The organism is Nocardia amikacinitolerans (assembly GCF_900215415.1).
In the GTDB taxonomy this organism is placed as follows: Bacteria; Actinomycetota; Actinomycetes; order Mycobacteriales; family Mycobacteriaceae; genus Nocardia; species Nocardia amikacinitolerans.
Genome location: NZ_OBEG01000005.1, coordinates 514,255 through 629,597, shown reverse-complemented (window position 1 = coordinate 629,597; position 115,343 = coordinate 514,255). Strand labels below are relative to the sequence as shown.

Sequence of the window (115,343 nt, the reverse complement as noted above, 5' to 3'; positions counted from 1 at the left end):
CCGCCCGATCGGGCTCCGGAGGCGGTGCGGCCCAGATCTTCTCGGCTTCGGTCAACCAGTTCGGCACGGGGACGCCGAGCGCTTCGGCGAAAAGCCGGGCGAGCGAAGGGAACGCGTCGTCCAAGTTTTCGATTCTCGTGACCCACACCGGGATACCCGCCTCGCGCATCCGCTCGACGTCCCTGCGGCGATTCTCCTCCTGGTTGCACAGCACCAGATCCGGTGCCAGCTCGATGATCCGGCGGACATTCGGGTTCTTGGTGCCGCGTACCCGTTCGACTGCGAGGTCGGCCGGGTGGGTGCACCACTGTGTCGCCGCGATCAGCAGCTCGGGGCAGGTGACCGCGATCGACTCGGTGATCGACGGCACCAGGGACACGACGCGCCGGACCGGGCGGACGATCGTCACCTCGCCACCCAGATCATCTGTCAGCGAGATCTTTTGGGGCGGAACGACATTCATGACAAGATCCGGTCGCACAGGACGCGCAGCCGCTCGGGCGGCACCTCGGGCAGCGTGTTGCCCGCGCCGAGCACCAGCAGGTAGAGGATCTGCGCGGTCTGCTCGGCGGCGGGTTCGGGGTAGCCGATCTCGCCGAGGAGTTCGCGCAAGAACGCCAGCCTCGCCGCGTCGACGCGCTGCTTGGCCGCGGCCGCGATGGGATCGTCCAGCGCCCAGGCACGGACCGCGACCTCCAGTCGAGCTGGTGCGCCGTCGGCGAGCACCAGGTCGATCAGCAGATCGAGCTTGGCGCGCGGGTCCAGGTCCTCGGCGGCCTGCACCTCGCGGATGTAGCGCAGCGTCTGCACCTCCTCGAAGTGCGCGAGCAGCGCCTTCTTGTAGCCGGGCATGCCCTGGAAGTGGTGATAGAAGGACCCGGTGCTGAGCCCGGTCGACGCGACCAGCTTGTCGATGGTCAGCGCCGTCGGTCCCGCCGCGCCGAGGATCGTCAGCCCGGATGCCAGCCATGAGGTCTTGCCCGCCACATCGACCAGCCTATAACATAAATTTTGTTCTGTTCTGAGAGAACTCGCTTTCGGAGGTCGCGATGACCGCGATGACCGCCCAGCCCAGTGCCACCACCGCCCGCTGGCCTTTGCTGACCCACTACGCGGGCGGCACGTTCCTCGGCCTGATCGGCTTCGGCCACCTGCTCGCGCTGCACGTCTTCAACGGGGCCGACGTCGCGGGCGAGGAAGTGATCAACGAACTGTCCAGAAACACCACGACCGCGCTGTTCGAGGGCGGAATGGAAGTGACGGCCTTCGGGCTCAACACCGGCTACAGCGTGGCCCTGGGAATGTTCGGGCTGCTCTTTCCGCTGCTCGCGGTCGTCGCGGTGCGGGCGGCGCCTTGGTTGATCGCGCGCTGGTCGCCGTTCAACTGGCTCTGCGCGGTCACGGCAGGCGGCACCTTCTGGATCTCCTGCCTGTACTTCCCCGAGACCGTCGTCGCGTTCGCCGGGTTGTCCGCGCTCTGCTATGCGGCCGTGCTGGTGGGCGGGCCGCGCAGGTCGGCGAGGTAAAGCAGGTCGGCACGGCGCGCGAATCGGCACGGCCCACCGGATAAGCCGGGCGGCTCGGGTGAGCATCGCCCGCGTCAGGGGCGCTGTCCATGCTCTGCTGCTCGGCCATGCTGGTGGGTCGGCCGCACAGGACGTGCGACCTAGCGCAGGTCTGCACGACGACGTCGGTCAGCATGTCCCACAAGGGGCACAGTCCGCGTAGGTCGGCGTGGCCCACGAATCGGCTCCTGGAGCATCCGCGCGGTTTACGCAGGTCGGGGGCCACCGCAGCGTCAGCGGCCCATGCGGGCGCGCGGAGTCCAAGGCAGCGCAGGTTCGGCACACGGGCAGTGGATGGACAGCGCTCCGGCGTTACTTCGCCTGCCCCGCGAGGGCAGACTTGGAAGTGGCACCCGGTACCGAGAAATCGGCCCCCAGCGCCCGGATGGGATCCGCCCGACGAAGTCCGGAGACGCGGGGCGCGACCTCGATGCCGGGTGCTGGCCGTTGTCGGCGCGAACGCCGCCGCCGTCCCAGCGCCCGCGGCCGCCTCCGAACCCGCAGCGGTACCAGCACCCCAGCGGCCCCGACCCCCGCAGCAGTCCCAGCGCTCGTATCCGCCTCGGCCCCACAGCCGCCCCAAGTGCTCGCGGCGGTCCCGGCCCCGCAGCAGCCCCAGCGCCGTAGCCGTCCTAACGCCCGCAACAGCCCCAGCGCCGCGGCCGTCCCAGCCGTCCTAACGCCCGCAACAGCGCCAGCGCCGCGGCCGTCCCAGCCCCCGGGCCGTCTCAGCCCCGCAGCAGCGCGTACAGCGCGCCGAGTTCGCGCAGACCTGCGGCCGCGGTCGTCTCGTCTTCCGCGCTCATGCGCAGGGCCTTGCGTAGCAGTACCGGGTCGAGATCGTCCATCGCGGAACGGAATTCGACCTTCGGCAGGTCTGGAAGCCGGGCCTCGTCGCCGTACAGGTCCTCCGTCGCGACCGGGCGCGGATCGCGCTCGATGCCGCGGATCAGGGTGTCGAGGTCAAGTCCGCGCAGGGTGAGGATCTCGCGGGGACGCTCGTCGAGGCGCTCGGCGAGCAGGTAGCAGACGGCCGCGACGTGTTTGCACGGCCAGCCGGGGTCCGGACAGGTGCAGTCGAAGTCCAGCTCGGCCGCCGTCGTCGGAAGCAGCAGCGGGCCGAGCGCGGTGGGCAGCGCGCCGGAGGCGATCTCGGCCAGCATGCCCGGTGAGCTGCGGATCGTCTCGATCAGCAGGTCGAGTTCGTCCTCGCGCAGCGCGCGGACCCGGAACGCCGCGGTGAACGGACGCGGCTGACTGCCCTGCACCTCCGCGACAACCGCGCCCGGTTCGATCCGATAGCTCACCACCTGGCCGGAGCGCGCGTAGCTGCGCCCGCGCGCCAGCCTGCCTGGCTGGGCCATCGCCTCGACCGCGTCGATCAGCGCCCGGCCCCACCAGGTGCGCCCGAATCCGCCGCGCCTGCTGCGCGCGGTCACGCCGCCCTCGACCGGCAGCCGCTTGCCGTACTTGCTGTAGTCCTCGAAACTCATTCGCCCACCGCCTCGGCGCCGAGGGTGAACAGGTCGCGCAGCTCGTCGGTGCTCAGCTCGGTGATCCAGTTCTCCCCCGCGCCGACGGCCAGGTCGGCCAGCCTGCGCTTGCCGTTGATCATCTCGTCGATCCGCTCCTCGATGGTGTCGACGCAGACGAGCTTGCGTACCTGCACCGCGCGCCGCTGACCGATGCGGAAGGCGCGGTCTGTCGCCTGGTTCTCCACCGCGGGATTCCACCAACGGTCCAGGTGCACCACGTGATTGGCGGCCGTCAGGTTCAGCCCGGTGCCACCGGCCTTGAGCGACAGCAACATCAGCGGCGGACCGTCCTCGGCCTGGAACCCGGTCACCATGGCGTCGCGGCGGCGTTTGGGCACGCCGCCGTGCAGGAACGGGATCGGGGCGCCGAAGCGCTCGGCGAGGAACGGCGCGACGAGCTCGCCGAACTCGCGAAACTGGGTGAACAGCAACGCCTTCTCGCCGTCGGCGAGCACCGCGTCCACCACGTCCTCCACCAGGGCCAGCTTGCCGGAACGGTGCTTGCCACGGGCCAGTACGCCGGAGCCGTCGCCGAGGAAGTGCGCGGGATGGTTGCACACCTGCTTGAGGCGGGTCAGCGCGCCGAGCACGGCGCCCTTGCGCGCCATGCCTTTCGCACTCTTGATCTTTTCCATCATGTCGTCGACCACCGCCTGGTACAGCGCGGCCTGTTCGACGGTCAGATTCGCCCGCACCGTCATCTCCAGCTTCTCCGGCAGGTCGCTGATGACGGACGGATCGGTCTTCACCCGGCGCAGCACGAACGGCTGGGTGACGAAGCGCAGCCGCGAGATCGCGTTCTGGTCGTTCTCCCGCTCGATCGGCACCGCGAACCGCGCGCGGAAGGTCTGCGGGCTGCCGAGCAGTTTCGGCATCGCGAAATCCAGCAGCGAACGCAGCTCCTCGAGCCGGTTCTCGACAGGAGTTCCGGTGAGGGCCAAGCGATGTCGCGCCTTCAGCGAGCGGGCCGCACGGGCCTGGCGGGTCGCGGCGTTCTTGATGTGCTGGGCCTCGTCGAGCACGACGCGTTCCCAGTCCTGCCTGCCGAGCGCCTCGACATCCCTGGCCAGCAGCGAGTAGGTCGTGAGCACGAGGTCCGCTTCGGCGATCGCCGCGTCCAGGTCCTCGCCGCCTCGTCTCCCGGCGCCGTGATGGACCAGCACGCGCAGGTCGGGCGCGAACCGCTCGGCCTCGCGCTGCCAGTTGCCGACCACCGACATCGGGCACACCAGCAGCGTCGGGCCGGGGTTGCCGGACTGTTCCCGTTCGTGCACGAGCAGCGCGAGCACCTGGATCGTCTTGCCGAGGCCCATGTCGTCGGCAAGGATTGCGCCGCAACCCATTCGGCTCATCGTGACCAGCCAGGACAGGCCACGCAGCTGGTAGGGACGCAGCTCCGCCTTGAGACCGTTCGGCGCGGGCACCGGCTCCGCGTCGTGCTGCCGGTCGAACAGGTCGGCCGCCCATCCGGTGGCGGTGACCTCGGTGATCGGCACCTGATCGACGCGGCCGCTCGCGAGTTCCCCGATCATGTCGGCGAAGGTGATCGGCGAATCGTCGCTGTGCGCGGCGACGTAGCGGGCCGCGGCGGCGAGCACCTTGTGATCGGCCTGCACCCATTCGCCACGCAACTGGACGAGATCGGATTTGGCGCGGACGAGGCGCTCCATCTCGGCCGTGGTCAGCACGGTGTCGCCGAGCGCCAATTCCCAACGGTAACGGACCAATCCGCGCATGCCGACGGTGCTCTCCGCCGCGGGGACCCCGCTCTCCACGCGCAACCGCATGGACGGGGCGGAGATGCTCCAGGCGCGCGGCAGCAGCAACCGGACGCCCGCCGCCTGCAACGCGTGCGCGCCGTGCGCGACGAGATCGGCGACCACCTCGGTGGGCAGCAACAGGTCCATGGTGCGCGGATCGGTCGGCAGGTCGCGAAGGCGCGGATAGGCGCGCTGCGCCTCGCCCAGCTTGTCGATCGCGGTGCGGATCAGGCTCGGGTCGCCGTGCAGTGGAATCGGCGACGGCGCCTCGCCCTCGGTGCGCAGGCAGACCTCGAGCCGCCACAGCGCAACCGACTCGTCGGCGACGCCCAGTTCGCCGTCCGGCTCGAGCAGGCGAAGCACCAGTTCCGGCTCGTCAACGGTGAGACTGGCCCGCCAGCGTTCCAGCACCTCGGCGAGCTGATGGCTGCCGCTGTCGAGCGGGCTGTCGCCGACCAGCGCGGCGAGCAGCGGGTGCGACGGCGGCGGGCCGCCCATCAGCCGCCTGGCGATCGGGTCGGTCAGTTCGCCGACCAGGTCTTCCAGTACCGCGGCGGGGCGTCCGGCCGCGTGCAGTGCGGCCGGTGCGGCCACCGTGAGCTCGGCGAGCCAGGCGCGCTGGGCCGCGCCGCCGACCAGTCGCCAGCGCACCCACCATTGGCCGTCGTCCCTGCGCAGTTCCGGGACGACCCGGCCGGCCCGCACCCAGCGTTCGACGCCGTGCGCGACATGGGCGAGAAAGCGCAGGTCGCCCGCGACGGCCGAAGCGGGCAGCGGCTGACGCAACGCCGCGGCGGCGGCCTCTGGCGCCAGCGCGTGCGCGCGGACCGTGGCGGGCTCGGCCGCGCCGGACGCGGGCACGAGAACCTCGGCCCGGTGCCGGAACCGCGATGCGCGCAGCAGGGCGCCCAGCGGGTCGGGCAGCGCGTCCGGCACCCCGTCGTCGGTCCACAGCAGCAGACCGGCCCCTGGCGACCACAGTCCGTGCAGCATCCGCCCATCAAATCAGGTGGGTCCGACACTTCGCCGCGGGGTTCGGTAGCCGCAGGTCGTCCATGCGAAGTTCGCGGTTCAGGGGCACTATGGACGGTACCGAGAGCATGCCGCGACCAACGGAGACGGCCCGGGTCGAGTGGTACCGGGTGACCGTCGACGCGTCCAAGAACCACGCCGGGATGTGCTGCTACCGCTGGGGCCGTTTTCGGCACATACTGGGATATTCGCTGGTCACGACTGAGAACCACAGCTGGGCGTCAACGAGCGGAGGGCAGCAGCATGACGATTCTGCTCCAGGTACTCGAGCAGAGCTTCACGCCTACTACGCATTGGGAACGGCGCAAGTACACCTTCGTCAACGCCGCCAAGATCGTCGGGATGCGTCTCGACGGCGAGTGCGGTGTGTGGCTGGACCTGTCACGGCCCGGGGAATCGCAGCACCTCGCGCACACCCCGGACCCGCATCAGGCGATCACGTTCCTCCTCACCACCTTCGCCAAGATCGCCGAGTGCGAGGAGCGCGGCGGCTCGTGGTTGATCGGGCACGACGGAGCGCACCACGAGTCCATCGCGGCCACCCGATACCCGCCGCGGGCCGCCGAGGTCGCCGACGACGATCTGCTCGCGCGCGCCTGGTTGTGAGCAAGCCTCGCCGCTGATCGGCGCCGCCCCGGCGAAACCCTCGAATGTCGGTGCCCCCGAGTACAACTGGCACCGTGCGCATCCGTGGTCGTTCGCTCGTGCCGCTTCTCGCGGTGCTGCTGCTCGTCGGCTGCGGCGGGTGGTCCGCCGGACCGGTCGCGCCCGCACCGGGTAGTCCGAGCCGAGCCCAACTCGAACAGTTGCTCGCCGAGGTGCGGGTGGTCGCCGAGCGGCCGCGACCCGGCGGTTACGAGCGCGGCTGCGGGAACGGACAGGGCTGCGTCTTCGGGCCCTCCTGGACCGACGACTACGACGGTCCGGGCGGGCACGACGGCTGCGACACCCGCAACAATGTGCTCGCCGCCCAGCTCACCGGCGTGCGTTTCCGCGCGGGCACGCGCGACTGCGTCGTGGTGTCGGGCACCCTCGACGACCCGTACACCGGGGAACGGAGCACGTTCCGCAAGGCCGACGCCCGCGCCGTGCAGATCGACCACGTCTATCCGCTCGCGGCCGCCTGGGACATGGGCGCGTTCGCCTGGCCGCCGCAGCACCGCGTGCGGTTCGCCAACGATGTCGAGACGAATCTGCTGGTCACCGCGGCGGGCGTCAACCAGGCCAAAAGCGACAGCACGCCCGCGGAATGGCTGCCGCCGTCGCGCGCGAACCACTGCTTCTACGCGGGCCGCTACCTCACCGTCGCGGTGCGCTACGACTTGCCGCTGACCGCGGCCGACAACGCCACGCTGCACGACATCGCCCGCACGTGCCCGTGAGCCCGCCCGGCGTCAGCCACAGTCGACACCGCCGTCAGTGCGCGGCGAACCCGCACGACCCCGAGCCCCAGCCACAGTCGATACCGCCGTCAATGCCGGCGAACCCGCACGACCCCGAACCCCGGCCACAGTCGACACCGCTTGCTTGTGCCCGTGAGCATGCGCGGCACCGAACCCCGCCGCTACAGCCGACACCGGACACACGCCCACGAACCCGCACGCCCCCGCCCCCGGCACTAGCGCCCCGCCCACAAAGGTTGGACAACCAACGCCGACCAGAGGCCACCATTGATCGCCCCACCGCACCGAAGGTCACCCCCGGTCGGCCCACCAGTGCACGCAGGTCGGGTGAATGAAGGTGACGTCCAGTCGGTCTGGCGGGATGGAGGTGGCCTTCGGTCGGTTGCCGCGCGGACCATTCTGGACGCACTCGGTCGACACCGCCTGCACGTGCTCGCGAACCGCGCGACCCGAGCCCCGGCCACGGTCGACATCGGACGCACGTGCCGGTGAGCATGCGCGGCACCGAACCCCGCCGCTACAGCCGACACCGGACGCACGTGCCCGTGAAGGTGAACCTGCACGCACCCAGACCCGGCGCGACGGACGTCGCACGCGAAGTGTCGCGCCCGTTCGGGGTCGGGTCGCCGTGTCCCGTGACCTTCCCGAGCTGTACTACGCGCCCGTGGCGACTGGTCGCTTGGGATCGTTCGACCACTGCGACCAGGAGCCCGGGTACAGCGCGGCCTCGACGCCCGCGACCGCGAGCGCGGCGACCTGGTGGGCGGCGGTGACACCGGAACCGCAGTACACCGCGACCGGGCCGGAGCCGAAACCGGCGAAGCGCTCGCGCAATTCGGCCGCGGCGCGGAAACGTCCGTCCGCGGCGAGGTTCTCCGCGGTCGGCGCGCTCACCGCGCCGGGGATGTGTCCGGCTTTCGGGTCGACCGGCTCGATCTCGCCGCGATACCGCTCGCCCGCGCGGGCGTCGAGCAGCACGCCCTTCCACTTGGCGACGGCGTCGGCGTCGACCACCGGCAGCTGGCCGGGCCGCAGTTCGACGTCGCCGGGTTCCGGATCGGGTTCGGCGCCCGCGGCGAGCTCGCCGCCCGCGTTCGTCCATGCGGGCAGGCCGCCGTCGAGGATGCGCACGTCGGCGATGCCCGCCCAGCGCAGCAGCCACCAGGCGCGAGCCGCGGCCATGCCGCCGGTCGCGTCGTAGACGACCACCGGGTCGCCGGTGCGGATCCCCCAGCTGCGCGCGCACTTCTCCAGCTGCGCGATATCGGGAAGAGGATGTCGCCCGCGGGCGGGTGAGGGCGGCGCGGCCAGCTCGGTCTCCATATCGACGAAGACCGCGCCGGGAATGTGCCCCTCCAGATAGTGCTGCGGCCCGTCCGGGTCGCCCAGCGCCCACCGCACATCGAGCAAGCGGACCCGCTTGTCCGCCAATGCTTCCCGAAGTTCCCCCACAGAGATCAGTACCGCGCTCAACCCAGCTCCTCGTCCAGTTTCTCTCGCGCGCCGACCCACTCACCTTAGTGGACACCGCAGGACGTAGTCCGTCGAAAACCGCGGATAGCCGCAACGAAGGCGGAGGTAGGAAGTCGGTCCAGTTTTCCGGCACTGGCCGGTGACACGCCGTCCGACCAGCGGCAGTATCCGGACAATGTCCAGAGTTTCCGCGCTTCCCGACCTCGATCCCGCGTCGCGGGACGCGCCCGCCGCCGGGCTCGCGCAGCCGCTCGGGGCGGGCGCGGTGACGGCGCTCGTCGGGTTCACCAGTTCGTTCGCGGTGGTGCTGAGCGGGTTGACCGCGGTCGGTGCCACCGCGGCTCAAGCCGCGTCCGGGCTCCTCGCGCTGTGCGTCACCCAGGGCATCGGGATCATCCTGCTCAGCTACCGCTACCGGATGCCGATCACGCTGGCTTGGTCGACGCCCGGCGCCGCGCTGCTCGCGGGCGCGGGCACGATCGCGGGCGGCTGGCAGGCCGCGCTCGGGGCGTTCGCACTCACCGGAGTGCTGATCGTGATCACGGGGCTGTGGCAGCGGCTGGGGAACCTGGTCGCCGCGATTCCGGTCGAGATCGCGCAGGCCATGCTGGCGGGCGTGCTGTTGCCGATGTGCCTCGCGCCGGTCGAGGCGGTGGCGACCAGCCCGGCGGTGGTGGTGCCGGTGATCGCGGTGTGGTTGGCCCTCCAGCGTTTCGCGCGGCGCTGGGCGGTGATCGCCGCGTTCGTCGTCGCCGCCATCGGCGCCGCGGTGAGCATTGTGGTCGAGCACCGCGAACTCGACCTCGCCGCCATGGCTCCGACGGTGGAACTGGCTCTGCCGCAGTGGAATTGGCAAGCGATGATCGGCATCGCGATCCCGCTCTACATCGTCACCATGGCCTCGCAGAACATTCCGGGCACCGCGGTGATGCGGTCGTTCGACTATCGGGTGCCGTGGCGCGCGGCGATGACCGTCACCGGTGTCGGCACCATCCTCGGCGCACCGGCGGGCGGTCACGCCATCAACCTCGCCGCGATCAGCGCCGCCCTGTCCGCCGCGCCCGCCGCCCACCCGGACCCCAAGCGCCGCTGGATCGCGGCCTGCACCGCGGGGGTCGCCTATTTGCTGCTCGCGCTCGGCTCCGCGGCGCTCGTCACCCTGGTGGCCGCCGCACCGGAGGGAACGTTGGAAACGGTGGCCGGGCTGGCGCTGCTTGCGACGCTCGCGGCGGCACTCGCGGGCGCTCTACGCTCCGACCAGCACCGGGAGGCGGGGGTGATCACCTTCGCGATCGCCGCGTCCGGCGTCGGTTTCCTCGGCATCGGTGCCGCCTTCTGGGCGTTGCTCGCCGGGCTGATCGTGCGCCGGTTGCTGGATACGCGGGCTACATCCGGCTGAGCAAGGTGAGCGGGTCTTCCAGGAAGCCCGCGGTGGTCGCGAGGAAGCGGGCGGCCAGTTCGCCGTCGATCATGCGATGGTCGAAACCAAGGCCGAGGGTGGTCACCCAGCGGACGGCGAGTTCGTCGCGAAAGACCCAGGGGCGCTTGCGGATCGAGCCGAGACACAGGATCGCGGCCTCGCCGGGATTGACCAGCGGAACACCGGTGTCGACGCCGAAGACGCCGACGTTGGTGACGGTGAAGGTGCCGCCGCGCAGGTCGGCCGGGGTCGCCGAGCCGGAGCGCGCGGTCTCGGCGAGCCAGCCGATCTCGCGGCACAGGTCGCGCAGGCTCAGCGATTGCGCCTCTTTGAGATTCGGCACGAGCAGGCCGCGCTCGGTGGCCACCGCGATGCCGAGATTCACGTAGTGCTTGGTGACGATCTGCTGATTCGCCTCGTCCCAGTAGGCGTTGACGCCCGGGAATTCCGCGATGGCGGCCAGTGTCGCCTTGGCGACCAGCGCCAGCGGCGTGAGCGTCAGTCCCGCAAAGGATTTGGTGGTGCGCAGGTGGTCGAGCAGTTCCATCGACGCGGTGCAGTCGATGGTGACGAAGACGCTGGCCTGCGGAATCGTCCGCGCGCTCGCCACCATGGCCGCCGCGGTGCGCTTGCGGATGCCGGTGATCGGCGCCCGCTCCTCGCGCACCGCCGGACGGATCACGCCGGCGTTCGGCTCGGTCACCGTCGGCGCGGGGCGGTTCGCGGGCGCGATGTCTGTTGTGGGAGCGGCGGTTCGGGGTTGCGAGACGGGCACGGCGCCGCGCACGTCGTCGACCGTCACCGCTCCGTCCGGGCCGGAACCCGCGACGAACCACAGATCGATGCCGAGTTCCTTGGCCAGTTTGCGGGCGGCGGGCGTTGCCGCGGCGCGTCCCTCCGGCGCTGGCCTGCGTCGCCTCGACTCGGCTTCGCCTTCCGGTCCGTAACCGACCAGCACCGACGCGCGGCCGTTGCCTTCCGAGGGTGGCGTCTCGTCGGCTGGGGTCGACGACGGGACCGGCCCCGGTCCGGCGGCGGGCGGCGACTCCACCCGCACCCGAATCAGCGGCGCGCCCACCGCGACCGTGTCCCCCGGCTGGGCGAGCAACTCCTCGACCCGTCCCACGAACGGCGAGGGCAACGCCACAACGGCCTTGGCGGTCTCGACCTCAGCGATCGTCTGATTCAGCTCGACGCTGTCGCCGACACCCACCGACCAGGACACCACTTCGGCCTCGGCGAGTCCCTCCCCGAGATCCGGGAGCCGGAATTCCAGAACGTGGCCGTCGTCTTCCACGGGGCGCCTCTCGGATCGGGTCGGCGGTCAGGCGGCGAGCGAACGGTCGACCGCGGCGAGGATGCGATCGGCGTCGGGCAGGTGGTGCTTCTCGAGCTTAGCCGGGGGGTAGGGGATGTCGAACCCGCCGACGCGCAGCACCGGCGATTCCAGGTGATAGAAGCAGCGTTCGGTGATCCGTGCCGCGATCTCGGCGCCGAGCCCCCCGAAGACGGGAGCCTCGTGCACGATGACCAGCCTGCCGGTCTTGTCGACCGATTCCTCGATGGTGTCGAAATCGATCGGCGCGAGGCTGCGCAGGTCGATGACCTCGAGCGAATGTCCCTCCTCCGCGGCGATTTTCGCCGCCGTGAGCGCGGTGGCGACGGTGCCGCCGTAGGCGACGAGGGTGGCGTCCGCGCCGGTGCGGCAGACCCGGGCCCGGCCCATCGGCAGCTCCGGCGGTGCGTCGAAGTCGACCTCGCCCTTGTCCCAGTAGCGCCGCTTCGGCTCGAAGAAGATGACCGGATCGTCCAGGGCGATCGCTTGGCGCACAAGGTGATACGCATCGGACGGATTGCTCGGCGTCACCACACGCAGCCCCGCGGTGTGCGCGAAGTAGGCCTCCGGCGATTCGGAGTGGTGCTCCACCGAACCGATGCCGCCGCCGAACGGGATGCGGATCGTGATGGGCGCGACCACCTTTCCCTTGGTCCGGTAGTGGATCTTGGCCACCTGGGAGACGATCTGGTCGAACGCCGGATAGACGAACCCGTCGAACTGGATCTCGCAGACCGGGCGGTACCCGCGCAGCGCCATGCCGAAAGCCGTTCCGACGATGCCGGATTCGGCCAGCGGGGTGTCGATCACCCGGTTGTTCCCGAAATCCTTCTGCAGCGTGTCCGTCACCCGGAAGACGCCGCCGAGTTTGCCGATGTCCTCGCCCATGAGCACGACCTTGGGATCGTCCTCCAGCGCCCGGCGCAGCCCGGTGTTCAGCGCGTTGGCGAAGGTGGTGATCATGGGCGTGCTCCTTCCGGTCGCGCGGAGAACGCGCCGGGATCGCCGGTCAGGTACTCCGCGTACGCTCGCCGCTGTTCGTCGAGCAGCGAGTGTGGTGTCGCGTAGACGTGGTCGAACAGCTCCATCGGCGCCGGGTCCGGCATCTCGATGGTCGCGGCGCGCAGCTGTCGCGCGACGTCGTCGGCGTGGGCGGCGACTTGCCGCGCCCAGTCCTCGTCGAACTGCCCCTCCCGCTCCAGCAGCCTGCGCACCCGGTCGATCGGATCGCGGCGCTTCCACTCCTCGGTCTCGGCCGCGGCGCGGTACCGGGTGGGATCGTCGGCGGTGGTGTGCGGACCCATCCGATAGGTGAGCGCCTCGATGAAGGACGGCCCGCCGCCCGAACGCGCCCGCGCCACGGCCTGCCTGGTCACCGCGAGCACGGCGAGCACGTCGTTGCCGTCGACCTGCACGCCGGGCATGCCGTAGCCGTAGGCGCGGCGCGCGATCGGCGTCGCGCTCTGAATCCGCACGGGGGCGCTGATCGCCCAGTGGTTGTTCTGGCAGAAGAACACCACCGGCGCGCTCCAACTCGCGGCGAAGCCGAGCGCCTCGGCGATGTCACCCTGACTCGTCGCGCCGTCGCCGAAGTAGGCGATGGTGGCGATCTCGGCGCCGTCCAGGTTCGCGGCATAGGCGTATCCGGTGGCGTGCAGGCCCTGCGAGCCGACCACGATGTTCGGGTTGGTCATGTTCACCGCGCCGGGATCCCAGCAGGAGTGCGCCGCGCCGCGCCACAGCCTGGTGAGCTCGGCGGGGGAAACGCCGCGGCAGTAGGCGACGGCGGCTTCGCGGTAGCTGCAGAACACGTAGTCGTCGGGGTGCAGCGCGCGCGCCGAACCGACCTGGGCGGCCTCCTGGCCGAGCAACGGCGGCCACAGTCCCAACTGGCCCTGGCGCTGCAGCGCGGTCGCCTCGACGTCGATGCGGCGACTCACCACCATGTCCTCGTACAGCGCGCGCAGCTGATCCGGGCCGACATCGGCGACGAGTGCCGCGTGCCGACGATCGAGAACGCGACGGCCATCGGGCTGGATCAACTGCACCGGGTATGTGGGCCGCTCCGCCATGACCGCTCGCCTCCTCATCCTGTGCCGAGCGCGATATGTGTCCTATCTCACAGCATCCACGAGAAAGCGGTCTGCGCAAGTGGCCGGTACACCGATGAGCAGAATGCTCAAATCGGGGGGTCCGGATGGTGTCATACTGCGTTGTATGTCCAGTAAGGAACCCGTCGACGCCACGTTGGACGCCACCGACGCTCGCCTGTTGCTGGAGCTGGTCGCCAATCCGAGGGCGACGGGCGTGGAGCTGGCGAACCGACTCGGACTGTCCCGCAACACCGTGCAGGCGCGGCTGTCTCGCTGGGAGGCCAGCGGGGTGCTCGGCAGTTTCGAGCGGCGGGTGCAGCCGAGAGCGCTTGGCTATCCGCTCGCCGCGTTCGTCGCGGTGGTCGTCGATCAGCACCAATTGGATTCGGTGGTGGACGAACTCGCCGAAGTGCCCGAGGTCACCGAGGTGTGCGGCATGACCGGACTCACCGATCTCACCGTCCGCGTCGTCGCCCAGGACGCCGACGACCTGTATCGAATCGCCGGACAGATATTGAAGATTCCCGGCGTGGAGCGGACCAACATGGCGCTGGTGATGCGCGAGCTGGTGGGGCCGCGGACCGCGCCGTTGCTGGATCGGCTGGCCGGGTCGAGCTGAATCACCGTGCCCGTTACTGTGCGGGTATGGAGATTTCGGGCAAGGTCGCGATCGTCACGGGTGCGGGAGCGGGTATCGGTGCGGCGCTGGCGCGGCGGCTTGCCGAGCGCGGAGCGCGGGTCGTGGTCGCCGACCTGGACGGGGAGTCGGCCGCCGTGGTCGCGGAATCCATTGGTGCGCAGGCGGTATCGGTGGGCGGCGATGTCTCCGACGAGAAGGTCGTGCAGACCATGATCGATCGCGCCGAGGCCGAATTCGGGCCGGTGGACTTGTATTTCGCCAACGCGGGCATCGGCGGCGGTCCCGGACTGGAAAGCACCGACGAGCAGTGGTCGGCCGCGCTGGAGGTGAACGTGCTCGCGCACGTGCGCGCCGCTCGGCTGCTCGTCCCGGGGTGGGCGGCACGCGGCGAGGGATACTTCGTCGTCACCGCGTCGGCGGCGGGGCTGCTGACCCAGATCGGCTCGGCGCCGTACTCGGTCACCAAACACGCCGCGGTCGGCTTCGCCGAATGGCTCTCGGTCACCTACGGGGACAACGGGATTCGGGTCAGCTGCGTGTGCCCGATGGGCGTTGACACCAAGCTGCTGCACGGCGATCTGATCCCCGGCGACGAGGCGGCCGCCGCGATGGCGATCAAGGCGGTCACGTCCGCGGGCGCCGTCCTCTCGCCCGACGAGGTCGCCGACGTGGTCTTGGCCGGAGTCGAGGCCGAACAGTTCCTCATCCTCCCGCACCCGGAGGTGCTGGAGATGTACCGCCGCAAGGGCGCCGACTACGACCGCTGGCTGGCTGGCATGCGCCGGTTCCAAAGCGCGCTGCGCGGGTAGCGAGGCGGAGGAACCGTCAGTCGGTGACGAGTTCGGCGGCGGCGGTGCGAATGACCTCGGGGATCTCGACCGGCTTGCGTGTCTCGGAGTCCACGTAGACGTGCACGAAGACGCCCGTCGCCGCGAGCTCGAGCGAGCCGTCGGCGTCGCGGAAGATCGCCAGGTCGTAGGTGATGCTGGAGCGGCCGAGCCGGGATATCCGCAGGCCCACCTGCAGCTGGTCCGGGAAGCTGATCGAGCCGAGGTACTGGCAGGAGGTCTGCGCGACAACGCCGAGCGCGGGCAGCTCCCTGATGTCGGTGCCAGTCGCGTGCATCAACCAGGCGTTCACCGCGGTGTCGAAATACGAGTAGTACGTCACGTTGTTCACGTGGCCGTAGTGGTCGTTGTCCGCCCACCGGGTCGGCATCGGCCAGAGCACGGGATACTGCTGCGTCACCCGGCCGACGATAGCTCAGCGGGAGCGGCGCCCTGCCGGTGGTCGCGGGGACTGACGCCGAAGTGGCGTTTGAAGGCGGCGCTGAGCGCGAAGGCCGAACCGTAGCCCACCTGACGCGCGATGGCCTCGATGGTGGCGTCCGACTCCTGGAGCAGGTCGGCGGCCAGCGCGAGGCGCCATTCGGTGAGGAAGGCCATCGGCGGCTCGCCGACCAGGTCGGTGAACCGCCGGGCCAGCGCGGCGCGCGAGACGCCGACCGCCTCGGCCAGGCTCGCGACGGTCCAGCCGTGCGCGGGATTGTGCTGGAGCAGGCGCAGGGCCTTGCCGACCAGCGGATCGCTGTAGGCGTGGTACCAGGCGGGTGCGTCGTTTCGGGCGAACCAGGCGCGCAGTGCGGCGATCAGCACCAGGTCGAGGAGGCGGTCGAGCACCGCGCCCTGGGCCGGCTGATCCTTGGTCGCCTCGTCGGCGAGGATGTCGAGCAGGCGGCTGTCGAAATCGCCGTGCGGCAGCACCGCGATCGGCGGCAGGGCGCGCAGCAACCGCTGACTCGCCGCGCCGGCGGACTCGTAGGTGCCGGTGACCATCATGGTCGCGCCCTCGGGATCGGTTCCCCACTGGCGCACGCCGAGACTCAGTGTCTCGCAAAGGATCTCACCGTCGGGAGTCTTCGTGACCTGGCCGGGGTGGATGATGATCTGCGGCGGCGTCGCAGGATCGTCCGCGACGGTGTAGGGATGCGGGCCGCGGAAGATGGCGACGTCGCCCGCGTGCAGTTGGCGCGGCTCGCTCTTGGCCGAAACCTTGTTCCCCTGAACAGAATTCGACTTGCTGTCCGGCACGATCCACGCGGTGCCTCGGATCATCGAGAGCACGGTGAGCGGCGCCTCGTCCTGGATGCGCAACGACCACGGCGGATCCAGCAGCGAACACATCAGGAACGCACCCCTGGCGCGTGGGCCTTCGAGCAGACTGGCGAGCGCATCCACGTCTTCCACACTAGACGCACACGCATGGTTATGAGCGGCTGAACTATGTTTCGTCTCGGCTCCGGGCGGTGTACTCGAAGCATGAACAACAACGACAGCCGACAGCCCCTCGTCCTCGTCACCGGCGGCACCGGAAAGACCGGCTCCCGGGTCGCGGCCCGACTCATGGCGGGCGGCCACGCCGTCCGCATCGGTTCCCGTTCCGCGGAGATTCCGTTCGACTGGACCGACCGCGCCACCTGGGGACCGGCGCTCGCCGATGTGGACGCCGTCTACCTGGCCTACCAGCCGGATCTCGCCGCGCCGGGGGCGCCGGACGTCATCCGGGCGTTCGCGGCGGCCGCGAAGACCGCCGGTGTGGGCAAGCTGGTGCTGCTGTCCGGGCGCGGGGAACCGGAGGCGCTCGAGTGCGAGCGGATCGTGCGCGAATCCGGGTCGGCATGGACCGTGGTGCGCTGCGCCTTCTTCGCGCAGAACTTCAGCGAGGGCGCGTTCGTGGACTACATCCTGTCCGGAACGGTCGCACTGCCCAACGGCGACGTGCCCGAACCGTTCGTGCACGCCGACGACATCGCCGATGTGGCGGTCGCCGCGCTGACCGAGCCGGGGCACGACGGCGAGATCTACGAACTCACCGGGCCGCGGGCGCTGTCCTTCGCCGAGGCGACCGCCGAGATCGCGAAGGCCACCGGGCGCGATATCCAGTTCATCCCGATCAGCCGCACGGAATTCGTTGCCGGGCTTACCGAGTACCAGGTACCGGCCGACGAGGTCAGCCTGCTCGACTACCTGTTCGGCACGATCCTCGACGGGCGGAACTCCCCCACCACGGATGGTGTGCGGCGGGCGCTCGGGAGGGAGGCCAAGGACTTCGGTGCGTACGTCGCGGAGACGGCGGAAACCGGGGCGTGGGCCGTGGAGGAGGTCGCTGTGCGCTGAGGGCACGGTTCGGGTCCGTCACAACGACCCGCCCCTTGAAGCCGATGCGAAGGAGGACATCCCAATAGTGATGACGGGCAATGCAATTCGGACAGGAAGGGCTACGACTCGACCAATGCCGGTCGACGCGATCCGCTCGTTCGACGTGGAATAGCGGATGCGGTCCAACTGTTGAACTTGTCAGAAGTGGAATGTACCCACCCGCGGGCGTGGAGCTCAACGGCGCGCTCCACGCGACCGGACCAGCCCGGGCCGACGATGTCCCGAACCGGCCCCGCGGGTGGTTGCCGAGGGAGTCGGTAGCCCGCCCGATACTCCATCGGCAGGATCAGCGAGCGTCGTCTGTGGCCCTGCTGTCGCGGTGCGTCTCGACCGCGGCCGGGGCGACGACGCCCGCCTTCCAGCAGCAGAGGAGCACCGCGACGAGTGGGACGAGCATGGCGGCGGTGAGCGGGACGAGTTCGGTGAGCCAGCCGATGACGGCGGGCCCCGCGAGCAGGCCGAAGTAGCCGAGGCCGAAGACGCGCGACATGTCGGTTGCGGCGCTGCCGGTGCCGAGATTGCCTGCGGCGGTGAAGATCTGGGGCACGCTGCCGGACAGGCCGAGGCCGCAGAGCGCCCAGCCGACGAGGGTCAGCGGTGCCAAGGGCGACAGCATGATGGTGCCGAGGCCGAGGGCGGCGAGCAGCGTTCCGTAGCGGACCACGGCGACCCGGCCGAACGCGCCGCTGACGCGGTCGGCGGCGAAGCGACCCGCGGTCATGGTCACGGAGAACGCGCCGAACGCCAGCGCGGCGGTGGCTTCGTCGACGCCGAGGTGCTCGCGCATCTGCAGGGTGCTCCAGTCGGCGGCGACGCCTTCCGCGAGCAGGACGGCGAACGCGATGGCGGCCAGCGCGAGCACCTTGCGCCCGTGCCCGGGTTCCGGCACCTCGGCCGCGGCCTCGGTGTGCGCCGGGCCGATGATTTCCGAGCTGGGCGGTTCGGGTCGCCGGCGCGCGGCGGGGTCGACCAGCAGACGCGGCACGCTCGCGACGACCAGCGCGACACAAGCCGCCGAGGCCAAAACGAGCGTCACCCGCACGTCCCAGCCCGCGCGGAGTGCGGCGGCGCCGAGCAGGGAGCCAAGCAGTCCGCCGCCGGAGAACAGGGCGTGGAACGCCGACATGATCGGACGCCCGTAGGCCCGCTCGACCTGCACCGCCTGGGCGTTCATCGAGACGTCCAGCGCGCCGTTGCCGAAGCCGAAACAGGCCAGCGCCGCCGCCAGCCACACCGGACCGGTCGCGAACCCCGGTCCGAGCACGGCTATCGAGGCGATGAGCGCGGCCGCACCCACCAGCCGCCTGCTGCCGAACCGGTCGGCGAGCGGGCCCGCGATGCGCATGCCGACAATGCCCGCGCCCGCCATGAGCAGGATGAACATCCCCAGCGTCGAGTGCGAGACGCCCGTCCGATCGGTGATCACCGGGATGTGCACGACCCACATCGCCAGCAGGACACCGTTCAACCCGAATACCGTGAACACCGCGCCCCGCGCCGCGCGTGTTCGACCATCGACCGTTTTGGCTGGCACCAGTTCGACGGTACCGGCTGCGGGCGAGCGGATACCGCCGACAACCGGCTACAGGTACATCCCCGACTCCGGTTCGGGGGCGGTGGCGTCGAGGCGAGGTGCACCGCCTTGCAGGGCAATGAGTTCGGCGAGCGAGAAGCCGTCGTCGGGGATCGGGGCGGGGTGGTCGCCGAGCCAGCGCCGCGCTTCGGTCGCGGAGAGGCGGCCGATCTCGAGCTGGGCCAGGCAGCGGCCGGGCCGGGTGACGGCGGGGTGCAGGCGGGACAGGTCCTCGTTGGTGGTGATGGCGACGAGCACGTCACGGCCCTGGCCGAGCATCCCGTCGGTCAGGTTCAGCAGACGCGAAAGCCCCTGACCCGCCGAGGCTTTCGCTTCGGCACGGATGAGCTCGTCGCAGTCCTCCAGCACCAGAAGGCGCCAGCGGCGGCGCTCGTCGTCGACCTCGGTGGCGGCCGACATGAGGTAGCCGGGCTGACTGAACAGCATGTCCGGGTCCAGCACGCAGTCGACCTGGCACCACGGCTGCCACGCTCGGGCCAGCGCGCGCAGCGCCGTGGTCTTTCCGGTACCGGGCGGTCCGTGCAGCAACAGCAGCCGACCGCGAATATCTTTGGGCGACAGCGCCATCAGCCGATCCAGCGTGGCCGCGGCCGCGTCCGGGTAGTTGCGGCGGATGTCCGGCCAAACCGGTGTCTCGATGTCGCTTTGGCGTCGCCGCGGTCCCTGCTGGGGGTGCAGGTACCAGAACCCCATCTCGATGCCGTCCACCACCTCGGACGGCTCCTCGGCGTCCCGGATCGCTTCGGCCAGAACGTCGTTGGCCAGCTCGTCGGTGACGGCGGTGACCTCGACGACGGCGGAACGGTCGGCCCAACGGTCCGCGCGCAACGTCCAGCCGTCACCGACCACCAGGATCGAGCGACTGTTGTCCTCCTCGATGGCGCGGGCGATCCGCGAACCCGAGGGACGCAGTGGCGCGTCGGCGCGCACGCGTTCGAGCTGCTTCTTGCGGTAGCGACCCTGTTCGCCTTGCACGAACGGGGTCAGCGCGAGCACGTCGAGCACATCGCGCGGCGAGTAGTACGAATCCAGTGCGACGGACCACCGCAGGCTCTCGGCCGGATCGGCCGGCCCCGGCTCGGGCCCGACCAACCGCAGTGGTTCCTTGCGTTCCAACATTCCGCCCATGATCGGCGCGTCGGACCGGCGCCGTCCACCGAATTAACTCCCCGCGGAAACGAAGCGACCCCCCGCTCCACAGGAACGGGGGGTCGCATACCTGGTGCCTTACAGCGCCTTCAGTTCTTCGGTGACCGCACCGACGGACTTCTTGGCGTCGCCGAACAGCATCGAGGTGGTATCGGCGTAGAACAGCGGGTTGTCGATGCCCGCGAAGCCGGAGTTCATCGAGCGCTTGAGCACGATGACGCTCTTGGCCTGGTCGACGTTGAGCACCGGCATGCCGTAGATCGGCGAGGACGCGTCCTCGCGGGCGGCCGGGTTGGTGACGTCGTTGGCGCCGATGACCAGGGCGACATCGGTGCGGCCGAACTCGCCGTTGATGTCGTCCATTTCCTTCATCGCGTCGTAGGAGACCTCGGCCTCGGCCAGCAGCACGTTCATGTGCCCGGGCATCCGACCGGCGACCGGGTGGATGGCGTATTTGACCTCCACACCCTTCTTCTCCAGCAGCTCGGCCATTTCCTTGACCGCGTGCTGAGCCTGCGCGACGGCCATGCCGTAACCGGGGACCACGATGACCTGGTTGGCGTAGGCCATCTGGATCGCGGCGTCCGCGGCCGAGGTGGCCTTGGCCTGCTTCTGCTCACCGCCACCCGCGCCGGGCGCGGTGCCGCCGCCACCGAAACCACCGGCGACGATGGCCGGGATGGACCGGTTCATGGCCTTGGCCATCAGGTTGGTCAGGATGGTGCCCGACGCGCCGACGATCATGCCCGCCACGATCATCGCGGTGTTGTTCAACGCCAGACCCGCCGCCGCGGCCGACAGACCGGTCAACGCGTTCAGCAGCGAGATGACCACGGGCATGTCCGCGCCACCGATCGGCAGCACCACCATCAAACCGAGCACGCCGGCGAAGACCAGCAGGCCCACCATCCAGAACCACGGCGCGCCACCGTCGGCCGCGCCGATGCCGATCACCACGGCCGCGGCGATCGAACCCAGCAGCAGCAACAGGTTCAGCGGCTGCTGCAGCTTGCCGAGACCGATCGGGCGGCCGGGCAGGATCTCCTGCAGCTTGCCGAAGGCGATCAGCGAGCCCCAGAACGACACCGAACCGATGATCGCGGCGAACAGCGAACCGACGATGATGTGCACGGTCGGCTCTTCACCGTGCTTGAAGTTGGAAAAGCCAGTGGTGTCGAGGAATTCGGCCCACGCGATGAGCGCGACCGTGCCACCGCCGACACCGTTGAACGCGGCCACCAGCTGCGGCATCGCGGTCATCTTGGTGTACTTCGCGGGCGGCACACCCAGCACCACACCGAGCACCAGACCGGCCACGATCAGGATCCAGTTGCTGGTGTCGCGCACCGCGATCAACGTCGCGACCACCGCGATGCCCATACCGACCGCGGCGATCCAGTTGCCGCGCACCGCGGTCTTCGGGCCGGTCAAGCCCATCAGACCGTAGATGAACATCGCGAAGGCGACGATGTAGAGAATATTGACCAGGTTGTCCATAGCTTTACTCGCCCGCCTTCTCAGCGACCGGCTTCTTGGCCTTGAACATGCCCAGCATCCGGTCGGTGACCACGAAACCACCGATCACGTTCAAGGTTCCGAAGACCACGGCAACGAACAGAATGATCTGGATGCCGATCGAAGGGTTCTCCACCCGGCCAAGCGTGACCAGCGCACCGAGCACCACGATGCCGTGAATGGCGTTGGTACCCGACATCAACGGCGTGTGCAGGGTGTTGGGGACCTTGGAGATGACGGCGAAACCGACGAACCCGGACAGCACCAGGATCGCGATGTTCGCCAGGAGTTCGGTATACATCAGTTCACCTCACGAGTGACGCAGGAGTCCGCGAGAACCTGATCCTCGAAGTCGGGGGCGACCTTGCCGTCGACGAGCATCAGTTCCAGCAGGGCCGCGATGTTCTTGGAGTACAGCTCGCTGGCGTGCTCCGGCATGGTCGCGGGCAGGTTCAGCGGCGAAGCGATGGTGACGCCGTGCTTGACCACGGTCTGTCCCGGCTCGGTCAGCTCGCAGTTGCCGCCGGTCTCACCGGCCAGGTCCACGATCACGCTGCCCGGCTTCATGCCCTCGACCGCGGCGGCGGTCACCAGCCGCGGCGCGGGACGACCCGGCACCAGCGCGGTGGTGATCACCACGTCGAAGCCCTTGATCGCGTCCTCGAGCGCCTGCTGCTGCTTGGCCTTCTCTTCCTCGGTGAGCTCACGCGCGTAACCGCCCTCGCCCGCGGCGTCGATGCCGAGGTCCAGCCACTGCGCGCCGACCGAACGCACCTGATCGGCGACCTCGGGACGCACGTCGTAGCCGGTGGTGCGGCCACCGAGGCGCTTGGCCGTCGCCAGCGCCTGAAGACCCGCGACACCCACGCCGAGCACCAGCACGGTCGCGGGCTTCACCGTGCCCGCCGCGGTGGTCAGCATCGGGAAGAAGCGGGTCGACTCCGAAGCCGCCAGCAGCACCGCCTTGTACCCGGCGACGTTCGCCTGCGAGGACAGCGCGTCCATCACCTGCGCGCGCGAGATACGCGGAATCGCCTCGACCGCGAAGGCCTGCACACCGGCCGACTTCAGCGCCGCGATCTGGTTCTCGGCATTGCGTGGGGCAAGGAATCCGATCAGCGTCTGCCCGCCGGACAGCTTGGCCACCTCGGCGTCACTCGGCGGCGCCACCTTCACGACCACCTCGGCCGACCACGGATCGCCGATGGTCGCACCGGCCGCCACGTAGGCCTCGTCGGGAATGAGCGCACCCAGTCCGGCGCCGGCTTCCACGACCACCTCGACGCCCTGCTTCAGCAGCGCCGGAATGATCTTGGGCACCAATGCGACACGCCGCTCGCCCGCGTTGGACTCGCGAACGACTCCGACACGCGCTCCGCGCGGCGACGAGTCGCCAACGTTTTGCGTTGTCTCCACTTGTCAGACTTCCTTCTCGTGCTGGCTGTTGGCCACCGACCGATGTCCGGACGAAGTTACTTACGAGTAAGTTCGCCAAAAATCCTCGCAACTGTACCCGGCTCGCCGTGAGCGTAGCTGAGATGCCCGTCACAGGACGTGGTCGGATTCCGCCCATATGCCGGATTCGCACCGCCGCGACGCGCCGTGTCGTTGCCTCCGTTCTCGCTGCTTCGACGCGAAAAGCTCGACTTCGATGGTCGTCCGCGCAGGTGAGGGCCACAAGATCGAACCTTTCGGTTCCTTACTTACCCCGACGTCAGCGAACTGGTCAGGCGCTCGAGACCGCGGCCGAGAGTGACGGGGGTCATGTTCGACGGGGCATTCGGGGTGTTCCGCGCCACTCGTACGCCGTATGGTCGCGGTGTGAACGACTGCGTCTTCTGCCGCATCGTGGCGGGTGAAGCTCCGGCTACCAAGGTCTACGAGGACGAACTGCTGTGCGCGTTCCTCGATATCCGCCCGATCGCGCGCGGCCACACACTGGTCGTGCCGAAGCGGCACGCGGCGGAACTGGATGATCTGGACGCCGATCTCGGCGCGGAACTCTTCCGCGCCGGGCACCGGATCGCGCTGGCCATGCGCCGCAGCAGTCTCGTCGCCGACGGCGCGAACCTGGTGATGAACGACGGCAAGGCCGCGTTCCAAACCGTCGCGCACGTCCACTTGCACGTCGTCCCGCGTAGGCATGGCGACAAGCTCAGCTTCGCCAAGGGCTTCCTGCTGCGCAGACCGAGCGATCCGGAGGGCACCGCCGCCGCCATCCGGGCGGGACTCGCGACGCTGGCACGCCAGGACGACACCGACGGCGTGGGCACCGAGGAAGGAACGCAGGCATGATCGACCAGACGTTGGACCGCACCGAGCTGACCGCGCTGCTGACCGAGCAGTGGGAGGCCATCGCGGCGCTGGTCGCCGACTTGGACGAAAACCGCTGGCGCACTCCGTCGAAGCTGCCCGGCTGGACCGTGTTCGACATCGTCGCGCACGTGGTCGGCACCGAATCGTGGCTGCTCGGCGAGAAGCCGCCGCCGCACGATCCGATGCGCGAGAAGACCGACGTCCGTTCGCTGCCCTACGTCCGCAACGAGACCGCGGTGCTCAACGAGATCTGGGTCGACCGCCTGCGCCCGATGCCAGGCGCGCGGCTGCTCGAGCTGTTCCGCGAGGTGATGGACCGGCGGCGCAAGGCGCTGACCGAGATGGACGACGCCGAATGGACGACGCCGACGGTCTCCCCGATCGGCCAGGTTCCCTACGGCCGGTTCATGCGGGTGCGGCTGTTCGACTGCTGGATGCACGAACTCGACATCGCCGACGCGCTGGACGTGCGGGTCGACGAGGGCGGCAGGCGCGGCGAGCTGGCGTTCGCCGAGTTCGCCGGATCGCTGCCGCGGGTCGTCGCCAAGCTCGGCAAGGCGCCCGCCGGGTCGCGGATCACCTTCACGCTGACCGGCGCGCTACCGCGGACCCTGCACATCGCGGTGGACGAGCGCGCCGCCTTCGTCGACTCGTTCGACGGTCCGGCAGACGTCGAGATCACCATGGACTCGGGACTTTTCGTGCGGCTGGGCGGTGGTCGGTGCAACGCGGCCGAGCACCTCGACGAGATCACCATCGTGGGCAACGAAGAGCTGGGTGTCCGTGTGGTTCGCCACCTCGCGTTCACCCTCTGAGCCGGTGCGACTCTTCCTGGCCAGCTACCGATTCGGCAAGCATCAGGACCGGCTCGCCGAGCTGGTCGGTGCGCCGGGCCGGGTCGCCGTGATTCCCAACGCGTGCGACGCCTGGCCCGACATGTGGGCGTCGGCGGTGACCAGCGATCTGGTTCCGTTGCGCAAGCTCGGGTATGCGCCGGAGGTGCTGGATCTGCGCGATTACGTCGGGCGCGCAACGGAATTGGAGCATCGGCTCGCCGAGTTCCCGCTGATCTGGGTGCGCGGCGGCAACACCTTCGTACTACGCGCCCAATTCGCCCGCAGCGGAGCGGATCTCGCACTGACGCGGCTGCTCGAAGCCGACGCGCTCGTCTACGCCGGGTACAGCGCGGGCGCTTGCCTGCTGACGCCGGACCTGCACGGACTGGAGTCCGCGGACGATCCCGCCGAGGTGGAACCCGTGTGCGGGGTCGAACCGCGTTGGGACGGGCTGGGTTTGGTCGACCACCGGATCGTCCCGCACGTCGACTCCCCCACCGACCCGGAAGGGTTCGGCAACCGGCTCGCGGCCCAGTATCGCGCCGCCGGGATCCCCCACTGGGCGCTCACCGACGACCAGGTGGTCGTCGTCGACGGCGCCGCACCCGAACTCCTGCGCTGACATTCGCACCTCGACTGGCAGAGAACGACACCGACCGCACCCTGGCACCAACCGCTACCCGGTCGTGCCTCCAAACCCGAAGCACGAGTTCGGTTGCTTCCACACATCTTTCGCACGCCTCACATAGTCGGTGCCTATGTGAGGCGTGCGAACGCTATGTGGGAGCGGTCAGATCGCGTCGGCGGGGCGTGTGCGGAAGACGATCCAGCGCATGGCGGCGTACATATAGATGGCCTCGCAGGCGCCTGCGAGTAGGCGGGACAGGTGGTATTCGAGGCCGAGCGCGGTGAGTCCGCCGCCGACGCCGAGGATGAAGGCCAGGTAGTTGATCAGGACGACCACGACGTACACCGCGGCCTGTCTGCCGACGGGCGCGTGCGAGTGGAAGTTGAAGGTGCGGTTGAGGACGAAGGCGAGTCCGAACGCGCAGATGTAGCCCAGCGTGATCGACACCGGCACCGGCCAGTTCCACCACCCGTGAAAGATGGTGAGCAGCACCAGGTCGACGCCGAAGGTGAAGCTGTTGATCAGTGCGAAGCCGAGGAACGTCGGCGGGACGATCCGGTCCAACCCCAGGGGCAGCCGCGCGACGACGAGCTCACACCAGCGGGTGAACCGGTCGGCGAGGGAGTCGGCGGTGACGGCCAGATCGTGCACGCGGCCAGAATGGCAGCGGCAGGTGTCCGCGAGGTGAGCTGTTGGCAAACGTCCGCCGGGTTGCCCCGCTCAGCCGATCTGTCCGAGGGGTTCCGGGCGGTCCAGGCTGGACCAGGCCATCAGCCAGCGGCGGCGGGTGACGTCGTCGGCGTCGGCGAGGAGGGCGTCCAGCAGGAGCATGGGGTCGCGGCGCCATTGGTCGGCGATCGTCGCCAGCGCTTCCTTGTCGAAGAGGCCCGAGCGGTCGAGGGCGGTGAGCCAGGTACCGAACTCGCCCGCGTGGATGCCGCGCAGCGCCTCCAGATCCACGGCGCCGTCGGCGAACTCGTCGGCGAACAGCGCGCCGATGAGCTCCCGGTAGTCCGGTGATTCGACCCGCATGCCGTCAACCCTCCGAATGTGTGGCAGGTCCCCGGAATGGTCGAACGTCCGTCGGCCGCGCGCGTCCACCGCCACGACGACGGCCGATCCACGCACGGCGAGCCCCTGCACCCGGCATTCTTGCCCGGCGCGCCAGGAATTACCAGCCCGGAAACAACGGCCGCCCGCGTTTTCGACAGCTTCCGCGCCCTCCCCGCACTACTGTGAACAACCGTGGACCTGCATGAACTCGTCGCCGCACTGCCCGAGGGCGCGGTGCTCACCGACCCCGATTTGCTGATCGGCTACCGGCAGGACTGGGCACGCGATCCCGGGGCGGGAACGCCCGCGGCGGTCGTCCGCGCGACCTGCACCGCTGATGTCGCGGCGACGTTGCGCTGGGCGCACGCCCACCGGGTGCCGGTGGTTCCACGCGGCGCGGGATCCGGGCTCTCGGGGGGCGCCACGGCGGTGGACGGCGGAATCGTGCTGAGCACCGAGCGGATGCGGGCGATCACCGTCGACCCGATCACCCGGACCGCGGTCGCGCAGCCCGGCCTGTTGAACGCGGAGGTCAAGCGGGCGGTCGCCGAGCACGGGCTCTGGTATCCGCCGGATCCGTCGTCGTTCGAGATGTGCTCGATCGGCGGCAACGCGGCGACCAACGCGGGCGGGCTGTGCTGCGTGAAATACGGAGTCACCACCGACTACGTGCTCGGCATGGAAGTGGTGCTCGCCGACGGAACCCCGGTGCGGCTCGGCGGGCCCCGCCTGAAGGACTCCGCCGGGCTCTCGCTCACCAAGCTGTTCGTCGGCAGCGAGGGCACGCTCGGCGTGATCACCGAACTGACCCTGCGCCTGCTGCCCGCGCAGCCGGTGCAGAGCACCGTGGTCGCCAGCTTCGCCTCGCTCACCGCCGCCACCGAGGCCATCCTCGGCATCACCGGCACGCTGCGGCCGTCCATGCTCGAGTTCATGGACTCCATCGCCATCAACGCCGTCGAGGACGAGATGCGGATGGGGCTGGACCGCGCCGCCGCCGCGCTGCTGGTCGCCAGGTCCGACGCGCCGGGCGAATTCGCCGCGCGCGAGGCCCAGATCATGGTCGAGGCCTGCGAAAAGGCCGGAGCCACCGAGGTTTTCCACACCGAGGACGCCGAGGAGGGTGAGGCGTTCACCGCGGCGCGGCGTTTCGCGATTCCCGCCGTGGAACGGCTCGGACCGCTGCTGCTCGAGGACGTCGGGGTGCCGCTGCCGCGCCTCGGTGATCTGGTCACCGGCATCGCCGCCATCGCCGAACGCAACGACGTGACCGTCTCGGTGATCGCGCACGCGGGCGACGGCAACACCCACCCGCTGATCGTGCACGACCCCGCCGACGCCGACAACACCGCCCGCGCGCACCGCGCCTTCGGCGAGATCATGGACCTGGCCATCACCCTCGGCGGCACCATCACCGGCGAACACGGCGTCGGCAGGCTCAAGAAGGACTGGCTGCCCGATCAACTCGGTCCGGACGTGATGGCGCTGACGCGGCGCATCAAGGACGCGCTCGACCCGCACGGCATCCTCAACCCCGGCGCGATCCTCTGACGGACGGCCGCGCGGCGGGCGGCTTATACACTCGGCACACCCGACCGGGCCGGAACATTCCCGCGCATGAAGGAGTTGGCACCACCATGACCACCAGGCTCGAGCACAACGCCGCCGACACCCGATTCGAGATCTACGTCGACGACACCCTGGCCGGGTACGCCGACTACGCCGAGCGCGAGGACACCAAGGTCCGCGACTTCCACCACACCATGACCTTCCCGGAGTTCCGCGGGCAGGGCGTCGCGGCCAAGGTGGTCGAATACGCGCTTCAGGACTCCAGGGACGCCGGGTTCTCCGTGGTGCCGACCTGCTGGTACGTCGAGAAGTACATCGCCGACCACCGCGAGTACGCCGACTTGGTCGCCTGAGACATCAGCCGCGCTCCCGTAGGTACTCGGCCAGGATCGGGCCGATGACCGCGAGTGCCTCGGGTGTGGTCAGCCGGTTGTGTTCGTGACCGGTCTGATGGTCGACGATCGCGCCGCTGACGTAGGGCCGCCAGGTGTCCACGTTCGGCGAGTAGCCGGGCCTGCCGCTGGTGCTGCTGAAGAACAGCAGATCACCGTCGAACACGCCGGGCCGGTACTCGGCCGCCTGCCGGACCAACTGCTGGTAGTCCAGGTAAAGGCGTTCCAGAGCAGCGGCGTCCAGCGCGCCGAACGCGCCACCGGCCATCGCGCCCACCGCACCACCGGCCGCGTCGCCCAACAGACCCCCGCCACGCAGGAGTCCGGCGGCGCGTTCGGCCAGCGGCTGGTCGCCCGCCAGTTCGTCCGGGTCGATACCGCCGAATTCGGCGAGCAGAACCTCCGGCGGCGGCATCTCCGTCGCGCTCTCGGGTTCGACGTCGGCCCGACCGTCGATGATGACGAGCGCCGACACCGTCGCCCCTCGCCGTTGGAGTTCCACGGCGACCGCGTGGGCCAGCGGTCCACCAGCCGAATACCCGAGCACGCGGTAGGGGCCGTCCGGCTGAGCGTCCCGCATCTCGTCGACATAGCGCACCGCGCGTTCGGTCAGCGTCATGTCCGGTTGCGCCGCGGCGACGCCCGGCGATTGCAGCCCGTACACCGGATGGCCTGGATACAGATGACGCACCAATCCCGCGTAGCCCCAAGCCAATCCGATCGCCGGATGCACGCAGAACAGCGCGGGGCCGCTGCCGGACGGACGCAACGGCAGTAGCGGTCGCAGCGCGGGATCGGTACCGCCCGGTCCCTCCTCCGGTTGCTCCACGATGCGCTGGGCCAGCGCGCCCGGCGTGGGATCGCCGAACATCCACTGCACCGGTATGGCGTAGTCGAGCCGTTCGCGCAGTTCGTCGACCAAGCGGATCGCGACCATGGAGGTACCGCCGAGTTCGAAGAAGTTGTCGTCCAACCCGACTCGTTCCGCGCCGAGCACCTTCTCGAAAGCGCTCACCACCGCATGCTCGGTCCTGGTGACCGGCGGCCGGTAGGGCAGGTCGGTGCGCCGCTCGGCCAGGCTCGGCGGTGGGTCGTAGACAGCCGTGCCGGGCGGTGCGGTGACATCGATGTCGCCGAGCACCAGCTCCGGGTTGGTGGTGACGGCGTCGAGCAACTCGACGTACCGATCCGCGAGGGTCCGCGCGGTGGACGGTTCGAACAGGTCGAGGGCGAACGTGAGGCTGCAGTCGATGCCCGCGGGCGCTCCCTCCTCGTCGAACTGCTCGTCGAGCATCCACTCCAGATCGAATTTCGCTCCGATCGCGGGCATCTCGATCGCGCGGACCCCGAGTTCGGGCACCGAGCCGGGATTGAACTCGAAGTTCTGGAACGCCAGCAGCACCTGGAACAGCGGATGGTGGGAGGTGGAGCGTGCGGGCGCGACCACCTCGACCAACCGCTCGAATGGCATATCGGCATTGCCGAAGGCATCCAGGTCGCCGTCTTTCGTGGCGGCCAAGAGGTTCTCGAATGTTTCCTCGGGACGCACCCGACTGCGCAACACCAGGGTGTTGACGAACATGCCGACCAGCTCGTCGAGTTCTCCGTCACCGCGACCCGCGATGACCGTGCCGATCGCGACGTCCTGCTGCCCGGAGATGCGGCCGAGCAGCACGGCGAGGGCAGCGTGCGCCACCATGAAGATACTCACGCCGTGCCACCGAGCGATCTGCCGAATGCGTTGCTGCACAGCGACCTCGATGTGGAACTCGATCATGCCCGCGCGATGGGTGGACATGTTCGGCCGCGGATGGTCGCTCGGCAGCGACGTCACGTCGGGCAGTCCGTCCAGCGCGCCGCGCCAGTACTCCAGCTGCCGGTGCGCCAGGCTGTCGGGATCGTCGTCGGCGCCGAGCAGCTCGTGCTGCCACAGCGCGTAGTCGGCGTATTGCAGTGGCAGCGGCTGCCATTGCGGGGCGAATCCCGCGCGGCGAGCCGAGTAGGCCACCAGCACGTCGCGGGCCAACGGCGCCAGCGACGAGCCGTCGCAGGCGATGTGGTGCATGAGGACAACGAGTACGGTGCGCTGCGGTTCGATACGGAACAGCTCCACGCGCAGCGAGAGTTCGGTGGTCAGATCGAAACCACGCGCCGAGGCCGTGGCGACCATCCGCGGAACCGAGTCGGCGTCGACATCCGAGACACGAACCGGCACAAAGGCTTCCGCCACACCACGGACATCCTGGTACGGCTCGCCCTCGGCGTTCACCGGATACACGGTGCGCAGCGTCTCGTGGCGGGCGATGACGTCCATCAGCGCCGCCTGCACGACCCCGACATCCAGCTCACCCTCCACCTCCAGCGCGAGGGGCACGTTCTGCGCGGGCGAGGCGGGGTCGTAGCGGTTGAGGAACCACATCCGCCGCTGCGCCGCCGAAAGCGGGACGTAGGTCGGCCTGCGGCGCGGACCGGGACGCGGTCCGGGCGCCGCCGCCGAGGTGCGCACCGCTTCGGCCAGTCGCGCGACGGTCGGAGCGTCGAACACCATCCGCACCGGGACGCGACTGTTCAGCGCGGCGCCGAGGCGCGCGGCGATCCGGGTCGCGATCAGCGAATTCCCGCCGAGCGCGAAGAAGTCGTCGTCCAGACCCACCCGTGGCACGCCGAGCAGTTCGCCGAAGGTTTCGGCCACGATCCGCTCGGTGGGCGTCGTCGGCTCCCGGAAGCGGCCCGCGCGGATGTCGGGAGCCGGGAGCGCCCGCCGATCGAGCTTGCCGTTCGCGGTGCGCGGCAGAGCGTCGAGCACGACCAGCGCCGACGGCACCATGTACGACGGAAGTCGCTGCGCCAGAGAGGCTTTCAGCGCCTCGAGATCGATCGGCGCGAGGCCGGACGAGACGGTGCCCGAGTACTCGCCGTCCAGCGCACCGCCATCCTCCGCCCTCTCACGCACCTCGTCATCGAGCGCGTTCCCCAGCGGCTCACCGTCGATCACCTGCGCCCCCTGAGGCTCAGCACCGCTTGCCGCCACGTCGCGCACCTCGGTATCGAGGGCGTGTGCCAGCGGCTCGGCGTCGACCGCCGCTACCTGATGTACCGGGGCGTCCGCTGCCGTCGGTTCGAGCGCGTCGGCGTCGGGCGCCGTCTCCTCGGGCGAGCCGATGACGTGCGGCACCACGTAGCCGACGAGCAGTTCGCCGACGGACGGATCGGTGTAGACCGTCACCGCCGCTTGGTGGACGGCGGGGTCGCTGACCAGTGCCGACTCGATCTCGCCGAGTTCGATGCGGAGACCGCGCAGTTTCACCTGGAGGTCGCCGCGGCCCAGGTAGTCCAGTTCGCCGTTGCGTCTGCGCACCAGGTCGCCGGTGCGGTACATGCGTTCGCCGGGCGCGCCGTACGGGTCGGCGACGAAGCGCGCGGCGGTCAGCGGGGATCGGCCGTGGTAGCCGCGGGCGAGGGCGTGGCCGGACAGATACAGTTCGCCGACGACGCCGTCCGGCACCGGGTGCAGCCGCTCGTCGAGCACGCGGACCGCGAGACCAGGGGCAGGGCGACCGATGGTGATCTCGTCACCGGGCCGCAGGGCATCGCTGCCGGTCGCCCATACCGTGCTCTCGGTGGGTCCGTAGTCGTTGAAATGCAAGCGATCCGGCGCGGCCCACTGCTCGACCAGTTCCGGCGGGCACGGCTCGCCGCCGTTGATGATGCCGCGCAGCGCGGGGGCCGGGCCGAGTGCCGCGGCGTCCACCGAGCCGAGTGCCGACGGCGAGAGCGCGATGTGCGAAACGCGCTCGCGGGCAAGCAGTTCACCGAGCTCCGGCCCGCCGAAAGCGGTGGGACCGGCGATCACGAGCGTGGCGCCGGCGCCGACGGCCATCAGCAGCTCGAGCACCGCCGCGTCGAAGCTCGGGGACGCCACGGCGAGCACGCGCGAGTCCGCCGTGATGCGCATCCGATCACGTTGGGCGACAGTAAGGTTCGCCAGCCCCTCGTGCGTGACGACGACACCCTTCGGTCGTCCGGTGGAACCCGAGGTGAAGATGACGTAGGCCGGATTCTGCCAGCGCACCGGTGCCGTGCGTTCGGTGTCGTCGATCGGCACTCCGGTGGCCGAGTCGACCAGATCGGTGGTGGCCGGATCGTCCAGCGCGAGCCAGTGCACCGGCGCCTCACCGAAGTCTTCGCCGGAATCGTCGAAGCCAGCGCCCGGCAGCGTCGGCGCGACGGCGCACACCGTCACCCCGAGCCGCGCCCCGGAATCGTCCAGGATCTGGGTGATCCGCTCGGCCGGATAGGCCGGGTCGATCGGCACGAACGCGGCACCTGTCTTGGCCACCGCCCACACCGCGAGCACCGCGGGCAGCGAGCGCCGGATGGCGATCGCGACCAGCCCTTCCGGGCCCGCGCCGGCACCGATGAGCACCCGCGCCAACCGATTGGCGTGCTCGTCCAGCTCGCGGTAGGTGAGCCGGGAGACCCCGTCGACCACCGCGACACCGTCCGGATTGCCCGCCACCGCCGCCGCGAGCAGCTCCGGCAACACGGTCGGTTCCGCCACCGAACGCTGGGCTTGGAGGTCGAGGGTCGCGGATTCTTCCGCGTCGAGCAGGTCGACATCACCAACGGGCGCTTCTGGAGCCGCGACAACCGCGCGCAACAGCCGCAGCCAGCGATCCGCGAACCGCTCGACGGTGTCCTGGTCGAACAGATCGGTGGCGTAGCCGAAGCGGATCGTCAGGCCCGACGTCTCGTCCGGCGCCACCGTGACGCTCAAATCGAAACGCAGGCTCTGCTGTTCCAGCTCCACCGGAGCCACGTGCAGATGGGACAGTGCGAGCTCGACCGGTGCGAGATTCTGGAACACCAGCATGACCTGGACCAGCGGATGCCGCGCCGCCGAGCGGGCCGGATCGAGCACGTCGACCAGGCTCTCGAACGGGATGTCCGCGTGCGCGAAGGCATCCAGATCGGTGCGCCGCGTCTCGGCGAGCAGATCGGCGAACGTGGCGGCCGAGTCGATCTCGGTGCGCAACACGACGGTGTTGACGAACATGCCGACCACGTCGTCCAATTCGGCCGCGCCGCGACCAGCGACCGGCGTGCCGATCGCGATGTCCGAGGCGCCGCTGAGCCTGGCGAACAGGGCCGCGAGCGCGGCGTGCAGCACCATGAACAGCGAACTGTGGTTGGTCCGGCCGAGTTCGTCCAGCGCGGCGGCCAATTCGGCATCGACCGTGCGCAGTACAGTGCCGGCGCGCAGCGACGGGATGGCGGGACGCGGCCGATCCGCGGGCAGCTCGAGCCGGTCCGGCAGATCCTTCAGTGTGGTGGTCCAGTAGTCGAGCTGCGCGGCGAGCAGGGATTCCGGGTCATCGGCTGAACCGAGCCGCTCCCGCTGCCAAAGCGTGTAATCCGCGTACTGCACCGGCAATTCGGTCCAGCCAGGGACGGCACCGCTGGATCGCGCCGCGTAGGCCGCGAGCACGTCCCGTGCGAGCGGTCCCATGGAGAACCCGTCCGCGCTGATGTGGTGCACCACCACGACGAGGACGTGCTCGCCGTCGGCGACGCGGAACAGGCGCAGCCGCAACGGAACCGCGGCCGCGACGTCGAATCCCGCTGTGACGCACTCCAGTACGGCGGCCGGAAGCTCGTCCGCCGTGATCGCGATCGGCTCCGGGTCGAGTTCCACCGCGTCCGGCGGCAGCACGACCTGGTAGCCGACGCCGTCGCGCGCCGGGTACACGGTGCGCAGGGCCTCGTGCCTGGCCAGCACATCGGTCAGCGCCGCGCGCAGTGCGGCCACGTCGAGGTCGCCGCGCAGGCGGAGCACCGCGGGGATGTTGTACGCGCCGGATTCCGTGTCGTACTGGTTGACGAACCACATCCGCTGCTGCGCGGGCGCGAGCGGAATGTGCTCGGGCCGCGGACCGGAGCGGGGCCCGATGCTGGGACGCGCACCGTCGCCCGCCGCGGGCAACCGGGCGGCCAGCGCGCGCACCGTCGGCGCCTCGAACAACAACCGGACCGGCACCTCGATGTCGAGTGCGGCGCCGAGCCTGGCGGTCACCCTCGTCGCGGACAGCGAATCACCCCCGAGCGCGAAGAAGTCGTCGTACGCGCCGACACCGGGCCGATCGAGTACCGCGCCGAAAACCTCGGCGACGACGCGTTCGACGCCGATCGGAGCCACGTATTCGACTGCGACGCATTCCGGTTCGGGTAGCGCGCGCACGTCGACCTTGCCGTTGCCGGTCACCGGCAGGACGTCGAGCACGGTCACCGCCGCGGGCACCAGGTGGCGTGGCAGGCGGCGCACCAGATGGTCGCGCAGGCGCGCGCCATCGAGTTCGGCGCCCGCCGTCGGAGCGACGTAGGCCGCGAGCGCCAGGTCGCCGGTGGATCCGCGCCGCGGCACGGTGACCGCGAGCCCGACTCCGGGCACGTCGCGCAGCACCGCGTCGACCTCGCCGGGTTCGACTCGGATGCCGTGCAGCTTCACCTGGGAATCGTTGCGGCCCATGTATTCCAGGCCGGTGCGCGAGACGCGGCGCACGAGATCGCCGGTGCGGTACATCCGGTCGCCGGGAGCGCCGAACGGGTTGGGCACGAACCGAGCGGCCGTCAGACCGACGCGGCCGTGGTAGCCGCGCGCCAGACCGGGCCCCATCAGATACAGCTCACCGATCGTCCCGACCGGCGCGGGCCGCAGCCAGCGGTCGAGCACGACCAGACCGAAGCCCGGCATCGGCTCACCGAGCTCGGCGGCTTCGCCGGGGACCAGAGCCGCGCTGAAGGTCGCGGCGACGGTCGCCTCGGCCGGTCCGTAGGAGTTCATCATCGACCGGCCGGCGCCGACCCTGGCGGTGAGCTCGGGCGGACAGACCTCGCCACCGGTGACCACCGTGCGCACGCTGTTCCACGACGCGGTCGAGAGCGTGGCAAGCACGGCGGGCGGCGCGATGACGTGGGTCACCTCGTTCGCCACGATCACGGAGGTCAGCTCGTCGCCCACGGTCGCCGCCGCGGGCGCGACGACCAGCGTGGCGCCGGTGTAGAAGGTGGACAGCCACACCAGCGTCGCGGCGTCGAAATTCGGGTTCACGCTGAGCAGGACGCGATCGCCCGGCCTGGCCCGCATGCGCGCCGCGGTGCCCACCGCGAGCCCGCCGAGTCCGGCGTGGGTCACCACGACGCCCTTGGGCGTTCCGGTGGATCCCGAGGTGTAGATCAGGTAGGCGGGGTGTTCCGCGCGCAGCGGGCGCGGCCGGTCGGCGTCGGTGATCGCCGCGTCGGCATGGTCCGACAGCTCGGCGCGCAGCACCGGATCGTCGAGCAGCAGCCAGGACACCGTGCCGGGCAGGCGATCTCGGTGTTCCGCGGTGGTGATACCGAGCGGCGCGCCACTGTCGGCGGCGAGGGTCGCGAGGCGTTCCTCGGGATGGTCGATATCGACGGGGACGAACGCGGCGCCGGACTTCGCGATCGCCCACACCGCGACGAACCAGTCGACGGACCGCGGCAGCGCGAGCAGCACGCAGGTCTCCGGGCCAGCACCGGCCGCGATGAGCTTGCGCGCCAACCGATTCGAGCGGGCGTCGAGTTCCGTGTACTCGATGGCTTGCGCGTCGTCCTCGACCGCGACCCGGCCGGGACGCACGCCGGAACGCAGCAGATCGGGCAGCAGCCGCATCGGCTGCGGTCGGGAGCGCAACACCTCGGCGCGCTCCACGCCGCACACACCGGCGGCTTTGGCCGCCGGGTCGGCGGCCATGCGGTCGAGCATCCGCACCAAGCGGTCGCCGATCGCCTGTGCCTCGGCGGCATCGAAGAAGCCGGTGGCGCAGCTGAGGATCAGCCGCAGCGTGTCGCGCGCGTGCGCGGCCAGCGACAGCGGGTAGTGGGTGCCGTCGCGGCCGCGGAAGTCCCGTACCCGCAGCGCCGCGTGCTCGGCGGCGCTGCGCAGGGCCGCCGCGTCCACCGGATAGGACTCGTAGACGATCGCGGTGTCGAAGAGCACGCCGAGCCCGGCGGCGGACTGGATCTCGGTGAGCCCCGCGATGTGGTGGTCGAGCAAGGCGCCCTGCTCGCGCTGGATCCGGCGCAACAGGTCACCGACCGGCTCGGCGGGATCGAGGGCGATGCGCACCGGAAGGGTGTTGACCAGCATGCCGACGATGCGCTCCGCGCCGGGCAGATCGGCAGGGCGGCCGGAAACCGTTGCCCCGAAGACGATGTCGGTCTCACCGGTCAGCTCGGCGAGCAGCATGCCCCAGGCGCACTGCACCACCGTGTTGAGGGTGACGCCCTGGTCGGCCGCCATGCGCTGGAGGGCGAGGGCGCTCGCCGGTGCGAGCGGCAGCTCCAGATCCAGTTTCCCGGAGCCGGTGCGCTGCGGGGCGCGGCCCGCGGTGACCAGTGTCGGGCCGGGCAATCCGGAAAGCGCGTCCGTCCATGCCGCCGTCTCAGCGGCGCGGTCCCGGTGCGTCAGCAACGCGAGATAGTCGCGGTAGGAGACCGGCTGCGGGAAACCCGCTCCGTCCCCGCCGCTTTGGTACCGCGCGAGCAGTTCGGCGAGCAGCAGCGGCATGGACCAGCCGTCGAGAACCAGGTGGTGGTTGGTGACGAGCAGGCGGATGTCGTCCTCGCCGCACCGCGCGCACACGAACCTGACCAGCGGCGGACGGGCTGGGTCGAACGGCGCGGCAAGCTCGCGGGCCGCGAACGCGTCGAACTCGTCGGGGTCGACATCCACTGTGCGCCAGGGGACCTCGACGTCGGCGAGCACGATCTGCACCGGCTCGTCGGCGCCCGCGACGAACGCGGTGCGCAACGCTTCGTGTTGGCGCACGGTCGCGGTGGCGGCGGCAGCGAGTCGCTCGATGTCCACCGCTCCGTCGAATTCGAACACCGCCTGCACCGAGTACTCGTCGGTGCGGCCCGCGGCCAGCTGCGCGTGGAAGAGCAGACCGTGCTGGAGCGGGGCAAGTGGCCAGACGTCCGTCATGGCTGGATACCTGGTGGCCCAGGCATCCAGCTGGCGCTGACCGACCGAGACCAGGGGCAGATCGGAGGGCGTCAGCTTGCCCGCGTCGGGCTCCGCCAACTGGCGCGCCAGTTCCTCCAGTGCGGAAATCCATGCACTGGCGAGGGATTCGATTTCGGCGCCGTCGACGACCTTCGAGGCGTACCGCCACACCGCTTGCAGCACCGAACCTTTCGGGCGTTCGACGACCACCGCGTCGATGGCGAGGACCGCCGAAGCCGGTAGCTCGGCGCCGCCGCCCAGGCTCGCCGCGAGCGAGACCGGCAGCCACGGCACCGCGTTCTCCGGCGCTTCGGTGTCGCCCTCGGCCACCTGGCCGAGGTAGTTGAATCCGAGCTGCGGGTCCGGTGCCGCGCCGAGGACGGCGGCGGTTTTCGGATTCGAATGCCGCAGCAGGCCGAAGCCGATGCCGCCGCGCGGGACGGCGCGCAGCTGTTCCTTCACCGCGGCGAGCGCGTCGAGCGGACCGGCGTCGCCGATCTCCAATCGGACGGGGAACTGACTGGTGAACCAGCCGACGGTGCGGGAGAGATCGGCGCCGGGGACGGCGGCCTCCTCGCGGCCGTGCCGCTCCAGCATGACCAGCGCGGGGCCGGATTCCGCACGGTGCTCCGCGAGCACCGAGGCCAGCGCGGTCAGCAGCGCCTCCTCCATACCGCAGCGGTAGGTGGCGGGCAGCCGGTCGAGCAGCGTCGCGGTGGTCGCCGCGGGCAGGCTCAGTTCGAGGCGCTCGATGGTGTCGCCGGTGTCCACGTTCGGGTCGAGCCCGCGGCGGCCGAGCGGCGGATCGGGGGTGGCGAGCACGGCGGCCCAGTGGTCGGCCTCGGCGACCCACGACTCTGTCGTCGCCGTTTCGGTGAGCGCGTGCGCCCACGTGCGCATGGAGGTGCCGACGGAGGGCAGTTCGGGCGTCTCGTCGGCGTGCGCCTGCGCCCATGCGGAGATCAGATCGGCGATCAGAATGCGCCAGGACACCGCGTCGACGGCCAGGTGGTGGATGACGAGGACGAGCCTGCCCGCCGCTTCCGTACCGGCATCGAGCCAGGTCGCCGCGACCATGATCCCGGCCTCCGGCGCGAGCCGCGCGGTGGCCGCCGTGACGACGGATTCGGTGTCCACGCCGTCGATTTCGAGGACCCGTACGCGCTCGAGCAGCGTCTCGGCCGCGATCGTCCCGGGCGCCGCGACCTCCAGTCCGCCGCGAACCACCCTGGCGCGCAACATGTCGTGCCGGTCGAGCACCGCGCCGAGGGTGCGGACCAGTTCGGACTCGCTCAGCCCGGTGGGCAGGGCGAGCACCACGGACTGACCGAATCGCTGCCATCCCGGCTGCTCCAGCAGCCAGTCCACGATGGGCGTCCTCGGCAGGAAACCCACTCCACCGCCGGGCAATTCGGCCAGCGCATGCCGCTCGCCCGGCGCGGTGACCACCGCAGCCAGCGCTGCGGGCGTCGGATGCTCGAACACGTCGCGCGCGGAGAACACCAGATCGGCCGCCCGGCCGCGGGCGACCAGCTGGATGGAGAGGATCGAGTCGCCGCCGAGCGCGAAGAACGACACGTCCGCGCCGACCGACGGCACGCCGAGCACTTCGGCGAACAGTTGGCACAGAACGCCCTCGACCTCCGACGCGGCGGCCCGCGGCGCCTCTTCGGCCATCGGCTCAGGCAGCGCGCGCCGGTCCACCTTGCCGTTGCCGGTGATGGGCAGCGCGTCCAGCACGGTGATGGCGCCGGGCACCATGTGGCCGGGCAGCCTGCGCATGCAGAATTCGCGCAGGCTCGGCACGTCCAGTTCGGCGGTCTGCGAATCGTGGTGTACCGGAACCACATACGATGCGAGCATGGCGCGTCCGGACGCGCCGGTGCGCACGACCGTGACGGCGATCTCCACCTCCGGGTGCGAATCGAGCACCGCGTCGACCTCGCCGGGTTCCACCCGCATACCGCGCAGCTTCACCTGGAAATCGCTGCGGCCCAGGTACTCCAGCACGACACCGTCGGCTACGGCCGTCTCGCCGGACGGTTCGACCGAGCGCCAGTAGACCAGGTCGCCGGTGCGGTACATCCGGCTGCCCGCCGGTCCGAACGGGTCGGCGACCAGACGTTCCGCCGTCAAACCGGGGCGTCCCGCGTATCCGCGTGCCACGCCGGGTCCGGCGATGTAGAGCTCACCGGGTGTGCCGATCGGCACCGGCGCGAGCCGCTGATCGAGAACCAGCAGGCGCGCGCCCGGCACCGGCCGACCGAGGCCCGCGGGGCGTTCGAGGTCCATGGCATCGGTGAAGGTGGCCGCTACGGTCGTCTCGGACGGGCCGTACGAGTTCACCAGCCTGCGGCCGGAACCGAAGCGCGCCACCAATTCCGGCGGGCAGATCTCACCACCGGTGGTCACCGCGAGCACGCCGTCCAGGGCGTCGTCCGGCAGCGTGGCGAGCACGGCGGGCGTCGAGCACAGGTGGGTGATCCCGTATTCCGCTACGGCGGCAGTGATTTCGGCGCCCGCCATGGCGTCGCCACGGCCGATCACCAGTGTCGCGCCGCTGCCGAAGGCGACGAGCAGTTCCAGCAGCGACGCGTCGAAACTCGGGTTCAGGCAATGCAGCACGCGCGAACCGACCTCGGGTCGATAGGCCTCGCGCACGGCGGCGGCCAGCCCCGCGATACCGGAGTGCGAGACGACCACGCCCTTCGGCACGCCGGTGGACCCGGAGGTGAAGACGACATAGGCGGCGTGCTCGAGGCGCAGATCGCGCCGCGAGTCGGCCTCATCGTCTCCTGATGTGGGTGCATCGAGAACCGCCGCGTCCGAGTCGATCTCGATCCACCGCACTCTGTCGGGCAACCGGGATGCTTGCTCGCGGGTGGTGATACCCAGTCGTGCACCGCATTCCGACGCCATCTTGGCGACCCGCTCGGCGGGGTTGCCGGTGCCCAGCGGGACGTAGGCCGCGCCGGAACGCACCACGCCCCAGAACGCGAGCACCGACTCCATCGAGCGCGGCAGCGCGACGAGCACCGACTCGTCCGGCGCCGCACCGAGCCGGGTCAGTTCCCCGGCCAAACCCCTTGCGGCGCTGTCTAGTTCGCCGTAGGTGAGGGTGCGCTCGCCGTCCATCACGGCCACGGTGTCCGCGCCCGCCGCGCGCAGTCCCTCGTCGAGCACATCCGGCAGCAGTCTGGGGGCGGGTGGCGTTGGGCCGTGCGCTCCTTCGCGCAGGACAAGCTCGTCGTCGAGGAAGTACTCGACCTCGCGGACCGGGGTGTCCGGGTCGGCGTCCAGCAGCGCCTCGAACAGCTTCAGGAACCGCAGGTGATGGCGGGCGAGGGATTCCTCGTCGTAGAGATCGGGATTGGCGGTGAAGTCGAGATAGATCGGCGCCTGCGCGCCGTGCTGGTAGATGTTGACGAACAGGTCCTCGATCGGGCCGGACGTGATCACGTGCAGATCGGTCTCGATGCCCGTGAAGTGCACCTCGGCGGGGAACAGCATGATGTTGACCACCGGGCCGACGATCCCGCGCCCGCCCGCGACCGCCGCCACGCCGTCCGCGCCCCGCCGGATCTCCTCGTGCCGAAAACGCTGGTGGCGCAGGGCGCCCGAGACCTCGAGCCGGATCGCGTCCACGATCTCGGCCATGGTGCTGCGCTCACCCACCGTGACCCGCAGCGGAACGATATTGGCCAGCATGCCGCCGGAGCGGCGCAGCATCGCGGTGGTGCGTCCGGAGACCGGCAGGCTGAGCACCACATCGTGCGCCCCGGTGGCCTGCGCGTAGTAGACAGCGAGCGCCGCCATCGCGATACCGGGCGTGCCGACGCCGTAGCGCGACGCGGCGGCGTCGAGTCGTGCCTTCGTCTCGTCGGAGAGCCGCTGCCGGTGCTGACGTCCGAGCGCGTGCGCGGGCGCGGCGCCCGGCACCAGACTGCACCGTTCGGACATGTCCGACATGCGCTGCGACCAGTACTCCGCGTCGGCGGTGAATCGGCTCGACTTCCGGTAGCGCACTTCGTCGTCGTAGATCTCGCGCAGCCCGGACGCCTTGCACGGTGACGGCTCCTCGCCTGCCAACGCCGCGTTGTACAGCTCGGCGACGCGATAGAGCCCCGTCGCGGACGCGAAACCGTCCAGCGCGATGTGGTGCGCGCGCGAGTACCACAGCACGCGATCGGGGGCGACCCGGATCAGCACCGACACACCAGGACGCTCGTTGATCAGGTCCACCGGGGCGGCCACGTCCGCCCGCATCCAGCGCATGGCCTCGGCGTCCGGGTCCTCGGCATCGCTGAGGTCCAGGTAGCTCAGATTCGTGTGCAGGCTCGGATCCACGACCTGATAGGGCTGCCCGTCCCGAACCCCGAACCGCAGCAGCGCGGTCTCGTACTCGTGGGCGACTCGATGCGAGACCTCGATCAGCGTGTCGACATCCAGCGGCCCGCGCATCTCGATGTATTGCGCTTCGTTCAGCGGCACCGAAGGATCCAGCTGCTGTGCGTACCACATGCCGAGCTGCGCGGGCGAGAGCGGGAAGCCCTCGTTCTCGCTCACGTCGATGCCCCGCGCGGCCGAAAGTCCGTGCGTCATAGTCGATCCCCTTGATTCGAGTCAGCCGGCTCTACGCGTCGTTGCGGAAATCGGCGTGGCGTTCTTTCTGGTCGGTGACGCGCCGTTCGTCTCCGGCTCCTCCAGGAGCTCGTAGGCGGGCACGTCGGTATCGGAGCTCGCGGTCAACCGGCTGACCATCACCTGCCGCACATGGGCGGGCAGCGTGGGCGCGAACTTCTTGACATAGGCGGCCATCCACTCCGGCCGCGCGAGCAGGAACGGGAAGTCGGTGGTCATCATGCTGCGCACGACGAGCATCGGGATCGGCGAATCGAGCGGGTGGAAGTCCTTGTTCCACAACCCCGGCTCCTTGCAGCCGGGGTAGAACTGCCCCAGCATGAAGCCGCGCTCGACGAACCTCGACTTGAGCTCGTTGTGCAAATCATCGATCAGCGAGAAATCCCGGAGGTCCGGCAACACGGTGACGAGGGCGCGCAGCGCCGAGCCGCCGCCTTCGGTCGGAGCCAGCCGCCCGAACAGGTCGAGCGCGTCCTCGATGACCAGTCGCACGTACGGCGGCCACGGACGCCCGCCAGGCACCCGGCCGACCCACATCAGATCGCGGCGCAGCGACGGCCGGACGTACGGGCAGACCGGCCCCTCACGCCCGAGGTCCGGAACATGGCCGGTCAAATAGTCCTCGGCCCAGGTCCGCACGAAGTCGACGGTGGACTTCGTGTGCGGACACGAAATATCTGTGTCGGACAGGGGGAACCAATTCATTCCCGACCTCGGTCCGATGACGATCTCGCCCATCACTCACCTCGACACACAGCGAGGTCGAGTGCGGTTTCGCGAACCCCCGGACAAATGAGTAGTCGATCACCCGATTTTCTCGAGAAGTGCATATCCAGAACATGTGCGGTATGGCGTAACACGCGTCAGCTCCTGCCGAAGTACCCACGAAGCGCCCGTTCAGGCGCCTCCTATCAGCGAGGATCGACGTCAGCCTCCAAAAGCCCCGACCGGCTTCCGAAATAATCCAGCTATCAATGTTTATGGGCCGGCAGGTCTCGAAACGAGCTACTTCGCGGACACGATGAGGCAACCGATCGGACTCGGATGCGTGTCACCGAACAGTTGGCAGAACAAAAAAGGAGACGGCCGGGTAACAACCCCGGCCGTCTCCAGTTCGGCGTGGTGCGAGCGTCAGCCGCGCAGCAACGCCCTGGACATCACCACACGCTGGATCTGGTTGGTGCCCTCGTAGATCTGGGTGATCTTGGCGTCGCGCATCATCCGCTCGACAGGGAAGTCGGTGGTGTAGCCCGCGCCGCCGAAGAGCTGGACGGCGTTGGTGGTGACCTCCATGGCCACGTCCGACGCGAAGCACTTGGCGGCAGCGGAGATGAAGCCGAGGTTCTTCTCGCCACGCTCGGCGCGGGCGGCCGAGGTGTAGACCATGAGGCGGGCGGCCTCGATCTTCATCGCCATGTCGGCCAGCATGAACTGGGTGTTCTGGAAGTCGGCGATGGCGGTGCCGAACTGCTTGCGGTCCTTGGTGTAGGCGATCGCCGCGTCCAGCGCGCCCTGGGCCAGACCGACGGCCTGCGCGCCGATGGTCGGGCGGGTGTGGTCGAGGGTCTGCAGCGCGGTCTTGAAACCGGTGCCCGGCGCGCCGATGATGCGGTCGCCGGGGACGCGGCAGTTCTCGAAGTACAGCTCGGCGGTCGGCGAGCCCTTGATGCCGAGCTTGTGCTCGAGCGGGCCGACGACGAAGCCCTCGTCGTCCTTGTGCACCATGAACGCGGAGATGCCGTTGGCGCCCTTGTCGGCGTCGGTCACGGCCATCACGGTGTACCAGGAGGACTTGCCACCGTTGGTGATCCAGCACTTGGAGCCGTTGATGATCCAGTCGTCGCCGTCCTGCTTGGCGCGGGTGCGCATGGAGGCGGCGTCGGAGCCCGCCTCGCGCTCGGACAGCGCGTAGGAGGCCATCTCACCGTTGACGATGTCGGCGAGCACCTTCTGCTTCAGCTCCTCGGAGCCGTTCAGGATCAGGCCCATGGTGCCGAGCTTGTTGACCGCGGGGATGAGCGAGGAGGAGCCACAGACGCGGGCGACCTCTTCGATCACGATGCAGGTGGCGACCGAGTCGGCGCCCTGGCCGCCGTAGGCCTCCGGCACGTGCACGGCGTTGAAGCCCGCGGCGTTCAGCGCGGTTAGCGCCTCCTCCGGGAAGCGGGAGTTACCGTCGACGTCCTTGGCGTACGGCGCGATTTCCTTCTCCGCCAGACCGCGGATGGCCGCCCGCAGTTCGTCGTGGAAGTCCTCGAGCTTGAACAGGTCGAAATCGGGGTTTCCCGCCATGGGACACGCTCCTGGGTGGTGGGCTCGAGCCGCGGTCGGCGGCCGGCGTTCATCTCGGCACTCAGTGCCACTTCATGCGCCAGTATACGCACAGAATTCCGTGCCACGTGGGGTGATCTTCTGGCACTGAGTGTCAACGCTGGGGTGGGTGGCTCAGATCACAGACTACCGAGTTTGCGGGTCAGCAGATCGGCGACCTGGCGCGACGGCATGTCCCTCGGAAACACCGCGACCACCATCTCCTCCGCGTCGTGGGCCCGGCCGCGTCCGCGCGGAATGGCCGCCAGCTCCACCCGCAGATCCGCGGCGCCCGCGTCCGACTCGCCGCGCACCATCCGGCGCAGCAGATAGTTGTGCGTGGCGGTGACCGCCGCGGTGAACTGCACCCTGGCCAGATCGGGCGCGTCCGGCAGACGCTCGCGCAGATAGTCGGTGAACAGGCGCTCGTAGCGGAACACGGTGACGATCTCGCGCTCGCGCAGGGCGGGCACCCGGCGCACCACCTGGTAGCGCCGCGCCGCGATCTCCCGCCACTGCGTGAACCGCTCGAAGACCTGCACGACGGCCGCGCACACGGCATCCCACGGATCCTCGTCCTGCGCAGCCGCCAGGTAAGCCGCCGCCTGCGCCAGCTGCGACTCGTGATCGGCGAAGATCACGTCCTCCTTCGACCGGAACTGCCGGAAGAACGTCCGCCGGGAAATCCCCGCCGCCTCCGCGATCTCGTCGACCGTCGTCGCCTCGTACCCCTTGTCCGCGAACAACCGCAGCGCCTGATCCACCACGGTCAACCGAAACCGCGCGGGATCCTCCCCGGCCCGCACCCGCCCACTCTCCTCAGTTGCCACGGCAGCCACCGTAGCGACCGACGCGAGACGACCGGCACCCACGCGCCGGGTGGTACCGGGGCACCTCAGCCCAGGAGTTTGGTGCGGAGGGCTTCGTCCTTTTCGAGGACCAGTTTTTCGAGGTCGGCCTGGAATTGGGTCATGCGGGTGCGCAGGGTCGGGTCGGCGGCGGCGAGGATGCGGACGGCGAGCAGGCCCGCGTTGCGCGCACCGCCGATGGAGACGGTGGCGACCGGGACGCCCGCGGGCATCTGCACGATCGAGAGCAGGGAGTCCATGCCGTCGAGGTACTTCAGCGGGACCGGCACGCCGATCACCGGAAGCGGGGTCGCGGAGGCGACCATGCCGGGCAGGTGGGCCGCGCCGCCCGCGCCCGCGATGATCACCTGGACGCCGCGATCGGCCGCCTCGCGCGCGTAGTCGAGCATGCGCTGCGGCGTGCGGTGCGCCGAGACCACACCCACCTCGAACGGCACGCCGAACTCGGCGAGCGCCTCGGCGGCCGCCTCCATGGTCGGCCAGTCGGAGTCGCTGCCCATGATCAGGCCAACTCGAGGATTACTCATGGGGGTCCCATCCGTCGGTCCACACCGCGTGCGACATCCAGTGCGCCGCCCGCTCTGCCTTCTCGCGCACCTCGGCCACGTCGTCGCCGAGGATGTTGATGTGCCCGATCTTGCGATCGGGGCGTTCGCCCTTGCCGTACAGGTGCACCTTCGCGTCGGGCATCCTGGCGAACAGGTGGTGCAGCCGCTCGTCCATCGACATCTCGGGCGCCTGCTCGGCGCCGAGGATGTTGGCCATCACGGTGACCGGAGCCAGCGGGCTGGTGTCGCCCAGCGGGTAGTCCAGCACGGCACGCAGGTGCTGCTCGAACTGCCCGGTGCGCGCACCGTCCATGCCCCAGTGGCCGGAGTTGTGCGGGCGCATCGCCAGCTCGTTCACCAGCAACGCGCCGTCGTGCGTCTCGAAGAGCTCGACGGCCATCGCGCCGACCACGCCGAGTTCGGCGGCCAGGTTCAGCGCCAGGGTCTCCGCCACGGCGGCCTGCTCGTCGGCCAGATCCGGCGCCGGCGCGATCACCACCGCGCACTGCCCCTTGCGCTGCACGGTCTCCACGACCGGCCAGGTCGCGGCCTGCCCGAACGGCGAACGGGCCACCATCGCCGAGAGCTCGCGCTTCAGATCGACCTTCGCCTCGGCGAGCAGCCGAACGCCGTGTGCGAGCTGATCGGTGACGATCCGCTCGGCCTCGGCCGCGTCGGCGGGCATCCAGACACCGCGGCCGTCGTAACCGCCGCGCACCGCCTTGAGCACGAACGGCCAGCCGTGCTCGTCGCCGAAGCGCACCGCGTCGGCGGGCTCGGCGACCGGGGTGAACGCGGGCACCGGGACGCCGAGCTCGGTGAGCTTGGTCCGCATGGCCAGTTTGTCCTGGGCGTAGACCAGTGCCTGCGGCGGCGGCGCCACGTTGACGCCCTCGGCGACCAACGCCTCGAGGTGCTCGGTCGGCACGTGCTCGTGGTCGAAGGTCAGCGCGTGCGAACCGACGGCGGCCTTGCGCAACGCGGCGAGATCGGTGTGACTGCCGAGGACCACGTCGGGACTGACCTGCGCGGCCGGGTCCCCCGGGTTCTCGGCGAGCACCCGGAGCCGCTGGCCGAGCGCGATCGCGGCCTGATGGGTCATTCGCGCGAGCTGACCGCCACCGATCATGGTGACGGTGGGCATCGCGGCTTGATCGAAGGAACGGGTACTCACGTCGTGCAATCTTGTCATGTCCGGCCGCAATGACCGCTACCGGTACACTCGGCTCTCGTGTCTTTCGTCGACGACGTGGTCAGCGTCCTCCCCCGACCCCTGCGGGAGATCGCCTACCGCCACCACGAGCTGATCAAGTTCGCCATCGTCGGCGCGACGACCTTCGTGATCGACAGCGGGATCTTCTACTTCCTCAAGCTGACCGTGCTGACCGAGAAGCCGGTCACCGCGAAGATCATCTCCGGCGTCATCGCCGTGATCGCCTCCTACATCCTGAACCGGGAGTGGTCGTTCAAGAACCGCGGCGGCCGGGAACGCCACCACGAAGCGCTGCTGTTCTTCGCGGTCAGCGGCGTCGGCGTTGCGCTGAGCAACATCCCGCTGTGGATCTCGAGCTACGTGTTCGATCTGCGGCAGCCGAACGTCAGCTTCGCCGTCGAGAACATCGCCGATTTCATCAGCGCCTTCGTCATCGGCAACCTGCTCCAGATGGCTTTCCGATTCTGGGCGATGCGGCGCTGGGTCTTCCCCGACGAGATGACCGAGCTGGAAGCCGAGCTCGAGGAACTCATCGAAGAGGAACAGCTCGGCCAGGCCTGATCAGCGCGGCTCCGGCACCGCACCCGTCGTCCGAGTCGGCGTCCACGATCCGAGGAACACCGCGAACAGCGCGGGTCTGCGCCGCTGCAACTCCAGCCGACCGCCGTCCGCCTCGATCAACGCGCGCGCCAACGCCAAGCCGACGCCCGTCGACCCGCCCGCGGAGAAGCCGCGATCGAAGATGTGCGGCGCCAGCTCGTCGCGCACGCCCTCGCCCTCGTCGGCCACCTCCACGCACACCAGCGGCTCGCGGGCATTGCCGGGACGGACCGTGCGCACCGACACCGTGCAGGTCCCGCCGCCGTGCATGAGCGCGTTGTCGATGAGCACCGTCACCGCCTCCCGCAGGCGCGACGGGGTGATCGGCGCGCGCAGCGTTTCGTCGCCGGTCAGCACCAGCTCGCGCCCCGCCTCGTCGAACGGCCGCTTCCACTCGGCGACCATCCCGCACAGCTCGTCCATCACCGGGATCGGATCGCGGTCGGCCGCGTCCTCGTCGCGGGAAGCGCGGACCAGTTCGTCGATGGCCTCGGTGAGCCGGTCGACCTGCGCCATCGCCTCCTCGGCCTCGTGCACCACCTCGGGATCGGCGTGCGCGGAGAGTTCGTCCAGGCGCAGCCGCACCGCGGTCAGGCGGCTGCGCAGCTGATGGGAGACGTCGGCGACCAGCGCGTGCTCGCGTTGCAGACGGCCCGCGATCTCGACGGTGGCCGAGTCGAGCACGTCGGAGACGCGGTCCAGTTCGGAGATGCCGTGCCTGCGCGGGTCGGCGCGGAAGTCGCCCATCGCCAGCCGGGCCGCGCGCGCCGCGACGTCACGCAGCGGATCGGCGACCCGGCGCGCGGTCACCACCGCGACCGTCACCGCCGCGCCGAGCGAGGCGAGCACGGCCAGCGCCACCACCGCGACCGCCTGCCGCTGCCGCGCGTGCATCGGCGCGGCGGGTACCTCGAGGCGCAGCGATCCCGAGGTACCCATGGACAACGATTCCACCAGCGGGTCGGGCACCGAGTCCGCGCCGATGTCGAGGCGCGAGGCGTTGTCCTGCGGGCTGGGGTAGACGATCGTGAGCTTGCCGTTCTCCGGCACCAGCGGACGCACCACGCGCACGTCGAGACCGCCGCGCACCAGACCGTCGTCCTGTTCCTGGGCGATGACCTCGGCGGCGATCCGGTCCAGCCTGCTCTGCAAGTCGTTGCGGGTGATGTCCTCGACCCACAGCCAGGCCGTGTAGGTCAACGGGACGCCGAGCACGACCGTGGTCAAGGTGAGCACGGTCAGCATCGACCGCAGGATTCGGCGCCGCACGTCAGTCGGTGTTCAGCCGGAAGCCGACACCGCGGACCGTGACGATGCGCCGCTCGGCCATCGGACCTTCGTCGCCGATCTTGCGGCGCAGCCAGGACATGTGCATGTCCAGCGTCTTGGAGCCGCGCAGTTCGGCGTCGCCCCAGACCTCGCGCAGGATCGTCTCGCGCGGCACCACCTGACCCGCGCGATCGATGAGCACCTTGAGCAGCTCGTACTCCTTGTTCGCCAGACCGACCTCGACGCCGTTGACGAGCACCCGGCGCGCGGCGGGCTCCAGCCGGATGCCGCCGACCTCGACCGCCTCGTCGCCGATTCCGCTGCGGCGCAACAGCGCTCGCACCCGGGCCAGCAGTTCCGCGAGCCGGAACGGCTTGCCGACGTAGTCGTCGGCGCCCGCGTCCAGCCCCACCACGAAATCGACCTCGTCGGTGCGCGCGGTGAGCATCAGCACGGCCAAGTCGGCGCCGCGTGCGCGCACCTGCCTGCACACCTCGAGCCCGTCCATGCCGGGCAGGCCGAGGTCGAGAATCAGCAGGTCGTGGTTGCCCTCGAGCGCGCGGCGCAGCACGGCGGGGCCGAAGCTCTCCACGGTGACGTGATAACCCTCGCGCCCCAACGCGCGCGACAGCGGGGCGGCGATGGCCTCGTCGTCTTCGGCCAGGAGTACGGCGGTCATGGAAACAGATTACGGACAACGGGCGCGATCGCCTGGCTCACCGATAGCCGCCCGCCGGGCCGAACCCGTGCTGGTGGCTCGACCTGTCCACTTCGAACACCTGGTGGTAGAGCAGCGCGTGCACGTCCTGCACGTTGGGGATGTCGTCGTACTCCAGCGGCTCCTCCGAGGACGAGCCGATGATCAGGGTCCCGGTGCCGAGCATCCTGTCGAACAGCCCGTGCCGGAACTGCACGCTCGAGATGCGGCTCATCGGAATATCGATACCGGTGTGGGTGAGCACGCCCTGGCGCACGAGCACGCGCCGCTCGGTGACGATGAAGTGGGTCGTACGCCAGCTCAGAATCGGTGCGACACAACGCCATACGATGATGCCGAACCAGATGGCGAAGATGAGGACGAGCACGACGGTCGTGGCGGTGCCCGTGGTGTTGCGGTACGCCAGTCCCCCGGCGAAACCGGCGAGCGCCGTGGCCCCGATGAGCGTCACGATGGGCCAGAAGAGCATCTTCCAATGCGGATGGCGATGGAGTATCAACTGCTCGTCGGGAGCGAGCACATCCTCCGGATAACCCATGCTCGGAACACTACCCCGGCAAGATGCCAGAATGCCTGACACCGGCTCCCGGCGTGCTGCACAATCGTCAGCTTGCAGGGGATCGCTTCACCGGCTGTTTCGCATTGCGTACGACTTGGTTCCGCTTGTTCGAAAGCTCGGCCCCGATTCAGACGACAACCGCTCGGCATGACGTGCACTGACGACTGTGGAGGCGTGTGTGACCAAGGATCTGACCCAACTCGAAATCCTGACCGAACTCGAACCGGTGGCCGAACAGAACCTGAACCGGCATCTGTCGATGGCCAAGGACTGGCATCCGCACGACTACGTGCCGTGGGACGAGGGGCGCAACTTCGCGGCAATGGGCGGCGTCGACTGGGAGCCCGAACAATCCAGGCTGAGCGAGGTGGCCAAGGCCGCGATGATCACCAACCTGCTCACCGAGGACAACCTCCCCTCCTACCACCGCTTGATCGCGCAGAACTTCTCCCAGGACGGCGCGTGGGGCAGCTGGGTCGGCCGCTGGACCGCGGAGGAGAACCGGCACGGCATCGTCATGCGCGACTACCTGGTCGTCACCCGCGGCGTGGATCCGGTCGCGCTGGAACAGGCCAGGATGATCCACATGACCCAGGGCGTCGACGCCCCACCGGACTGGGACGGTTTCCTGGTCAACGTCGCCTACGTGACCTTCCAGGAGCTCGCGACCCGGGTCAGTCACCGCAACACCGGCAAGGTCTGCGAGGACCCGATCGCCGACCGCATGCTGCAACGGGTGGCGGCCGACGAGAACCTGCACATGATCTTCTACCGCAATATGTGCGGCGCGGCCCTCGACCTGGTTCCCGACCAGGCGATGATGGCGCTGACCAGGGTGCTCACCAGTTTCGTCATGCCGGGCGCCGGGATGCCGAACTGGCGCCGCAACAGCGTGCTCATGGCCAAGCACGGCATCTACGACCTGCGCCAGCATCTCGACGAGGTGGTCGCGCCGGTGCTGAAGAAGTGGGATGTCTTCGAGCGCAACGATTTCGGGCCGCGCGGGGAGCAGGCGCGCGATCGGCTCGCCGAGTTCATGGAAAAGCTGGGCCGGGACGTGCTCAAGTTCGAGGAGCAGCGGGACCGGATGCTGGCCAGGGAGGCGGCGAAAGGTGACCTGCAGCCCGCCTGATCGCCGCACGGGTCGGCGGTGGTGTGGCAGTGGTGATCCACCGCCACACCACCGTCGATCAGTAATCGGCGCGCAAATGGGTGACGTCGCCCGCGGAGACGGCGTCGCTTCCGATCAGCAAACGCCCGGTCGCGTCGATGCCCGTCGCGACACCGGTCAGTGTCCGTCCGCCGGGCAGTTCGGCGCGCACGTCCATGCCGAGCGTGGCGCAGCGCTCGCGGTAGGCGGCGGCCAGATCGTCGGTCGCCCATGACGCGTCGCGCCACGCGGTGAAGCGGCGCGCGAACTCGGTCAGCAGCGACTGCGCCACCAGGGTGCGGTCGGTCCGCTCCGCGCCAGCCAGCGCGAGCGAAGTGGCATGCGGCACCGGCAATTCCGCCTCGGTGAGACCGACGTTCACGCCGACGCCGATCACCACCGCTGGCACGTCGCCGCTCGCCGCCACCTCGGCCAGAATGCCGGCGACCTTGCGACCGCCGATCAGAATGTCGTTGGGCCACTTCAACATCGCGTCCACACCCGCCGTGCCGCGCAGCGCGTCCGCCACGGCGACGCCGGTCAGCAGCGGCAGCCAGCCGAGCACCGCGGGCTCGATTCCGGGCAACCGCACCAAGATCGACATCGCGATCTGCGCCCGCGGCGGACTGACCCAGGTACGCGCGTGCCTGCCGCGACCCGCTTCCTGGGTCTCGGCGATCAGCACGCGGTGATCCTCGGAGGTGGCGGCCGCGGCGATCAGATCGGCATTGGTCGAACCGGTGGATTCCACCACCTCCACCCGCGCGAAGAAGTCCGCGAACTCGCTCTCGGCGAGGCCACGCCGCAATCGTTCGGCATCCAGGGGCGGTCGGTGCGCTGAATCGGGCGTTTGCACGAACCGCAGGCTACTCGCTCCCGTCCCGGGTCCGGGACGGGAGCGATCGGCCTCAGCCCGCGAGGTCGTAGCCGGCCATGATGCCCGGCTCTCGCTCCCCGCGCGCAGTGTTGTCCGAGGTCGACTCCTCTTCCTCGAACTCCGGATCGAGGATGGTCGGTTCGGCCTCGCGTACTCGCCAACTCGTCGACGCCGCCGTGGCGTACTCGGCGACGGTCCTACCCCACTCCCACATCACTGGCTCCTCCCCATGAGCCGGAAAATGGACTCCCCCAAGGTATCTGGACGCACGACGGGAACGAAAGCGATTATCCGCGTGAGCGTCCGCACCGGGGTCTCTCCGGACGTGTATGGTGGCCGCACGAGCTCCCGCCGAGCCCCTGCCCACCTGGGCTTTTCTACTCGCGGGTAGCCCACCGGGGGTTAGAAAGACCGACTGCTACTGGTTACACTCCGAGCCATGACGAGTGTCCAGCAGCAGTCCGCATCCGGTTCGGCGGGCGAACCCGATATCCACACCACCGCCGGGAAGCTGGCCGACCTGCGGAATCGGCTGGAAGAGGCCAAGCACCCGATGGGTGAGGCCGCGGTCGACAAGGTGCACGCCAAGGGCAAGATGACCGCCCGGGAACGCATCCTCGCACTGCTCGACGAGGGCTCTTTCGTGGAACTCGACGCGCTCGCCAGGCACCGCAGCGTCAACTTCGGACTGGAGAACAACCGGCCGCTCGGCGACGGCGTGGTGACCGGTTACGGCACCATCGACGGCCGCGACGTGTGCATCTTCAGCCAGGACGTCACCGTCTTCGGCGGCAGCCTCGGCGAGGTGTACGGCGAGAAGATCGTCAAGGTGATGGACCTGGCGCTCAAGACCGGCCGCCCGCTGATCGGCATCAACGAGGGCGCGGGCGCGCGCATCCAGGAGGGCGTCGTCTCCCTCGGCCTCTACGGCGAGATCTTCCACCGCAACATCCAGGCCTCCGGCGTGATCCCGCAGATCTCGCTGATCATGGGCCCTGCCGCGGGCGGACACGTCTACTCCCCCGCGCTCACAGACTTCGTGGTGATGGTCGACGGCACCAGCCAGATGTTCGTCACCGGTCCGGACGTCATCAAGACGGTCACTGGCGAGGACGTCACCATGGAGGACCTCGGCGGCGCGCACACCCACATGACCAAGTCCGGCGTCGCGCACTACGTGGCCTCCGGCGAGCAGGACGCGCTCGACTACGTCAAGGACCTGCTCAGCTACCTGCCGAGCAACAACCGCGCCGAGGCGCCGCGCTTCGCGCCCACCGACCCGATCGACGGCGCCATCGAGGACTCGCTCACCGAGGAAGACCTCGAGCTGGACTCGATCATCCCGGACTCGCCGAACCAGCCGTACGACATGCACGAGGTGATCACCCGGCTGCTCGATGACGACGAGTTCCTCGAGGTGCAGGCCGAGCGCGCGATGAACGTCATCGTCGGCTTCGGCCGCATCGACGGCCGCAGCGTCGGCATCGTCGCCAACCAGCCCACCCAGTTCGCGGGCTGCCTTGACATCGACGCCTCGGAGAAGGCCGCGCGCTTCGTGCGCACCTGCGACGCGTTCAACATCCCGATCATCACCCTGGTCGACGTTCCCGGCTTCCTGCCCGGCACCGGCCAGGAGTACAACGGCATCATCCGGCGCGGCGCGAAGCTGCTCTACGCCTACGGTGAGGCCACTGTGGGCAAAATCACCATCATCACTCGCAAGGCCTACGGCGGCGCCTACGACGTCATGGGTTCCAAGCACATGGGCGCCGATGTGAACCTCGCATGGCCGACCGCTCAGATCGCCGTGATGGGCGCTTCCGGCGCCGTCGGCTTCGTCTACCGCAAGCAGCTGCAGCAGGCCGCCAAGGACGGCAACGACGTCGATGCGCTGCGACTCGAGCTGCAGAACGAGTACGAGGACACTCTCGTGAACCCGTACGTCGCCGCCGAGCGCGGTTACGTCGACGCGGTCATTCCGCCGTCGCACACTCGCGGCCAGATCGTGTCCGCGTTGCGACTGCTGGAGCGCAAGATGGTGACCCTTCCGCCCAAAAAACACGGCAACATCCCGCTCTGAACCAGCGATACCCTCGGTAGGCCGCGCACACTGGTTGCAGACGCAATGAGTGGATCCGAGGATGATTATCGCGTCATCCCATTTCGGGTAGAGAAAGACGCCCGATGGAGCTAGAGGAAGGATCTGGCACTGTGACGACCGTGGCAGAAGAAGACGTGTTGACCGCCGCCGAGTTGGATCTCGCAGTCGACCCGATCGCGGACGAGGTCGAGGTGCTCACCGCGGACGCGGCCACCCCGACCGCCGAGGCGGGCGAGCAGCCGTTCATTCGAATCGTCAAGGGCTCGCCGACCGACGAGGAGGTCGCCGCACTGGTGTGCGTGCTGACCGCCGCCGCGAACGCGGCGAGCGCACCGGCCGCCACCGGCCCCGCCGACATGTGGGGTCGCCCGACCGCGATGCACCGCGGTACGTCGCCGTTCTCGCCGTACGCCTTCCCGGCCCTGTCCCACCTTCGGTGACGACGACGCTCGTTCTCGCGTCGGCGTCACCGGCCCGCAGGGAGGTGCTGCGCTCGGCGGGCATCGACCCCGTGGTGCGCATCTCCGATGTGGACGAGGACGCGGTCGCCGCGGCCCTGCCCGCCGACACCACCCCGCAGACGGTTGTGGTCGAGCTGGCCAGGGCCAAGGCGGTCGCGGTGGCCGCCGTCGTCCCCGAATACGCCGCCGACTGCGTCGTGGTCGGTTGCGATTCCATGCTGCTGGTGGACGGCGTTCTGCAGGGCAAGCCGCACACCCCCGAGGTGGCGCGGGCCCGCTGGGCCGAGATGGCCGGGCGCAGCGCCGATCTGATCACGGGGCACTGTGTGCTGCGGCTGATCGACGGTGAGATCGTCGCCGAATCCGTGGACTGCAGTTCCACCACGGTGCATTTCGCCAAGCCGGAACCGGACGAGCTGGACGCCTACATCGCCACGGGCGAGCCGCTCCAGGTGGCGGGCGCGTTCACGTTGGACGGGCTCGGCGGCTGGTTCGTCGATCGGATCGAGGGCGATCCGTCGAGCGTCATCGGTATCGGCCTACCACTGCTGCGCCGACTGCTTGGCGACGTTGGGGTCGCCGTTGCGCAGTTGTGGCGCCACACGGACCGATAGCGGCGGTGTGAGGGGCGCTTCCGCGCCGGCGGCCTCGGCGCCGACCGGCACCGAGGCCGCCTCACGTGTCTCTTGATTCCGGCGGGTCAGGTATTCGAGCCGGGTCACACACAGCTCGGGTTCCACGAACGGGTGCAGCCGGACGTTCACTTCGCCGCGCGCGCCGTTGCGGTCGAGCACTTCTCTGATCAAGCCCAGATGCACGCCGCACACCACCTCGGAGTGAGTGCGGGCGAGTTCGCGCAGCGGACAGGCGGTCATCCGGATCACCGCTTGGCCGGGGCCCTCGGCGGCGGCATCGCGCTCGGGCGCGAACCCGAGCTCCGAGAGCAGCGTCATCGTGACTTCTCTGGCGTCCTCCAAGGACTCCACCGCGTGGTCACCGGCATCGAGCTTTGCGCCCCATGCGCGTCCGGCCGCGACGGCGGCCTCCGAGCGGCGGCGTGGATCGGGACCGAGCTGGTCGGCGAGCACCTGCGCCAATTCCTGATAGCCGACCGAGCGCTGCACCGCGCTGTAGCCGATGCGCGGACGGCCGCGGCCGCGCGGCGGCTGCTGGAATTGCCGAACCAGGGATTCCTTGGTGAGCACGTCGAGGTGGAATCGCACCGTCGTGACGTGCTGTCCGGTGATTCTGGCCAGCTCCTGGGCGTCGAGAGGCTCGCTTGCGCCACGTAGGATCGCGAGCAGTCGCCGCCGCGGCCAAGAATCGGACATAGCTCACCCCTCCTCCCGGGAGACTTTATCGGATGAGGGTGCGATTTATTCGCCCAATCAGCCGATTCGTGATCTGAAACGAGTCTCACAATCGCCTCACATTTAACATCGCTGTGAGACCCGAACCGCCGTAACCACCGTCTACCTCGTGTGAAGGACCCATATCGTGCCCGTTGCCCCGGACTCACATCCCTCATTCGGAACGTACGCACATCCTCACCGACTAGTAACCACAGAGTGGCTGTCGGCAAACATAGGCGCGCCGGGACTGAAGATCGTCGAGTCCAACGAGGACATCTTGCTCTACGACATCGGTCACGTGCCGGGAGCCGTCAAGATCGATTGGCGCGGTGATCTGAACGATCCGGTCACGCGTGACTATATCGACGGCGCCCGTTTCACCGACCTGATGCGGGCCAAGGGCATCTCGCGCGACGACACGGTGGTCGTCTACGGGGACCGCGGCAACGCACAGGCGGCGCACACACTGTGGCTGTTCACCCTCTTCGGACACGAGGACGTGCGACTGCTCGACGGCGGACGCGAGGCGTGGATCTCCGAGGAGCGCGACACCACCTTCGACATCCCGACTATCGCGGGCAGCGACTACCCGACGGTGCGCCGCGACGACACGACCGCGCGCGCCTTCCGCGAGGACGTACTCGCTCACCTGGGCAAACCGCTGCTCGACGTGCGCTCGCCCGAGGAGTACTCCGGCGAGCTCACCCCCAAGCCGGACAACCCCGAGGACGCGGCGCTGCGCGGCGGCCACATTCCCACCGCGCTGAACATCCCGTGGGACACCTCGCTCGCCTCGGACGGGCGTTTCCGCTCGCGCGCCGAGCTGGACACCATCTACGCGCCCCTCGACGACGCCGACGACCTGGTCGTCTACAGCCGCGTCGGCGAGCGCTCGAGCCACACCTGGTTCGTGCTGACCTATCTGCTCGGCTACCGAACCGTCCGCAATTACGACGGCTCGTGGACCGAATGGGGCAACTCCGTGCGAATGCCGATCGCCAAGGGGGCTGAACCGGGTGAGGTTCCGGCGGGGACGGCCAAGCGCGGACGCGGAAAGTAACGCGTACCTCCCCTTTCACTCCGGCCACGCGCGGACTCGCCGTCGGGCCGGGTTCGGCAGCGATCGATCGGCCGATCAGGGCTTCCATCACACCGGATGCGAATGTGTGATGCGCGACCTACTGTTCAGTAGGGCTATCCGAGTTCGGCGTCTGTTGGCAGACTGCCTACACTCGCCCCAGACGAAATTGTCGACAGGGCGCGGAGCCTGCGCGGTGTTCCGACCCCACCGGGAGCGGAGCCTGCGCGGTCCCACCCGCGAAGCGACCAGAAGAATGCAACCAGGAGGCTCAGTGCCCAGCCATGCCAGCGCGCGGATCACGAAGGTACTCGTAGCTAATCGAGGCGAGATCGCCGTGCGCGTGATTCGGGCGGCCAAGGACGCCGGCATCGCCAGTGTCGCGGTGTATGCCGAGCCCGACGCCGACGCGCCCTTCGTGAAGCTCGCCGACGAGGCGTTCGCACTGGGCGGCCAGACCTCGGCCGAGTCGTACCTCGTGTTCGACAAGATCCTCGACGCCGCCGCCAAGGCGGGCGCCGACGCGATCCACCCGGGCTACGGCTTCCTCTCGGAGAACGCCGACTTCGCCCAGGCCGTGATCGACGCGGGCCTGATCTGGATCGGCCCCTCGCCGCAGTCCATCCGCGATCTCGGCGACAAGGTGACCGCCCGCCACATCGCCGAGCGCGCGAACGCGCCGATGGCAGCGGGCACCAAGGACCCGGTCAAGAACGCCGACGAGGTCGTCGAGTTCGCCAAGAAGTACGGCGTGCCGGTCGCGATCAAGGCCGCGTTCGGCGGCGGCGGTCGCGGCATGAAGGTCGCGCACTCCATCGAGGAGATCCCCGAGCTGTTCGAGTCGGCCACCCGCGAGGCGGTCGCCGCGTTCGGTCGCGGCGAGTGCTTCGTCGAGCAGTACCTGGACAAGGCCCGCCACGTCGAGGCGCAGGTCATCGCCGACAAGCACGGCAGCGTCGTCGTCGCGGGCACCCGCGACTGCTCGCTGCAGCGCCGGTTCCAGAAGCTCGTCGAGGAAGCGCCCGCGCCGTTCCTTTCCGACGCGGTGCGCGCCGAGATCCACGAGTCCGCCAAGCGGATCTGCCGCGAGGCCCACTACTACGGCGCAGGCACCGTCGAGTACCTGGTGCAGGGCGACACCGTGTCGTTCCTCGAGGTGAACACCCGCCTGCAGGTCGAGCACCCGGTCACCGAGGAGACCGCGGGCATCGACCTGGTGCGCCAGCAGTTCCGCATCGCCAACGGCGAGGAACTGGACATCAAGGAAGACCCGACCCCGCGCGGTCACTCCTTCGAGTTCCGCATCAACGGCGAGGACGCGGGCCGCGGCTTCCTGCCCGCCCCCGGTCCGGTCGAGGTCTACCGTGAGCCGTCGGGCCCCGGTGTGCGCGTGGACTCCGGTGTGGTCGCGGGCAGCGTGATCGGCGGACAGTTCGACTCGATGCTCGCCAAGCTGATCGTCACCGGCGAGAACCGCACCCAGGCGCTGGAGCGCGCCCGGCGCGCGCTGGCCGAGTTCGAGGTCGAGGGCCTGGCCACCGTCATCCCGTTCCACCGCGCCATCGTCGAGGACCCGGCGTTCATCGGTGACGGCGAGAAGTTCGACGTCTACACCAAGTGGATCGAAACCGAGTGGACCAACAACATCGAGCCCTACACCGGTAGCGGCGCCCCGGCCGAGGAGGACGAGGACCTGCCACGGCAAAAGGTCGTCGTCGAGGTCGGCGGCCGCCGCGTCGAGGTCTCGCTGCCCGGCAACTTCACCGTTGGCGCGGGCGCGGCGGGTGCCGCGAGCAACGGCGCCGGTGTGATCCGCAAGAAGCCGAAGCCGCGCAAGCGTGGCGGTGCGGGCGGCGGCGCTGCGTCCGGTGACGCGGTCACCGCGCCGATGCAGGGCACCGTGGTCAAGGTCGCCGTCGAGGAGGGCCAGACCGTGGAAGCGGGCGACCTCATCGTGGTGCTGGAGGCCATGAAGATGGAGAACCCCGTCAACGCGCACAAGGCGGGCGTCGTGACCGGTCTCGCCGTCGAGGCGGGCGCCGCGATCACCCAGGGCACGGTCCTGGCCGAGATCAAGTAAACGTAGGCGTACCTCCGCCTTCGCTGCGGCCATGCGCAGCGCTGAGGACGTACTGCGTACGGCTGCGTCGACTAGGCCGCGCCTTCGGGCCGACCGACACCGCACGAGAGCGGGCGATGGACAACGGAGTCCGCGCCCGCTCTTGTCGTATCGTGGTCCGGTGACCAGCTCTACCGTGGCCGAGATCATCCGCGGCCGCAGCGCCACCGGTTCCCGCGCGGACGGGCATCGCCTCGCGCTCGTCATCGAGGGTGGCGGCAGCCGCGGCGTCTACTCCAGCGGCATGGTGCAGGCGCTCGAGGAGCTCGGCCTCTCCGGGGTGTTCGACGCGGTCTACGGCACGTCGGCGGGCGCGATCAACGGCGCCTGGCTGCTGTGCGGACGGGCCGTGCCGGGGATGCGGTCCTGGTCGAATCCGGAGATCATGCGGCGGGTGATCGATCCGAGCAGGCTGTTTCGCGGCGGCGCCGCGTTCGATGTGCGGTACCTGGTGCACCGGGTCTACGACGGCCTGGAGCCCATGGATTTCCCGGCGATCCTGAACAATCCCACCACCTTCCACCCCATCGGCACCGACATCCGCACCGGCAACGCCATCGACCTGCGCCCGCACATCTACGACAAGCGCACCCTCATGCGGGCGCTGCGGGCCAGTGCGAACCTGCCGATCCTGGCCGGTCCGCCCGTCACCTTGGACGGCGTGCCCTACCTCGACGGCGGCATCGCCGAACCGATCCCCATCCACAGCGCGGTGCGCGGCGGCGCGACCCACTGCCTGGTGCTGCGCACTCGCCGCGCCGACGAGTCGCGCCCGCCCGCCTCCCGCCTGCACCACATGGTCGGCGGCAACTATCTCCGCTTCCGCGCCCCCGGCGCCTACCGCGCCTGGCTGCGCCGCCCGCAACAGGAACAGGCGGAGACCACCCTCTTGGCCGCCCTCGGCGACGCGGCCCTGCAAATCCACCCGCCCGCAGACGCACCCACCGTCGAAGGCACCGCCCGCGACACCGATCTGCTCGCCAAGGCGCTCGAGCTCGGCCGCCAAGCGGTCTATTCGACCCTCGCCCGCGTCGACGCCGCCTGAAGGCATCCGCGCTCGCACCCTGACGGCATCCACGTGGCCGCCTGAACTCACCCGCACTGGAACCTGCCCGCACCCACGTCGCCGCCTGAACTCACCGGCGCTGGAACCTGCCCGCACCCACGTCGCCGCCCGAACTCACCGGCGCTGGAACCTGCCCGCATCCACGTGGCCGCCTGACCGCTGAGCAGCAGGCGATCGACCTGCGCGTCCTAGTCGAAGCACGCCGGTGCTCGGCCCGGCCCTCGGCTTCCACAGTGCGCCGTGCCGCGCTCGCCGGCCGCTGGTTCGGTCCTGGTCTTCGCCGGTTCCGACCGCACCGCACTGGGAGGTGGCTGCCGCCGGTCGGTCGACGTCAGCGCTGACATCGACGCGGCCGACGCGGCCTTCGGGAACGGCTCACAGCGGCCGGATCGTGGCGAGCAGCCGCCGATCAGCCTGCCCTCGGTCTTCGGGGACGCAGCCGCACCACGCGGAGCGGTATGCCACCACCGGCCATCATCAACAAGTTGTCGCCGGGCGGGTCCACATCCGACCACGCGGGCGGTCACGGAGCGTCCGTCCCTGCCTTGGGACGTTGGGTTCCACCGAGGCGGTTCTAGGAGCTTTCCGGCGCGTCACGATGTGGACTACGAGCCGATTCGCGGGCAACGGGCCGTTATCCGGCGGATGGGGTGGAAATCGCTTCTCGATCGGCACATCGCGTGCCGGGCGAGGTTCGCGGAGCGAATCAGTCGAGGGCGACGGTGACGCCGTCGGAGAGGACGAAGTCGTGGAGTTCGAGGTGGGCGGGGGTGCTGCCGGGTGGCACGTCGAAGACCAGCACGGTGGTGGCCGAGGCGCCGGGGCGCAGTTCGAAGGAGTGGCCGAGGCGGGACTGCATGGCCTGCCAGGCGGTGGCGGTGGTGTCGTGGTCGATGACGTTGCCCTGGGCGTCGAAGAGCTTCTGGCCGAAGGGCAGGAACCACTTCGTCTCGTCCGAGATGTTGCGGACGGCGAGGGTGACGACCAGGAACGCGCCCCGCGCGGATTGCAGGCCGACGCGCGCCACTCCCGACCGCACGTCGGTCACCGAGAACTCGAACTTGCCGTCGCGCACCGCGCTGTACGCCGGGGCTGGGACGTCCGGCGGGTTCGGCGCGGGCTCCGGGTTCTCCTCGACCATCGCGGTCGGCGGCGGGGCGGTCGTCTCGTTCCCGCTGACCGCGGCGATCAACGCCAGGCAGCCCGCGGCGAAGACGAAGGGCGCCAAGAAGATCACGACCAGCGCCCCGATCACCTTCCGCAGCACCCCACCCCGCCTGCGCCGCGGGACCGGCTGCCGTGGCGGCGCGACATACGCGGGCCCGCGCGACGGCCACACCGGCCCGAGCGACTTCGGCCGCCGAACCACCGGCGCGGGCTTGCGCCGGAGATACCACCGCTTGCCGTAGGGGTGCACTACCGGCGCACCCGGCGCCGAGACAGGCGGCGCATAGCCCAGTGGCGCAAGGCCTTGCGGCGCGACACCTGGCGCGATCGGGGCCAGAGCACCTGCCGGGTTCTGCGGCGGGGCACCTGACGCGCCACGCCCCCAGGCCGAGGCAATCGGCGAACTCTGCCCCGCGCTATCAGCTGGCGCGGGACCCTGCGGCGCGCCACTACCTCGCGCCGAGGCACTCGGCGGGTTCCGCGGCGCACTACCCACCGGCACAACGCCCGGCGGCGCGACTCGCGTCTGCACGAGCGTCGGCGTCGGCCCAGGCGCGGGCATGACTTTGGTCGGCTTCGGTCCTCCGGCAGCAGGACTCTGCCCACCCGCAGCCACCGGCGATCCGCCGACCGCTTGTGCTGCTGCGCTTCTCGCCGATGGGGTCGCGCTGCCCGGCGAACCATGCTGGGCCGCTGCACCTTCTGACATCGGCGGCGGCGACGAATACCCCGCACCGACGGCCGCATCTTTCCCCCGCGACGCGCTCGCCGAAGAACCATGTTCGGCCGCAGCGCCATTCGATACCGGCTGCGCGGCACCCTGACCTGCATTACCGGCTGCCGCATAGCCGCCTGCCGCGGCCTCGGCACCTATCGTCTCCACACGCGTCGGCGGCAGCGCCGGCTGCTGGAGCACGCGGGTCGGCTGCGGTGTACCAGGCGAAACGACCGCGCGAGCCGCACACACGAACTCCCCCGCACTGGCGAACCGGTCCCCCGGCTCTTTCGCCATCCCCCGCGCGATGACCGCATCGAGCGCGGCCGGAACGGTCGGATTCACCGACGACGCGCACGGCGGATCGGTCATGAGGTGGCCGCGCATCTGCTGGGCGGGGTCGGTGTCGCCGTAAGGGCGGCGGCCGGTGAGGGATTCGTAGAGGACGCAGGCGAGGGAGTAGATGTCGGCACGCGCGTCGGCGTGGCCGCTGAAACGTTCCGGCGCCATGTAGGCCCAGGTGCCGATCGCCAGACCCGTTGTGGTGACCGAGGTCTGGCCCGCGCCGCGCGCGATGCCGAAGTCGATCAGGTAGGTGAAGCCGTCGGGTGCGACGAGGATGTTGGAGGGCTTGACGTCGCGATGGACAAGTCCGGCACGGTGCGCGGCGTCCAGCGCGGTCGCGACCTGCCCGAGGATGTGCAGCGCCGTGCTCGCTTCGAGCGGCCCGCTCTCGGTCAGCCGAGCCGCGAGGTCGGTGCCTTCCACGAATGCCATCTCGATGAACAGCCGCCCGTCGACGGCACCGTGCCGGTGGATCGGCACGATGTGCGGGTCGCGCAGCGCGGCGGCGACTTGGGCCTCGCGCTCGAAACGCGTCCGGTACACCGCGTCCGCCGCGAGTTCGGCGGGCAGCAACTTCAGCGCGACGCGCCTGCGGTCGGTGGTGTCGTAGGCCAGCCAGACCTGCCCCATCCCGCCCTTGCCGAGGAGCCGTTCCAGCCGATAGCGACCGAATCGCGCCGCTGCCATCGCGAACCTCCCAGTCACCATCGACATCCGCCGCGCCGACGCGGACTCCCGAATGCCGGGGGCACATCACCGAAAGTCCAGCTCACGACATTGCTGCCGCGGGCACAGCCTTACAGGGAGCGTACTCGCGTCGACCATCTCGGACAGTGTGAGCTGGCCGACTCCCCCAGATCCCCGCCTCGCGGCCGGGCGCGAGCCCGCGCGCTAGCCTTTCCCCATGGACGAGCTGCCCGACATCCGGATCGGCACCGCGGAGCGGGAGCACGCGATGCGGCGGCTGTCGGACAACTTCGCCGCGGGTCGCCTCAGCGTCGCGGAGTTCGACGAGCGCAGCGCCGTGATCGCCGCGGCGGTCACCCGCGCCGACCTGGACCGTGTCTTCACGGACCTGCCGCCGGAGCCCGCGGCCGTCGCCGCTCCCGCCGCTCGAAGAACCCCGCCGCTCGCCGAATGGTTGGATCGGGCGATGGCCGCGATCCCGATCGTGGCGCTCATCCTGTTCTTCGTCACCGGCAGCTGGCTGTGGTTCCTCGCGATCCCACTGGCCGGCGCTCTCTTCTTCGGCACACGACACGGAAAGCACTGATGGAACCCATCGAGATCAACGCGGGCAGCTGGTACCTGCGCGCCCTGCGCGCCGACGAACGGATCGACGACCGCCCGGCGCTCGCCGCGGGCGGCATCACCGACCCGGAGTACGTCGCACAGCGAACCGCCCAGTGGGACAAGGAAACCCACTACTCCTGGGCCGTCTGCGAACCCACCACGGCGGAGATGGTCGCCGAGATCGTCGTCACCCCGGCCGCGGACGGCACCGCCGAACTGACCGGCTGGTCCCGCGAAGGCTACGAACCCGCGCTCGACGCCGGTCGCACGGCGGTCGGCCGATTCGTTGAGGGCGGCCTCGGCCTGCGGCTGGCCGCGCCCAGCTGACCGACGCGGCGGTCGCGTCGATCAGTCGCGTCCATTTCGGATCACCTCCGCGAGGAGCATCGGAGGCGCCTACCGAAACCGGCAAACAATCTTGCCGAAACCGGGACGGGGCAAGTCTGCGCTCAGCGCATGACTCCGGTGTGTCCCGTCGAGTACCGCCCCGGCTGCGGCCAAACAGTGAGCCCGTGCGGTCCGCGCCCGACCGGGATGCGGGCAAGCAGCTTCCACTCGACGATGTCGATCGCGTAGACCTCGCCGTGGTGGCGTCCCGAGGCCCAGAAGATCCGGCCGTCGACGGAGATGTTGCCCATGTCCGGGCTGCCGCCGCCGGGCAGGAACCACTTGTGTACCAAGCCGTTCGCCGCGAAGTCCCAGACCGAGATGCTGCCCTCGTGCCGGTTGGTGATGAGCATCTGCTTGGAGTCGCGGGTGATGTAGAGACCGTGCGCGCCGTCACCGGTGGGCACGAAGCCCTTGCTCTCGAAGGTGAGCGCGTCGAAGACGTAGAGGCCGCCCGCCGCCATGTCGGCGACGTAGAAGGTGAGCCCGTCCGGCGAGAGTTTCACGTCCTGCGGCTTGCCGGAGCGACCTCCCGCGAGATCGATGGTCTTGATCAGCTTGCGTTCCGCGACGTCGAAAACCTGCATGCGGCCGATGAATTCGCAGCTGGCAAGAGCGAAGCGCCCGTCGGCGGTGAAGTCCATGTGGTCGACGCCCGCGCAGTCGGGCACCGGAAGGGCGTGCACTTTCTGCCAGGTCTTCGGGTCGTAGAAGTCCAGCGACTTGTCCGCCTCGGCGACGACGAGCGCGAACTTCCCGTCGGGCGTGTAGTACATGTTGTAGGGGTCCCGGACCGGGAACGGCTCGCCGGGCAGGCCGGTGCGCGGGTCGATCGGCCGCAGGCTGCCGCCACCGATCGGCAGGTCGTTGGTGACGTAGAGCGTCTGCATGTCGTAGGACGGCACCACGTGCTGCGGCTCCTCGCCGCCCGCCGCGAAGGTGTCGATCACCTGGAAGGTGTTCTGGTCGATCACCGTGACGGTGTGCGACTGGCTGTTGGGGACGTACACCAGCGGCCGGTGATCGGCCACCGACGGGCTCAGCTCCCGGTTGGCCGCGTACACGTCGGTCGGTGAGAGCGGCGGCGGCATACCCGGCAACAGGTTGGCGATCTGCGGAGGTGGAGGCGCCGAGGTCCGCGCCGCGACCGCCGTTGTCGTTGACTCTGAGGCGACGGTGCCTGCCTCACTGGTGGTAGTGCAGCTGGTCACCGCCGCCACGGCGGCCAAAGACGCGAATATCCCGCGAGGTGCGCCGCATCGGTTCACGCGCCTGCACCGTGCCTGGGAGGAGTGAGACGACATGTGAGCGAAGCCTACGGGTCGGACAGCCATTTCACGGCTATCCACGCCGACCCGGACACTCGTCGCGTCACTCGACCGATCCGAGCACCCTTTCCAGCGCGTCGACGGCGGCGTCCAGCTGCGCCGCGGTGACCGTCAGCGGCGGCCGGAACCGGATCCCGCGCTCGCCGGTGCCGAGGATCAGCACCTGCTCGCGCTCGCGCAGCGCGGTCAGCACCGCGTCACGCAGTTCCGTCGTCGCCAGGGTGATGGCGCACATCAGCCCGCGTCCGCGCGGCTCGGTGACCCGAGGATGATCCGCCGCGAGCCCGTCCAGCCTGCGCAGCAGGTGCTCGCCGAGCGGCCGGGACGCCTCGATGAGTCCGTCGCGCTCGATCACCTCGAGGATGCGGCGGGCACGCACCATGTCGGTCAGGTTGCCGCCCCATGTCGAGTTGAGCCGAGAACTCACCGCGAAGACGTGGTCGGGAATCTCGTCGACCCGGCCGCCCGCCATCACACCGCACACCTGGGTCCGCTTACCGAAGGCGACCACGTCCGGCGCGAGGCCGAATTGCTCATAGGCCCAACGAGTTCCGGTCATGCCGACGCCGGTCTGCACCTCGTCGAGGACGAAGAGCGCGTCGTTCTCGTGACAGAGCCGCTGCACGGCGAGCAGGAACTCCGGGCGCAGGTGCCGGTCGCCGCCCTCGCCGAGGATGGGCTCGGCGATGAAACATGCTATGTCGTGCGGGTTTTCGGCGAACGCGCGGCGCGCCTGGTCCAGCGCGTTCGCCTCGGCGGCCTCGATATCGCGCCCCGGGGCCAGGTACGGCGTCTCGATGCGCGGCCAGTCGAACTTGGGGAAGCGGGCGGTCTTGACGGGGTCGGTGTTGGTCAGCGACATTGTGTAGCCGGTGCGCCCGTGAAAGGCGCCGGTCAGATGCAACACCTGAGTGCCGAGATCCGGTGACCTGCCGTGAGATTCGTTGTGCCTGCTCTTCCAGTCGAACGCGACCTTGAGCGCGTTCTCCACCGCGAGTCCGCCGCCGTCGATGAAGAACATGTGCGGTAGCCGCGGATCGCCGAGCACGCGGGCGAAGGTCTCGACGAACCGCGCCATCTCCACGGTGTACATGTCGGAGTTGGAGGGCTTGTTCAGCGCGGCCGTGGCCAGCTCCGCGCGGAAGTCCGGGTCGTCGGCCAACGCGGGATAGTTCATGCCAAGTGCGTTGGACGCGAAGAAGCCGAACATGTCGAGGTAGGTGCTGCCGTCGCGTTCGTCGACGAGGCGGCAGCCGCGGGAGTTCGTCAGGTCAAGCACCATGTCGAATCCGTCGGCGAGGATGTGCGCCGAAAGGATCTCGTGTACCCGGGTCGCGGGGGTGACCGGTGCCTTGTCACCACCCGATCGGGTGCGCTCCAGTTCGAGGGTCACACCAGTAGGGTACGAAAAGATTTACGGAATCTCTACAACATTGCGTAGTTATTACGCTCTACCGCTACCTGTCATAGAATGTCTGCAGGATGATGGTGCTGCGTGTCCGGACGTTGGCGGTCGCCCTGATCTCCTGGAGCAGCTGTTCCAGATGCCTCGGTGACGCGACCCGTACCAGCAACACGTAGCTCTCGTCACCCGCCACCGAGTGGCATGCCTCGATACCCGGGATATGTTGCAGCACAGCGGGGGCGTCATCCGGCTGCGACGGGTCGAGAGGAGTGATCGCGACGAATGCCGAGAGCAGCTGTCCAAGGGCCTCGGGATCGACGTGCGCGGTGTAGCCGCGGATCACGCCGCGAGCTTCCAGCCTGCGCACCCGAGACTGCACGGCGGAGACCGATAGGCTCGCCTTCTCGGCCAGGTTCGACAGGGTGGCGCGACCATCGGCCATCAGTTCACGAATCAGCAGGCGATCGATGTCATCGAGTACGGGTCTTGCCGGTGTATCCGCCATCAGTGGAGGCTAACCCAGTGAGCGCTGCTCGTGTCGAAAACCTCCACTCGTTCACTTCCGGCAACCTGGTAGCACCGGGTGCATGCCCACAGCGGAAACCAAAGCCGAAGCGGAGCAATCGATGACGAACACCCTGAGCGACCAGCTGACCCGCGATCTCGCCGACCGCGCGGCAACCCTGCTGCGCGGCATCGGCGCCGAGCCGCCGCAGGACGGCGAGCTGACCGCCCGCACCCCCATCACCGGCGGCGTGCTCGCCACCCTGCCCGCCGACTCGCCCGAGTCCGTCGACGCGGCCATCGAACGTGCCGCCGCGGCCTTCGGCGCCTGGCGCACGGTGCCCGCGCCCGCCAGGGCGGCGGTGGTGCGCAGGCTCGCCGAGCTGCTGACCGCGCACAAAACCGAGCTGGCCCAGCTGGTCACCTTGGAGGCGGGCAAGATCGGCCCAGAGGCGGTCGGCGAGGTGCAGGAGATGATCGACGTCTGCGAGTTCGCCATCGGACTCTCCCGCCAGCTGTACGGGCGCACCATGCCCTCCGAACGGCCAGGGCACCGGCTGATGGAGACCTGGCATCCGCTCGGCGTCGTCGGGGTGATCTCGGCCTTCAACTTCCCGGTCGCGGTCTGGGCGTGGAACACCGCGATCGCGCTGGTGTGCGGCGACACCGTGGTGTGGAAGCCGTCCGAGACCACCCCGCTCACCGCGCTCGCCTGCCACACCCTGCTCCGCCGCGCGGCCGCCGACGTGGGTGCGGATCCGCAAGTGCACCAACTGATTCAGGGCGGTTCCGAGGTCGGCGCCCGGCTGGTGGACGACGAGGGCGTCGCGCTGCTCAGCGCCACCGGCTCGGTGCGGATGGGTCGCATCGTCGCGCCGCGGGTTGCCGCGCGTTTCGGCCGCTGCCTGCTGGAACTCGGCGGGAACAACGGCGCCGTCGTCACTCCGTCGGCCGACCTGGAGCTGGCCGCGCGCGCCATCGTGTTCGCCGCCGCGGGCACCGCAGGGCAGCGCTGCACCACGCTGCGGCGGCTGATCGTGCACGTCGATGTGGTCGGTCCGCTGCTCGATCGGGTCGCGAAGGCGTATCGGCAACTGCGCGTTGGCAATCCGCTCGACGACGGAGTGCTGGTCGGCCCGCTGATCAACGAATCCGCGCGCACGAGCATGCGGGCGGCGATCGACCGCGCCCTCGCCGACGGCGGCGAGCTGGTCTGCGGCGGCGAGCCGGTGCCGGGGTTCAGCGAGCACGCCCACTACGTGCGCCCGGCCATCGTCCGGATGCCTGCGCAAACCGCCGTGGTGCGCGAGGAGACCTTCGCGCCGATCCTCTACGTGCTGACCTACCACGACTTCGACCACGCCGTCGCGCTGCACAACGCTGTGCCGCAAGGACTTTCGTCCGCGATCTTCACCGGCGACCAGCGCGAGGCCGAACGCTTCCTCGCCGCCGACGGCTCCGACTGCGGCATCGCCAACGTCAACATCGGCACCTCCGGCGCCGAGATCGGCGGCGCGTTCGGCGGCGAGAAGCACACCGGCGGCGGTCGCGAATCCGGCTCCGACTCGTGGAAGGCCTACATGCGCCGCGCCACCAACACCGTCAACTACTCCACCGAACTACCACTCGCCCAGGGCATCCAGTTCGGCTGAAACCGCCCCCGACCAGGCGATTAGGCGCCACGCCCTGCCCGTGTGTAAGGTTGAGATTACCGACGCGGGGTGGAGCAGCTCGGTAGCTCGCTGGGCTCATAACCCAGAGGTCGCAGGTTCAAATCCTGTCCCCGCTACAAACGAAAGCGGTCCGGAACAACACGTTCCGGGCCGCTTTCTTGCGTCTAGCGGCTGCCGCGCATTAAGTGTTACCGTTGGTAACGGTAGATTTCGCAATCCGAGGAAAGGGGCAGGCAATGGGGCTCGCCCAATCGCCTGATATCACGCTCGACCGCGTTCGTGAGATCGAAGACGTCGAGTACGCGGCGAAGTTGACGATGCTGTCCGAAGGATCCGTGGAGCGGCACTTCGACCCGTACGTCGACATCGATTGGGATTCACCGGAATTCGCCGTCGATCCCACCGACCGGCGGTGGATACTGCCCGACGCCGATCCACTGGGGCGGCACCCCTGGTACAAGGCGCAGCCGGAGGAGCGGCAGATCGCCATCGGCATGTGGCGGCAGGCGGGGATCGCGAAGGTCGGACTGCACTTCGAGCAGTTGCTGATTCGCGGGATCATGCAGTACGCGGCCAGGCTCGACAACGGCGATCCGGAGTTCCGCTTCATCACCCACGAAGCCGCCGAAGAGTGCAATCACACCCTGATGTTTCAGGAGATGATCGACCGGATCGGCATGGATGTCGTCGGCATGGGGTCGATCGATCGCAAACTCACCCTCGCGATCTGGCCGACCGTGGTGTACTTCCCCGCGCTGTTCTTCACCATGGTCCTCGGCGGGGAGGAGCCGATCGACCACATGCAGAAGGCGATCCTGCGCTCCAGCGCGCAGATGCATCCGATGGTCGCCAGGGTGATGCAGATCCACGTCGCGGAGGAGGCGCGCCACATCTCGTTCGCGCACGAGTACCTGCGCAAGAACGCGCCGCGGCTGGACCCGATCCGCAAGTCCGCGCTGTCGGTTCTGACGCCGATCGTGATGCGGGTGATGTGCGAGATGATCATGACGCCGCCGGTCGAGTTCCGGCGCGAGTTCGACATCCCGAAATCGGTGATCGACGACTTGTATTGGCGCAGCGAAGAATCCCAGGCGACCCTGCGCGGGATCTTCGCCGACGTCCGCGCCCTCGCCACGGACTCCGGGCTGATGAACCCGGTCGCCAAGCTCGCATGGAAGCTCTGCGGAATCGACGGCCGAGTCTCCCGTTACCGCAGCGAACCCGACCGCTGACCACGCTCACCGGAGCCGGACCATCCCGACGTCTGCGCCGGCGGTCCCAAAGGCCGGTCAGCGGTGCCCCCTCGACGTGGACCCCGAATTCCACCGGGGCCCACGTCTTCACGGCCGAGTTGGTCGTCGGCGGGTACGAACATCACCGTCGAGGTAGGCACGGGCAGGAACCTCGGAGTGCCTGCCTCGCACGGTGCTACGGCCGGTCATCAGATCCGTGGCGGCTCGATACCGAGTTCGCGCAACCGCTCGACGTACTGCGCGATATTGGCGAGTTTGATGTCCTCGTAGCCGCGGACGACGTCGGGCAGGGCGGCGGCCTGGACGGCTCGGTCGTAGCCGTCGGCGTCCAGGGTGTTGGCGAGCGAGATCACCATGCGCACGTAGTGGGCGCGGAGTTCGCGTTCGACGCGGCGGACGTGGGCGTAGCCGAAGGGGTCGAAAGCGGTGCCGCGCAGGCGCTTTCCCTTCGCGAGCAGCCGCAGGGCGAGATGGCTTCGCGGGCCCATGCCGATCTTCTTGTCCCTGCCGAGAGCCCGCAGGACGGGCGGGTGGAGGCGGTAGGTGAGGTTCGCGCCGTCGGGCACCTGGGTGGCGACCTCGGCGAGGAACGCCGGATCGGTCAGTCGCCGCGCGACCTCGTACTCGTCCTTGTAGGCGGTCAGCTTGTACAGCCCGCGCGCCACCTGCTCGCTGAATTCGGTGCGGTCGGTGACCCGCCGTTCGGTGTCCCAGATGTCCCGCACGGTGCGCACGTAGTCACGCGCCACCGCGACGCTCTGGAACCCGATCAACTCGGCCGCGCGCAGCTCCACCAGCCGCCGCGTCTCACCGGTCGCGGTGAATCCGTCGAACAGATCCGCGGGCACGACCACCGGGGTGGGCTCGGGCTTGCTGCGCGCGGTGGCGGCGGCGAACTCCGCGGGCCGCGCGATCGCGATCCTGCCCCAGCGGAAGGCCGCGATATTGGCGGCGACGGCGACGCCGTTGATCTCGATGGCCTCCTCGATCGCCGACGCGGGCAGTCGCAGTCCCCCGCTCTGGTACGCCGCGCCGACCAGCAGGAAGTTGGCTGCCGCGGTGTTGCCGAAGAGGACCTCGGCGGCGGCGAGCGCGTCGAACGAGCCAACCACCTTCGCCGCCCGCGCCAATCGGGCCAGCAGCGACGACTCGTCCGGATAGGTGACGGACTTGTCGTAGACCATGTCGCCGGTCGGGGTCTTGCTCGTCGAAGCCACCGCGATGGTCGCGGACGGCGAACCGTACGCCAGGTTCTTGTCGTCGGTCGCGGCGAGCAGGTCGAACGCGATGACGCAGTCCGCGGAACCGGGAGCGAGCCGATTCGCGGGCTCCAGCGCGTCCGCGGCGAACCGCAGGTGCGACACGACCGGTCCGGCCTTCTGGCTCAGGCCGATCTGGTCGAGGCTCGCCACGTCGTAGCCCGCGCGCAGCGCCGCCGTCGCCAGCACCTGGTTCACGGTCACGATGCCGGTGCCGCCGATTCCCGCGAGGAAGACGTTCTGCGTGCCGATCGGCGCCGCGAGCGCGAGCTCCGGCAGGCGCGGCGGCTGCGGACGGCGAACTTCCTTGCGCCGCTTACGTTTCGCCGGGTCGGGCAGCTCCACCGTGACGAAGGAGGGGCAGTCGCCGTCGAGGCAGCTGTAGTCGGTGTTGCAGGAGGTCTGGTCGATGCGCGTCTTGCGGCCGAACTCGGTGTCGACCGGCTGCACCGAAAGACAGTTGCTCTTGACGCCGCAATCGCCGCAGCCCTCGCACACCGCCTCGTTGATGATCACCCTGGTCCGCCGGACCGGCAGGGCGCCGCGCTTGCGCTTGCGGCGCGCGTCCGCCGCGCAGTGCTGGTCGTAGACGAGCACGGTGACGCCGGGGATCTCGCGCAGCAGCCGCTGGGCCTCGTCGAGCCGATCGCGGTGCCACAGCAGCGTGCCCGGCGCGAGATCGCGCTTGCGGTAGCGCTTGGGCTCGTCGGCGCAGACGATGATCTTCCGCACGCCCTCGACGCTGAGCTTGTGGGTGAGCTTCGGTACGCCGATGGAGCCCTCCGCGTCCTGCGCGCCCGTCATCGCGACGACGTCGTTGTGCAGCAGCTTGAAAGTGATGTTCACCCCCGCCGCGACGCAGGCCTGCACCGCCAGCTGCCCGGAGTGGAAATACGTTCCGTCGCCGATGTTCTGGAACAGATGGCCCACGTCGGTGAAGGGCGCCTGCCCGATCCACTGCGCCCCTTCGCCACCCATCTGCGTCAAGCCGGTGACCGCGCTGTCGGCGCGACCGGACATGGTCACCATGGTGTGGCAGCCGATCCCACCACCGGCCAGCGAACCCTCCGGCACCGCCGTGGAGCGGTTGTGCGGGCAGCCGCTGCAAAAGTACGGAGCGCGTTTGGCGGACAGTACCGACAGCGACAACGGCTGCGGCAAAGGCCTTTTCATGTCGAGATAACCGGCGAGAGCCCGGCGCAGCGGACCCGCGATACGGCCGGAGGTGAGTTCGCCGTTGGGGCTGAACAGCACTCGCCCTTCGGCATCGGCCTTACCGACGATCTCGGGCGCACCCGGACGGCCGTAGAGGATGTCGCGGATCTGCGTCTCGACGAACGCGGTCTTGTCCTCGACGACGACGATCCGCTCGAGCCCGTCGGCGAACTGCCGGACACGTTCGGGGGCAATGGGATACGGCATGCCGATGCGCAGCAGTCGGACGCCCGCCCGAGACAGGTCGGCGTCATCGACACCGAGATCGAGCAGAGCCTGCCGCATCGCGTCGAAAGTGGTTCCGGTGGCGGCGATCCCGACCCTGGCATGCGCCGGGTTCACCTCTATGACGTCCAGCTCGTTGACGGTGCTGTAGGCCTTCACCAGTTCCCAGCGCGGTCCGTACAAGTCGGCCTCGGCGATGACGCTGTCGGTCGGCGCGGCCATCGGCCGCTGGAGATAGCTGAAAGGCTTCCCTTCCCACTCGATCTCGGGCACGGTGATGGCGATGTCGCCGACCGAGCCGTCGACCGTCCAGGCGCCGTCGGCCACGTCGGCGACGATCTTCAGCGCGACCAGGCACCCGGACGCCCGCGACAGCGCGACGCCGTGCAGCCCCATGGTGATGATTTCGCGCGCGTTGCGCGGAAAGAGCACGGGAATGTTCATCGCCGCCAGCGACCGTTCGCTCACCGCGGGCACGGTCGAGGACTTCGACGCCGGATCGTCGCCGACCAGCAGCAGCACCCCGCCGCGCGCGTTCGCGCCGTACATATTGGCGTGCCGCAGCGCGTCGGTTGCGCGGTCCAGGCCGGGCCCCTTTCCGTACCAGACCCCGACGACGCCGTCGTGTGTCGCGTTGCCGACGGGCAATTGCGCCTGGCTGCCCCACACCGAGGTCGCGGCGAGTTCCTCGTTCAAGCCGGGGACGAAGGAGATGTCGTGCTCGGCGAGGACGGTGGGCATTCCGTTGAGCATCTTGTCCACGCCGCCGAGCGGACTGCCCTGATAGCCGGAGACGAAAGTGCCGACCCGCAGGCCCGCCCGCAGATCGCGCACGTGTTGTTCCACCAGTTGACGCGCGATCGCCTGCACCCCGGTCAGCACGACGGTGCCGGAGCCGACCCGGTAGCGGTCGGCGAGGTCGTATGGCGCGGTGATCAGATCGCGGTCGGCGAGCTCGGTCATCGGTCCACCCATCCGCTCGGCGCCCGGTCGGGACGCTTCGCATAGTTGTGCACTTGGTTGCCGACATCCTTACTCTCGAGCGCGTAATGAACAATAGATGGAAGTACAGTTGAGCATTTTGCTCAATCTTGACCATCCACCCTGGGCACTGCCTACGCAGTATGCGAGGTAGATGTGACGACCACCACGTTCGCCGCTCGGCGACCGATGGTGAGCGGCGCCGTCGCGCGACGAAGTGGCGGCGGGACGAACCGGCGAGGCCCCAACCCAACCCCGGCCGAAGATCGAACCGGTCGGCTCGTCGAACCAGACCCGCGGCGCCGCGAACGCGAAGTCGGCGACGGCAACGGCAACAGCAACGCGACGAGGCGACGAGGCGACGAGGCGAGGCGACGGCAACGGCGACAGCGACGCGACGCGACGCGACGACGAGGCGGCGGTCCGACGAGGCGGCGCGACAAGGCGGCGAGGCGGCGGTCCGACGAGGCGGCGCGACAAGGCGGCGCGACAAGGCGGCGCGGCGGCAACGACGAGAAGGCACAACGGCGGCAAGGCGGCGCAACCGCGCAACCGCGCAACCGCGCAACCGCGCAACCGACGGCGACGCACCGAACAACGGCGACATTCCGCAGTCGAACGCCGCGACATTCGACAGCTCACATCTCACTCACCGGGCCGAGAACACGAGCCCGCGAACTCCCCGCGCGTACCGCAGTATCCGAGCGAAATACCTTGTGATCACGGCATTCACATTGGTAGCGTTTCCGAATATATCGTTTCGTTACCCGAATACGGCCGCTCCCTATTACTCTCCTCTTTGCTCGACGAAAGTTATTGCGTCGCCGTTCTTTCAGTGACTAAGGTGACACCCGACCCGTGCCGGAGCTCGAATCCGGCACGGGCCGGTCCGCACGGGGGCAGCGATGCCCAGAGGTAGGCAAGATCATCGGTGATAGGCAGCAGAATCCACCGCGTATTACCGACCGGCATGTGGTCCCGCCCCCTCGGCGTCCGAACCAGGTTGCTGGCGATCGTCCTCATCCCCAGCGTCGCGCTGCTCGCGCTCGGCATCGGCGCCACCTGGTATCTGGTGAAAGCCGGTCGCAATGCGGCGTCGTGGGCCGAGCTGGCCAGCTCCGTCACCACCCCGGCGATCCTGATGATCGAGGCGTTCCAGGAGGAACGTCGGGCCTCGCTGCTGCACTTGGCGGGCGACGACGACGCGACCAACACCCTGCCCGCCGCCCGCAAGAATTCCGACGAGGCGCTGGCCGCGCTGGAATCCCTCGGTGAGACCGCCTCCGGACTGCGGCCGGACCTGGCGGGCGACATCGACGGCTACGACGTGCTCTACCAACAGTTGCCCACACTGCGCGGCGGCATCGACGCGCACGCCCTCCCTTCGGCGCAAGTTTTCCTCGCCTTCAACCAGATCATCGACACCATCGTGCTCGCCTCGCTGCTGGCCGCCGAGGTGGCGCCGGACGCCGAGATCGCCGTCGAACTCTACAAGGGGGTGCACGCGCTGCGCGCGGCCGAAGCTGTCTCGCGGGCGAGCGCGATCGGCTCGGCCGCGCTCATCTCCGAGCAGCTCACTCCCGAACAGCTCACCGAGCTCGGCAATTACGTCGGCGACGGCCGCGGTGAGATCGCCTACGCGACAGCCGTGCTCAGCGGCAAGCGCCAAGCACAGCTGCAGGAGATCACGTCCAGTCCCACCTGGCGGCAGCTGACCGCGATGGAGGACGCGATCATGCATCGCGGCATCCAGACCGGCGATTCCGAAGGCGCGAGTGGTTCCACCGGCGAAACGTCCGGCAGGCAGTCCACCTCCCGAACCACCCGCACGGCAGAGCCGCCGCCGCTGCCCCTCGGCATCGGCGAATGGCAGCAGGCCGCCACCGCCGTGCGCTCGCAGCTGCTGAAGCTGTGGGAGGACCAGAGCCGCGACGCCCACCGCACCGCCGGGTCCACCGGCGAGGAGATCGCCCGCAACTCCTTCTACGGCGGCCTCGCCGTGCTGGCCCTGACGCTGTTGGCCTTCCTCGCCGCACTGCTGCTGGCCAACCGCTTCATCGGCCGCATGCACCGATTGCGCCGCGACACCCTGGAACTCGCCGACGAGCGCCTGCCCGAGACCATCCGCAGGCTCGGCGAGGGCAGCCAGGTCGACCCGCAGGAGATCGCGCGCCTGGACTACGGCGGCGACGAGATCGGTCAGGTGGCCGACGCGTTCAACCGCGCGCACGTGGCCGCGGTGTCGGCCGCGATCGCCGAATCGAAGACACGGGCCGGTGTCGCCGCGGTCTTCCTCAACATCGCGCACCGCAGCCAGGTGATGGTGCACCGTCAGCTGGCGCTGCTGGACAAGGCCGAGCGCGAGGAGGAGAACCCCGCCCGCCTCGACCTGCTCTTCCAGCTCGACCACCTGGCCACCAGGGCACGGCGCAACGCCGAGAACCTCGTCATCCTCGGCGGCGAACAGCCTGGCCGTCGCTGGCGCAACCCGGTGCCGCTGATCGAAGTGGTGCGCAGCGCGGTCGCGGAAAGCTTGGACTACACCAGGATTCAGATCGGCAAGCTGCCCGAGGTGCGCGTTTCGGGCACCTCCGTTGCCGACCTCATCCACCTCATCGCCGAGCTGACCGACAACGCGACCGCCTTCTCCCCGCCGGAATCGCGGGTCGAGGTGACGGGCACGCTGGTCGGCAAGGGTGTCGCCATCGAGATCACCGATCAGGGCCTCGGTATGCCGGAAGCCGAACTGGTCGAACGCAATACGGTGTTGGCCTCACCACCGGACTTCAGCGTCGCCGCGCTCTCCAGCGACGCCCGCCTCGGCCTGTTCGTGGTCGGGAAACTGGCCGCGCGGCACGGTATCTCGGTGCGGCTGACCGAATCCGACTACGGCGGTGTGAAAGCCATCGTGCTTGTACCGACCACGCTGATCTCCACCGGTCAGGAGCCACCGCGCGAGCAAGCCGCCCGCGAACCGCACGCGCTGGCGAGCAACGGGACGTTCAACGGATTCGCCCCTGTCCCCGCACTCGCCGCGCCGATCGCTCCCCAAAGCGCCACCACCGAAACCGGTTCCGGCGATCGACCGGCCCTGCCCAAGCGCCGTCGCGAGACGTCCGCCGCGCCGGTCGTCGGCCAGAATGGCGCGACCGGCACACGGCCGCGCACCGCCGAGGAAGCCCGCACACTCATGTCGGCCATCGAGAACGGCACCCGGCAGGGTCGCCTGAATCGCGTCGACAAGCCAACGACCCCGCAGGAAGGTGCCGGTGACGACCTCCAAGCCACGTAGTCTCGACTGGTTGCTCGACGATCTCGTCGAACGGCTGCTCGACGTCCGCTACGCCGTCGTGCTCTCGACCGACGGACTGCTCCTCGGCCACAGCTCGGCGATGAATCGCTCGGACGCGGAACGCTTCTGCGCGATGGCCTCCACCCTGCACGGCGTAGCGCGCAGCGCGGGTAGCCATTTCGACGCGGGCGGGGTCTGCCAGACGGTGGTGGAGCTCGACCGCGCGGTGCTGTTCATCACGGCGGCCGGCGACAACGCGTGCCTCGCGGTGCTCACCGCGGAGAACGCCAACATGGGCATGGTCGCCTACGAGATGAACCAGACCGTGCAGCGCGTCGGCGCGCACCTATCCGTCGACCCGCGCCCGCAACAGCTCGACGGGGTCGGTTCTCGACGGCCATGAACGACCGGCGGGAGTCTTGGTTCGACGAGGAGGCGGGTCCCCTCGTCCGCCTCTACGCGGTCACCGGCGGGCGCTCCGGCGGCGGCAGGCCCGAGCTGAACATGCTCACGCTCGTGGTGCGCGCCGGATCACGGACGCTGCGCCGCAACGAACCCGAGTACGCCGAGATCGTGCGACTGGCCCGCGAACCGCAGTCCATCGCCGAACTGGCCGCGCAGCTGAATCTGCCGCTGACCTCGACCAAGATTCTGGTCGGCGACCTCATCGACGACGGCCTGCTGGACTTCCGCGATCCCGAACCGACGCCGGAGGCGGGACCGCGCGACATGGACGTGTTGCGCGCGGTACTGAAGGGCATCAAGGCGCTCTGACTCCGGGACCACGGACCCGGGACGCCGGCACCGACCTCGGCACACCACCATGCAGGGCACTGCCACTCGATACGGCGACCTCCGGCGTCTCGGCGCGAGACGCACGGAGGTCGGCGGATCGGCTCAATTCAGGCGTGCCGCAAGCCTTTTGGCGTTCATGTACGCGATCGCCTCGATCGACACCATGGGGTTCACCCCCGACGCGGTCGGGAAGCACGAGGCATCCGCGACGACGATATTCGGCACCTCCCAGGTCGCGCCGTCCGGATCCGCCGCCGACATCGCTCGCGAGCCGCCCATCCGCGCCGAGCCCATGATGTGCAGCGCGCCCATCCCACAGCGGCCCGGACCGTACCCGGCGGCGAGGCAGGCGGCGACGAATTCCGCGTGCGATCCGCTGACGCCCGGCTCGTAGGACGCTCCTGCCTGGTGCCCGGAGAAGACGCGCTTCGCGCCTGCGGCTTCGAGAATGCTTGCGGCGCCCGCGATTCCGGTGTGCAGGTGGGCGCGGTCGCGCTCGGAGAGCTGGTAGCGCACGACCGGTTCGCCGGACCGGTCGACCGTGACGCGCCCGTGGTCGCGGTCGCGGGTGATCACGCCGACCGCCGCGGTGCGAGCCAGATCCAACATGGCCGCACGATGTTCGGCCGCGCCGCGCCAGTTCATGAAGCCGACGAGCAGGCCGGGGTGCAGTGGGCCGGTCTCGTAGATCACGCCGTAGCCGTGCTGGTCCAGGTCGCTGTGCTTGCGCGAGATCCTGGTTTGCAGCCCGCCCTCCCACGGCCTGATCTCCTCGTCGAAGACGCCGAAGACCGCCGAGGCGGGGTGCAGGCGCAGGTAATCGCCGATGTTCTTGTTCCGCAACCCGGAACGACGCAGCAGCGCGGGCGTTTGGATAGCGCCCGCGGCGACCACCACGGCTCGGGCGCGGACCGTGAATTCCGCGCCATCGGCGGTCACCGCCCGAACACCTTCGGCCCGACCGCCCTTCACCTCGACGCGCCGGACGTCGGCGCCGACCACGAGCCGCGCACCGTGCGCGGCGGCGTCGGCGAGCCAGGTCTTGGTGACCGTCTGCTTCGCGCCGAGCCGACAGCCGTAGCCGCAGCGTCCGCACTCCACCCCCGCGTCGCACGCGTCGGTGACGTTGCGCGGCAAGGGGGCGACATCCCAGCCCAGCGCCGCGAGCCCACGCTCCAGCACACCGTCGCGCGCGGAGCCGGGCGAGCGATCGAAGGTGACGCCGAGCCGCCGCTCGACGGCGTCCAGCGCCGTGCCGTACTCGTCCTCGGCGAACTGGCCCGCGCCCAGGCTCGCCCATTCCGCGCGCACCTCGTCGGGGGTGCGCAGCGAGGTGCTCCAGTTGACCACCGTGCCGCCGCCGAGGCAGGTACCCGCCACCAGCGTGAGCTGGCCCTCCGCGGTGGCCGACGGCCCCGGCGCGTACAACCGCAGCAGCGCGTCGAGCTCGCCCGCGCCGAAATCGGCGTCGTCGTAGTATTCGCCGCGCTCCAGGACGATCACGTCGAGACCGGCTTCGGCCAGCACGGCGGCCGCCGCACCGCCGCCCGCGCCGGAACCGACAACGACGACGTCGCAGTCGAGCGTGCCGTCCGCGCGGGGGCGGACCGGCCGCAGGGCGGGTTTCGGCGCGCCTGGCAACGGACCGGGCGGAGCGGGGTAGCCCATCTCCTTCCACAGCGGGTTGCTGCCGTCGGGTCCCGGCGTCGTGTAATACGCGAGCAGCGCGGCCTGTTTGAGCGCCTGGAAGATCGCGCGCTTGGCACCCAGCCGCGATCCGCCGAGCGCGAGCAGCAGCCGTTCGCGATCGGCCTGCGAGCGCGCGGAGAAGCGGCGCGGACCCACGCCCGCCAGCAGGCCGAGAACCGGGGAATCCCACAGTCCGAGCAGCGTCGCGAGCTGCTTGCGTTCGGCCTCGCGCGGATTGCGGTCGAGCAGCCGGAGCACCACGTCGGCAACGCCGAGTTCGGAGGCGGACGGCAGCGCGAGACCGTCGCCGGGCGCGAAGGTGTCGCAGATCAGCTCCAGCGCAGCCCGCTGCCCTGCCGTGAGTTCCATGGTGTTCTCCCCGAGACCGAAAGTGTGGCGGCGCAACCGGAATTACGGCTCACATAAGTTGACGAGCTCGAACCCTACTCTGGAGAATTACCGGCGTAAAGACCCGATTTGCAACCAGTTCACACGGGCGTCTACCGATTCTCTTTGCGAATCCCGGACAACTTGATGGGCGCGGCCGGACAGTGTGGGTTCAGTCCGGTTCGGGTTGGCAGCGAGGGCAATAGTAGATGCCGCGTTCGCGCTGCGTGATGCGATCCGACGGCGGCGTCGTCTCGCCGAGTGGTCGCACCTCGATCCGGGTGCCGCACCGCTGGCAGGGCCAGCGCTGACGTCCGTAGACCAGCGCGCGCCATGGCGGGCTGTGCGCGGCCTGGGTGAGGACGCGGTGCGCCTCGTTGACCAAGGCCAGCAGATCCGGCACCGCACCGACCGGCGTCGCGGGGTGCACTCTTCGCAGAAAGCAGACCTCGCTGCGGTAGATGTTGCCGATGCCCGCCAGGTTGCGCTGGTCGAGCAGGGCGAGGCCGACCGGTTGCACGGGGTGTCGCGCCAAGCGCCGAACCGCCTCGGCCGCATCCCAATTCGGGCCGAGCAGGTCCGGGCCGAGGTGATCGATCGCGGTGTGCTCGTCGGCCCGCCGCAGCACCTCGACGGTGCCGAGCGAGAAGCCGACGGCCTCGGTGTCGTCGGTGCCGAGCACCACGCGCGCGGTCACCCGCGGCCGAGTCCAGCGCTCGCCCGCGCAGTAGGTGCGCCACACCCCCTCCATCTTCAGATGGGTGTGGATGCTCGCGGTAGTGGTGCGGATGAACAGGTGCTTGCCGTAGCTGCCGACCTCTTCCACCAGCTCGCCGACGAGATCCACCGTCGCATACCTCGGTACCCGAAAATCGCTGCGCACCAGCGTCTTTCCCACGAGCGCGAGCCGTAGCCGGTTCGCGGTCAGGAAGACCGCGTCACCCTCGGGCATGCGGCGCCTCCGCGCGTCGGGGGTTGTCGGCGCGCCGCGCGCCCGGGCTGTGGCGCGCCGTCATGGCTGCCTCCGCAGCCGCAGGCCCCGCGGCGTGGCGGAGAAGCCGGCCTCCGTGAGGAACCCCGCGAAGGTGTTGCCGTGCACCGATTCTCCGTCCACCCGGTCGATCACCAGCGAGTCGACCCGGCGACGCCGGACCAGCTCGGCCAGTTCGGCAGCGGCGGCCTGGCGCGCGTTCGGGTCCTCGGTGAAGGTGAGCAGTGTCTTGCCGCCGCGTTCCAAGTAGAGCACGAGCTCACCGTCCACCAGCACGACCAGCGCGCCCGCCTTGCGGCCAGGGCGATGGCCGCTGTCGCCGTCGCCCTTGGGCCAGCCGAGGGCCGCGCCGTACGGGTTCGCGGGGTCGCAGGCGGCCAGTGCCAGGGCCTTGCCCTGCTTCGCCGGATCGCCGGACCGGCCGCGTTCGGTGTCGAAGGAGCGCAACCGATCCACCACGTCGGTGGTGGAGAACTGCGCGCCGCCGAGCGAGTCGACGAAGTAGCCGCGGCGGCAGCGGCCACGGTCCTCGAATTCGGTGAGCACCCGGTACATCAGCGCGAAACCACCCGTGACGCCCTCGTTCTGCACCGAACCCCTGGTCAGTACGCCATAGCGCTCCAGGAGCGTGTCCGCGGTGGCGTGCGCGCGAATCGTGTTGTCGGCAACGCGTTCCGGCAGCAGCGACCAGCGCCCCGCGACGGCGGGCGGGCCGGACCGGGTCGGCATACTCGGCCTCGGCAGGTAGGCGCGGCCGCGTGGCGCGCGGCGCGGGGTCCGGTGCGCCGTCGTGGTGCGCGACGTGCCCGCGAGTAGGGCGCGCACCGGCGCGAAGGTGTCGCCGGAGACCACGCCCGCCCACACCAGCTCCCACAGCGCGGCGGCCACCGCGGTGTCGTCGAGCAGGCCGGTGGAGTCGGAGAGTTGGCGGAAGAAGTACGCGCCGCCGCCGTGCAGGACCGGGGGAAGCCGGAGAGGCTCGGAGCGCTGCGGGGCGTCACCGGTCGGGCCTTGGCTGCCATCGAGCGGCACCGACGCATCGCTGTCCGAATTCGTCGGCGGATCGGCATCGAGCGGAACCACGGAGTCTCTGCCTGACATCCTCGGTGGATTGGCGTCCGGGGGAATCCCGGCGTCCCTGCCCAATTCCTTCGACACGTCGGCATCGCGCGGCAGCCCGCCGCCCCTCGTCGGTTTCGTCGACGGGTGGGCATCATGGTGCCCGGCGGCCGACTTACTCGGCAGATCGGTGTCCAGCGAAACCACGTTGCCCCGGACCGATTTCCGCGATGGATCGGCATCGAGCGGGACCGAGTCGTCTCGGCCTGACGAACTCGAACTAGGCGCCATCCGCGGTGCCAGCGACGCACCGAGTGCGTCGAGCAGTCGCAGATGCACCTCGGACAGGTCGATCTCGTCAGGGGGCTGGAGCGTGAACGGCGCCTGGTCGGCCAGGTGCAACGCGATCCATCCGTCCTTGGCCGTGATGGCGCCGTGCCCGGACCACACGACCTCGCCGGTGGCCATCAGCTCGTCCAGCATCGCTGGCGAATAGTCGCGGACGCGGGCGGGCAGGATCAGCGACTCCCACGCGGAGGCCGGGATGGGCACGCCTGCAAGCTGTTCCACCACGGCCGCGACACCGTCGACGCCGCGCAGCTCACCGGTCTCGACGTGCTGCCAGGACGGGAGGAAGCGGCCGAACGCCGTTGTCGAGACCGGCTCGACCTCGTGCCGCGCCGCGGCGAGCGATCGCCGTCGCAGCCGTCGCAGCACCTGGGTGTCGCACCACTCGGAACCGCTGGCGCCCGGCGTGAATTCGCCTTCCACCGCCCGCTTTTCGGCTACCAGCCGGTGCAGCGCGGTGGCGGCGACCGCGGGGCCGATGCCGAACCGCGCCGCGACGGCCTCGGTGGTGAACGGTCCGTGCGTCCGGGCGTAGCGGCCGACCAGATCGCCGAGCGGGTCGGCGACCGGCTCGATGAACGCGGCGGGCGTGCCGATCGGCAGCGGCACCCCGAGTGCGTCGCGCAGCCGGGAGGCGTCCTCGACGGCCACCCACCAGGTCCGTCCCGCGAACGAAACCTCCAGTGCGCGACGCGCTTTCGCGAGTTCGGCGAACCAGGGCCGCGGGTCGCCCGCGGGAGGGTCGCTCGACTGCTGGCCGAAGCCTCGCGGGTCCACCGCATCGGCATCACTGATCGCCGCCGCGTCGACGCCGCGCAACGCCGCCTCGCCAACGTCGGGTGGTGCCGCTTGGTCGATATCGGCCGACACCGCACCCTCGAGGTCAGGCGGCGCCGCCTCGCCGGCGCCATGCGCGGCGGCGTCACCGGTCTGCGCGCCTTGGCCGACGCAGCGCAACGCCGCCTCTTCCGGAGTCAGCGGCCCGAGCAGGCGCAGGAGGTCGGCCAAGCCCTCCGCATCACGCGCACGGCGTTCGGGGGTGAGTCGTTGCAGCTCGCGCTCGGTCTGTTCGAGCACCGCCGGATCGAGTAGTTCGCGCAGCTCGACCCGGCCAAGCAGCTCCGCGAGCAACCCGGAATCCAGCGAGAGCGCGGCGGCCCTTCGCTCGGCGAGCGGGCTGTCCCCCTCGTACATGAACTGGCCGATGTAGTCGAACAGCAGCGCGCTGGCGAACGGCGACGGCGTCGCGGTCTCCACTTCGACCAGCCGCACTTGCCTGCGCGCGACGCGGCCGAGCAGATCGCGCAGGTTCGGCAGGTCGTAAACGTCGCGGAGGCATTCGCGCACCGTCTCCAACAGGATCGGGAAGTCCGGGAATTTCCGTGCAACGTCCAACAGCTGCGCCGAACGCTGCCGCTGCTGCCACAGCGGTGCGCGCTTGCCCGGATCGCGCCGCGGCAGCAGCAGGGCGCGCGCCGCGCATTCGCGGAACCGGGAGGCGAACAGCGCCGAGCCGCCGACCTGTTCGGTGACGATGTCGTCGATCTCGTCCTGTTCGAAGACGAACAACTCCGCGCCGGGCGGATCGTCGGTGGTATCGGGAAGCCGCACCACGATCCCGTCGTCGGACGCGGTCGGCGCGGCGTCCACGCCGAACCGTTCGCGGAGCCGGGAGCCGACAGCCAGCGCCCACGGCGCGTGGACCGGCAGACCGTACGGCGAGTGCAAGACCAGCCGCCAGTCGCCGAGCTCGTCGCGGAACCGCTCGACGATCAGTGTCCGGTCGGTGGGCAACTGACCGGTCGCGCTGCGCTGATCCTCCAGCAGGGTCACGAGATTCGAGGTGGCGTTGTCATCGAGTCCGGCGGCTTGGACGATGCGGCCGAGACCGTCGCCCCCGGCCGTGCCGGAACCGCCCGCGCCGCCGCCCTTTCCGCGCCCGGCACCGCGACCCGCGCCCTTCGAGGACGCGGGTTCACGGCCGCCCGCCGTGGGATCGACCGACCTGGCCAGCGCCTCGGCGGACTCCCGCCCCGCTTTGCGGATGAATTCGCCAAGCGCCGCACCCAATTCGGCGGGCCTGCCCAACCCGTCTCCGTGCCAGAACGGGAGTCGCCCGGGCTGCCCGAAGGCGGGCGTCACCAGAACGCGGTCGAAGGTGATCTCCTCGATGCGCCAACTGGTCGCGCCGAGGGCGAACACGTCGCCGACGCGGGATTCGTAGACCATCTCCTCGTCGAGTTCGCCGACCCGCGAATTCCGTTCGCCCACCATGTACACCGCGAACATGCCGCGGTCCGGGATCGCGCCGCCGGAGGTCACCGCCAGTCGCTGCGCGCCGGGGCGGCCGGTGAGCGTGCCCGCGTCGCGATCCCACACCAGCCGTGGACGCAGTTCGGCGAATTCGTCGGAGGGATAGCGACCGGCGAGCAGGTCCAGCACCGACTCGTAGGCCGAGCGCGGCAGTCCGGCGTAGCTGCCGGTCCCGCGCACCGTCTCGAACCAGGCGTCCACGTCGATCGGCTCGAGCGCGCAAGCCGCGACAGTCTGCTGGGCGAGGATGTCGAGCGGGTGGGCCGGGATCTGCAAGGCCTCGATTTGTCCCGTGACCATCCGCTGCGCGGCGACAGCACAGTGGATGACATCGGTGCGGTGCTTGGGAAACAGCACGCCGCGGGAGATCTCGCCGACCTGGTGACCCGCCCTGCCGATGCGTTGCAGCCCGCTCGCCACCGAGGGCGGCGCTTCGACCTGCACGACCAGGTCGACCGCGCCCATGTCGATGCCGAGTTCGAGACTGCTCGTCGCGACCACGCAGCGCAGTCGCCCGCTCTTGAGGTCGTCTTCGATCAGCGCGCGCTGCTCCTTGCTGACCGATCCGTGGTGCGCGCGGGCCAGCAGCTGGTCGGCGCCGTGGATCACCTCGGTGGACGCGCCCAGCTGTGCCGGCGGCGCGTGCTCGGTGTCGATCGGATCGCCGAGCCGCCCCGCATACGCCTCGTTCAGCCGGGCCGTGAGCCGTTCGGCGAGCCTGCGCGAATTCGCGAAGACGATCGAGGAGTTGTGGTCCAGCACCAGATCCACGATGGCCTCGTCGACGTGCGGCCAGATCGACCCCGGCTGATCGGATTCGCCCGGCTCGGTCATGTCCGGCACCGGCACCCGCACCGACAGGTCGAAGGTCTTGGGCGCGGGCGGCGAGACGATGGTGATGGGCGCGTCGCCCACCAGGAACCGGCCGACCTCCTCCGGCGGCCGGACGGTGGCGGAGAGGCCGATGCGCTGGGCTGGCCGCTCGGTCAGCAGATCCAACCTGGCCAGCGAGAGCGCCAAGTGCGAACCGCGCTTGGAACCGGCGATGGCGTGCACCTCGTCCACGATCACCGTCCGCACGGTGCGCAGGGTCTCGCGCGCCGCGGAGGTCAGCATGAGGAACAGCGACTCCGGCGTGGTGATCAGGATGTCGGGCGGGGTGCGCTGCATGGCGCGACGGTCGGCGGCGCTGGTATCGCCCGAGCGCACGCCGACGGTGATGTCGGGCGGGTCCAGGCCGAGCCGTTTGGCGGTCTGGGTGACGCCGACCAGCGGCGCGCGCAGGTTTCGCTCCACGTCCACCGCGAGCGCCTTGAGCGGCGACACGTACAGCACGGTGGTCCCCGTGTGTTCGACCTTGCCGTCCTCGCTCGAGCGGCGTGTCCGGCGCTTGGCCGCCGTGTCGTCCGGTCGCTGCCGCGCGGCGAGTTCGTCGATCGCCCACAGGAACGCCGAGAGGGTCTTGCCCGAGCCGGTCGGCGCGACGACCAGGGTGTGTTCTCCGGCCGCGATGGATTGCCACGCGCCGAGCTGGGCCGAGGTCGGCGCCGGGAAGGCACCGTCGAACCATTCCTGGGTCGCGCGGGAGAACATGGCGGTGGAGAACGTGGCCATGGGATCAGTGTGCACCCGAGCACCGACAGGCAACCGGCCGCGAGGTGGCAACCGGCCCTTGGATGACACCTGGCCGCCGAGACCTGGACCTGACCGACCGAGCACCCGCCGCGCGCCCCTCAGGCGAACTTCGTGTTACCCAACTACCGAGTTCGAACAGACCGACAGGCCGGATAAAGGTCCGGCTGCCATCGCCGGGTCGTACGCTTCGATCCGTGCAGAAGGTGCTAAGACTCGACCTGGTCAGCCATGGCATGACCGAGGCGATGCGAAAGGCACGTTTTCCAGTCGACGAATCTTTGACCGAGGCGGGCCGCCGCGCCATCGCCGCCTGCGCCCCGCTCACCGCCGCGCGTGTGCTGACCGGACCGGAACGCCGCACCGTCGAGACGGCGGCACTGATGGGTCTGCCCGGCGAGGAGGACGACCGGCTGCGCGACCTCGACGCGGGCGCGTGGCGCGGCGGCGAACTCATGTCGGTGCCGCAGGACGAGCTCTACGCGTGGCTCACCAACCCGCAGTTCCGCGGGCACGGCGGGGAGTCGGTGCTGGACGTGATCGAGCGCACCAGGTACTGGATGGCCGAGATCGCCTCCGAGGGCAAGTCCACCATCGCGGTGACCCATCCCGCGGTGATCCGCGCCGCGCTGCTGGTGACACTGGACGCCCCGCCGAAGTCGTTCTGGCGGATCGACATTCCGCCCGGCAGCGTCACCCGGCTGCACTACCGCGGCGAGTGGACGCTGCACTTCCCGCCGTGAGCGCGTCGCGGGCGCCGCACTCGGCTCCTGCATGCGCGCTCGCACATGATTCACTCACCGCGTTCGCTCATTCCGCACCGAGCGGCGTCGACCGTTCGGCGACGCTCAGCAACAGCCGCACCGCGTCGGTGATCAGCCGCGCCGAAAGCGACGGGTCGATGGCGCGCTGAATGCCAAGACCGAGACCCAGGCTCAGCACCGTCGATGCCGCGTCCTCGGCGGGCATCGGCAAGACCAAGCGAAGACTGTCGGCCAGCGTCTGCAACTGCGCGGCCACCGCGCCGCGCACCGCGCCGAGGTTGGACACCAGCGCGGCCCGCAGGTCGGGGTCGTCGCGCGAGAGCGTGGCGAATTCGAACTCGAGCATCGTCCAGCCGACGTCGCCGAGGGTGCGTTCGGCCCACTCCTGGAGTCGCGCCAACCGTACTTCCAGGCTCTCGTCCGCGGCGATCAGCTCCGAGACCTCGCCGAACTTGGTGGCGTGGATGTCCTCGAGCACCTCGAGGCACAGATCCTTCTTGGTACGGAAGTTGGAGTAGACCGCGCCCTTGGAGTACCCGGCCTCTTCCGCGACGCGTTCCATGGAGGTCTTCGCATAACCGTCGGTCAGGAAGAGATCGCGCGCGGTCGCGATCAGATCGGCCCTGGTTCGGGCCTGACTCTCGGACCTGGTCAGTCGTGCCATGCCGCGATTCTACGTACTCACGGATTTCGGATACCGAGAGAATCTGAATTCTGATAGTGTGCGAAACCATGAGTAACAAGAACGGGTCACAGCGACGTGGCCTGGCCATCGGCTGCGGCGGCACGGTCGGTGCGGCATGGATCGTCGCCGCGCTAGCCGCGGTGCGCGACGTGCTCGACTGGGATCCGCGTGAGGCCGACGTCCTGCTCGGCACCTCGGCGGGCGCGGAAATCGTGACCATGCTCGGCAGCGGTATCGGCGTCGACGAACTGGTCGCCATGCAGGAAGGCCGGAGCACGAACCCCGCGCTGCTCGCCCACATGCGGGACGAGCCGGGCCGCTTTCCGCCGCTGCCCCGCCTTGGACTCGGCGCACCGAGGCTGACGCTGCGCGGCGCGGGATCCGGGCAGCGACTGCTCACCGCTGGCAGCGGGCTGCTGCCGCTCGGCGGCGGCGATGCCGGATGGTTGCAGCGGCTCGCCGAGCGGCTGAACCCGGGCGGCACCTGGGTGCCGCATCCGGCGACTTGGCTGGTGAGCATGGATCACGCGACGGCGGAACGGGTTCCGTTCGGCGCACCGGACGCTCCCGCCGCCACCCTGGGCGAGGCGCTGCGCGCTTCGTGGGCGATTCCCGGTTGGTTCCCGCCGGTCCCGATCGCCGGACGCCGGTTCGTCGACGGCGGCGCCGGATCCACCGCGTCCGTCGATCTGCTCGCCGGGCATGGGTTGGACGAAGTCGTGGTGCTCGCGCCGATGGCGTCCACCTCGCGGCTGCCCGCCACCGGTCCCGGTCATTTTCTGGAGCGTCAGCTGCGGGACCGGATGAGCGCTCAGCTCGCCGCGGAGATCGCCCAACTGCGCGCCGCGGGCACCCGCGTGCTGATGGTCGGCGCGACCGCCGAGGATCTGGCGGTGATGGGCCCCAACTTCATGGACGGCCGTCGCCGCGTCGACACCTTCCGGCACAGCCTGCGCAGCACCCGCCGCGCCCTCGAACAAGGAGTCTTCGCGTGAGAATTCTCGGTCACGGTTATCCCGCCATCGAGTTGCGGGTCGCCAGGGTGCTGATCACCGGCGGCGGTCGCGGTATCGGCCAGTCCACCGCCCAGCTCTTCGCCGACGCCGGAGCCCACGTCGCCATCGCCGACGTCGACATCGCCGCGGGCGAGGCTGCCGCCGCGGCCATCGGCGCGCGCGCCTTCGAGCTCGACGTGCGCGCCCGCGACCAGTGGGACAAGGTCGTCGCCGAACTCGGCCGCGTCGACATCCTGGTCAACAACGCCGGTGTGATGCCAGCGGGCGCGTTCCTGGACGAGCCCGATGCGGTCGGCCACACCACCTTCGATATCAACGTGTGGGGATTGATCCACGGCATGCGCGCGGTGGTGCCCGGGATGCTCGAGCGCGGGCGTGGCCACGTCGTGAACGTCGCCTCGCTGGCGGGCAAGATCCCGATCCCCGGCCTGGCCGTCTACAACGCGAGCAAGTTCGCCGCCGTAGGTCTTTCCGCCGCAACGCGTTTGGAGTTCGCCGAGCGCGGTGTGAGCGTCAGCTGTGTGATGCCTTCGGCGGTGCGGACTCGGTTGTCCTCGGGGCTGGCGCTCGGACGCGGGATGCCGACCGTGGATCCGGAAGACGTTGCCGCCGCGATCCTGACGACCGTGCAGACCCGCAAAGCCGAAGTGGCCGTGCCGAATTATCTCTGGCCCATCGACATCGCACTGGCCGCCGCGCCGGAGCGTGCCGTGCGACTGGTCCGAAAGCTGTTCGACGGCAACCGCGCTCTGCATCCCGCCGATGCCGACGTGCGGGCGAAGTACGAGGAACAGGTTCGCTCCATCACGAAGTGAGCCCGCCCTCGGGCATCGGCGCTGGATCCTGGTGCTGAATCACTTCGCAGCGAGCACCGCGCCGAGCGCGGCCGCGGCGTCGAGCAGAGCTCGCGAGCGGGCATCGATGTTCGCGTCTCGGGCGGCCAATGCGGAGGATAACTCGTTCCACCGGTTCGCCCGGCGCAGTTCCGGCATCAACGCGCGCAGCGGGGCGATGCGGTAACCGGCCATCCGCAACTGGTGCACGATCCGCGCGTCCCGGACGTCGCTCGGCGCGTACTCCCGCGCGCCGCCCGGGGTGCCGCGCCGCGGGACGAGGAGCGCTTCGGCTTCCCAATGCCGCAGCGTCGAGGGCCGAACACCCAGCGCACCCGCGAGTTCGGCGATGGTCATCGAATCCGTCGGCCTGACATCGTCGACCGGCTCACCGGTAATCGCGGCTGCGGCCCGCTTCGCCGCTTCCAGTTCTCCGCGCTCGGCGGCAAGCCGAGCATGCGCGGCGTCCAAGAGGGCGAGCAGATCCGAATCCGGATACCCGTGCGCGGCCCGCATGATCCGCTTGGCCTCGACCGGCCCGACTCCCGCCGCGAGCGCGCGGTAGGCCAGCGCGGAATGCAGGTGCGTGTCCGTGTAGGTCCGATAGCCCGCGGCGGTGCGCGTCGCGGGCGGCAGGACACCGTCGCGTTCGAGGTTGCGCACCTGCTGCACCGAGCAGCCCGCCTCCCTCGCGACATCAACGGTGCGCAGACCTGGCGATTTGCGACTTCTCATCGAGTTATCTCGGCATTCTCCCGCTGGAGTCTCCACAAGCACATGAATGAAACGCTAGAACACATGGAGATGAACGAGATCATCGAATTCGTCCAAGGACTCGACGGCGTCCTCACACTCGAGCCGGGACCGGGCGACGGCTCACCCGAAATCAGCTGGGGCGACACGTTCTTCTACTACGCACCCGACGGCGTCGTCCCCCGAACCCAGCCCTTCGCCACCATCGTGACCAAGGACTACCCCGACGACCAGACCTCCCACCTGAACCGCCCCGACACCTTCCGCGTGAACTTCTTCGCCGGAAAAGAGGCGTTTGTCGACCGCCTCGGCCGCGCACCCCGCGATCCCGCGCCTGACGACACCGACCCGAGCGCGACGGACACCCTGCTGGCCCACCCGATCTACGGGAGCCAAGGGTGGATGGCAGTGGTGAATCCGGGCCCGCGAACGGAAGCAGCGGTACAAGAACTCCTCCAAGCCGCCCACAACCTCGCCCGCTCCCGCTGGCACCGCCGCGCCGGGGATGATCAGCCCGCATGAACCCGTCCGACCAGTGGGTCCGCTCCCTGACCGTTGACATTGTGCACGCGCTGCGGGGCCGGGTGGGCCGGGCAATCCGGCGACGCCGCTGCTTCGGAAATCAGCGATATCGACTGGACCTCCGATTGCCAAGGGTCAGCCGCGTGGGAACCCTAAATCTGGTCCGCCCTCGAAGGTGTACTCGCCAGTGGCCTCGAGCACTCGCCCCGCAAAGGACATGGCCTCGATGAGCGCCTGCACGGAATCCATACCGAAGATGGCGCGGGTCGTCGGATCGGCCTCGATCCCGTCCACGCGCACCGGGCAGTAGTAGCCGCCCCCTTCGGCCTGCTGCGGCTTGCCGAACACGACGGTCACGGAGTTCTCACCCTTGCGCAGTTCGCGCGTCGCGACGGGCTCGCCGAGTTCCCAGGTCGTCATGCCCGCCACCCTATGTCGCGACGCGTGGAGATCCGCCAGTGCGAGGGAGCATGCAGTCGGCACCATTCCGCAAGATCCGCTTGCATCACCGCGGCGCATCGACACCGTTCAACCGCCCGTCGATGAACGCTATCGCTTCAATGATGGCGCGGTCGTGGCTGGCGAACGTCAATGTGTCGTGCGGGATGTCGAGGCGTCGTAGGACCTTGTCGACGTGGGCGTCAGCGCAGGCCCGAAATTCGAGGTCGGTGTCACGGGGCTTGTTGTCGCCCAACGGCACACTCGGATCGAGGACGGTGCGCAGGAGCAGGTCGTAGTTGCGGCTGTGGGCGGTGACGATCTGTTCGAGGTCGTCGTAATTCGGATCGCGTTGGCGGCCGGAGAATTCCAGGGCGGCGTCGTAGTAGCCGAGCGCGTCGGGGATGGCACGGTCGATGAGAACGACGTCGGCGCGCTGCCAAGCGGCCAGCTCGTTGCTGATGCCGCGGGTGATGATCCACAGCGTTGAGGCCCAGGTGTGCCGCGACAGGATCGGGAATCCCAGCTGCAATGCTTGCGCACCGAGGTCACCGACGATTGCGGCCTCGATCCTGTTGCGGCACAACTCCTCCGCAAGCCGGGTGATGAAGGTGGTTTTGCCGGTGGAGTGTGTCCCGGTGATAGCGATGGTGACCGGCGGCCGGAATTCGGTGTCGAGCTGGTTCACCACAGTCCCCCTTCGGGTTCGAGCACGGCTGCGAATTCCGCAGGCGCTGCGGCGCGTACGACACCATCCCAGTCGAGGCCGCTGTCGTGGACGAGGCGGCGCAGCAGCTGCCAGGCCGCCCATGTGTCGTAAGCGGCGCGGTGGTAGGCCTGTTCGGCGAGCGCCGTGGTTCCGAGCTCGGCGTGATCGATCAGTTTGTCCAAGCCGTAGCCGGGCAGGCCGGGCCACACCGCTTTGGCCAAGCGGAGAGTGTCGAGCACCATCGGCGGAGCCCAGCTGGGCAGATGCGCCGACAACACCTTGTGCTCGACCTTCGCGTTGTGCGCCACCAGAATCCGGCCACCGAGCATCGCCTCTATTCCGGCTCCGACCTCCCGCCAGGTGGGGCATTCGGCGACGTCGGCGTTGGTGATGCCGTGGACCTTCCGGGTCACGATCGAGGTAATCGGTGCGGTCGGTCGGATCAGCCACGAGCGCATGTCGCCGACCTGCGCAGTGTCGGTGGAGATCGGCAGAATGGCGATTTCGATGATCTCCGGCGGATTGTGACCGTTGCCCTCTACATCGACGACGGCGAGGGCTTTGCCGTTGAGCGCGTGCGGTACTGGAGTGGTCACAGCTTCTCCTTGGTCGTGGGCCAGCCGAGCTCGGCACGGCCGTGTCGGTTGCGGTGGTGCGGCTTCGCGATGTCGTGCACCTGGTAACCCAGGCCGTGTTGCATGAGGTAGCGCGGCTGCTCGGACAGGCCCTCGACCATGACGGCGCGGTCGTTGATCTCTACCAGCCGCCCGCCGAGATCTTTGGCAAGCGCCGCGGTGTAGCCCGCGTCGGGCCGTCGCCAGTTCTGCGCACACCGGTCCAACTGCGCGGCCGGGCAGATGTCGCACAGTTCGCGGATACCGTAGTGGCCGTTGTAGTCGGCCACACCGTGGGCGTAGGCGACCGCGCAGCTCGTCTTGCGGAACAGCGGCGATCCAGTGCCGTATTCGCTGGCGGCGGCAAGAATTCGCCGTTCGAGGTCTTCGGGAAGGATCTTTCGTCGCGCGCTGTCCAGATACGGTTCGGGCAGACCGTTTGCCCGGTAGTAGTCGCGAATTTGGTCTTTGAAGAACAGGCCGGTGAACACGGTCGCGTGCGCATGGAAGCTGAGCTCGAACGCGCGCCGCAGGTGCTCGTCGGAGTCGTTGAGTGCCGGGACGATCGGCCGCCAATACAACACGACCCGATACCGGTCCGCTCGCGCGAAAACAGTATACAGCGACGTCGCGGCGATATTGGAATCGACCGGCTCGATTCGGTCGTCATCGATGCCGGAGTAAGTGACCAGCACGGTGAGGCGAATGTTGGTGAAAGAGTTGAGGATCATGCAGTCCTCGGGGTCGATACGCCAGCGCGTGATGACGAGAACGTGGTTGGTCAGCCCGCGCTCGTCGAGCTGGCGCAGCATTTCGAACAGGTGCGGCTTGACCCGCGGCAGCAGCGGGTCGGTGGCGCGATTGAGCAGCTGTATCGGGGTGATGTGGCGGCGGAAGTATTGGTGGCGCACAAGCAGCTCGGCGGCCTCGGCGTCGCTGATCAACGCACGCGGCTGCTTCATCTCGAAATTGTCGAACAGGTGCCGCACGCAGTACCCGCAATCGAGTGGGCAGCCGATGATCCAGTTCAGCGAAAGCCCGGACTTCCGGTACTCGATGATCTCCCGCAGTTCCTCACGTAGCTTGGCCTGCTGCGCGGAGGTGAGGACCGGCAACGGTTTCGGGTTGTAGGGGCTCGGGTGCATCAGCGGTTACCTTCCCTTCGATGGCGGGGCATGGGTGGTCGAGCGGCCGAAGCGGAGGCGCGGTGCGCGCCGGAGTTTCGGCGGGACACTATGCGGTAGCCCTGGCGGGCGAGCCGGTCTTGGATCTGCTGCACGCTGGGGCCCGGCGGGTCGTCCTCGGTGCGGAAGCCGAGGGCGAGGATGACGGTCACCACCACGGCAAGCGCGATCAGCGCAAACGACTCCTGTTGCAGCAGAGTCACTTCGGCTCCTCAGTCGCAAGGCCGTGATCGAGCGGCCGGGGCGGCAATGTGCGCTGGCCATCGACGGCTTCGGTCACTAGATCGGCCCAACAGGTGGCGAGGTAGCCGACATGTGACCACGCTCGGTGAAGTTCATCGGCGGTGTGTTCGGCGCTCAGGACGATCTCGGCGGCCACGTGTGCGACGGCCATGTCATCGACCGCCTGGCCATAGCCGGTCGTCCGCGACCAGGGCTGACGCGGCTGGATGTGCACGGTCACCCAGTCATCGATCAGGGTGCGCAGTTCGCCGCGGCGAGAGTCGATCCGAGTTTGCTCGGTGGGCCAGGTAATTCGGGTGCGGTGCAGGTGCGCAAGTGCGTGTGCCCAGCGCAGCACGAGGTGCTCGCCAGGCTGGCATCCGGCGGCGCCGCGAAACGCAGCCGAGAGTTCACGCCACCCCGGAAGTGTCGGCCTCGAACGATAGTCGGCAGTCCGAACGATCATCTCCCGCATAGCTGTTCAGTCCAGGACCGTCGAGACACGGGCGAGCGCCGCCAGATACTGGCGACAACGCGGACCGTGTTCTGCGTGCCACGACAACACCAGCGCAGCACGCGCGCAGTCCATAACGATCTGCGGACTAGCACAGTCCCGGTGCTCGGCTTCCCACTTCTGTACGCGGTCCATCAGCGACAACATGGCGTGCCTCTCCCCTGCGATGGTTAGGAGCACACCGACGCCGGTCCGGCCGCGCCGGGCTGCAAAGCCCAACACGCCTTCCCGTGCGGCCGGTTCACGTATCCGAGACGAGATAGAGGAATCGCCTGCGGTCCAACGCCGGTGTGCACATTCAGACAACCGCGTGGCCGACGTTCTCTGTAAGGCGCGCACGTCGGGCAAGTGTGTGCACAGGGGGTGTGCACAAGAGGGCAATGATGGTCAGCGAGCGGGCCTGCGTGCCACACTCCGAGGTATGGGACGCCAGCCCAAACAACCCAACCGGCAGTTGGCTGAACTCATCGAGGAAACTCGGCTCAGCCGAAAAGGACTCGCGCGCAGGGTCGTGGAGCGCGGCCGGGCAGTCGGTATCGAACTTGGATACGACCACACCGCTATAGCCAGATGGGTGTCCGGTGAACAACCCAATCCCCCAGGGCCACAGCTCATCGCCGAGGTACTGACCGAAGTCGTCGGACGCCGAGTCACCCCGGCCGACTGCGGAATGGTGGACAGTCAGGAACCGGCCGACCTCGGATTGGAGTTCTCGTTGAGCCTCGCAGAGGCAACCGCCGCTGCGACCGCACTATGGAGGAGTGATGTGGAGCGCCGCCGCTTCCTCGTCGGAGCGTCCTACGCCGTCGCGGTCTACCCGGCCGCGTCGATGCGTTGGTTGACCATGCCCGGCCCGGAACACCCCACATCCGGTAAGGGCTATCGGCGCATCGGGCAGTCCGATGTCGACGCGGTGCGCACCATGACCGCAGCATTCCGTGACTTGGACAACCGGGTGGGCGGTGGCAAAGTCCGTTCGACCATCGTCCACTACCTCCACACCTCGGTGACTCCTTTGCTGCACGGCAGCTATCCGGAGTCGATTGGCCGCCAGCTGTTCGCTACCGTCTCCGAGTTGACCAAGCTCGCTGGCTGGGCCGCATACGACCTCGAGGAACACGGCCTGGCGCAGCGGTATCTGATCCAAGCCCTGCGCCTGTCCCGGGCTGCCGGAGACGCCGCTCTCGGCGCCGAGATCCTCGCGGCGATGAGTCACCAGGCCACCTATGTCGGTCGCCCAGGAGACGCTGTCGACCTGGCGCGCGCGGCCCAGATCGCCGCGCGCACGGCAGGATTGGGAGCACTGGAATCCGAATGCCACATCGTGGAGGCACACGGGCACGCCGCACGATCTGACAGCTCACTGTGTGCTAGCTCCCTCAATGCCGCCGAACGGGCGTTCGACCGTACCGACAGCGTTCGACCACCCTGGCTCGAGTACTTCGACGACGCCTACTTGTCGGCAAAGGCCGCACACTGCTTCCGCGACCTGGGTGACCGTGCCAGAACCGCACACTTCGCCGAGCGGTCACTGGACATGTCTGAGGGCTACACTCGGGGCCGTTCGTTCAACCTGTGTCTGCTGGCCTCGGCACGCGCCGACGAAGACCCGCATGAGGCCGTGCGCATTGGCTCCGAGGCACTGACAGTCGCGGCCGGACTGGAATCTCGGCGCACACTCGCTTATCTGCGCGACCTCCGGCACCACCTGACACCGTACGCCGAACTGTCCGACGTCGCCGATTTCCGCCAGCAGGTGCTCGCGCTCTCTACTCAGGCAGGCTGAGCGCTCGGTATACCGCGACGACCGTGGCCGCGCCGATGATCTCGCCGCGTTCGATCATTCGCACGGCCTCCTCCAGCGGTATCCAGCGGATGTCCTCGGCCTCGTTGATATCTGGCTGCGTGTCGATCGAGTCAGCACCGCGGGCGAGATAGATCTCCTGTGGGTGATCCAATGTGCCGATGGCGGGCTGGTAGGTGACCAAGTGCTCCATGGTCCGTGGGCGCCAGCCGGTCTCTTCTTCGACTTCACGGGCCGCGGCGAGAGCCACGTCTTCGGCATGGTCGACATAGCCGCCCGGCAACTCCCATACCCATCGATCGATGATGAACCGGTGCCGGTACATCAGCAACGCCTCACGATTCTCGTTGAGTACCAGCGTCATCGCGCACCGCGGCATCCGCGCGACATACTGGGTGAAATGCACGCCGTCGGGCAGCTCGACGTCCACGGTCGAGAGGCGTATGTGCCGGTTCTCGTCCACCACTGTTTCGCCGTGGATTGTCCATTGGGTACGACTCACGCTTCGACCGTAAACGAATCTTGTTCCGGAGGGTTCAACCACGCGGCGTCTGATCTGGTGAACGTGTAGCACCAGGGGCATCAGCGCCGGTCGTGACGGATGATCCGTTCCGCATTTCGCCGGTACCAAGGGTACTTCGATGCCAGGAACGGCTCGACCTGTGTACGGAAGCCTTTGGCTCGCAGCCTGGACAGCGCGTCGAGAGCGTGGCCTTGCACAGTCTCGTCATCGAGTTGGGCGGCCGCGACTGCGGCAGCTTCGAAGTGACGGGATTTGCCGAGCCAATTGACCACCATCTGGCGGTATGTCCCGAACCCTCGATCCGAGGCGATGATCGCGAGTTCTTCGAAGTATTCCTTGCTGGCGGGGATGGAGTAGAGGGCGTTGCCTGCTGCCCATCGCACGTAGGGGTTGATCGTCTTGGTGTGATCGAATTGGCTGATCAGGGCCGGGATCGCCGCGGTTTTGCGTGATTCCTTGCGGTTGAGCGCATTGATCAAGTTCAGCCGCACCATTTCCCGTGCCTCGGTTTCAGCGCCGGGCCACCGATCTTCGAAGTCGGTGAGCCATTGAGCGAGCACCGCGATCACTTCCGGTGAGTTCTGTGGGCGGCTGCCGATCTCGGGGATCGTGTCGGCATACCCGCCCGCACGGCGGTACTCCTCGGGCAGGCGGGTTGCCGCGGCGTCATCGGTGGGGGTCAACTTCGGAAGTCCATCGTGACATGTTTGATCTTGTCTTGGTCCACGAGATCTTGTAGCTCCTGAGTTAGACGGGTGTTCTGGTCGGGGATCAGGATCCGCGCACTATGCGGCACATGCGGATAGCGGATACTGACCTTGGCGGATCAGCCCAATGCGATTCAGCCGGACGAGGCTGCATCGCACTCTGTCGTAATCGCACTCTGTCGTACGGGACGGATCGAGGAACATGACCGCCGCCAGCACTGATATCTGGACACAATTCGCCATTGACCTCGCCGAGCGGTTGAATGAGGGGCTGACCCACTCCACGTTCGTGCTGGCCAATGACGAACAGGGACGGACATGCGTTCAATTCACCGGCGAAGCGAAGCCTGACGGGTTCATCATCACCGATGTCATGGACAGCACTCGTCCTCATGGACAGGAGGATTGGCTGTCGACCGAGGGCCAGCAACGAATGATCACAGACGGATGGATACCTCATCCGGAGGGCGGGCCATTCTGGCAGAGGGAGATCAGCTGGTCTGGAGATCTGGAGACCTGCCGGATCGCCGCCGACTGCGCCGTCACCGTCCTTCGCGAGATCCTTTGCCGAGAAACACCACCTCCCGCGATAACTTCGCACCATTACTACGGCTGGTAAATAGCCGAGGCCAGCTGATGTCGTCGCCCAGGCTGTTCACGGCACAGGTAAGCGTTCTGGGATGCCCAAGTCGCCGGATACGCTTGCCGATGACGTCAGATTCCGCCGATGGCAGCAGATCTCGACCGCACCGACTTGCGGCAGAGTTCACCGATAGCCACCGTCAGGATCCACCAGCGTAGCCAGTCGAGTCGGCGCGGCGGGCATGATAGATCGCCTAGGGTGGTCGAGTGCGCCCATGGCGGGCTGGCACTGCGTCGCAGGTCGTGGAGCAGACCGTGTCGCTAGAAGCTGGTGAGGGTGTACAACCGCACCGGACAGTTCGCGACGGTAGGCGCGGTGGTCGAACTGCGGGAGCGGATGGGCCACTCGTCGCCGTGACAGCATGAGGAGCGAAATCATGGTGCGGATCGGCGTCACCGGGCACATGAACATCACCGAGGCCACGGCATCACTGGTGTACGACGCGGTGCGCGTGCTGCTCGCCGAGCACGACCCGGCGGATCTGATCGGGGTCAGTTGTATTGCGCGTGGCGCTGATTCGGTGTTCGCGCGAGCGGCGCTCGATGCCGGCGGGCAGCTCGAGGTGGTGCTGCCATCACGGAATTACCGTGAGCGGAAGGTGAAGCCGGATTATGCCGAACTGTTCGACAATCTCGTGGAGCGCGCGGCGGCGGTACGTGTGATGGATTTCGACGACGCGGGCCGCGAAGCGTACGAAGCCGCGAACGACGCCGTTGTGGGGTCGGTGGATCGCCTGGTGGCGGTGTGGGATGGGGCGGACGGGCAGAAGGCAGGCACCGGGACGGTTGTCGAGCTCGCGCGGGAACGTGGTGTGCCGGTCGATGTGGTGTGGCCGGAGGGCGCAGCGCGCGAGTAGTCGGGTCCGGGCGGGATCCGGCCACGCCGACTTTGGATCAGGACCCGGCCGACATGCTGGGCAGGAACCACTTCAGGAATTCCGAGAACGGCACGCACATCGCGGCGCTGCCGGTGGCGGGCCAGCACCCGCCACCGACCACCGGTGTCGCGGTCGGTGCGGGCGCGGCGGTGGCGGGTGTCAGCGGCGCCAGGGTGAGCGCGCCGATCATGGCGGTTACGGCGACGGCTCGCCTCATCGGCCGATCCTTTCCTCGACACCCGTAACACCTTCGGGCCGAAGGCAACTCGGGCGGTCGAGCCGACTGTAGGCAGCTAACGTCAGTTTCCACAGACCACGGTTCGGGGGGCGGGACCTCCGGGGGCACGCGGTCCGATGCGGTCAGAAGGTTCACGCGGTGTACGCGTCCGCTTTGGACAACGTTCCCGTTCACATGGCAGTCATCTCAAGGCGGGCGCAGCGCCCGACTCGAGGTGACCTGCACCGCGCCTGACACGGTGGAGGTCACCTTTGGTCGGCGATCCTGCGGCTGTTAGTTGCCGCTCAGTTGCTAACAGTTTGGAGCCCGAGGACGACAGCCTTTGCGGCTGACCGCTACTCACCCGACAGGAGCAGGAACGATGACGACCCGATCGGTGCGCCGCCCGGTGCCGATCCGCGCGATTGCCGCCCAGTACGTCGCGGCGCTGATCGCGCTGGCGGTGACGGCCGTCTTCGGCTATCTGCTGCTGAATCCGCCGCAGCCCGCGGGCACGGCGGAAGTCCCTCGTTCTAACGTCAGCCAGCCCCACTGAAGCAATAACTAGACCGGTCGTCATAACTCGAGGTACCTTGGCCTCGTGTCCCCACGAACCGACTCGCGGCAGCGCTTCCTCGACGCCGCCGCCGACCTCTTCCACACCAAGGGCTATCACGCCACAGGCCTGAACCAGCTGGTCAGCGCGGGCGGCGCCCCGAAGGGCTCGCTGTACTTCCACTTCCCCGGCGGCAAAGAGCAGCTCGCCGCCGAGGCGCTGACCCAATCCAGCGAGGAGTTGCGCGACACGCTGCGCGCGATCCTCGCCGACGGCGACACCGACGCCGTTTTCGCCGCCATGGCGCACAACCTCGAGGCCTCCGATTTCCAGCGCGGCTGCCCGCTCGCGACGGTCGCGCTGGACGCCGCCGCCGAGAGCGAATTGATCCGGCAGGCCTGTGTCGCCGGGTTCGACTCCTGGCGCGCGGCCATCGAAGAATTCCTGCGCGAAAAGGGCCTCGACGGCGAGCGCGCGGCCAACCTCTCGGTCGTCGCGCTGACCATGCTCGAGGGCGGACTCATGCTCGCCAAGACCCAGCGCGACATCGCCCCGCTGCGCACCGTCGCCGACTACCTCCGCACCACCCTCGAAAGGGAGCTTTCCTGATGCGCATCCACCACCTCGACTGCGGGACCATGCGCCCCTTCGGCGGCAAGCTGCTCGACGGTGCGCCCGGCCTGCTGCGCCGCGCCGAAATGGTCTGTCACTGCTTGCTTCTCGAGCTCGACGACCGGCTCGTCCTGATCGAGACCGGCATGGGCGAGCAGAGCGTGCGCCGCCCGAACGAATGGCTCGGCCGTCGCTTCATCTCGCTCACCCGGCCGGTGTTCGACATCGAGCGCACCGCTGTGCGACAGATCGAGGCGCTCGGCTTCCGCCGCGAGGACGTGCGCGACATCGTGCTCACCCACCTCGATCTGGATCACGCGGGCGGGCTCGCCGACTTCCCGCACGCCACCGTGCACGTCTACGACGAGGAACTGCGCGCCTTCCGCGGCGCGCACACCGCGCAGGAGCGATTCCGTTACCGCGCAGCCCAATTCGAGCACGGTCCGAAGTGGCAGTCCTATTCCGATCACGGCGAGCCGTGGTTCGGCTTCGAGGCCGTGCGCGAACTGGCCGGACTGCCGCCGAGTCTGCTGCTCGTGCCGCTGGCCGGGCACACCAGGGGCCACGCGGGCATCGCCGTCGACACCGGTAACGGCTGGCTGCTCGCCGCGGGGGACGCGTACTTCCATCCCGGCCAACTGGATCTCACGCACCCGCATCAGCCGCTCGGGGTGACCCTTTTCGAGCTCAGCGTCGAGACACTCGGCGGGCCGCGCCGCGAGAACCAGCAGCGCCTGCGCGATCTGCTCCGGGACCACGGCGACCAGGTGCGAATCTTCTCCGCGCACAACGCCGCCGAGCTGCGCGCCTTCCAGACGGTGCCCGCCTGAGTCGAAACCCTTGACCGCCCAAGCCCTCTCACCTAACTTACAAGATGCAAGTTATGCGAGAAGGGTGCGGCCATGGACGATCCGCGGCGCTATGTGGTCATCGGCGGAGGACTGGCGGGGCTCGCGTCCGCGGTCTGGCTGGCCGAGGCCGGCAAACAGGTCACGCTCCTGGAGCGCCGCGGGAGGCTGGGCGGACGCACGCACGCCATGAAGGTCGACGCCGTCGACGATCTGCCCGACAACGGTCAGCACGTCATCGCCAGCGGCTACGAGCATTTGTTCCGCTACCTCACCAGCGTCGGAACTCGCCAATACGTCGCCTTCCCGCATCGAGCCACCCTCCGGTGGCCGGACGGGCGCTCGGCGAGCATGTCCACCAAGGGATTCGGCGCGCTGCGAACCCTTTTCGGCGCACATCCCGACGCGAGTGTGCCGGACCGGCTCCGCGCGGCCCGCGCCACGATGCGTCTCGGGTGGCAATGTCTGCGCCAGCCCGCCGATCTCGCCGATCTCACCACCGAACAGTGGTTCCAGCGCGTCGGCATGCCCGCCACAGCCCGTGAGGCGCTGTGGGATTGGCTCGCGCTCGGCATCGCCGCCGAGCCCGTGCAGCGGGAGTCGGCGAAGGTGTTCGCCGATGTCATGGCGACCGGCATCCGGCTTGGCGTCCGGCACCGGCGGCCGGTCACCATCGGCTACCCGACGACCGACCTGGACACCCTGTATGTCACCGGGGCGCAGCGCGTTTTCCAGCGGCACGGGGTGGAAGTCAGGTACCGCGCCATCGCCCGGCGCATCCACATCACCGACGGCAAGGTGACCGGCGTCGCCCTCGCCGACGGCTCGGTGCTGCCCGCCGACGCGGTGGTCTGCGCCGTGCCGAACTCCTCGATCGGCGGCCTGCTCGACGACCTGCCCGAGCACGCCGAAATCTACGCCGCCGCAGATAAACTCGGCTACACACCGATCGTCAGCACCAACCTCTACCTGGACCGCCCGCTGGGCACCACGGCCGAGTTCGAGGCGCTGATCGGCGGCACCGGGGTCATCGACGAGGTCTTCGACCGCCAGCTGATGACCGGACGGAACACCGACAAGGCCTGGCTGTACTGCCTGACCACCAGCGGCGCCTACGAGCAGATCCACAAATCCAACGACGCGATCGTCGCCGAACAGCTCGACCTGCTGCGCCGCTACTACCCGGCGGCCGCCGAGGCCCGCGTCGTGCAGGCCCACGTCGTGCGCATGCCGAGGGCGACGTTCTCGCAGGTGCTCGGCACGCACGCGCTGCGCCCCGGCCAACGCACCTCGGTCCCCACTCTGGTGCTCGCGGGCGACTGGACCGCCACCGACTGGTCGGCGACGATGGAGAGCGCGGTACAGAGTGCGGCGAAGGCCGTGGATCTTCTGCTTGCGCTACCGTCTGTGCCGTGACCACGGAGCGAGCCTCCCGCGCCCCCAAGCGGCGCATGTCTGCCACCGATCGCCGCAACCAACTGCTGGACGTGGCCCGCGACATCGCAGCCGCCGAGGGGTTCGGCGCGGTCAGCATCGAGCGTGTCGCCCGAGCCGCCGACGTCGCGCGGGCCCTGGTCTATCAGCAGTTCACCGATCTATCCGGAATGATGTCGGCGCTACTCGACCGGGAGACCGCGGTCGCGCTGGCCGGCGTGCGCAGTGTGGATTGGATCGGCACCGGCGACGACGTCGACCAAGTCGGCCGCGGCGTGCTCGCCTACCTGCACGCCGCGCCGACCAGCTGGCGGATCATGCTCAGCCCGCCCGACGGCGGCCCGCCCGAGCTGCGCGACCGGCTCGAGACGGGTCGCGACTACGCGCGGGCGATCGGCGCACGACACCTCTCGCGCTACGCCGGGATCACCATCGATCCGAACGGCGCGACGGAACGAATCATGCTGGCGGCCGTCGAGGAACTGGCTCGGCTGCACCTGACCGACCCGACCGCGTATCCGGACGAACTCGTGCTGCGCTACCTGCGCTCACTGGTGGACTGGGCCGTCGGCGTCGAGACAAAAGCGGTCGACCGCGCCTGAATCCCTCTCGGGCGCAACCCATCCCACCGACCGCGCGGCTCAGCCGCCGACGGCATCCGCGCCCAGATTGTGAGCGACCCAGCAACTCAACTATCCGAGGGCACCGGCTCCAGAATCTGCGGCCGCGGTTCCGGTGCGGCGATCCGCAGCGCGTCGGCGGAGACGTCGTCGGGCTGGGTCTGCGACCGGATCTCGGCCTGGACCCGCGCCTGATACGTCCGGATCTCGCGGTCGATCTCCGCCTCGTCCCAGCCGAGGACCGGCGCGACCAACCGCGCCACCTGTTCGGCGCAGTGCGCGCCGCGGTGCGAGTACTCGATGGAGATCCTGGTGCGGCGGGCCAGAATGTCGTCCAGGTGCAGCGCGCCCTCGGCCGCCGCCGCGTACACGGCCTCCACCTGGAGATACGAGGGCGCCTCGGTGATCGGCTGCAACAGTTCCGGCTTGCCCTCGGCCAACGCCATCACCTCGTCGATCAGCGACCCGTAGCGATCGAGCAGGTGCTTGACCCGGTACGGATGGATGCCGTACGCCTCTGCCAGCTGCACGGTCTGATTGACCAGCGCGAAGTAACCGTCCGCACCGAGCAGCGGCACCTTCTCGGTGATCGACGGCGAGACCCTGGCCGGAATGTCTTGTGCCGCTTCGTCCACCGCGTCGTAGGCCATCACGCGGTAGGTGGTGTACTTGCCGCCCGCGATGGCGACAAGACCCGGCGCGATCCTGGCCACCGCGTGCTCCCTGGACAGCTTGGAGGTGGAATCGCTCTCGCCCGCGAGCAGCGGCCGCAGTCCCGCGTAGACGCCGGTGATGTCCTCGCTGGTCAGCGGGGTGACGAGGACCTGGTTCACCCGGTCGAGCAGGTAGTCGATGTCCGCCTTGGTCGCGGCCGGGTGCGCCAGGTCCAGATTCCAGTCGGTGTCGGTGGTGCCGATGATCCAGAACGCGCCCCACGGGATGACGAACAACACCGAGGTGGCCGTGCGCAGGATGATCGCGGTGTCGCTGACGATCCGGTCGCGCGGCACAACGACGTGCACGCCCTTGGAGGCGCGCACGTGGAAGCGGCCGCGATTGTGTGAGAGGGCTTGGACCTCGTCGGTCCATACGCCGGTCGCGTTGATCACCACGTGCCCCCGCGCCTCGCCGGAACGTCCGTCCTCGCTGTCGCGGATCCGCACGCCGACGATCCGATCCGCCTCCCGCAGGAAGCCGACGACCTGGGTGGAGGTGCGGATCACCGCGCCGTAGTGCGCGGCCGTGCGCGCCACCGTCATGGTGTGGCGGGCGTCGTCGACGACTGTGTCGTAATAGCTGACGCCGCCGATCAGCGAGTCGCGCCGCAGCCCGGGCGCCAGCCGCAGCGCGCCCGCTCGCGTCAGATGACGTTGTCCGGGAACGGATTTCGCGCCGCCCATGGTGTCGTAGAGGACCAGTCCCGCCGCGACGTACGGCCGTTCCCAGCCGCGGTGGGTCAGCGGGTACAGGAAGCGCAGCGGCTTCACCAGGTGCGGCGACAGCGTGGCGAGCGCGAGCTCACGCTCCCGCAACGCCTCGCGCACCAGTCCGAACTCCAACTGCTCCAGATACCGCAACCCGCCGTGGAACATCTTCGACGACCGGCTCGACGTTCCGGAGGCCAGATCACGCGCCTCCACCAGCGCGACCGAGAGACCGCGGGTCGCCGCGTCGAGCGCGATGCCCGCGCCGACCACACCGCCGCCGATGACCACCACGTCGAAATGTTCCTTGCCCAACCGCTCCCAGGCCGCGCGCCGCTGCTCCGGGCCCAGGGCCTGCGATTCCGGTTTCATGGTCATGCTCGACTCCTCCAGCCGACGCGCCTGCGTCGGACGTCGCGGGTCTTCACGGGCACAGATCGAGCTGTTCTGTACAGGCTATGCGAATCGCCGCACCGAGCGCCGGTCGGCGCGGGCTCCGTGTGTCGTCCAGAACTACTCGCCGGTAACCATCTCAGCCTAATCGGGTGGCGTGCCTGTCGCGATGTGATACCGAGCGCGCGGGACGTTTAGTAGCCTGCTGCCATGCGCTATGTGGCCGCCATCGATCAGGGCACGACATCGAGCAGGTGCATCGTCTTCGACCGGCGTGGCCGCGTCGTCGGGGTGGCCCAGCGCGAGCACGAGCAGATCTTCCCCCGGCCGGGGTGGGTCGAGCACGATCCCGAAACCATTTGGCGCAATACGGAACTCGTGCTCGGTGAGGTGCTGGAGCAGAACGGGCTCGGCCCCGGCGACATCGCCGCCGTCGGCATCACCAACCAGCGCGAGACGACCGTGGTCTGGGAACGCGCCACCGGCAAGCCGATTCACCACGCCATCGTCTGGCAGGACATGCGCACCGATCGGCTGGTCACCGAACTCGGCGGCGACGCGGGCCCGACCCGCTACCAGGACCGCACCGGGCTGCCGCTGTCCACCTACTTCGCGGGCCCCAAGCTGCGCTGGATCCTGGACAACGTGCCGGGCGCGCAGGAGCGCGCCGAGGCGGGCGAGCTGTGCTTCGGCACCATCGACAGCTGGGTGCTGTGGAATCTGACCGGACTGCACGTCACCGACGTCACCAACGCCTCGCGCACCATGCTGATGGATCTGCGCACGCTGCAATGGGATTCGCAGATCTGCGCGGAATTCGGCGTGCCGGAGTCGATGCTGCCGGAGATCCGCAGCTCCTCGGAGGTGTACGGCGAGATCTCTTCCGGTCCGCTGCAAGGGGTTCCGGTCGCGGGCATCCTCGGCGACCAGCAGGCGGCCACCTTCGGCCAAGCCTGCCTTGTTCCTGGTGAAGCCAAGAACACCTACGGCACAGGCAATTTCATGCTCCTGAACACCGGGACGACCCCCGTGTGGAGCAAGCACGGGCTGCTCACCACGGTCTGCTACCGGCTCGGTGACCAACCCGCGGTGTACGCGCTGGAAGGCTCCATCGCGGTGACGGGCTCGCTGGTGCAGTGGTTCCGCGACAACCTCGGCATCATCGATTCCGCCGAGGAGATCGAGCGGCTGGCGAACACCGTCGAGGACAACGGCGGCGCCTACATCGTGCCCGCGTTCTCCGGGCTGTTCGCCCCGCGCTGGCGGCCCGACGCCCGCGGCGTCATCGCGGGGCTGACCCGCTTCGTCAACAAGGCCCACCTGGCGCGGGCGGTCCTGGAATCCACCGCGTTCCAGACCTTCGAGGTGGTCGAGGCGATGCGCGCCGACGCCGAATCCCAGAAGCTGGACCTGGAACTGACGACGCTGAAGGTCGACGGCGGCATGACCGCCAACGACCTGCTCATGCAGTTCCAGTCCGACATCCTGGAGGTTCCGGTGGTCCGCCCGGTCGTCACCGAGACCACCGCGCTCGGCGCCGCGTACGCCGCCGGGCTGGCCGTCGGCTACTGGTCCGGCACCGACGACATCCGCGCCAACTGGACCGCCGACACCACCTGGCAGCCGAGCATGAGCGCCGAAGACCGCGAGGAGCACATCGCGGCCTGGAACAAGGCTGTCGAGCGCACCTACAACTGGGTGGACTGACGCGGGCGCGCTGGGTCGACCGACACAGGGGCGTACGGCCGCCCGTGGGCGCGAACACCCGACAGACGCGAGGGCGCTACGGCCCAAGCATGCTGAATCGAATGCCACAGCGGCGCTGCCCGACGCCGGGCGCAGACCCAACCGACGCTGGTCCCGCGTCCAGAAGGGTCGGCGCGGTAGCCGACCGAAGGCCGCCTCCATCCCGCCAGACCGACAGGACGTCACCTTCAGTAACCTGACCTGCGTTCCCGGCGAACCGATGCTGGGCGCTGACCCGAATCGACGCGGCCGCGGGGCGACGCCGACCGACGTTATCCGGCGTGTGCGGTGGCCAGACGGTCGATGGCTTCCTCGAGCACCGCAGCTTCGGAGGTGGTGAAGCACATCCGCATCGAGTTGCGGTAGCCGTTCTCGACCGCGAACGCGGCGCCCGGCACGTAGGCGACGCCCGCCTCCAGCGCGCGCGGCAGCAACAGCTGGGTGTCGGTGCCGTCGGTGAAATCGGCCCAGACGAACATGCCGCCCGCGGCGTCGGTGCAGACGACGCGGTCGCCGAAGCCGGTGCGCACGGCGTGCACAAGCGCCTTGGCCCGCTCGCCGTAGACGCCGCGCACGTGGTCCACGTGCGTGGTGAGCCAGTCCCGGTCCGCGAGCAGGTCGGCCGCGATCTGCTGGGTGAGCGCCGAACCACACAGGTCCGCACCCTGTTTCAGCAATTCCACCGCACGGCACACGGCGTCGGGGGCGACCATCCAGCCGACCCGCAGGCTCGGCGACAGGATCTTGGAGGCGCTGGAGAGTCGAATCACGTTGGGCGAGTGGGTGGCGACCGGCTCCGGGGCGGGCCGGTCGAACCAGAGCTCGCCGTACGGGTCGTCCTCGATCACCCAAAAGCCTTGCGCCGCAGCCAGTTCCGCGAGCTCACGGCGGCGCGCGGTACTCATGGTGACCCCGCCCGGATTGTGGAAGTTGCTCACCGTGTGCACCACCGCGGGCCGCTCGCCGCGCGCGAGCAGTTCGCGCAGCACGTCGACGCGCATGCCCTCGCCGTCCAGCGGCACGGCGACGATGCGCGCTCCGGCCGCACGGAACACCTGGAGCGCACCGACGTACGCCGGATCCTCGACGACAACCAGCGCACCCGGGTCGAGCAGCACCTCGGCCAGCAGCGACAACGCCTGCTGCGAGCCGTGCGTCACGAACACCTCGTCGATCGGCACCCGCCGCCCGAGCCGGGCGGACTCGCGCTCGGCGAGCACGTCGCGCAGCGGCGCCCACCCGGGCGATTCGGTGTATTGCAGGCAGCCTGGTCCACGCAGCGCCACCTCGGCCGCGGCGGCGATGCGCTCGCGTGGCATCAGCTCGGCATCCGGCAAACCGCCTGCGAGGCTGATCACCTCGGCACGCGCGGTGAGCTTGAGCAGGTCACGAATCGCCGAGCTCTTCAGTCCGCCGAGCTTGGCTGCCAGCGGTGGAACAGTCGGCGACATGGAAACCTCCCAGGGGAACGCCACGGTACGCGTCATCCCACTGTGTCACACCGCTACCAGAATATGAAATTCTAATCTCAAATAATGAGACGGTCGCGGCTCACCACGACCGTGCTCGCATGCTCAGGATCAGCGTCTTACCGTCCCGGCTGACGGTCTGCACCACCTGGGGATAGACGATGGGTGCGCTGTTGGGTTGGTATTGGGTCAGGTCGACCTCGAAGGTGTCGGGGTTCACCTGGGCGATGCGCAGGCAGTGCGTGGTGCCGACCGGGATCTGCTCGTTGATGGCGGCCTGAATGGTCTCGGCCGGTGAGACGTTGACCGAATCGGGTGCCACGTACCTGCGCGCCTTCTCGCCGCTGCGCTCGACGTAGAACCCGTACTGGAAGCCGAGAATCGCATCGGGACCTGAGTCGAACCCACCGGGGCCGTTCCCGACCGTCACCCTGTCGTCCTTGCTTGGCACGCAGCCCCGCCCGACGCTCGAGTCCGATGTCGGCGCGGCCGTCGTGCCTTCGTCACCGCCGCCGTTGACCGCGACGATGGTCACCACCAGACCGATCAGCACGGCGACCGCGGCCGCGACACCGCCCACGATCCAGCGTTTGTTGCCGTCGGAGCCGCCGGTCGTCGCGACGGGCGCGCCGGGCGCGAGCCGCTTGGCGATCGGATCGTCGGCCCAGGACAGGCCTGGGTCGGCGGCGGGCGGCGGCTTGGGCACCTCACCGGATTCGCTCGGGCTGTTCCACCAGCGTTCCGGGGCGCCCGCGGTCGGCGCCGCGGTGTGCCGCACGGTCGCGTCGGCGGACACGTCCCGCTCGACGTCGCGTGCGGGCGCGGGAGGGGCCTGCGGCGCGGGCGGCGCGTCCGGGAAGACCGTCGTATCAGGAGCGCGGTACTGCGGCGGCGTCGGCGGCACCGGCGGCGCCTCCGCGGCGGGCCGCCAGCCGACGTCCGGATGGTCGCCAGGGGGTTCGGGCCACTGCGGGCCGACCTCCCCCAGCTGCGGACCACCGAACTCGCTCAGCGGCGGACCGAAATCGCCGCCGCCGACCGACGGGCCGAAATCCCCTGTCGGCGGACCGAAATCGCTCAGCGGCGGACCGAACTGCGACCCGGGCTTGTCGGCTTCGTTGTCCTTCGCGTCACCTTCGGAGCCCACACCCAATCCTTTCCCCAGAACACACGTGTGGGGCGGTCGAGAACGACCGCCCCACCCGTTGAACAGCTCGTGTCAGTACTGGAACGAGCCACCCCACTGCGTGGTCACGCCAGCCACGTTGACCGTCTGCGGAGCCAAGTCGCCCGGCGGGACAATCGGCGGAAGTTTAACCTGCGAAGCGGCTTCCAGCGCGGCGGCACCACCCGGCTGAGCGGCGATCCACTGCTCGACCGACGCCTTGGCCAGGTTCACCTGGGTGGTGTCGAGCACGAACGAGTTGGTGTTCGGGGCCAGACCCTCGCCACCGGTGTAGCTGGTGACCTTGATCGTGTTCACGTCGACGAACTCGACCGACACACCGGCCTCGCCCTTACCGGTCGGGGTGTTGTACCCGATCGTGCCGACGTAACCCGCCTCGTTACTGAAGTGGTGGGTGTTGGCCACGTAACCGGGCAGCACGGCGCCGCCGTCGATGTTCGCGCCGAATTCCTGGTGCGGACCGCTCATCTCGACGACCGGGGCGGCGGGCGCGGCCTGCAGGCGCGGTGCCTGCCAGCGCGGTTCCTGCACCAGCGTTTCCGACTCCGACGGCGCGGAGGAGCCCGGCCGATCCGGCTGCGCGGCACGCGCGTCGGCATCGCCGCCCGGCTGAGCGCCGCTCTCGCCACCCGGACGGGTTTCGCCCGGCTGACCCGGCTTCGGCTCTTCGGCCTCGGTACCCGGAACCACGACCGGCTGCGCGGGCTCGGTCTGGCCCGGCACCGGCAGCGGCGCGACGCGCGGGCTGGTGACGCCCGGCTGGCTCGGCACGGTTAGTTTCGGATCCTTCTTCGGATCCGGCATCACCTGGTTCGGATCCGGGGTGTTGACACCCGGCTGGCTCGGGGTCGGCGAGCTCTCCGGCTTGTTCGGGTCCGACTGTTCGGTGTTGCCCGGATCCGGCTTGGTGGTCTCCGGAGTGTTCTGCGCCTCCGGCGTCTCGGTGCCCGGCTGGACCGGAGCCGGCGTGGTCGGCGTGCTCGGATCGTTCGGAACTGCCCCCGCCGGCGCCGCGAACAATGTAGCCACGGCAGCCGCGGTGGCCAGTGGCAATGATGTGCTCGCCATCGCTCGCTGCGCCCGACTCGGCTTACGATGTTTCACTTTTCGCCAATCCCTTTCCCGGGTGCGGCCGAATCGGTCGCACTCAGTTTGTCCCTGGTGAGACGCGCCTCGATCGCCGAACAACCCGAGGGCCGTTCGCTGTTCGGTTTCGGAAAGGACCTTCCCCCCACACCAGAACCACGCGACCGCCCGCCGATCGCATCTCTGCGGGCAGTCAACCACATGTGCGGCGTGCAGGCAACGCAGTGAAATACCCGAGCCGACAACGTCACTCGACGCGTCGACCGACATCGCCGCGAGAACCGCGGCGCCGCGCATCAATCCAGGTCGTCGTGGCGCATGAGCAGGCGGCCTGCCTCGGTGACCGAGCCGGTGAGTGACGGGTACACAGAGAAGGTCTGGGCCAGATCGTTGACCGTCAGGTTGTTCTGTACGGCGAGTGCGATCGGCAGGATCAGCTCGGAGGCGATCGGCGCGACCACGACGCCGCCGATCACGACGCCGGTGGCCGGACGGCAGAAGACCTTGACGAAGCCGCGGCGCAGGCCCGACATCTTGGCCCTCGGGTTGGTGTTCAGCGGCAGCATCACGGTCCGCGCGGGCACCTCGCCGTTGTCGATCGAGTTCTGGCTGACGCCGACGGTGGCGATCTCCGGCCTGGTGAACACGGCCGAGGCCACGGTCTTGAGCCGAATCGGGCTGACGCCCTCACCCAGCGCGTGGTACATCGCGATGCGGCCCTGCATGGCCGCCACCGAGGCCAGCGGCAGCAGGCCCGTGCAGTCGCCCGCGGCGTAGATGCCGGACACCGAGGTGCGCGAGACCCGGTCGACCCGCAGGTAGCCACCGCGGTCGAGATCGACGCCCAGCTCTTCCAGGCCCAGATCCGTGGTATTCGGTGTGGAACCCACGGTCATCAGCGCGTGCGTGCCAGCGACGGTGCGGCCGTCGGAGAGCTTGACGACGATGCCTTCCGCGGTGCGCTCGACGGCGTCGGCCCTCGCGTGCTTCACCAGCTCGACGCCGCGCTCGGCCAGCGCTTCCTCGAGCACGAGGGCGGCGTCGGCGTCCTCGTGCGGCAGCACCCGGTCGCGGCTGGACACCAGCTTCACCCGGACGCCCAATTCCGTGTAGGCGGAGACGAATTCGGCGCCGGTGACACCGGAACCGACCACCACCAGGGTCTCGGGAAGCTCGCGCAGGTCGTAGAGCTGACGCCAGTTCAGGATGCGCTCGCCGTCGGGTTCGGCGCCGGGCAGCACGCGCGGGCTCGCGCCGGTGGCGATCAGCACCACCTCGGCCTCGATCAGCCGCTCGCGCTCGCGACCGCCGTCGAGCTCGAGGAGCACGCGATGCGCCGCACGCCCGCCGCCGTTCTCGGCCAGCCGCGCGGAGCCGGAGAGGACGGTCACGCCCGCGGACTGCAACTTGGAGCGGATATCGGAGGACTGCGCCAGCGCCAGCGCTTTGACGCGCGAGTTCACCTCCGGCAGTCGCACGGCCGCCTGGCTCGGGTCGAGCGTGATTCCGAGGTCCCTTGCCCGGCGCAGATCGGTGCGCACACCGGTGGAGGCGATGAAAGTCTTCGACGGGACACAGTCCCACAACACACACGCGCCACCGATGCCGTCGCGGTCGATCAGTGTCACGTCCGCGCCGTGCTGGGCCGCGACCAAGGCCGCCTCATAGCCGGCCGGTCCGCCACCGATGATCGCAATGCGGGTCATGGATACCTCCGCTCGAGCTGTCGACCGGGATCTCCGGTACCCGGCTAACGTTAGTGGTCGGCGCGCTGTCGGGCTCGCCACACCTGGCCCTCGCGCCGGGAACACGGCGTCATGTGGGCGGGATAGCGGCGATCCGGTGTCATCATTGGCTACCCTTTGCAGGTGCCGATCTACGCCGCCTACGGGTCCAACATGGACTCGACCCAGATGCTCGAGCGCTGTCCGCACTCCCCCATGTCCGGAACCGGCTGGTTGGAGGGCTGGCGGCTGACCTTCGCCGGCGACGACATCGGGTGGGAAGGGCCGCTGGCGACGGTCGTCGAGGAACCGGGTTCCCGGGTGTTCGTCGTGCTCTACGACGTCTCCCCCGAGGACGAGCAGCTGCTGGACCGGTGGGAGGGCTCGGACTTCGGCATCCACAAGAAGATCCGGCTGCGCGTCACCCCGAGTCCGGGCAGCGGCACCGAGCCGCGGCTGGCCTGGCTGTACGTGCTCGACGCCTACGAGGGCGGCCTACCGTCGGCGCGCTATCTGGGCGTGATGGCCGACGCGGCCGAAAAGGCAGGCGCGCCAGAGGAATACGTGCACGCGCTACGGACGCGCAACAGCCGCAACGTGGGACCTGGCAACTACTCGAGCTGAGACGCCGAACCCCGCCGCCGGAGCAACCGGACGGCGGGGTTCGTTACGTTTCGCCTGTTTCGGACGCCTCGCCTGTCGAGACGCCTTGATTTTCAGCCGCCTCGCTTTTCGGAACCCTCGCTTTTCAGACCTCAGCGCGGCGGCGTCTGCAACACGATGTTCGACAGCACCCGCACGCCCACCGCGAGCGCGCGCTCGTCGATGTCGAAGGTCGGCTGGTGCAGATCCAGCTGCTCGCCATGCCCGGACCAGACGCCGAGCCGCGCCATCGCGCCGGGCACCTCCTCCAGGTACCAGGAGAAGTCCTCGCCGCCGCCGGACTGGATGGTGTCGGCCAGCGCGTCGGGGCCGAGCGCGCGGATGGCGTCCTCGAAGATCCTGGTCGAGTGCTCGTCGTTGACCACGGGCGGCACGCCGCGGCGGTAGTTGAGCTGGTACCGCACGCCGGTCGGCGCGAGCAGGCCGTCGACGATCTCGTGGACCATCGGCTCGAGCAGCGACCAGGTCGCGTGGTCGCCGGTCCGGACGGTGCCGGTGAGCATGCCCGTCTGCGGTATCGCGTTCGGCGCCTTGCCGGCCGACACCGCGCCCCACACCATCACGGTGCTGGTCCGCGGGTCGATGCGGCGGCTGAGCAGGCCGGGCAGGCCGGTGATCACGGTGCCGATCGCGTAGACGAGGTCGCTGGTCAGGTGCGGACGCGAGGTGTGGCCGCCCGGCGAGTCGAGCACCAGCTCGATGGTGTCGGCGGCCGAGGTGATCGCGCCGACCCGGATGCCGACCCTGCCGACCTCCAGGCGCGGATCGCAGTGCAGCGCGAAGATCCGCTCAACGCCCTCCATGACGCCCGCCGCGACCAGGTCGATCGCGCCGCCCGGCATCACTTCCTCGGCGGGCTGGAAGATCAGCCGCACGCCGACCGGCAGGTCGGGGATCTCGGCGAGCGCGAGGGCGGTGCCGAGCAGGACGGTGGTGTGCGCGTCGTGGCCGCAGGCGTGCGAGACGCCGGGCACGGTCGAGGCGAAGCTGAGGCCGGTGAACTCCTGCAGCGGGAGCGCGTCCATGTCGGCGCGCAGGCCGATGCGCGGTCCCTCGGGGCCGATGTCACAGATCAGGCCGGTGCCGCCGGGCATCTTCTGCGGGGAGAGACCCGCCTTGGTCAGCCAGGCCGCGACGAACTCGGTCGTGCCGAACTCGGTGCGGGAAAGCTCCGGGTTCGCGTGGATGTGCCTGCGCCACTGCACGAGGTCGACAGCGTGCTCGGCCAGCCACGATTCGACCGCATCCCGGGCGGTCACGACGGTGTCCGTCGCGACGCCGCCCGGCGCCTCCGGGGTCAGGCACGCCGCGCCCATGGGGCCGGTGGCTCGCGCCGAGGTGTTCGACAATGCGGCACTCGCGGGGCCCTCCGTGGTAGCGCGCGCCGCCTCCTGGCCCGTCGCTCGCGCCGCCGGTCGGCCTGTAGTGCTCACCGAATGTCCTCCTGTCGTTGAACGAGTCGTTGCAACAACCTGTCTCTGTTTTCTTCATCGCGGGCGAGGGCGATTGCGGTACGCGCCAACGCGACCGCGCCATCGGTCACCGCGCGATCCGCCGAGGCGTTGACACTCGCCTCGGCGAAGCCCGGCTGATGTGTCACCGCCCCACCGGCGTCTATGCCGATGACCGGATGGATGCCCGGGATGACATTGGTGACATTGCCCATATCGGTGCTGCCGAGCGGTCGCTGCGCCTCGAGCTCCGGTGCGATCGGCACCCGTCCCAGGTCGGCGATCTGCTCACGATAGGCACACAGTAGTGCCGGATCGGGCGTCAGCTCGGTATATGTAGGCGCGAGCGTCCGGATTTCGT

At 69.2% G+C, this 115,343-nt stretch carries 94 protein-coding genes, 1 tRNA gene and 4 pseudogenes (2 of these 99 only partly in view); 42 read left to right on the top strand and 57 right to left on the bottom strand.

Annotated features, from left to right (window positions below):
• Together CRP45_RS24460 and CRP45_RS24455 are read right to left on the bottom strand one after the other, a co-directional pair.
• Positions 1–463 carry the 5' portion of a helical backbone metal receptor gene (locus CRP45_RS24460; protein ID WP_253782488.1) on the bottom strand. It extends 332 nt beyond the left edge of the window, so the window shows 463 of its 795 coding nt (coding positions 1–463); the start codon lies at positions 461–463; its stop codon lies off the left edge, out of view.
• Positions 460–987 (bottom strand): TetR/AcrR family transcriptional regulator, encoded by a 528-nt coding sequence (locus CRP45_RS24455; protein ID WP_179830996.1) that lies wholly within the window; start codon positions 985–987, stop codon positions 460–462. The genes CRP45_RS24460 and CRP45_RS24455 overlap by 4 nt, the downstream gene beginning before the upstream one ends.
• Positions 988–1,049: 62 nt before the next feature.
• Between CRP45_RS24455 and CRP45_RS24450 the strand changes: the two genes are divergently transcribed.
• Positions 1,050–1,526 (top strand): LIC_13387 family protein, encoded by a 477-nt coding sequence (locus CRP45_RS24450; protein ID WP_097247141.1) that lies wholly within the window; start codon positions 1,050–1,052, stop codon positions 1,524–1,526.
• A gap of 767 nt (positions 1,527–2,293) precedes the next feature.
• Here CRP45_RS24450 and CRP45_RS24445 read toward each other — a convergent pair.
• Positions 2,294–3,058 carry an SWIM zinc finger family protein gene (locus tag CRP45_RS24445; RefSeq protein ID WP_097247140.1) on the bottom strand — a complete coding sequence of 255 codons (765 nt, stop codon included), beginning with the start codon at positions 3,056–3,058 and terminating at the stop codon, positions 2,294–2,296.
• A complete protein-coding gene (locus CRP45_RS24440; protein ID WP_097247139.1) occupies positions 3,055–5,853 on the bottom strand; it encodes a DEAD/DEAH box helicase in 2,799 nt (932 codons plus the stop codon). The genes CRP45_RS24445 and CRP45_RS24440 overlap by 4 nt, the downstream gene beginning before the upstream one ends.
• A 282-nt stretch (positions 5,854–6,135) precedes the next feature.
• On the opposite strand from CRP45_RS24440, the gene CRP45_RS24435 reads away from it, so the two are divergent.
• Both CRP45_RS24435 and CRP45_RS24430 read left to right on the top strand, forming a co-directional pair.
• Positions 6,136–6,498, top strand: coding sequence for a hypothetical protein (locus CRP45_RS24435; protein WP_067787642.1), 363 nt, complete (start codon positions 6,136–6,138; stop codon positions 6,496–6,498).
• A gap of 74 nt (positions 6,499–6,572) precedes the next feature.
• Entirely contained in the window at positions 6,573–7,274 is a 702-nt protein-coding gene (locus CRP45_RS24430) for an HNH endonuclease family protein (protein ID WP_425436962.1), read from the top strand.
• A 675-nt stretch (positions 7,275–7,949) separates the two neighbouring features.
• On the opposite strand, the gene CRP45_RS24425 is transcribed toward CRP45_RS24430, so the two are convergent.
• On the bottom strand, positions 7,950–8,768 hold the full coding sequence (locus CRP45_RS24425) for a sulfurtransferase (RefSeq protein ID WP_097247137.1): 819 nt from the start codon (positions 8,766–8,768) through the stop codon (positions 7,950–7,952).
• A 175-nt stretch (positions 8,769–8,943) separates the two neighbouring features.
• On the opposite strand from CRP45_RS24425, the gene CRP45_RS24420 reads away from it, so the two are divergent.
• Positions 8,944–10,167: a benzoate/H(+) symporter BenE family transporter gene (locus CRP45_RS24420; RefSeq protein ID WP_097247136.1), complete on the top strand. Its 1,224-nt coding sequence runs from the start codon at positions 8,944–8,946 to the stop codon at positions 10,165–10,167.
• Here CRP45_RS24420 and CRP45_RS24415 read toward each other — a convergent pair.
• From CRP45_RS24415 to pdhA, 3 genes are read right to left on the bottom strand one after another with little or no spacing between them, the layout of a single operon-like run.
• The gene (locus CRP45_RS24415; protein WP_097247135.1) at positions 10,154–11,485 is read right to left on the bottom strand and encodes a dihydrolipoamide acetyltransferase family protein; all 1,332 of its coding nucleotides are present in this window, start codon (positions 11,483–11,485) and stop codon (positions 10,154–10,156) included. The two genes, CRP45_RS24420 and CRP45_RS24415, sit on opposite strands and share 14 nt — an antisense overlap.
• Positions 11,486–11,512: 27 nt before the next feature.
• Positions 11,513–12,487, bottom strand: coding sequence for an alpha-ketoacid dehydrogenase subunit beta (locus CRP45_RS24410; protein WP_067787657.1), 975 nt, complete (start codon positions 12,485–12,487; stop codon positions 11,513–11,515).
• Complete coding sequence (gene pdhA / locus CRP45_RS24405; RefSeq protein WP_097247134.1) at positions 12,484–13,596, bottom strand: pyruvate dehydrogenase (acetyl-transferring) E1 component subunit alpha; 1,113 nt, start codon at positions 13,594–13,596, stop codon at positions 12,484–12,486. Before pdhA ends, CRP45_RS24410 begins: the two co-directional genes overlap by 4 nt.
• Before the next feature lie 145 nt (positions 13,597–13,741).
• Here pdhA and CRP45_RS24400 point away from each other — a divergent pair, with 145 nt between their 5' ends.
• Complete coding sequence (locus CRP45_RS24400; protein ID WP_067787660.1) at positions 13,742–14,236, top strand: Lrp/AsnC family transcriptional regulator; 495 nt, start codon at positions 13,742–13,744, stop codon at positions 14,234–14,236.
• A 26-nt stretch (positions 14,237–14,262) separates the two neighbouring features.
• Entirely contained in the window at positions 14,263–15,066 is an 804-nt protein-coding gene (locus tag CRP45_RS24395; protein ID WP_097247133.1) for an SDR family oxidoreductase, read from the top strand.
• Between the two features lie 16 nt (positions 15,067–15,082).
• Here CRP45_RS24395 and CRP45_RS24390 read toward each other — a convergent pair whose 3' ends face one another.
• On the bottom strand, positions 15,083–15,475 hold the full coding sequence (locus tag CRP45_RS24390; RefSeq protein ID WP_174554840.1) for an acyl-CoA thioesterase: 393 nt from the start codon (positions 15,473–15,475) through the stop codon (positions 15,083–15,085).
• A gap of 26 nt (positions 15,476–15,501) precedes the next feature.
• Positions 15,502–16,494, bottom strand: coding sequence for an AraC family transcriptional regulator (locus CRP45_RS24385; RefSeq protein ID WP_067787879.1), 993 nt, complete (start codon positions 16,492–16,494; stop codon positions 15,502–15,504).
• Positions 16,495–16,575: 81 nt separating this feature from the next.
• Between CRP45_RS24385 and CRP45_RS24380 the strand changes: the two genes are divergently transcribed.
• Positions 16,576–17,433, top strand: a complete 858-nt coding sequence (locus CRP45_RS24380) for an NAD(P)H-binding protein (RefSeq protein ID WP_097247132.1) — start codon at positions 16,576–16,578, stop codon at positions 17,431–17,433.
• 328 nt (positions 17,434–17,761) lie between these two features.
• Here CRP45_RS24380 and CRP45_RS24375 read toward each other — a convergent pair whose 3' ends face one another.
• From CRP45_RS24375 to CRP45_RS24355, 5 genes are all read right to left on the bottom strand, one after another.
• On the bottom strand, positions 17,762–19,009 hold the full coding sequence (locus CRP45_RS24375; protein WP_245910382.1) for an MFS transporter: 1,248 nt from the start codon (positions 19,007–19,009) through the stop codon (positions 17,762–17,764).
• Between the two features lie 48 nt (positions 19,010–19,057).
• On the bottom strand, positions 19,058–20,188 hold the full coding sequence (locus CRP45_RS24370) for a DUF5925 domain-containing protein (protein ID WP_245910380.1): 1,131 nt from the start codon (positions 20,186–20,188) through the stop codon (positions 19,058–19,060).
• Between the two features lie 108 nt (positions 20,189–20,296).
• Positions 20,297–21,715, bottom strand: a complete 1,419-nt coding sequence (locus CRP45_RS24365; RefSeq protein WP_097247129.1) for an NAD(P)(+) transhydrogenase (Re/Si-specific) subunit beta — start codon at positions 21,713–21,715, stop codon at positions 20,297–20,299.
• A gap of 4 nt (positions 21,716–21,719) precedes the next feature.
• Positions 21,720–22,034 carry an NAD(P) transhydrogenase subunit alpha part 2 gene (locus CRP45_RS24360; protein WP_067787671.1) on the bottom strand — a complete coding sequence of 105 codons (315 nt, stop codon included), beginning with the start codon at positions 22,032–22,034 and terminating at the stop codon, positions 21,720–21,722.
• Positions 22,034–23,149: a Re/Si-specific NAD(P)(+) transhydrogenase subunit alpha gene (locus CRP45_RS24355; protein ID WP_097247128.1), complete on the bottom strand. Its 1,116-nt coding sequence runs from the start codon at positions 23,147–23,149 to the stop codon at positions 22,034–22,036. Before CRP45_RS24355 ends, CRP45_RS24360 begins: the two co-directional genes overlap by 1 nt.
• Positions 23,150–23,554: 405 nt before the next feature.
• Here CRP45_RS24355 and CRP45_RS24350 point away from each other — a divergent pair, with 405 nt between their 5' ends.
• The 3 genes from CRP45_RS24350 to CRP45_RS24340 are packed head-to-tail and all read left to right on the top strand — an operon-like array spanning position 23,555 to position 25,507.
• Positions 23,555–24,028 (top strand): HIT family protein, encoded by a 474-nt coding sequence (locus CRP45_RS24350; RefSeq protein WP_097247217.1) that lies wholly within the window; start codon positions 23,555–23,557, stop codon positions 24,026–24,028.
• Positions 24,025–24,864: a maleylpyruvate isomerase family mycothiol-dependent enzyme gene (locus CRP45_RS24345; protein ID WP_097247127.1), complete on the top strand. Its 840-nt coding sequence runs from the start codon at positions 24,025–24,027 to the stop codon at positions 24,862–24,864. Before CRP45_RS24350 ends, CRP45_RS24345 begins: the two co-directional genes overlap by 4 nt.
• A 4-nt stretch (positions 24,865–24,868) precedes the next feature.
• Positions 24,869–25,507: a Type 1 glutamine amidotransferase-like domain-containing protein gene (locus tag CRP45_RS24340; protein ID WP_097247126.1), complete on the top strand. Its 639-nt coding sequence runs from the start codon at positions 24,869–24,871 to the stop codon at positions 25,505–25,507.
• Between the two features lie 168 nt (positions 25,508–25,675).
• Here CRP45_RS24340 and CRP45_RS24335 read toward each other — a convergent pair whose 3' ends face one another.
• Both CRP45_RS24335 and CRP45_RS24330 read right to left on the bottom strand, forming a co-directional pair.
• Positions 25,676–26,164 carry a GtrA family protein gene (locus tag CRP45_RS24335; RefSeq protein ID WP_372508050.1) on the bottom strand — a complete coding sequence of 163 codons (489 nt, stop codon included), beginning with the start codon at positions 26,162–26,164 and terminating at the stop codon, positions 25,676–25,678.
• A gap of 69 nt (positions 26,165–26,233) precedes the next feature.
• Positions 26,234–26,545, bottom strand: coding sequence for a hypothetical protein (locus tag CRP45_RS24330; protein ID WP_067787682.1), 312 nt, complete (start codon positions 26,543–26,545; stop codon positions 26,234–26,236).
• 213 nt (positions 26,546–26,758) lie between these two features.
• Here CRP45_RS24330 and CRP45_RS24325 point away from each other — a divergent pair, with 213 nt between their 5' ends.
• A complete protein-coding gene (locus CRP45_RS24325; RefSeq protein WP_097247124.1) occupies positions 26,759–28,117 on the top strand; it encodes an FAD-binding oxidoreductase in 1,359 nt (452 codons plus the stop codon).
• A gap of 86 nt (positions 28,118–28,203) precedes the next feature.
• Positions 28,204–28,488, top strand: a complete 285-nt coding sequence (locus tag CRP45_RS24320; RefSeq protein WP_067787690.1) for a GNAT family N-acetyltransferase — start codon at positions 28,204–28,206, stop codon at positions 28,486–28,488.
• A 4-nt stretch (positions 28,489–28,492) separates the two neighbouring features.
• Here the strand turns inward: CRP45_RS24320 and CRP45_RS34995 are convergent, their stop codons facing one another.
• The 6 genes from CRP45_RS34995 to CRP45_RS24290 all read right to left on the bottom strand — a co-directional run bounded on the left by CRP45_RS34995 (position 28,493) and on the right by CRP45_RS24290 (position 47,070).
• A complete protein-coding gene (locus CRP45_RS34995; protein WP_097247123.1) occupies positions 28,493–42,160 on the bottom strand; it encodes a non-ribosomal peptide synthetase in 13,668 nt (4,555 codons plus the stop codon).
• Between the two features lie 21 nt (positions 42,161–42,181).
• Complete coding sequence (locus CRP45_RS24310; RefSeq protein WP_179830995.1) at positions 42,182–42,838, bottom strand: DUF6875 domain-containing protein; 657 nt, start codon at positions 42,836–42,838, stop codon at positions 42,182–42,184.
• 492 nt (positions 42,839–43,330) lie between these two features.
• On the bottom strand, positions 43,331–44,491 hold the full coding sequence (locus CRP45_RS24305; RefSeq protein WP_067787697.1) for an acyl-CoA dehydrogenase: 1,161 nt from the start codon (positions 44,489–44,491) through the stop codon (positions 43,331–43,333).
• Between the two features lie 158 nt (positions 44,492–44,649).
• On the bottom strand, positions 44,650–45,339 hold the full coding sequence (locus CRP45_RS24300; RefSeq protein ID WP_097247122.1) for a TetR family transcriptional regulator: 690 nt from the start codon (positions 45,337–45,339) through the stop codon (positions 44,650–44,652).
• A 65-nt stretch (positions 45,340–45,404) separates the two neighbouring features.
• Entirely contained in the window at positions 45,405–45,905 is a 501-nt protein-coding gene (purE, locus tag CRP45_RS24295) for a 5-(carboxyamino)imidazole ribonucleotide mutase (protein ID WP_084483120.1), read from the bottom strand.
• Positions 45,898–47,070: a 5-(carboxyamino)imidazole ribonucleotide synthase gene (locus CRP45_RS24290; protein ID WP_245910395.1), complete on the bottom strand. Its 1,173-nt coding sequence runs from the start codon at positions 47,068–47,070 to the stop codon at positions 45,898–45,900. Before CRP45_RS24290 ends, purE begins: the two co-directional genes overlap by 8 nt.
• 87 nt (positions 47,071–47,157) lie before the next feature.
• Here CRP45_RS24290 and CRP45_RS24285 point away from each other — a divergent pair, with 87 nt between their 5' ends.
• Positions 47,158–47,700: a GtrA family protein gene (locus CRP45_RS24285; RefSeq protein WP_097247120.1), complete on the top strand. Its 543-nt coding sequence runs from the start codon at positions 47,158–47,160 to the stop codon at positions 47,698–47,700.
• Here the strand turns inward: CRP45_RS24285 and CRP45_RS24280 are convergent, their stop codons facing one another.
• From CRP45_RS24280 to CRP45_RS24270, 3 genes are read right to left on the bottom strand one after another with little or no spacing between them, the layout of a single operon-like run.
• A complete protein-coding gene (locus tag CRP45_RS24280; RefSeq protein ID WP_097247119.1) occupies positions 47,701–49,008 on the bottom strand; it encodes an ATP-binding protein in 1,308 nt (435 codons plus the stop codon).
• Position 49,009: 1 nt separating this feature from the next.
• Positions 49,010–49,687 carry a response regulator transcription factor gene (locus CRP45_RS24275; protein ID WP_067787709.1) on the bottom strand — a complete coding sequence of 226 codons (678 nt, stop codon included), beginning with the start codon at positions 49,685–49,687 and terminating at the stop codon, positions 49,010–49,012.
• Positions 49,688–49,724: 37 nt separating this feature from the next.
• On the bottom strand, positions 49,725–50,264 hold the full coding sequence (locus CRP45_RS24270) for a PH domain-containing protein (RefSeq protein ID WP_097247118.1): 540 nt from the start codon (positions 50,262–50,264) through the stop codon (positions 49,725–49,727).
• A gap of 199 nt (positions 50,265–50,463) precedes the next feature.
• Between CRP45_RS24270 and CRP45_RS24265 the strand changes: the two genes are divergently transcribed.
• Positions 50,464–51,417 (top strand): acyl-ACP desaturase, encoded by a 954-nt coding sequence (locus CRP45_RS24265; protein ID WP_067787713.1) that lies wholly within the window; start codon positions 50,464–50,466, stop codon positions 51,415–51,417.
• Between the two features lie 58 nt (positions 51,418–51,475).
• On the opposite strand, the gene CRP45_RS24260 is transcribed toward CRP45_RS24265, so the two are convergent.
• Positions 51,476–52,291 (bottom strand): biotin--[acetyl-CoA-carboxylase] ligase, encoded by an 816-nt coding sequence (locus tag CRP45_RS24260; protein WP_245910378.1) that lies wholly within the window; start codon positions 52,289–52,291, stop codon positions 51,476–51,478.
• 52 nt (positions 52,292–52,343) lie between these two features.
• Positions 52,344–52,526: a hypothetical protein gene (locus CRP45_RS24255; protein WP_143861534.1), complete on the bottom strand. Its 183-nt coding sequence runs from the start codon at positions 52,524–52,526 to the stop codon at positions 52,344–52,346.
• Positions 52,527–52,751: 225 nt separating this feature from the next.
• On the opposite strand from CRP45_RS24255, the gene CRP45_RS24250 reads away from it, so the two are divergent.
• The 3 genes from CRP45_RS24250 (at position 52,752) to CRP45_RS24240 (ending at position 55,488) form a co-directional block, all read left to right on the top strand.
• Positions 52,752–54,392 (top strand): acyl-CoA carboxylase subunit beta, encoded by a 1,641-nt coding sequence (locus CRP45_RS24250; RefSeq protein WP_097247115.1) that lies wholly within the window; start codon positions 52,752–52,754, stop codon positions 54,390–54,392.
• A gap of 131 nt (positions 54,393–54,523) precedes the next feature.
• Positions 54,524–54,853 carry an acyl-CoA carboxylase subunit epsilon gene (locus tag CRP45_RS24245; RefSeq protein WP_067787719.1) on the top strand — a complete coding sequence of 110 codons (330 nt, stop codon included), beginning with the start codon at positions 54,524–54,526 and terminating at the stop codon, positions 54,851–54,853.
• On the top strand, positions 54,850–55,488 hold the full coding sequence (locus CRP45_RS24240) for a nucleoside triphosphate pyrophosphatase (RefSeq protein ID WP_097247113.1): 639 nt from the start codon (positions 54,850–54,852) through the stop codon (positions 55,486–55,488). The genes CRP45_RS24245 and CRP45_RS24240 overlap by 4 nt, the downstream gene beginning before the upstream one ends.
• Here CRP45_RS24240 and CRP45_RS24235 read toward each other — a convergent pair.
• On the bottom strand, positions 55,414–56,205 hold the full coding sequence (locus tag CRP45_RS24235) for a helix-turn-helix transcriptional regulator (RefSeq protein ID WP_097247112.1): 792 nt from the start codon (positions 56,203–56,205) through the stop codon (positions 55,414–55,416). The genes CRP45_RS24240 and CRP45_RS24235 overlap by 75 nt on opposite strands.
• Before the next feature lie 166 nt (positions 56,206–56,371).
• Between CRP45_RS24235 and CRP45_RS24230 the strand changes: the two genes are divergently transcribed.
• From CRP45_RS24230 to CRP45_RS24220, 3 genes are all read left to right on the top strand, one after another.
• Positions 56,372–57,286 carry a sulfurtransferase gene (locus CRP45_RS24230; protein ID WP_097247111.1) on the top strand — a complete coding sequence of 305 codons (915 nt, stop codon included), beginning with the start codon at positions 56,372–56,374 and terminating at the stop codon, positions 57,284–57,286.
• Positions 57,287–57,578: 292 nt separating this feature from the next.
• Entirely contained in the window at positions 57,579–59,384 is a 1,806-nt protein-coding gene (locus tag CRP45_RS24225) for an acetyl/propionyl/methylcrotonyl-CoA carboxylase subunit alpha (protein WP_097247110.1), read from the top strand.
• A gap of 160 nt (positions 59,385–59,544) precedes the next feature.
• Positions 59,545–60,468, top strand: a complete 924-nt coding sequence (locus tag CRP45_RS24220; RefSeq protein WP_179830994.1) for a patatin-like phospholipase family protein — start codon at positions 59,545–59,547, stop codon at positions 60,466–60,468.
• Between the two features lie 727 nt (positions 60,469–61,195).
• Here the strand turns inward: CRP45_RS24220 and CRP45_RS24215 are convergent.
• Entirely contained in the window at positions 61,196–63,403 is a 2,208-nt protein-coding gene (locus tag CRP45_RS24215) for a serine/threonine-protein kinase (protein ID WP_179830993.1), read from the bottom strand.
• A 217-nt stretch (positions 63,404–63,620) separates the two neighbouring features.
• Between CRP45_RS24215 and CRP45_RS24210 the strand changes: the two genes are divergently transcribed.
• Positions 63,621–63,989 carry a DUF1707 SHOCT-like domain-containing protein gene (locus CRP45_RS24210; protein WP_097247107.1) on the top strand — a complete coding sequence of 123 codons (369 nt, stop codon included), beginning with the start codon at positions 63,621–63,623 and terminating at the stop codon, positions 63,987–63,989.
• Positions 63,989–64,336 (top strand): hypothetical protein, encoded by a 348-nt coding sequence (locus tag CRP45_RS24205; RefSeq protein WP_097247106.1) that lies wholly within the window; start codon positions 63,989–63,991, stop codon positions 64,334–64,336. The genes CRP45_RS24210 and CRP45_RS24205 overlap by 1 nt, the downstream gene beginning before the upstream one ends.
• A gap of 122 nt (positions 64,337–64,458) precedes the next feature.
• Here CRP45_RS24205 and CRP45_RS24200 read toward each other — a convergent pair whose 3' ends face one another.
• The 3 genes from CRP45_RS24200 to CRP45_RS24190 all read right to left on the bottom strand — a co-directional run bounded on the left by CRP45_RS24200 (position 64,459) and on the right by CRP45_RS24190 (position 67,634).
• Complete coding sequence (locus CRP45_RS24200) at positions 64,459–65,607, bottom strand: YVTN family beta-propeller repeat protein (protein WP_245910376.1); 1,149 nt, start codon at positions 65,605–65,607, stop codon at positions 64,459–64,461.
• Between the two features lie 160 nt (positions 65,608–65,767).
• Positions 65,768–67,117 (bottom strand): L-lysine 6-transaminase, encoded by a 1,350-nt coding sequence (lat, locus tag CRP45_RS24195; RefSeq protein ID WP_097247105.1) that lies wholly within the window; start codon positions 67,115–67,117, stop codon positions 65,768–65,770.
• A gap of 64 nt (positions 67,118–67,181) precedes the next feature.
• Positions 67,182–67,634, bottom strand: a complete 453-nt coding sequence (locus tag CRP45_RS24190) for an Lrp/AsnC family transcriptional regulator (protein WP_040686931.1) — start codon at positions 67,632–67,634, stop codon at positions 67,182–67,184.
• A gap of 121 nt (positions 67,635–67,755) precedes the next feature.
• Between CRP45_RS24190 and amaB the strand changes: the two genes are divergently transcribed.
• The 3 genes from amaB (at position 67,756) to CRP45_RS24175 (ending at position 70,538) form a co-directional block, all read left to right on the top strand.
• Positions 67,756–69,285, top strand: a complete 1,530-nt coding sequence (gene amaB, locus CRP45_RS24185; RefSeq protein WP_097247215.1) for an L-piperidine-6-carboxylate dehydrogenase — start codon at positions 67,756–67,758, stop codon at positions 69,283–69,285.
• A 63-nt stretch (positions 69,286–69,348) separates the two neighbouring features.
• Positions 69,349–69,422, top strand: a tRNA-Met gene (locus CRP45_RS24180).
• A 120-nt stretch (positions 69,423–69,542) separates the two neighbouring features.
• Entirely contained in the window at positions 69,543–70,538 is a 996-nt protein-coding gene (locus CRP45_RS24175; protein ID WP_097247104.1) for an AurF N-oxygenase family protein, read from the top strand.
• Positions 70,539–70,747: 209 nt separating this feature from the next.
• Here the strand turns inward: CRP45_RS24175 and CRP45_RS24170 are convergent, their stop codons facing one another.
• Positions 70,748–74,221, bottom strand: a complete 3,474-nt coding sequence (locus tag CRP45_RS24170) for an indolepyruvate ferredoxin oxidoreductase family protein (protein ID WP_097247214.1) — start codon at positions 74,219–74,221, stop codon at positions 70,748–70,750.
• Positions 74,222–75,209: 988 nt separating this feature from the next.
• On the opposite strand from CRP45_RS24170, the gene CRP45_RS24165 reads away from it, so the two are divergent.
• The 3 genes from CRP45_RS24165 to CRP45_RS24155 are packed head-to-tail and all read left to right on the top strand — an operon-like array spanning position 75,210 to position 78,305.
• The gene (locus CRP45_RS24165) at positions 75,210–77,531 is read left to right on the top strand and encodes a sensor histidine kinase (protein ID WP_097247103.1); all 2,322 of its coding nucleotides are present in this window, start codon (positions 75,210–75,212) and stop codon (positions 77,529–77,531) included.
• The gene (locus CRP45_RS24160; protein ID WP_067787743.1) at positions 77,509–77,934 is read left to right on the top strand and encodes a roadblock/LC7 domain-containing protein; all 426 of its coding nucleotides are present in this window, start codon (positions 77,509–77,511) and stop codon (positions 77,932–77,934) included. The genes CRP45_RS24165 and CRP45_RS24160 overlap by 23 nt, the downstream gene beginning before the upstream one ends.
• Positions 77,931–78,305 carry a DUF742 domain-containing protein gene (locus CRP45_RS24155; RefSeq protein WP_067787745.1) on the top strand — a complete coding sequence of 125 codons (375 nt, stop codon included), beginning with the start codon at positions 77,931–77,933 and terminating at the stop codon, positions 78,303–78,305. The genes CRP45_RS24160 and CRP45_RS24155 overlap by 4 nt, the downstream gene beginning before the upstream one ends.
• A 123-nt stretch (positions 78,306–78,428) precedes the next feature.
• On the opposite strand, the gene CRP45_RS24150 is transcribed toward CRP45_RS24155, so the two are convergent.
• The 5 genes and pseudogenes from CRP45_RS24150 to CRP45_RS35330 all read right to left on the bottom strand — a co-directional run.
• Entirely contained in the window at positions 78,429–80,384 is a 1,956-nt protein-coding gene (locus CRP45_RS24150; RefSeq protein WP_097247213.1) for an FAD-dependent oxidoreductase, read from the bottom strand.
• A gap of 190 nt (positions 80,385–80,574) precedes the next feature.
• Positions 80,575–81,354, bottom strand: a complete 780-nt coding sequence (locus CRP45_RS24145) for a DNA-formamidopyrimidine glycosylase family protein (protein WP_097247102.1) — start codon at positions 81,352–81,354, stop codon at positions 80,575–80,577.
• 60 nt (positions 81,355–81,414) lie between these two features.
• Positions 81,415–82,365 (bottom strand): annotated as a pseudogene (locus tag CRP45_RS35340) (Lhr family helicase); the annotation flags it as partial.
• Positions 82,366–82,787: 422 nt separating this feature from the next.
• Positions 82,788–84,666: pseudogene (locus CRP45_RS35335) on the bottom strand (Lhr family ATP-dependent helicase); the annotation flags it as partial.
• Positions 84,667–84,807: 141 nt separating this feature from the next.
• Positions 84,808–86,727, bottom strand: a pseudogene (locus CRP45_RS35330) (DEAD/DEAH box helicase); the annotation flags it as partial.
• A gap of 215 nt (positions 86,728–86,942) precedes the next feature.
• Between CRP45_RS35330 and CRP45_RS24135 the strand changes: the two are divergent.
• Positions 86,943–87,488, top strand: a complete 546-nt coding sequence (locus CRP45_RS24135) for a histidine phosphatase family protein (protein WP_067787749.1) — start codon at positions 86,943–86,945, stop codon at positions 87,486–87,488.
• A gap of 67 nt (positions 87,489–87,555) precedes the next feature.
• Here the strand turns inward: CRP45_RS24135 and CRP45_RS24130 are convergent, their stop codons facing one another.
• Positions 87,556–88,173: a TetR/AcrR family transcriptional regulator gene (locus CRP45_RS24130; RefSeq protein ID WP_097247100.1), complete on the bottom strand. Its 618-nt coding sequence runs from the start codon at positions 88,171–88,173 to the stop codon at positions 87,556–87,558.
• A gap of 68 nt (positions 88,174–88,241) precedes the next feature.
• On the opposite strand from CRP45_RS24130, the gene CRP45_RS24125 reads away from it, so the two are divergent.
• Positions 88,242–89,189: a patatin-like phospholipase family protein gene (locus tag CRP45_RS24125; protein WP_097247212.1), complete on the top strand. Its 948-nt coding sequence runs from the start codon at positions 88,242–88,244 to the stop codon at positions 89,187–89,189.
• A complete protein-coding gene (locus CRP45_RS24120; RefSeq protein ID WP_097247099.1) occupies positions 89,186–90,025 on the top strand; it encodes an SDR family oxidoreductase in 840 nt (279 codons plus the stop codon). The genes CRP45_RS24125 and CRP45_RS24120 overlap by 4 nt, the downstream gene beginning before the upstream one ends.
• A 39-nt stretch (positions 90,026–90,064) precedes the next feature.
• Here CRP45_RS24120 and CRP45_RS24115 read toward each other — a convergent pair whose 3' ends face one another.
• Positions 90,065–90,778 (bottom strand): MerR family transcriptional regulator, encoded by a 714-nt coding sequence (locus CRP45_RS24115; RefSeq protein ID WP_097247098.1) that lies wholly within the window; start codon positions 90,776–90,778, stop codon positions 90,065–90,067.
• A 63-nt stretch (positions 90,779–90,841) separates the two neighbouring features.
• On the opposite strand from CRP45_RS24115, the gene CRP45_RS24110 reads away from it, so the two are divergent.
• Complete coding sequence (locus CRP45_RS24110; protein WP_097247097.1) at positions 90,842–91,318, top strand: DUF6194 family protein; 477 nt, start codon at positions 90,842–90,844, stop codon at positions 91,316–91,318.
• A gap of 135 nt (positions 91,319–91,453) precedes the next feature.
• Here the strand turns inward: CRP45_RS24110 and CRP45_RS24105 are convergent, their stop codons facing one another.
• The 6 genes from CRP45_RS24105 to CRP45_RS24080 all read right to left on the bottom strand — a co-directional run bounded on the left by CRP45_RS24105 (position 91,454) and on the right by CRP45_RS24080 (position 94,960).
• Positions 91,454–91,738 carry a DUF6968 family protein gene (locus CRP45_RS24105; protein WP_097247096.1) on the bottom strand — a complete coding sequence of 95 codons (285 nt, stop codon included), beginning with the start codon at positions 91,736–91,738 and terminating at the stop codon, positions 91,454–91,456.
• Positions 91,739–91,823: 85 nt separating this feature from the next.
• Positions 91,824–92,444, bottom strand: coding sequence for an AAA family ATPase (locus CRP45_RS24100; protein ID WP_179830992.1), 621 nt, complete (start codon positions 92,442–92,444; stop codon positions 91,824–91,826).
• On the bottom strand, positions 92,441–93,061 hold the full coding sequence (locus tag CRP45_RS24095) for a 3'-5' exonuclease (protein WP_179830991.1): 621 nt from the start codon (positions 93,059–93,061) through the stop codon (positions 92,441–92,443). The genes CRP45_RS24100 and CRP45_RS24095 overlap by 4 nt, the downstream gene beginning before the upstream one ends.
• Entirely contained in the window at positions 93,058–94,224 is a 1,167-nt protein-coding gene (locus CRP45_RS24090; protein ID WP_097247094.1) for a radical SAM protein, read from the bottom strand. The genes CRP45_RS24095 and CRP45_RS24090 overlap by 4 nt, the downstream gene beginning before the upstream one ends.
• Complete coding sequence (locus CRP45_RS24085) at positions 94,224–94,466, bottom strand: hypothetical protein (protein ID WP_097247093.1); 243 nt, start codon at positions 94,464–94,466, stop codon at positions 94,224–94,226. Before CRP45_RS24085 ends, CRP45_RS24090 begins: the two co-directional genes overlap by 1 nt.
• Positions 94,463–94,960: a DUF4254 domain-containing protein gene (locus CRP45_RS24080; protein WP_143861532.1), complete on the bottom strand. Its 498-nt coding sequence runs from the start codon at positions 94,958–94,960 to the stop codon at positions 94,463–94,465. Before CRP45_RS24080 ends, CRP45_RS24085 begins: the two co-directional genes overlap by 4 nt.
• A gap of 460 nt (positions 94,961–95,420) precedes the next feature.
• Between CRP45_RS24080 and CRP45_RS24070 the strand changes: the two genes are divergently transcribed.
• Positions 95,421–96,785: an NsdA family TPR-like regulatory protein gene (locus CRP45_RS24070; protein WP_097247088.1), complete on the top strand. Its 1,365-nt coding sequence runs from the start codon at positions 95,421–95,423 to the stop codon at positions 96,783–96,785.
• On the opposite strand, the gene CRP45_RS24065 is transcribed toward CRP45_RS24070, so the two are convergent.
• Together CRP45_RS24065 and CRP45_RS24060 are read right to left on the bottom strand one after the other, a co-directional pair.
• On the bottom strand, positions 96,769–97,269 hold the full coding sequence (locus tag CRP45_RS24065; protein WP_218841185.1) for an NUDIX hydrolase: 501 nt from the start codon (positions 97,267–97,269) through the stop codon (positions 96,769–96,771). The genes CRP45_RS24070 and CRP45_RS24065 overlap by 17 nt on opposite strands.
• 116 nt (positions 97,270–97,385) lie before the next feature.
• On the bottom strand, positions 97,386–98,009 hold the full coding sequence (locus CRP45_RS24060; protein WP_097247085.1) for a hypothetical protein: 624 nt from the start codon (positions 98,007–98,009) through the stop codon (positions 97,386–97,388).
• A gap of 226 nt (positions 98,010–98,235) precedes the next feature.
• Here CRP45_RS24060 and CRP45_RS24055 point away from each other — a divergent pair, with 226 nt between their 5' ends.
• A complete protein-coding gene (locus CRP45_RS24055; protein WP_097247084.1) occupies positions 98,236–98,652 on the top strand; it encodes a TY-Chap domain-containing protein in 417 nt (138 codons plus the stop codon).
• A gap of 400 nt (positions 98,653–99,052) precedes the next feature.
• A complete protein-coding gene (locus tag CRP45_RS24050; protein WP_179830990.1) occupies positions 99,053–99,532 on the top strand; it encodes a hypothetical protein in 480 nt (159 codons plus the stop codon).
• Between the two features lie 37 nt (positions 99,533–99,569).
• Here the strand turns inward: CRP45_RS24050 and CRP45_RS33500 are convergent, their stop codons facing one another.
• Positions 99,570–99,770: a hypothetical protein gene (locus CRP45_RS33500; RefSeq protein WP_143861531.1), complete on the bottom strand. Its 201-nt coding sequence runs from the start codon at positions 99,768–99,770 to the stop codon at positions 99,570–99,572.
• A gap of 382 nt (positions 99,771–100,152) precedes the next feature.
• On the opposite strand from CRP45_RS33500, the gene CRP45_RS33990 reads away from it, so the two are divergent.
• The 5 genes and pseudogenes from CRP45_RS33990 to CRP45_RS24030 all read left to right on the top strand — a co-directional run bounded on the left by CRP45_RS33990 (position 100,153) and on the right by CRP45_RS24030 (position 103,822).
• Positions 100,153–100,326: a hypothetical protein gene (locus CRP45_RS33990; protein WP_179830989.1), complete on the top strand. Its 174-nt coding sequence runs from the start codon at positions 100,153–100,155 to the stop codon at positions 100,324–100,326.
• 45 nt (positions 100,327–100,371) lie between these two features.
• A complete protein-coding gene (locus CRP45_RS24045) occupies positions 100,372–100,935 on the top strand; it encodes a TetR/AcrR family transcriptional regulator (RefSeq protein WP_097247082.1) in 564 nt (187 codons plus the stop codon).
• On the top strand, positions 100,935–101,768 hold the full coding sequence (locus CRP45_RS24040) for an MBL fold metallo-hydrolase (protein WP_097247081.1): 834 nt from the start codon (positions 100,935–100,937) through the stop codon (positions 101,766–101,768). Before CRP45_RS24045 ends, CRP45_RS24040 begins: the two co-directional genes overlap by 1 nt.
• Before the next feature lie 63 nt (positions 101,769–101,831).
• Positions 101,832–103,202 (top strand): annotated as a pseudogene (gene hpnE / locus CRP45_RS24035) (hydroxysqualene dehydroxylase HpnE); the annotation flags it as partial.
• Positions 103,199–103,822 (top strand): TetR/AcrR family transcriptional regulator, encoded by a 624-nt coding sequence (locus CRP45_RS24030; protein WP_342747038.1) that lies wholly within the window; start codon positions 103,199–103,201, stop codon positions 103,820–103,822. The pseudogene hpnE and the gene CRP45_RS24030, both read left to right, overlap by 4 nt.
• 86 nt (positions 103,823–103,908) lie before the next feature.
• On the opposite strand, the gene CRP45_RS24025 is transcribed toward CRP45_RS24030, so the two are convergent.
• Positions 103,909–105,642 carry a glycerol-3-phosphate dehydrogenase/oxidase gene (locus CRP45_RS24025; protein ID WP_097247075.1) on the bottom strand — a complete coding sequence of 578 codons (1,734 nt, stop codon included), beginning with the start codon at positions 105,640–105,642 and terminating at the stop codon, positions 103,909–103,911.
• Positions 105,643–105,867: 225 nt separating this feature from the next.
• Between CRP45_RS24025 and glpK the strand changes: the two genes are divergently transcribed.
• Positions 105,868–107,364, top strand: coding sequence for a glycerol kinase GlpK (glpK, locus tag CRP45_RS24020; RefSeq protein WP_097247074.1), 1,497 nt, complete (start codon positions 105,868–105,870; stop codon positions 107,362–107,364).
• 311 nt (positions 107,365–107,675) lie between these two features.
• Here glpK and CRP45_RS24015 read toward each other — a convergent pair whose 3' ends face one another.
• The 4 genes from CRP45_RS24015 to CRP45_RS24000 form a co-directional block, all read right to left on the bottom strand.
• Positions 107,676–108,854 (bottom strand): aminotransferase-like domain-containing protein, encoded by a 1,179-nt coding sequence (locus CRP45_RS24015; protein WP_097247209.1) that lies wholly within the window; start codon positions 108,852–108,854, stop codon positions 107,676–107,678.
• A gap of 100 nt (positions 108,855–108,954) precedes the next feature.
• Positions 108,955–110,019: a DUF8176 domain-containing protein gene (locus CRP45_RS24010; RefSeq protein WP_245910374.1), complete on the bottom strand. Its 1,065-nt coding sequence runs from the start codon at positions 110,017–110,019 to the stop codon at positions 108,955–108,957.
• A gap of 72 nt (positions 110,020–110,091) precedes the next feature.
• On the bottom strand, positions 110,092–111,087 hold the full coding sequence (locus tag CRP45_RS24005; protein ID WP_067787899.1) for a hypothetical protein: 996 nt from the start codon (positions 111,085–111,087) through the stop codon (positions 110,092–110,094).
• Between the two features lie 353 nt (positions 111,088–111,440).
• On the bottom strand, positions 111,441–112,850 hold the full coding sequence (locus tag CRP45_RS24000; RefSeq protein WP_067787786.1) for an NAD(P)H-quinone dehydrogenase: 1,410 nt from the start codon (positions 112,848–112,850) through the stop codon (positions 111,441–111,443).
• A 162-nt stretch (positions 112,851–113,012) separates the two neighbouring features.
• On the opposite strand from CRP45_RS24000, the gene CRP45_RS23995 reads away from it, so the two are divergent.
• Positions 113,013–113,492 (top strand): gamma-glutamylcyclotransferase family protein, encoded by a 480-nt coding sequence (locus CRP45_RS23995; RefSeq protein WP_067787901.1) that lies wholly within the window; start codon positions 113,013–113,015, stop codon positions 113,490–113,492.
• Between the two features lie 131 nt (positions 113,493–113,623).
• Here the strand turns inward: CRP45_RS23995 and CRP45_RS23990 are convergent, their stop codons facing one another.
• Both CRP45_RS23990 and CRP45_RS23985 read right to left on the bottom strand, forming a co-directional pair.
• The gene (locus tag CRP45_RS23990) at positions 113,624–114,832 is read right to left on the bottom strand and encodes a M20 family metallopeptidase (RefSeq protein ID WP_179831002.1); all 1,209 of its coding nucleotides are present in this window, start codon (positions 114,830–114,832) and stop codon (positions 113,624–113,626) included.
• A gap of 128 nt (positions 114,833–114,960) precedes the next feature.
• Positions 114,961–115,343, bottom strand: partial view of a M20 family metallopeptidase gene (locus CRP45_RS23985; protein ID WP_245910372.1) — the 3' portion only. Its footprint extends 820 nt past the window's final position; only the last 383 of its 1,203 coding nucleotides appear in the window; its start codon lies off the right edge, out of view — the gene reads right to left on this strand; it ends in the stop codon at positions 114,961–114,963.

Bases quoted from the DNA above. Each gene is read 5' to 3' on its own strand.
- CRP45_RS24410 (WP_067787657.1), bottom strand. From the start codon at position 12,487: ATGATCACCACCTTCGCCAACGCGCTGAACACCGGGCTGCGCCGGGCG.
- CRP45_RS24115 (WP_097247098.1), bottom strand. From the start codon at position 90,778: ATGAGAAGTCGCAAATCGCCAGGTCTGCGCACCGTTGATGTCGCGAGG.
- purE (WP_084483120.1), bottom strand. From the start codon at position 45,905: ATGAGTAATCCTCGAGTTGGCCTGATCATGGGCAGCGACTCCGACTGG.
- CRP45_RS24105 (WP_097247096.1), bottom strand. From the start codon at position 91,738: ATGACGACCTGGGAACTCGGCGAGCCCGTCGCGACGCGCGAACTGCGC.
- glpK (WP_097247074.1), top strand. From the start codon at position 105,868: ATGCGCTATGTGGCCGCCATCGATCAGGGCACGACATCGAGCAGGTGC.
- CRP45_RS24305 (WP_067787697.1), bottom strand. From the start codon at position 44,491: ATGGCGGGAAACCCCGATTTCGACCTGTTCAAGCTCGAGGACTTCCAC.
- CRP45_RS24150 (WP_097247213.1), bottom strand. From the start codon at position 80,384: ATGGAACTCACGGCAGGGCAGCGGGCTGCGCTGGAGCTGATCTGCGAC.
- CRP45_RS24215 (WP_179830993.1), bottom strand. From the start codon at position 63,403: ATGGCAGCGGCGCGATTCGGTCGCTATCGGCTGGAACGGCTCCTCGGC.
- CRP45_RS24125 (WP_097247212.1), top strand. From the start codon at position 88,242: ATGAGTAACAAGAACGGGTCACAGCGACGTGGCCTGGCCATCGGCTGC.
- CRP45_RS24055 (WP_097247084.1), top strand. From the start codon at position 98,236: ATGACCGCCGCCAGCACTGATATCTGGACACAATTCGCCATTGACCTC.
- CRP45_RS24435 (WP_067787642.1), top strand. From the start codon at position 6,136: ATGACGATTCTGCTCCAGGTACTCGAGCAGAGCTTCACGCCTACTACG.
- CRP45_RS24395 (WP_097247133.1), top strand. From the start codon at position 14,263: ATGGAGATTTCGGGCAAGGTCGCGATCGTCACGGGTGCGGGAGCGGGT.
- CRP45_RS24165 (WP_097247103.1), top strand. From the start codon at position 75,210: ATGTGGTCCCGCCCCCTCGGCGTCCGAACCAGGTTGCTGGCGATCGTC.
- CRP45_RS24235 (WP_097247112.1), bottom strand. From the start codon at position 56,205: ATGTCCGATTCTTGGCCGCGGCGGCGACTGCTCGCGATCCTACGTGGC.
- CRP45_RS24090 (WP_097247094.1), bottom strand. From the start codon at position 94,224: ATGCACCCGAGCCCCTACAACCCGAAACCGTTGCCGGTCCTCACCTCC.
- CRP45_RS24275 (WP_067787709.1), bottom strand. From the start codon at position 49,687: ATGACCGCCGTACTCCTGGCCGAAGACGACGAGGCCATCGCCGCCCCG.
- CRP45_RS24440 (WP_097247139.1), bottom strand. From the start codon at position 5,853: ATGCTGCACGGACTGTGGTCGCCAGGGGCCGGTCTGCTGCTGTGGACC.
- CRP45_RS24250 (WP_097247115.1), top strand. From the start codon at position 52,752: ATGACGAGTGTCCAGCAGCAGTCCGCATCCGGTTCGGCGGGCGAACCC.
- CRP45_RS24040 (WP_097247081.1), top strand. From the start codon at position 100,935: ATGCGCATCCACCACCTCGACTGCGGGACCATGCGCCCCTTCGGCGGC.
- CRP45_RS24290 (WP_245910395.1), bottom strand. From the start codon at position 47,070: ATGCCCACCGTCACCATGATCGGTGGCGGTCAGCTCGCGCGAATGACC.
- amaB (WP_097247215.1), top strand. From the start codon at position 67,756: ATGACGAACACCCTGAGCGACCAGCTGACCCGCGATCTCGCCGACCGC.
- CRP45_RS24360 (WP_067787671.1), bottom strand. From the start codon at position 22,034: ATGTATACCGAACTCCTGGCGAACATCGCGATCCTGGTGCTGTCCGGG.
- CRP45_RS24015 (WP_097247209.1), bottom strand. From the start codon at position 108,854: ATGTCGCCGACTGTTCCACCGCTGGCAGCCAAGCTCGGCGGACTGAAG.
- CRP45_RS24330 (WP_067787682.1), bottom strand. From the start codon at position 26,545: ATGCGGGTCGAATCACCGGACTACCGGGAGCTCATCGGCGCGCTGTTC.
- CRP45_RS24370 (WP_245910380.1), bottom strand. From the start codon at position 20,188: ATGTTGGAACGCAAGGAACCACTGCGGTTGGTCGGGCCCGAGCCGGGG.
- CRP45_RS24445 (WP_097247140.1), bottom strand. From the start codon at position 3,058: ATGAGTTTCGAGGACTACAGCAAGTACGGCAAGCGGCTGCCGGTCGAG.
- CRP45_RS24205 (WP_097247106.1), top strand. From the start codon at position 63,989: ATGGAACCCATCGAGATCAACGCGGGCAGCTGGTACCTGCGCGCCCTG.
- CRP45_RS24110 (WP_097247097.1), top strand. From the start codon at position 90,842: ATGGAGATGAACGAGATCATCGAATTCGTCCAAGGACTCGACGGCGTC.
- CRP45_RS24070 (WP_097247088.1), top strand. From the start codon at position 95,421: ATGGGACGCCAGCCCAAACAACCCAACCGGCAGTTGGCTGAACTCATC.
- CRP45_RS24155 (WP_067787745.1), top strand. From the start codon at position 77,931: ATGAACGACCGGCGGGAGTCTTGGTTCGACGAGGAGGCGGGTCCCCTC.
- CRP45_RS33500 (WP_143861531.1), bottom strand. From the start codon at position 99,770: ATGAGGCGAGCCGTCGCCGTAACCGCCATGATCGGCGCGCTCACCCTG.
- CRP45_RS24025 (WP_097247075.1), bottom strand. From the start codon at position 105,642: ATGACCATGAAACCGGAATCGCAGGCCCTGGGCCCGGAGCAGCGGCGC.
- CRP45_RS24345 (WP_097247127.1), top strand. From the start codon at position 24,025: ATGATCGACCAGACGTTGGACCGCACCGAGCTGACCGCGCTGCTGACC.
- CRP45_RS24365 (WP_097247129.1), bottom strand. From the start codon at position 21,715: ATGGACAACCTGGTCAATATTCTCTACATCGTCGCCTTCGCGATGTTC.
- CRP45_RS24400 (WP_067787660.1), top strand. From the start codon at position 13,742: ATGTCCAGTAAGGAACCCGTCGACGCCACGTTGGACGCCACCGACGCT.
- CRP45_RS24170 (WP_097247214.1), bottom strand. From the start codon at position 74,221: ATGACCGAGCTCGCCGACCGCGATCTGATCACCGCGCCATACGACCTC.
- CRP45_RS24255 (WP_143861534.1), bottom strand. From the start codon at position 52,526: ATGTGGGAGTGGGGTAGGACCGTCGCCGAGTACGCCACGGCGGCGTCG.
- CRP45_RS24145 (WP_097247102.1), bottom strand. From the start codon at position 81,354: ATGCCCGAGGGTGACGCGGTCTTCCTGACCGCGAACCGGCTACGGCTC.
- CRP45_RS24080 (WP_143861532.1), bottom strand. From the start codon at position 94,960: ATGCGGGAGATGATCGTTCGGACTGCCGACTATCGTTCGAGGCCGACA.
- CRP45_RS24175 (WP_097247104.1), top strand. From the start codon at position 69,543: ATGGGGCTCGCCCAATCGCCTGATATCACGCTCGACCGCGTTCGTGAG.
- CRP45_RS24270 (WP_097247118.1), bottom strand. From the start codon at position 50,264: ATGGGTTATCCGGAGGATGTGCTCGCTCCCGACGAGCAGTTGATACTC.
- CRP45_RS24000 (WP_067787786.1), bottom strand. From the start codon at position 112,850: ATGACCCGCATTGCGATCATCGGTGGCGGACCGGCCGGCTATGAGGCG.
- CRP45_RS24450 (WP_097247141.1), top strand. From the start codon at position 1,050: ATGACCGCGATGACCGCCCAGCCCAGTGCCACCACCGCCCGCTGGCCT.
- CRP45_RS24380 (WP_097247132.1), top strand. From the start codon at position 16,576: ATGAACAACAACGACAGCCGACAGCCCCTCGTCCTCGTCACCGGCGGC.
- CRP45_RS24050 (WP_179830990.1), top strand. From the start codon at position 99,053: ATGGTGCGGATCGGCGTCACCGGGCACATGAACATCACCGAGGCCACG.
- CRP45_RS24420 (WP_097247136.1), top strand. From the start codon at position 8,944: ATGTCCAGAGTTTCCGCGCTTCCCGACCTCGATCCCGCGTCGCGGGAC.
- pdhA (WP_097247134.1), bottom strand. From the start codon at position 13,596: ATGGCGGAGCGGCCCACATACCCGGTGCAGTTGATCCAGCCCGATGGC.
- CRP45_RS34995 (WP_097247123.1), bottom strand. From the start codon at position 42,160: ATGACGCACGGACTTTCGGCCGCGCGGGGCATCGACGTGAGCGAGAAC.
- CRP45_RS24390 (WP_174554840.1), bottom strand. From the start codon at position 15,475: ATGCCGACCCGGTGGGCGGACAACGACCACTACGGCCACGTGAACAAC.
- CRP45_RS24190 (WP_040686931.1), bottom strand. From the start codon at position 67,634: ATGGCGGATACACCGGCAAGACCCGTACTCGATGACATCGATCGCCTG.
- CRP45_RS33990 (WP_179830989.1), top strand. From the start codon at position 100,153: ATGACGACCCGATCGGTGCGCCGCCCGGTGCCGATCCGCGCGATTGCC.
- CRP45_RS24210 (WP_097247107.1), top strand. From the start codon at position 63,621: ATGGACGAGCTGCCCGACATCCGGATCGGCACCGCGGAGCGGGAGCAC.
- CRP45_RS24320 (WP_067787690.1), top strand. From the start codon at position 28,204: ATGACCACCAGGCTCGAGCACAACGCCGCCGACACCCGATTCGAGATC.
- CRP45_RS24130 (WP_097247100.1), bottom strand. From the start codon at position 88,173: ATGGCACGACTGACCAGGTCCGAGAGTCAGGCCCGAACCAGGGCCGAT.